At 59.1% G+C, this 110,783-nt stretch carries 114 protein-coding genes (1 of these 114 cut by a window edge); 66 read left to right on the top strand and 48 right to left on the bottom strand.

All coding sequences use genetic code 11. The features are described from left to right. Positions 1-142: 142 nt before the first annotated feature. Both ACR0KS_RS10140 and ACR0KS_RS10135 read right to left on the bottom strand, forming a co-directional pair. The gene (locus tag ACR0KS_RS10140) at positions 143-937 is read right to left on the bottom strand and encodes a DUF3299 domain-containing protein (RefSeq protein WP_170563863.1); all 795 of its coding nucleotides are present in this window, start codon (positions 935-937) and stop codon (positions 143-145) included. After that, positions 934-2,769, bottom strand: a complete 1,836-nt coding sequence (locus ACR0KS_RS10135; RefSeq protein WP_170486578.1) for an amidohydrolase — start codon at positions 2,767-2,769, stop codon at positions 934-936. Before ACR0KS_RS10135 ends, ACR0KS_RS10140 begins: the two co-directional genes overlap by 4 nt. Positions 2,770-3,409: 640 nt before the next feature. Between ACR0KS_RS10135 and ACR0KS_RS10130 the strand changes: the two genes are divergently transcribed. The 5 genes from ACR0KS_RS10130 (at position 3,410) to ACR0KS_RS10110 (ending at position 8,532) form a co-directional block, all read left to right on the top strand. Beyond that, positions 3,410-5,452 (top strand): amidohydrolase, encoded by a 2,043-nt coding sequence (locus ACR0KS_RS10130; protein ID WP_245224464.1) that lies wholly within the window; start codon positions 3,410-3,412, stop codon positions 5,450-5,452. Between the two features lie 277 nt (positions 5,453-5,729). Next, positions 5,730-6,140: a hypothetical protein gene (locus ACR0KS_RS10125; protein WP_170486577.1), complete on the top strand. Its 411-nt coding sequence runs from the start codon at positions 5,730-5,732 to the stop codon at positions 6,138-6,140. Beyond that, positions 6,137-6,790, top strand: a complete 654-nt coding sequence (locus ACR0KS_RS10120; protein ID WP_170486576.1) for a hypothetical protein — start codon at positions 6,137-6,139, stop codon at positions 6,788-6,790. Before ACR0KS_RS10125 ends, ACR0KS_RS10120 begins: the two co-directional genes overlap by 4 nt. A 9-nt stretch (positions 6,791-6,799) precedes the next feature. Then, entirely contained in the window at positions 6,800-7,819 is a 1,020-nt protein-coding gene (locus ACR0KS_RS10115) for an HIT domain-containing protein (RefSeq protein ID WP_209509627.1), read from the top strand. Positions 7,820-8,004: 185 nt separating this feature from the next. Further along, positions 8,005-8,532: a lipocalin family protein gene (locus ACR0KS_RS10110; RefSeq protein ID WP_170486575.1), complete on the top strand. Its 528-nt coding sequence runs from the start codon at positions 8,005-8,007 to the stop codon at positions 8,530-8,532. A gap of 218 nt (positions 8,533-8,750) precedes the next feature. Here ACR0KS_RS10110 and ACR0KS_RS10105 read toward each other — a convergent pair whose 3' ends face one another. Next, on the bottom strand, positions 8,751-10,847 hold the full coding sequence (locus tag ACR0KS_RS10105) for an AAA family ATPase (protein ID WP_170563860.1): 2,097 nt from the start codon (positions 10,845-10,847) through the stop codon (positions 8,751-8,753). Between the two features lie 766 nt (positions 10,848-11,613). Between ACR0KS_RS10105 and ACR0KS_RS10100 the strand changes: the two genes are divergently transcribed. After that, positions 11,614-12,381, top strand: coding sequence for a hypothetical protein (locus ACR0KS_RS10100; protein ID WP_170563858.1), 768 nt, complete (start codon positions 11,614-11,616; stop codon positions 12,379-12,381). A 374-nt stretch (positions 12,382-12,755) separates the two neighbouring features. On the opposite strand, the gene ACR0KS_RS10095 is transcribed toward ACR0KS_RS10100, so the two are convergent. From ACR0KS_RS10095 to ACR0KS_RS10080, 4 genes are read right to left on the bottom strand one after another with little or no spacing between them, the layout of a single operon-like run. Continuing rightward, entirely contained in the window at positions 12,756-13,535 is a 780-nt protein-coding gene (locus ACR0KS_RS10095) for an SDR family NAD(P)-dependent oxidoreductase (protein ID WP_170563855.1), read from the bottom strand. After that, the gene (locus ACR0KS_RS10090; RefSeq protein ID WP_170563851.1) at positions 13,532-14,470 is read right to left on the bottom strand and encodes an SDR family oxidoreductase; all 939 of its coding nucleotides are present in this window, start codon (positions 14,468-14,470) and stop codon (positions 13,532-13,534) included. The genes ACR0KS_RS10095 and ACR0KS_RS10090 overlap by 4 nt, the downstream gene beginning before the upstream one ends. Then, positions 14,467-15,369, bottom strand: coding sequence for a bile acid:sodium symporter family protein (locus ACR0KS_RS10085; protein ID WP_170563848.1), 903 nt, complete (start codon positions 15,367-15,369; stop codon positions 14,467-14,469). Before ACR0KS_RS10085 ends, ACR0KS_RS10090 begins: the two co-directional genes overlap by 4 nt. Beyond that, positions 15,366-16,721 (bottom strand): NAD(P)-binding domain-containing protein, encoded by a 1,356-nt coding sequence (locus ACR0KS_RS10080; RefSeq protein WP_170563845.1) that lies wholly within the window; start codon positions 16,719-16,721, stop codon positions 15,366-15,368. Before ACR0KS_RS10080 ends, ACR0KS_RS10085 begins: the two co-directional genes overlap by 4 nt. 68 nt (positions 16,722-16,789) lie before the next feature. On the opposite strand from ACR0KS_RS10080, the gene ACR0KS_RS10075 reads away from it, so the two are divergent. Continuing rightward, entirely contained in the window at positions 16,790-17,458 is a 669-nt protein-coding gene (locus ACR0KS_RS10075) for a TetR/AcrR family transcriptional regulator (protein ID WP_170563842.1), read from the top strand. 39 nt (positions 17,459-17,497) lie between these two features. On the opposite strand, the gene ACR0KS_RS10070 is transcribed toward ACR0KS_RS10075, so the two are convergent. From ACR0KS_RS10070 to ACR0KS_RS10060, 3 genes are read right to left on the bottom strand one after another with little or no spacing between them, the layout of a single operon-like run. Next, positions 17,498-17,881: a carboxymuconolactone decarboxylase family protein gene (locus ACR0KS_RS10070; RefSeq protein WP_170563839.1), complete on the bottom strand. Its 384-nt coding sequence runs from the start codon at positions 17,879-17,881 to the stop codon at positions 17,498-17,500. Between the two features lie 42 nt (positions 17,882-17,923). Next, positions 17,924-19,012 carry an aromatic ring-hydroxylating oxygenase subunit alpha gene (locus ACR0KS_RS10065; protein WP_170485227.1) on the bottom strand — a complete coding sequence of 363 codons (1,089 nt, stop codon included), beginning with the start codon at positions 19,010-19,012 and terminating at the stop codon, positions 17,924-17,926. After that, complete coding sequence (locus ACR0KS_RS10060; protein ID WP_170563833.1) at positions 19,009-19,896, bottom strand: MurR/RpiR family transcriptional regulator; 888 nt, start codon at positions 19,894-19,896, stop codon at positions 19,009-19,011. The genes ACR0KS_RS10065 and ACR0KS_RS10060 overlap by 4 nt, the downstream gene beginning before the upstream one ends. A gap of 68 nt (positions 19,897-19,964) precedes the next feature. Here ACR0KS_RS10060 and ACR0KS_RS10055 point away from each other — a divergent pair, with 68 nt between their 5' ends. From ACR0KS_RS10055 to ACR0KS_RS10025, 7 genes are all read left to right on the top strand, one after another. After that, positions 19,965-22,421, top strand: coding sequence for an FAD-dependent oxidoreductase (locus ACR0KS_RS10055; protein WP_170563830.1), 2,457 nt, complete (start codon positions 19,965-19,967; stop codon positions 22,419-22,421). Continuing rightward, a complete protein-coding gene (locus ACR0KS_RS10050; RefSeq protein WP_480693188.1) occupies positions 22,418-23,500 on the top strand; it encodes an alcohol dehydrogenase family protein in 1,083 nt (360 codons plus the stop codon). Before ACR0KS_RS10055 ends, ACR0KS_RS10050 begins: the two co-directional genes overlap by 4 nt. After that, positions 23,497-24,072: a dimethylsulfonioproprionate lyase family protein gene (locus ACR0KS_RS10045; protein ID WP_170563827.1), complete on the top strand. Its 576-nt coding sequence runs from the start codon at positions 23,497-23,499 to the stop codon at positions 24,070-24,072. Before ACR0KS_RS10050 ends, ACR0KS_RS10045 begins: the two co-directional genes overlap by 4 nt. Further along, on the top strand, positions 24,069-25,175 hold the full coding sequence (locus ACR0KS_RS10040; RefSeq protein ID WP_170563823.1) for an enolase C-terminal domain-like protein: 1,107 nt from the start codon (positions 24,069-24,071) through the stop codon (positions 25,173-25,175). Before ACR0KS_RS10045 ends, ACR0KS_RS10040 begins: the two co-directional genes overlap by 4 nt. Continuing rightward, positions 25,172-26,287, top strand: coding sequence for an enolase C-terminal domain-like protein (locus ACR0KS_RS10035; RefSeq protein WP_170563820.1), 1,116 nt, complete (start codon positions 25,172-25,174; stop codon positions 26,285-26,287). The genes ACR0KS_RS10040 and ACR0KS_RS10035 overlap by 4 nt, the downstream gene beginning before the upstream one ends. Positions 26,288-26,396: 109 nt before the next feature. Then, a complete protein-coding gene (locus ACR0KS_RS10030) occupies positions 26,397-27,500 on the top strand; it encodes a mandelate racemase/muconate lactonizing enzyme family protein (protein ID WP_170563817.1) in 1,104 nt (367 codons plus the stop codon). Position 27,501: 1 nt separating this feature from the next. Next, positions 27,502-28,779, top strand: coding sequence for an aminotransferase class III-fold pyridoxal phosphate-dependent enzyme (locus ACR0KS_RS10025; RefSeq protein WP_170563814.1), 1,278 nt, complete (start codon positions 27,502-27,504; stop codon positions 28,777-28,779). A 231-nt stretch (positions 28,780-29,010) separates the two neighbouring features. On the opposite strand, the gene hemC is transcribed toward ACR0KS_RS10025, so the two are convergent. Continuing rightward, positions 29,011-29,970: a hydroxymethylbilane synthase gene (hemC, locus tag ACR0KS_RS10020; protein ID WP_170563811.1), complete on the bottom strand. Its 960-nt coding sequence runs from the start codon at positions 29,968-29,970 to the stop codon at positions 29,011-29,013. Positions 29,971-30,076: 106 nt separating this feature from the next. Here hemC and hemE point away from each other — a divergent pair, with 106 nt between their 5' ends. After that, positions 30,077-31,111 (top strand): uroporphyrinogen decarboxylase, encoded by a 1,035-nt coding sequence (gene hemE / locus ACR0KS_RS10015; RefSeq protein ID WP_170563808.1) that lies wholly within the window; start codon positions 30,077-30,079, stop codon positions 31,109-31,111. An 82-nt stretch (positions 31,112-31,193) separates the two neighbouring features. Here the strand turns inward: hemE and ACR0KS_RS10010 are convergent, their stop codons facing one another. After that, entirely contained in the window at positions 31,194-32,282 is a 1,089-nt protein-coding gene (locus tag ACR0KS_RS10010) for a CaiB/BaiF CoA transferase family protein (protein ID WP_170563805.1), read from the bottom strand. A gap of 124 nt (positions 32,283-32,406) precedes the next feature. Between ACR0KS_RS10010 and ACR0KS_RS10005 the strand changes: the two genes are divergently transcribed. The 7 genes from ACR0KS_RS10005 to uvrC all read left to right on the top strand — a co-directional run bounded on the left by ACR0KS_RS10005 (position 32,407) and on the right by uvrC (position 40,468). Then, positions 32,407-33,672, top strand: a complete 1,266-nt coding sequence (locus tag ACR0KS_RS10005; RefSeq protein ID WP_170563802.1) for a TAXI family TRAP transporter solute-binding subunit — start codon at positions 32,407-32,409, stop codon at positions 33,670-33,672. A 100-nt stretch (positions 33,673-33,772) separates the two neighbouring features. Next, the gene (locus ACR0KS_RS10000) at positions 33,773-34,702 is read left to right on the top strand and encodes an ABC transporter ATP-binding protein (protein ID WP_170563799.1); all 930 of its coding nucleotides are present in this window, start codon (positions 33,773-33,775) and stop codon (positions 34,700-34,702) included. Then, positions 34,699-35,460 (top strand): ABC transporter permease, encoded by a 762-nt coding sequence (locus tag ACR0KS_RS09995; protein ID WP_170387306.1) that lies wholly within the window; start codon positions 34,699-34,701, stop codon positions 35,458-35,460. Before ACR0KS_RS10000 ends, ACR0KS_RS09995 begins: the two co-directional genes overlap by 4 nt. 113 nt (positions 35,461-35,573) lie before the next feature. Then, positions 35,574-36,371 (top strand): S49 family peptidase, encoded by a 798-nt coding sequence (locus ACR0KS_RS09990; protein ID WP_170563797.1) that lies wholly within the window; start codon positions 35,574-35,576, stop codon positions 36,369-36,371. A gap of 168 nt (positions 36,372-36,539) precedes the next feature. Further along, positions 36,540-37,502 (top strand): calcium/sodium antiporter, encoded by a 963-nt coding sequence (locus ACR0KS_RS09985; protein ID WP_170563794.1) that lies wholly within the window; start codon positions 36,540-36,542, stop codon positions 37,500-37,502. Between the two features lie 21 nt (positions 37,503-37,523). Further along, on the top strand, positions 37,524-38,303 hold the full coding sequence (locus tag ACR0KS_RS09980) for an SDR family oxidoreductase (protein WP_170563791.1): 780 nt from the start codon (positions 37,524-37,526) through the stop codon (positions 38,301-38,303). A gap of 290 nt (positions 38,304-38,593) precedes the next feature. Next, positions 38,594-40,468, top strand: coding sequence for an excinuclease ABC subunit UvrC (uvrC, locus tag ACR0KS_RS09975; protein ID WP_170563788.1), 1,875 nt, complete (start codon positions 38,594-38,596; stop codon positions 40,466-40,468). Here the strand turns inward: uvrC and ACR0KS_RS09970 are convergent. Further along, the gene (locus ACR0KS_RS09970; protein ID WP_170563785.1) at positions 40,465-41,349 is read right to left on the bottom strand and encodes a DMT family transporter; all 885 of its coding nucleotides are present in this window, start codon (positions 41,347-41,349) and stop codon (positions 40,465-40,467) included. The two genes, uvrC and ACR0KS_RS09970, sit on opposite strands and share 4 nt — an antisense overlap. Positions 41,350-41,533: 184 nt before the next feature. Here ACR0KS_RS09970 and pgsA point away from each other — a divergent pair, with 184 nt between their 5' ends. Genes pgsA through ACR0KS_RS09955 form a run of 3 tightly spaced genes read left to right on the top strand, consistent with a single transcriptional unit; the run spans position 41,534 to position 42,898 of the window. After that, a complete protein-coding gene (gene pgsA / locus ACR0KS_RS09965; RefSeq protein WP_170485196.1) occupies positions 41,534-42,202 on the top strand; it encodes a CDP-diacylglycerol--glycerol-3-phosphate 3-phosphatidyltransferase in 669 nt (222 codons plus the stop codon). A 3-nt stretch (positions 42,203-42,205) separates the two neighbouring features. Continuing rightward, positions 42,206-42,451 (top strand): molybdopterin converting factor subunit 1, encoded by a 246-nt coding sequence (moaD, locus tag ACR0KS_RS09960; protein WP_170563782.1) that lies wholly within the window; start codon positions 42,206-42,208, stop codon positions 42,449-42,451. Positions 42,452-42,454: 3 nt separating this feature from the next. Continuing rightward, positions 42,455-42,898 carry a molybdopterin synthase catalytic subunit gene (locus tag ACR0KS_RS09955; protein WP_170563779.1) on the top strand — a complete coding sequence of 148 codons (444 nt, stop codon included), beginning with the start codon at positions 42,455-42,457 and terminating at the stop codon, positions 42,896-42,898. Position 42,899: 1 nt separating this feature from the next. Here the strand turns inward: ACR0KS_RS09955 and ACR0KS_RS09950 are convergent, their stop codons facing one another. From ACR0KS_RS09950 to ubiA, 3 genes are all read right to left on the bottom strand, one after another. Further along, positions 42,900-43,220, bottom strand: a complete 321-nt coding sequence (locus tag ACR0KS_RS09950; RefSeq protein WP_170387322.1) for a hypothetical protein — start codon at positions 43,218-43,220, stop codon at positions 42,900-42,902. A gap of 1 nt (position 43,221) precedes the next feature. Beyond that, entirely contained in the window at positions 43,222-45,132 is a 1,911-nt protein-coding gene (locus ACR0KS_RS09945; RefSeq protein ID WP_170563776.1) for an OmpA family protein, read from the bottom strand. Between the two features lie 65 nt (positions 45,133-45,197). Then, on the bottom strand, positions 45,198-46,160 hold the full coding sequence (gene ubiA / locus ACR0KS_RS09940) for a 4-hydroxybenzoate octaprenyltransferase (RefSeq protein ID WP_170415182.1): 963 nt from the start codon (positions 46,158-46,160) through the stop codon (positions 45,198-45,200). 12 nt (positions 46,161-46,172) lie between these two features. On the opposite strand from ubiA, the gene ACR0KS_RS09935 reads away from it, so the two are divergent. From ACR0KS_RS09935 to ACR0KS_RS09895, 9 genes are all read left to right on the top strand, one after another. Then, positions 46,173-46,898 carry a 16S rRNA (uracil(1498)-N(3))-methyltransferase gene (locus tag ACR0KS_RS09935; RefSeq protein ID WP_170563773.1) on the top strand — a complete coding sequence of 242 codons (726 nt, stop codon included), beginning with the start codon at positions 46,173-46,175 and terminating at the stop codon, positions 46,896-46,898. Further along, a complete protein-coding gene (locus ACR0KS_RS09930; protein WP_170563770.1) occupies positions 46,895-47,743 on the top strand; it encodes a GNAT family N-acetyltransferase in 849 nt (282 codons plus the stop codon). Before ACR0KS_RS09935 ends, ACR0KS_RS09930 begins: the two co-directional genes overlap by 4 nt. Next, positions 47,740-48,267: a hypothetical protein gene (locus tag ACR0KS_RS09925; RefSeq protein WP_170387332.1), complete on the top strand. Its 528-nt coding sequence runs from the start codon at positions 47,740-47,742 to the stop codon at positions 48,265-48,267. Before ACR0KS_RS09930 ends, ACR0KS_RS09925 begins: the two co-directional genes overlap by 4 nt. 64 nt (positions 48,268-48,331) lie before the next feature. After that, positions 48,332-49,702 (top strand): glutamate--cysteine ligase, encoded by a 1,371-nt coding sequence (locus tag ACR0KS_RS09920; RefSeq protein ID WP_170563768.1) that lies wholly within the window; start codon positions 48,332-48,334, stop codon positions 49,700-49,702. A 110-nt stretch (positions 49,703-49,812) separates the two neighbouring features. Beyond that, entirely contained in the window at positions 49,813-50,880 is a 1,068-nt protein-coding gene (locus ACR0KS_RS09915; protein WP_170563765.1) for a Hint domain-containing protein, read from the top strand. Between the two features lie 86 nt (positions 50,881-50,966). Continuing rightward, positions 50,967-52,040 carry a phenylalanine--tRNA ligase subunit alpha gene (pheS, locus tag ACR0KS_RS09910; protein WP_170563762.1) on the top strand — a complete coding sequence of 358 codons (1,074 nt, stop codon included), beginning with the start codon at positions 50,967-50,969 and terminating at the stop codon, positions 52,038-52,040. Between the two features lie 658 nt (positions 52,041-52,698). Next, positions 52,699-53,502 carry an alpha/beta hydrolase family protein gene (locus ACR0KS_RS09905; RefSeq protein ID WP_170563759.1) on the top strand — a complete coding sequence of 268 codons (804 nt, stop codon included), beginning with the start codon at positions 52,699-52,701 and terminating at the stop codon, positions 53,500-53,502. 78 nt (positions 53,503-53,580) lie between these two features. Beyond that, on the top strand, positions 53,581-55,977 hold the full coding sequence (gene pheT, locus ACR0KS_RS09900) for a phenylalanine--tRNA ligase subunit beta (protein WP_170563756.1): 2,397 nt from the start codon (positions 53,581-53,583) through the stop codon (positions 55,975-55,977). Positions 55,978-56,039: 62 nt separating this feature from the next. Beyond that, positions 56,040-56,489 carry a YtoQ family protein gene (locus ACR0KS_RS09895; RefSeq protein WP_170563752.1) on the top strand — a complete coding sequence of 150 codons (450 nt, stop codon included), beginning with the start codon at positions 56,040-56,042 and terminating at the stop codon, positions 56,487-56,489. A 36-nt stretch (positions 56,490-56,525) separates the two neighbouring features. On the opposite strand, the gene ACR0KS_RS09890 is transcribed toward ACR0KS_RS09895, so the two are convergent. After that, entirely contained in the window at positions 56,526-57,224 is a 699-nt protein-coding gene (locus tag ACR0KS_RS09890) for a glutathione S-transferase N-terminal domain-containing protein (RefSeq protein ID WP_170563749.1), read from the bottom strand. A gap of 213 nt (positions 57,225-57,437) precedes the next feature. Here ACR0KS_RS09890 and ACR0KS_RS09885 point away from each other — a divergent pair, with 213 nt between their 5' ends. Beyond that, positions 57,438-58,244 (top strand): mechanosensitive ion channel domain-containing protein, encoded by an 807-nt coding sequence (locus ACR0KS_RS09885; RefSeq protein ID WP_170387350.1) that lies wholly within the window; start codon positions 57,438-57,440, stop codon positions 58,242-58,244. 189 nt (positions 58,245-58,433) lie between these two features. On the opposite strand, the gene ald is transcribed toward ACR0KS_RS09885, so the two are convergent. Next, entirely contained in the window at positions 58,434-59,552 is a 1,119-nt protein-coding gene (ald, locus tag ACR0KS_RS09880) for an alanine dehydrogenase (protein WP_170485176.1), read from the bottom strand. A 136-nt stretch (positions 59,553-59,688) separates the two neighbouring features. Here ald and ACR0KS_RS09875 point away from each other — a divergent pair, with 136 nt between their 5' ends. Next, entirely contained in the window at positions 59,689-60,147 is a 459-nt protein-coding gene (locus ACR0KS_RS09875; RefSeq protein ID WP_170387354.1) for an Lrp/AsnC family transcriptional regulator, read from the top strand. A 1-nt stretch (position 60,148) separates the two neighbouring features. Here ACR0KS_RS09875 and ACR0KS_RS09870 read toward each other — a convergent pair whose 3' ends face one another. After that, positions 60,149-60,988, bottom strand: a complete 840-nt coding sequence (locus tag ACR0KS_RS09870; RefSeq protein WP_170563746.1) for a CPBP family intramembrane glutamic endopeptidase — start codon at positions 60,986-60,988, stop codon at positions 60,149-60,151. Positions 60,989-61,280: 292 nt separating this feature from the next. Between ACR0KS_RS09870 and ppk2 the strand changes: the two genes are divergently transcribed. Next, the gene (gene ppk2, locus ACR0KS_RS09865; RefSeq protein ID WP_170387358.1) at positions 61,281-62,198 is read left to right on the top strand and encodes a polyphosphate kinase 2; all 918 of its coding nucleotides are present in this window, start codon (positions 61,281-61,283) and stop codon (positions 62,196-62,198) included. A 117-nt stretch (positions 62,199-62,315) separates the two neighbouring features. On the opposite strand, the gene rpsU is transcribed toward ppk2, so the two are convergent. Continuing rightward, a complete protein-coding gene (gene rpsU / locus ACR0KS_RS09860; protein ID WP_005614280.1) occupies positions 62,316-62,522 on the bottom strand; it encodes a 30S ribosomal protein S21 in 207 nt (68 codons plus the stop codon). A gap of 111 nt (positions 62,523-62,633) precedes the next feature. Between rpsU and ACR0KS_RS09855 the strand changes: the two genes are divergently transcribed. Both ACR0KS_RS09855 and ACR0KS_RS09850 read left to right on the top strand, forming a co-directional pair. Continuing rightward, a complete protein-coding gene (locus ACR0KS_RS09855) occupies positions 62,634-63,326 on the top strand; it encodes a COQ9 family protein (protein WP_170563743.1) in 693 nt (230 codons plus the stop codon). A 55-nt stretch (positions 63,327-63,381) separates the two neighbouring features. Further along, positions 63,382-64,368: an NAD(P)H-quinone oxidoreductase gene (locus tag ACR0KS_RS09850; protein WP_170563738.1), complete on the top strand. Its 987-nt coding sequence runs from the start codon at positions 63,382-63,384 to the stop codon at positions 64,366-64,368. 34 nt (positions 64,369-64,402) lie between these two features. Here the strand turns inward: ACR0KS_RS09850 and ACR0KS_RS09845 are convergent, their stop codons facing one another. Then, complete coding sequence (locus ACR0KS_RS09845; protein WP_170563734.1) at positions 64,403-65,260, bottom strand: DUF2189 domain-containing protein; 858 nt, start codon at positions 65,258-65,260, stop codon at positions 64,403-64,405. 193 nt (positions 65,261-65,453) lie between these two features. Between ACR0KS_RS09845 and ACR0KS_RS09840 the strand changes: the two genes are divergently transcribed. Next, positions 65,454-66,437, top strand: coding sequence for a quinone oxidoreductase family protein (locus ACR0KS_RS09840; RefSeq protein ID WP_170550515.1), 984 nt, complete (start codon positions 65,454-65,456; stop codon positions 66,435-66,437). A gap of 67 nt (positions 66,438-66,504) precedes the next feature. On the opposite strand, the gene ACR0KS_RS09835 is transcribed toward ACR0KS_RS09840, so the two are convergent. From ACR0KS_RS09835 to ACR0KS_RS09800, 8 genes are all read right to left on the bottom strand, one after another. Next, complete coding sequence (locus ACR0KS_RS09835) at positions 66,505-66,981, bottom strand: YHS domain-containing (seleno)protein (RefSeq protein WP_170387368.1); 477 nt, start codon at positions 66,979-66,981, stop codon at positions 66,505-66,507. 174 nt (positions 66,982-67,155) lie between these two features. Then, positions 67,156-67,434 (bottom strand): hypothetical protein, encoded by a 279-nt coding sequence (locus tag ACR0KS_RS09830; protein WP_170563731.1) that lies wholly within the window; start codon positions 67,432-67,434, stop codon positions 67,156-67,158. Further along, a complete protein-coding gene (plsY, locus tag ACR0KS_RS09825) occupies positions 67,431-68,036 on the bottom strand; it encodes a glycerol-3-phosphate 1-O-acyltransferase PlsY (protein WP_170563728.1) in 606 nt (201 codons plus the stop codon). The genes ACR0KS_RS09830 and plsY overlap by 4 nt, the downstream gene beginning before the upstream one ends. Then, a complete protein-coding gene (gene pyrC, locus ACR0KS_RS09820; protein WP_170563725.1) occupies positions 68,036-69,316 on the bottom strand; it encodes a dihydroorotase in 1,281 nt (426 codons plus the stop codon). The genes plsY and pyrC overlap by 1 nt, the downstream gene beginning before the upstream one ends. Beyond that, entirely contained in the window at positions 69,313-69,765 is a 453-nt protein-coding gene (locus ACR0KS_RS09815) for a hypothetical protein (RefSeq protein WP_170563721.1), read from the bottom strand. Before ACR0KS_RS09815 ends, pyrC begins: the two co-directional genes overlap by 4 nt. Further along, positions 69,762-70,148 carry a hypothetical protein gene (locus tag ACR0KS_RS09810; protein ID WP_480693187.1) on the bottom strand — a complete coding sequence of 129 codons (387 nt, stop codon included), beginning with the start codon at positions 70,146-70,148 and terminating at the stop codon, positions 69,762-69,764. The genes ACR0KS_RS09815 and ACR0KS_RS09810 overlap by 4 nt, the downstream gene beginning before the upstream one ends. Next, complete coding sequence (locus tag ACR0KS_RS09805) at positions 70,133-70,651, bottom strand: hypothetical protein (RefSeq protein ID WP_170563718.1); 519 nt, start codon at positions 70,649-70,651, stop codon at positions 70,133-70,135. Before ACR0KS_RS09805 ends, ACR0KS_RS09810 begins: the two co-directional genes overlap by 16 nt. Then, a complete protein-coding gene (locus ACR0KS_RS09800; protein WP_170387378.1) occupies positions 70,648-71,583 on the bottom strand; it encodes an aspartate carbamoyltransferase catalytic subunit in 936 nt (311 codons plus the stop codon). Before ACR0KS_RS09800 ends, ACR0KS_RS09805 begins: the two co-directional genes overlap by 4 nt. A 506-nt stretch (positions 71,584-72,089) precedes the next feature. Between ACR0KS_RS09800 and ACR0KS_RS09795 the strand changes: the two genes are divergently transcribed. The 7 genes from ACR0KS_RS09795 (at position 72,090) to ACR0KS_RS09765 (ending at position 79,886) form a co-directional block, all read left to right on the top strand. Beyond that, a complete protein-coding gene (locus ACR0KS_RS09795; protein ID WP_170563715.1) occupies positions 72,090-72,299 on the top strand; it encodes a hypothetical protein in 210 nt (69 codons plus the stop codon). Between the two features lie 94 nt (positions 72,300-72,393). Beyond that, a complete protein-coding gene (locus ACR0KS_RS09790) occupies positions 72,394-73,158 on the top strand; it encodes a uracil-DNA glycosylase (protein ID WP_170564762.1) in 765 nt (254 codons plus the stop codon). Continuing rightward, positions 73,158-73,757, top strand: a complete 600-nt coding sequence (locus ACR0KS_RS09785; protein WP_170563712.1) for a metallophosphoesterase — start codon at positions 73,158-73,160, stop codon at positions 73,755-73,757. The genes ACR0KS_RS09790 and ACR0KS_RS09785 overlap by 1 nt, the downstream gene beginning before the upstream one ends. Then, positions 73,754-74,374, top strand: a complete 621-nt coding sequence (locus ACR0KS_RS09780; protein WP_170485157.1) for a LysE family translocator — start codon at positions 73,754-73,756, stop codon at positions 74,372-74,374. Before ACR0KS_RS09785 ends, ACR0KS_RS09780 begins: the two co-directional genes overlap by 4 nt. Before the next feature lie 6 nt (positions 74,375-74,380). Continuing rightward, positions 74,381-74,923, top strand: a complete 543-nt coding sequence (gene moaB, locus ACR0KS_RS09775; protein ID WP_170563710.1) for a molybdenum cofactor biosynthesis protein B — start codon at positions 74,381-74,383, stop codon at positions 74,921-74,923. Between the two features lie 104 nt (positions 74,924-75,027). After that, positions 75,028-76,482 (top strand): RND family efflux transporter, encoded by a 1,455-nt coding sequence (locus ACR0KS_RS09770; RefSeq protein WP_170563707.1) that lies wholly within the window; start codon positions 75,028-75,030, stop codon positions 76,480-76,482. A 5-nt stretch (positions 76,483-76,487) separates the two neighbouring features. Further along, on the top strand, positions 76,488-79,886 hold the full coding sequence (locus ACR0KS_RS09765) for an efflux RND transporter permease subunit (RefSeq protein WP_170563704.1): 3,399 nt from the start codon (positions 76,488-76,490) through the stop codon (positions 79,884-79,886). Here the strand turns inward: ACR0KS_RS09765 and ACR0KS_RS09760 are convergent. After that, positions 79,883-80,302, bottom strand: a complete 420-nt coding sequence (locus ACR0KS_RS09760; protein ID WP_170563701.1) for an NUDIX hydrolase — start codon at positions 80,300-80,302, stop codon at positions 79,883-79,885. The genes ACR0KS_RS09765 and ACR0KS_RS09760 overlap by 4 nt on opposite strands. Positions 80,303-80,307: 5 nt before the next feature. Next, a complete protein-coding gene (locus tag ACR0KS_RS09755; protein ID WP_170563698.1) occupies positions 80,308-81,120 on the bottom strand; it encodes a protein-disulfide reductase DsbD domain-containing protein in 813 nt (270 codons plus the stop codon). 145 nt (positions 81,121-81,265) lie between these two features. On the opposite strand from ACR0KS_RS09755, the gene ACR0KS_RS09750 reads away from it, so the two are divergent. Next, positions 81,266-81,820 carry a YqgE/AlgH family protein gene (locus tag ACR0KS_RS09750; RefSeq protein ID WP_170387396.1) on the top strand — a complete coding sequence of 185 codons (555 nt, stop codon included), beginning with the start codon at positions 81,266-81,268 and terminating at the stop codon, positions 81,818-81,820. On the opposite strand, the gene ACR0KS_RS09745 is transcribed toward ACR0KS_RS09750, so the two are convergent. Continuing rightward, positions 81,821-82,771, bottom strand: a complete 951-nt coding sequence (locus ACR0KS_RS09745; RefSeq protein WP_170563695.1) for an L-threonylcarbamoyladenylate synthase — start codon at positions 82,769-82,771, stop codon at positions 81,821-81,823. A gap of 137 nt (positions 82,772-82,908) precedes the next feature. Here ACR0KS_RS09745 and ACR0KS_RS09740 point away from each other — a divergent pair, with 137 nt between their 5' ends. The 7 genes from ACR0KS_RS09740 (at position 82,909) to ACR0KS_RS09710 (ending at position 89,418) form a co-directional block, all read left to right on the top strand. Continuing rightward, on the top strand, positions 82,909-84,612 hold the full coding sequence (locus ACR0KS_RS09740) for an acyl-CoA dehydrogenase family protein (RefSeq protein WP_170563692.1): 1,704 nt from the start codon (positions 82,909-82,911) through the stop codon (positions 84,610-84,612). Beyond that, positions 84,612-85,658, top strand: coding sequence for an MBL fold metallo-hydrolase (locus ACR0KS_RS09735; RefSeq protein ID WP_170563689.1), 1,047 nt, complete (start codon positions 84,612-84,614; stop codon positions 85,656-85,658). Before ACR0KS_RS09740 ends, ACR0KS_RS09735 begins: the two co-directional genes overlap by 1 nt. A 4-nt stretch (positions 85,659-85,662) precedes the next feature. Beyond that, a complete protein-coding gene (locus ACR0KS_RS09730; protein WP_170387405.1) occupies positions 85,663-86,112 on the top strand; it encodes a DUF6173 family protein in 450 nt (149 codons plus the stop codon). A gap of 64 nt (positions 86,113-86,176) precedes the next feature. Next, positions 86,177-88,015, top strand: coding sequence for a glycerophosphodiester phosphodiesterase (locus tag ACR0KS_RS09725; RefSeq protein ID WP_170563686.1), 1,839 nt, complete (start codon positions 86,177-86,179; stop codon positions 88,013-88,015). Further along, a complete protein-coding gene (locus ACR0KS_RS09720; RefSeq protein WP_170563683.1) occupies positions 88,002-88,562 on the top strand; it encodes a hypothetical protein in 561 nt (186 codons plus the stop codon). Before ACR0KS_RS09725 ends, ACR0KS_RS09720 begins: the two co-directional genes overlap by 14 nt. A 67-nt stretch (positions 88,563-88,629) precedes the next feature. Then, positions 88,630-88,764, top strand: coding sequence for an aa3-type cytochrome c oxidase subunit IV (locus ACR0KS_RS09715; RefSeq protein WP_058281864.1), 135 nt, complete (start codon positions 88,630-88,632; stop codon positions 88,762-88,764). Positions 88,765-88,785: 21 nt separating this feature from the next. Next, positions 88,786-89,418: a hypothetical protein gene (locus ACR0KS_RS09710; protein WP_170563680.1), complete on the top strand. Its 633-nt coding sequence runs from the start codon at positions 88,786-88,788 to the stop codon at positions 89,416-89,418. Here ACR0KS_RS09710 and ACR0KS_RS09705 read toward each other — a convergent pair. Both ACR0KS_RS09705 and ACR0KS_RS09700 read right to left on the bottom strand, forming a co-directional pair. Further along, positions 89,407-89,739, bottom strand: a complete 333-nt coding sequence (locus ACR0KS_RS09705; protein ID WP_170485139.1) for an AzlD domain-containing protein — start codon at positions 89,737-89,739, stop codon at positions 89,407-89,409. The two genes, ACR0KS_RS09710 and ACR0KS_RS09705, sit on opposite strands and share 12 nt — an antisense overlap. Beyond that, positions 89,736-90,452 (bottom strand): AzlC family ABC transporter permease, encoded by a 717-nt coding sequence (locus ACR0KS_RS09700; protein ID WP_170563677.1) that lies wholly within the window; start codon positions 90,450-90,452, stop codon positions 89,736-89,738. The genes ACR0KS_RS09705 and ACR0KS_RS09700 overlap by 4 nt, the downstream gene beginning before the upstream one ends. Here ACR0KS_RS09700 and ACR0KS_RS09695 point away from each other — a divergent pair. From ACR0KS_RS09695 to ACR0KS_RS09680, 4 genes are read left to right on the top strand one after another with little or no spacing between them, the layout of a single operon-like run. Next, a complete protein-coding gene (locus ACR0KS_RS09695) occupies positions 90,451-91,392 on the top strand; it encodes a formate dehydrogenase accessory sulfurtransferase FdhD (protein ID WP_480693186.1) in 942 nt (313 codons plus the stop codon). The two genes, ACR0KS_RS09700 and ACR0KS_RS09695, sit on opposite strands and share 2 nt — an antisense overlap. A gap of 4 nt (positions 91,393-91,396) precedes the next feature. Then, a complete protein-coding gene (mobA, locus tag ACR0KS_RS09690) occupies positions 91,397-92,041 on the top strand; it encodes a molybdenum cofactor guanylyltransferase MobA (RefSeq protein ID WP_170564756.1) in 645 nt (214 codons plus the stop codon). Further along, positions 92,038-92,529: a molybdopterin-guanine dinucleotide biosynthesis protein B gene (gene mobB, locus ACR0KS_RS09685; RefSeq protein ID WP_170485135.1), complete on the top strand. Its 492-nt coding sequence runs from the start codon at positions 92,038-92,040 to the stop codon at positions 92,527-92,529. The genes mobA and mobB overlap by 4 nt, the downstream gene beginning before the upstream one ends. Further along, the gene (locus ACR0KS_RS09680; RefSeq protein ID WP_170563674.1) at positions 92,526-93,791 is read left to right on the top strand and encodes a molybdopterin-binding protein; all 1,266 of its coding nucleotides are present in this window, start codon (positions 92,526-92,528) and stop codon (positions 93,789-93,791) included. The genes mobB and ACR0KS_RS09680 overlap by 4 nt, the downstream gene beginning before the upstream one ends. Here the strand turns inward: ACR0KS_RS09680 and ACR0KS_RS09675 are convergent. The 3 genes from ACR0KS_RS09675 to ACR0KS_RS09665 form a co-directional block, all read right to left on the bottom strand. Next, positions 93,788-94,780: a hypothetical protein gene (locus tag ACR0KS_RS09675; RefSeq protein ID WP_170563671.1), complete on the bottom strand. Its 993-nt coding sequence runs from the start codon at positions 94,778-94,780 to the stop codon at positions 93,788-93,790. The two genes, ACR0KS_RS09680 and ACR0KS_RS09675, sit on opposite strands and share 4 nt — an antisense overlap. Before the next feature lie 14 nt (positions 94,781-94,794). Then, positions 94,795-95,265 carry a transcription elongation factor GreA gene (gene greA, locus ACR0KS_RS09670; RefSeq protein WP_170387425.1) on the bottom strand — a complete coding sequence of 157 codons (471 nt, stop codon included), beginning with the start codon at positions 95,263-95,265 and terminating at the stop codon, positions 94,795-94,797. 141 nt (positions 95,266-95,406) lie between these two features. Beyond that, positions 95,407-95,787 carry a VOC family protein gene (locus ACR0KS_RS09665; RefSeq protein WP_170563668.1) on the bottom strand — a complete coding sequence of 127 codons (381 nt, stop codon included), beginning with the start codon at positions 95,785-95,787 and terminating at the stop codon, positions 95,407-95,409. A gap of 85 nt (positions 95,788-95,872) precedes the next feature. On the opposite strand from ACR0KS_RS09665, the gene soxR reads away from it, so the two are divergent. The 4 genes from soxR (at position 95,873) to ACR0KS_RS09645 (ending at position 100,738) form a co-directional block, all read left to right on the top strand. Further along, entirely contained in the window at positions 95,873-96,328 is a 456-nt protein-coding gene (gene soxR / locus ACR0KS_RS09660; protein ID WP_170563664.1) for a redox-sensitive transcriptional activator SoxR, read from the top strand. A 135-nt stretch (positions 96,329-96,463) separates the two neighbouring features. Further along, entirely contained in the window at positions 96,464-98,110 is a 1,647-nt protein-coding gene (locus ACR0KS_RS09655) for an electron transfer flavoprotein-ubiquinone oxidoreductase (RefSeq protein WP_170563661.1), read from the top strand. Positions 98,111-98,211: 101 nt separating this feature from the next. Then, the gene (locus tag ACR0KS_RS09650; protein ID WP_480693185.1) at positions 98,212-99,927 is read left to right on the top strand and encodes a tetratricopeptide repeat protein; all 1,716 of its coding nucleotides are present in this window, start codon (positions 98,212-98,214) and stop codon (positions 99,925-99,927) included. Next, positions 99,917-100,738, top strand: coding sequence for a 4-(cytidine 5'-diphospho)-2-C-methyl-D-erythritol kinase (locus ACR0KS_RS09645; protein WP_170803186.1), 822 nt, complete (start codon positions 99,917-99,919; stop codon positions 100,736-100,738). The genes ACR0KS_RS09650 and ACR0KS_RS09645 overlap by 11 nt, the downstream gene beginning before the upstream one ends. Here the strand turns inward: ACR0KS_RS09645 and ACR0KS_RS09640 are convergent. Then, positions 100,731-101,729 carry a polyprenyl synthetase family protein gene (locus ACR0KS_RS09640; protein WP_170563652.1) on the bottom strand — a complete coding sequence of 333 codons (999 nt, stop codon included), beginning with the start codon at positions 101,727-101,729 and terminating at the stop codon, positions 100,731-100,733. The two genes, ACR0KS_RS09645 and ACR0KS_RS09640, sit on opposite strands and share 8 nt — an antisense overlap. Before the next feature lie 56 nt (positions 101,730-101,785). On the opposite strand from ACR0KS_RS09640, the gene ACR0KS_RS09635 reads away from it, so the two are divergent. From ACR0KS_RS09635 to ACR0KS_RS09625, 3 genes are all read left to right on the top strand, one after another. Further along, positions 101,786-102,001 (top strand): putative signal transducing protein, encoded by a 216-nt coding sequence (locus ACR0KS_RS09635; protein WP_170387439.1) that lies wholly within the window; start codon positions 101,786-101,788, stop codon positions 101,999-102,001. Further along, the gene (locus ACR0KS_RS09630; RefSeq protein WP_170563650.1) at positions 101,998-102,768 is read left to right on the top strand and encodes a methyltransferase; all 771 of its coding nucleotides are present in this window, start codon (positions 101,998-102,000) and stop codon (positions 102,766-102,768) included. The genes ACR0KS_RS09635 and ACR0KS_RS09630 overlap by 4 nt, the downstream gene beginning before the upstream one ends. A 124-nt stretch (positions 102,769-102,892) precedes the next feature. Further along, on the top strand, positions 102,893-103,057 hold the full coding sequence (locus ACR0KS_RS09625) for a YdcH family protein (RefSeq protein WP_170563647.1): 165 nt from the start codon (positions 102,893-102,895) through the stop codon (positions 103,055-103,057). Here ACR0KS_RS09625 and yddG read toward each other — a convergent pair. From yddG to ACR0KS_RS09575, 10 genes are all read right to left on the bottom strand, one after another. After that, a complete protein-coding gene (gene yddG, locus ACR0KS_RS09620; RefSeq protein WP_170563645.1) occupies positions 103,054-103,920 on the bottom strand; it encodes an aromatic amino acid exporter YddG in 867 nt (288 codons plus the stop codon). The genes ACR0KS_RS09625 and yddG overlap by 4 nt on opposite strands. Next, positions 103,917-104,864, bottom strand: coding sequence for a transcriptional regulator GcvA (locus tag ACR0KS_RS09615; RefSeq protein WP_170563642.1), 948 nt, complete (start codon positions 104,862-104,864; stop codon positions 103,917-103,919). The genes yddG and ACR0KS_RS09615 overlap by 4 nt, the downstream gene beginning before the upstream one ends. 300 nt (positions 104,865-105,164) lie before the next feature. Further along, on the bottom strand, positions 105,165-105,887 hold the full coding sequence (gene phbB / locus ACR0KS_RS09610; protein WP_170387449.1) for an acetoacetyl-CoA reductase: 723 nt from the start codon (positions 105,885-105,887) through the stop codon (positions 105,165-105,167). Between the two features lie 187 nt (positions 105,888-106,074). After that, the gene (locus ACR0KS_RS09605) at positions 106,075-107,250 is read right to left on the bottom strand and encodes an acetyl-CoA C-acetyltransferase (RefSeq protein WP_170563639.1); all 1,176 of its coding nucleotides are present in this window, start codon (positions 107,248-107,250) and stop codon (positions 106,075-106,077) included. Positions 107,251-107,433: 183 nt separating this feature from the next. After that, on the bottom strand, positions 107,434-108,267 hold the full coding sequence (locus ACR0KS_RS09600) for an EAL domain-containing protein (protein ID WP_170563636.1): 834 nt from the start codon (positions 108,265-108,267) through the stop codon (positions 107,434-107,436). 100 nt (positions 108,268-108,367) lie between these two features. Beyond that, positions 108,368-108,556, bottom strand: coding sequence for a hypothetical protein (locus ACR0KS_RS09595; protein WP_170563633.1), 189 nt, complete (start codon positions 108,554-108,556; stop codon positions 108,368-108,370). 90 nt (positions 108,557-108,646) lie between these two features. After that, positions 108,647-109,618, bottom strand: a complete 972-nt coding sequence (locus ACR0KS_RS09590; RefSeq protein ID WP_170415045.1) for a sterol desaturase family protein — start codon at positions 109,616-109,618, stop codon at positions 108,647-108,649. Beyond that, entirely contained in the window at positions 109,615-110,001 is a 387-nt protein-coding gene (locus tag ACR0KS_RS09585; protein ID WP_170387459.1) for a hypothetical protein, read from the bottom strand. The genes ACR0KS_RS09590 and ACR0KS_RS09585 overlap by 4 nt, the downstream gene beginning before the upstream one ends. Positions 110,002-110,062: 61 nt before the next feature. Further along, positions 110,063-110,392 (bottom strand): hypothetical protein, encoded by a 330-nt coding sequence (locus ACR0KS_RS09580; RefSeq protein WP_170563631.1) that lies wholly within the window; start codon positions 110,390-110,392, stop codon positions 110,063-110,065. Between the two features lie 92 nt (positions 110,393-110,484). Further along, positions 110,485-110,783, bottom strand: partial view of a TlpA disulfide reductase family protein gene (locus ACR0KS_RS09575; RefSeq protein ID WP_170563628.1) — the 3' portion only. 268 nt of this gene lie beyond the right edge of the window; only the last 299 of its 567 coding nucleotides appear in the window; its start codon lies off the right edge, out of view; the stop codon is at positions 110,485-110,487.

Raw genomic sequence — 110,783 nt, 5'->3', positions numbered from 1 at the left:
TGGCCCCAATAGGCCGTCCGCAGATTGCGCCCTTCTGTCTATTCGAGCTCAAATGTCCGGTAAGGGGCAACGGATCCATAAGTTCGTTTGGACATTCTCTCTATCAAATGGCTCAAGCATCAATCATGGCTGACGATTGATTTCACCAAGAATTGTAGACCTCTACGGTCTTTGCTTTCAGGCTATATTGCGCCTCAATGTTTGCAGCGCCATCAAAAAAGACGACGTCGCGCCGTGTATCCTCGGCGTTCAATTCTCCTTCGATCCAGAAAGCTTCGAAGATTGAGCTGAAGGCAACACCCTTTGGATAGTCCACATGGACAATCTGGTTTGGAGGCGGTGTTGGCTTGTGAACGCAGGCACCTGCAACTGGCACAAACAGGAATTCTGTCACCTTTTTCTCTTCGAAGGCGAGCGGGACAACGTAACCGGCAAGCCGTATAGATTGTCCGAGAATGTTCTGGTTGGGTGCGCGCCTTGCTTTGCCATTCTGAGCGATGATGTTCCGCCGCTCTCTCATCAGGCCGTCTACGTCAACTTGATGCATTGAGAGGAGTGTAAGAGCAGCTTCGTGGCGTTCAAATAGTGCCATATCTTCCCGTTCGCGCGGTGTCGACGTGCGCCATTCGACGTGGATGCGCATGGCGTCGCGCAGAAACGGTCGCATGTCGGCAAAGGGCGTTTCGCTGGAGACATGCACTGGTAGCAGATCCTGCCAGCCAATCACACGCGTACCTGTCGACATGTTTTGCGGCGCTACACTGACTGGCGTTCGGGTCAAATCAAGCGGAGCTGCAAGCGGATCAAACGGCATACCACCGGGTTGCTGGCCCGCAATCGCGCGCTGCCATGCGCTCTCAATGCTTTGTGCCGCAACCGGGAGAGATATCAGACCAAACAGAGCGCCAATCGCAAAAGCTGACAGCGGACTCGTCATCCCTCAGACACTCTCACGCTAGTAACTGCGACGCCTCGGCGCAGTTTCTCGTCGTCGCCTTCTTCCCACTCCGGCTCGGTCAATAGTTTGTCCGGTTCGCCGTCGCGATCAATATCGTAGACCAGTTCGCCGCCAAAATAGGTTTGCAGCACTTCAGTCTTGTGAAATTCAAAAACGTTCTCTTCGGCCTGTCTGCGAATATCTCGGTCGAGCACGATGATGTCTGCAATCTTGCCTTCCTCGAGACTACCCAACACATCGCCCCGATCCTGAAGGCGTGCACTACCCAGGGTCGAGCCATGGATAACCTCTTCAAAGGTCAATGGTTCACCGGGCATGACAAGACCGCCGGGTGTTCCCATAGCCTGTCGTGTCATGCCGATCTCCATTCCTTCCCACGGCGAAAACACAGGAGACGTCGGCGCGTCAGGTCCAAATCCATACTCCATGAACTCGGTCACGAGTTTGAACTGGTACATACGCTCCAGCACCTCTTTTGGCAGGTTCTGACTGGTCACATTACGAAAGTACTCCTCGGTGGGATCAGCCCAGTGAAGTTGAAGCTGCCCGGAAACCCCGAGCCGAGACATGCGACGAGCGTTGTCGATAGACAAATGGTCAACATGCGTGAAAATCTGAGGGATGTCGTCGCGAAGGGGCTCGCCGGTTTCATGTGCAAATTCCAGCGCGTCGAGCGAGCGGCGGATCCCCGCGTTCCCTTCAACGTGCAGCATCAAGGTAAAATCACGCTCTGTTAGTGCGTCGAAAATCTCTGCAAGGTTGTCTGGTCGAAAGTTCATATCCGGCCGTGTGCCGTCCAGATACGGGCCTTCCATATAGGCAAAACGCCCCGGTGTTCCATCAATAGCGAACTTCACAGTGTTCGCATGGAGAATACTGGGATCAACGCCCGCATCCTCGACTGCGGCCCGCCGTATCTCTAATTGTTCGATCATTGCGGTATCGCCCTCTGGCGTGCCGGTGCCCCAGAACACCATGGCTAATTCGTGCCTGAGTGTTAGTTCTCCTTTTTGCGCCAAACGGACGTAGACGTCATCTGCCCCCTCCTTGGACCCGGCGGCAGCTTCCGTTGCACCGGTGACCCCGACCGCGTTGAGCACGCGAGCGGCACCAATAATCGCTTCCTCCTGTTTCTCAAAAGAATAGAGTTTGTGCTGTTCGACAAACCCTGTCGAAAGGTGAGCTTTCTCCTGCAAAAGTCCGGAAGGTTCATCGCCAGCGTCATTCAAAGGCATGTAGCCGCCTTTCGGTGGCTCCCAATCGGCAGTGATCCCGAGGTATTCCAGAGCTTTCGTCGAATACCAGCCGTTATGTTGCGTATTGTCGGAGATCAATGCAGGGCGTCCACCAACGATTTCGTCCAGTTCTTCCTTGGTGGGATTCTGAAAATGCGCGTCGGACCAACCGCCGCCGATCACCCACTCATCTGGCCCGAGCGTCGCCGCGTACTCCCGGATTACTTCGACAACCTCCTCACGCGACGCATCGTTGTAACCGAACAGGTTGAGCATGACGAAATGCGTCTGCCCAAAGATGCGTGTGTGCAAGTGAGTGTCGATGATACCAGCCATAACGGTATTTGTGCCCGCATCCACGATCTGGGTGCCATCGCCTGCCAACTCGCGGCAACTGTCATCAGTGCGTACACAAATGATCGTGTTTCCCGCAACCGCCACGGATTGCGCCAGTGGCAACTCGGGGTTTGACGTGATGATGTTTTCACTCAGGAAAACGGTGTCGGCTTGCTGAGCAAGTAGCGGCGAGCCTGCGAGCAAAATAGCTAGCGCGAGCGCGCTGTATCCTGATTTCATTTTCAAGTGTTTCCCTAAATGCTGACTGTTTGGAGGTTGGCAAAAGACCACAACGAGCGTCAAATCAACTTTTCAACAAAATGGACGCAGGATCTGGCTCTACATCTTTGGCAACCTGATAAAGCGCATCACACCGTTGCACCTGCCTAATTAATCGCAGTGCTTGAACAACATCAGTTTTGTTGTAGCAAAACGGCCTATACTTACGGCGGGAGATCGAAGTTTCAAACCGAACGGCCCGGTCTTTCTCGATCTCACCCGCAACTTGTAGACGGCGCCCTACTGACCATTGCAGGCACTACCATTTTGATCACTTACGTACTGTCGATCCGGCATGGTATCGTGCATATGCGGCGAACGGCAGCATTGCTGAGCCGCGGTACAGCATCCCTGTAGACGGCTGGATGTCGGCTTTGGGCCGTTTGCGCGCCAATGAAGGACTACTTTTTGGTGATGATGCCGCGCCGCATCCGATGTCTGCTCAGAGCCCAAAGCGGTCGAGGTCAGTCGCTAAATCATAGCATCATTTTGCTTGGGAAACTTGGCGCTCAATTCGATATCGGCAGCAGTTTTCCTTTCCACCTAAGATCATCTCGATGCTAGGCTCAGGCAAATTTCGCCTTACTGAGCATTAAGAGCCATGACCAAACTGAACGTTACCCGCCGCACCGCAATGACCATCCTCGGCAGCGCGTCAATGATCGCGATTTCTCATGCCACCTCAACTCATGCGGCCTCGTCATTGCAGGATTTTGGAAGCCAGCTTCAGACGCTGCCCGAAATCACTGTTTACACAGCGCAGCGCGTCATCACCATGGAGGACAACGACCCAGCAATCAACGCGGTCGCCGTGGTCGGAGACCGTATTCTGGCCGCGGGATCGCGCGATGCAATCGTTAATCGGATTGGTTCGCAGCCGTTTCGGCTGGACGAACGGTTTTTTGACAAGGTGATCATTGCCGGTTTGATCGACCAGCATGTGCACCCTTTCCTCGCCGGATTGACCCTGACCTCCGAGATCATATCGATTGAGGATTGGAATATTCCGACTGGCTTTTCGAAGGCCGCCGAGGATGAAGCGGATTATAAGTCTCGCTTGCAAGCCGCTGAAGCGGCAATGGATGATCCCGACGCCTTGTTACTGACATGGGGATACCACCACTTTTTTCATGGCGAGATCAGGCGTGCACAACTCGACGAGATCAGCAGCACACGCCCAATCATCATAGTCCACCGATCTGCACACGAACTTATCTTGAACACGCCCGCATTGGAGTTTCTGGGCATCACCGAAGACTTCGTAAATGGCTTTGCGGGGCTTGCGCTTGAGCAGTCGAGCTTTGAAGACGGGTATTTCTTCGAGGCGGGCATGTTTGCCGTTCTTCCCGCAGTTGCACCGGTGCTTTCAACACCAGAGCGTCTGGGCGCTGGTCTCAGGCTGGCGCGCGAGTATATGCACCGTGCAGGCGTCACGGTTGCTGCGGAACCGGGAGGCGTGCTGTCGCGCCCTCTGCAAGAAGCAACCAACGCCGTCTTTTCCGGGCCTGACGCACCGCTCAGGACCTATTTCATACCCGACGGGAAATCTCTGGCTGCCTTGCACCTCCAAAACGGCACGATGATCGAAGAGACGGAAAAACTACTCGAATGGGGTGAAGGCAAGACGGCTTTCATGCCGAAGCAGGTGAAACTCTTCGCCGATGGCGCTGTTTACAGTTTGGCCATGCAGGTCTCGGAGCCCTATGTCGGCGGCGATTTCCACGGCGAGTGGATTATGCAACCGGATGAGTTCAATCCTGTTTTCGATGCCTACTGGGAGGCAGGCTACCAGTTGCATGTTCATCAAACCGGCGACCTTGCCGTGGACTTGATCTTGGACGCTGTTGAGCGAAACATGCGCCGGATGCCGCGCGCCGATCACCGCACGACACTGGTCCACTTCGGTTATGCAAGAGAAGATCAAGCAATGCGGATCGCTGAACTGGGCTGCATCGTCAGCGGCAATCCATACTACGTAACCGCGCTGTCAGATCGATATAGCGAGCTTGGGCTTGGCCCGGACCGTGCGGATGACATCGTGCCCCTTGGCCCAATCAAGGCCAGTGGAACCCCGATTTCTTTCCACTCAGACGTACCAATGGCTCCGGGTGAACCGCTGTTTCTCGTGTGGGCTGGTGTGAACCGGACGACAGTATCTGGCCGCGTGGCTGGTCCCGAACACCGCTTATCTGTAGAAGACGCTTTGCGGGCTGTAACCATCGATGCAGCCCAATCCCTTCGATTGGAGGATGAGATTGGCTCGATCACTCCCGGCAAGTTCGCGAACTTCACCATCCTTGAAGAAGACCCATTCGAGGTAGAGGCGGAAAAGATCAAAGACATCGGCATCTGGGGGACCGTGCTTGAGGGCGACATTTTCCCTGTATCAGACGACTTCGATCTAGACCGCGCGTCACTATCTCCACCACGGGATACGACAAATCCACCAACAAAGCCGCTGTACGCGCTTGCTGATGTGTCAGGCATCGCGCAGAAGGGCATGCTTGCCGGATGCTCGTGTTGCGCTTCACCCGTATCGCAGTCGTGCACGACATCTGCGGCAGGGCAAATCTCGGCAGTTAGCTGTTGTGGGACCAATGCGTTGGGGTGGGCCGTCGTGTCCGAATGGGCCTCCATAGTTTAGATTGGAGCCAAGCAGAGATTGGATAATCAAGTGTCCGGAATGTCCGCGTTGCGGTCATCGGACGAGTGATTGATTTCGCATCCGCGGCGAATGACTGCTAAGCGGGCTGCGGATGCAGAAAGGCAAGGCAGAGCTGGGCGGCGGCTTTGGGCCGGAACCGCCCCTGGTAGCCGTGGGCCGATCAGTCACGTCCGCTTGCCCCTTGCAACCCTCCGCACAACTCCATGTTGCGCACGCTAATAGCAAGTCGTGCAGCTATCAAAATTGGAGAACGAAGATGGCTAAAAACAAAACAAAAAAACAAACAAAAATGGTGGGAATGCGGGTATCTGAAGATCTGCATGATTTGTTGACAGATGGAGCGGAAGCGGAGGGTATCTCCGCAACTGCGTATGCGCGCTTTGTCTTGGCGCGAGCCCTAAATTTTGAAGGCGCGCTGCCTGAAACCAAACCTCGTAAGCCGCCACGAAAGAAGCCCATCATTAAAGACATCCAAGCTGCCATTGAGGTCCTAGGGCTTCTGATCGATGTCAGGATGAACCTCTCATTTCTGTCGCGCAAATTGGCCGAGACGCATACATTCAATCCGCTGCGCGCTGAGCAAGTTGTCGAGCAAGGCGAACGTATCGATGCGATCAGACGAGATGTCGACTTGATCCGCACCCAAATCTTGGGGGGGCGGTCATGATTATCAAATCAACGCGCATCCCAACTGCGCATACCAGTCGGATCGCAACCTACCTTGCAAAACCTGCGGGCAACGAAATTTCAACTTGGATCCGTGGCTGCCCGGAAGACCTCCTACTTTTGGGTGAAATCTCCAAAATTGCTGGCAAACAGTATAGCGTTAGGCATTTTGTGATTTCGCCAAACGAGCAAATGAGCCAGCAAGACTTTGTCTCTGTGTTTGCTGAAATCTGTTTTGAATACGGTGTTTCCAACACGTCTGGCAACCGAGCCAGCATTGTTCAGCACGAGAAACCGCGAAAGTCTGGCATCGGAAACGAAACACACTGGCATGTTGCTTTCCCTGAACTTGATGTGGAGACCGGTCGCATTCTGAGCAGCCGGTTCACCAAGTTGCGAAACGAAAAATTGGCACGCCTCTGCGAGTTGACGCTTGGCCATAGGGTGGTGCCTGGGCGGTTCAACAAGCAGGTTTACAGGGCGCTCGAAAAGGAGAGGCCAGCCTTGGATCTCAAGCCGTTCGAAACGGCGCTTCGGGAAGCCATGTTTGCTGCCGGACAAGATGAAAATATGTGGCTGGAGTATCGAGCGCGCCTTCGAAAACAATCAAGATCACCGAGTAACTGGACGCTCGACAATCAGATCGTTTAGTTTGTCAAAATGTCAGGTTTTCCAACGCCATCAAAAGCATATGTGCGGCTCCAGGAGTTTCTTGAGCACCATATGCGGATGTCACATATCTACCAGCCGGTGATGATCCGCAGAATACTAAAAGGTGGTGGATCCGCCTCGCTTGAAGAGATTGCCGCAGCGCTCATGGTTTATGACCGCTCGCAGCTCGAATATTATATGATCCGCACGAAGAACATGGTGGGACGTGTTCTCACAAACAATGGCATTGTGCAGCCCATTAAATCCGGCCGGGAAATCCAAGCTTATCAACTTGCAGAGAATTCGGGCCTCCAAGATGCCGAGATCAAAGACCTCATCAGGATTTGCGATCAGAAAATCGATACGTTCATCGGGAAGCGTGGCGACAAGATATGGTCGCATAGATCAAAGTCGTCAGGGTACATTCCCGGCACCCTTCGATACGAGGTTCTGAAGCGCGCCCATTTTCGTTGCGAGCTATGTGGGATATCGGCCGACCAAAAGGCGTTGGAAGTCGACCACATCCTGCCCCGAAACAAAGGCGGCAGTGACGAGGCCATCAACCTTCAGGCGCTTTGTTATTCCTGCAATGCAATGAAGCGAGATCGCGATGACACTGATTTTCGGGGCATGGCCAAGAGCTACGCTCACAGATGCGATGGATGCGCGTTTTGCGAAATCCCCGGCGAGCGGGTGGTTGCTGAAAATGAACTGGCTTATGCCATTCGGGACGGCTTTCCGGTCACCCAGCATCATACTTTGATCATCCCGAAACGGCATGTGCCGGACTATTTCGACCTTCATCAGCCAGAGTTGAATGCGGTACAGCAACTCCTCCAAACAGAGCGCCAAACTGTCCGCGGGCTGGATCGGTCTGTCGAAGGATTTAACGTGGGCATCAATGCAGGCGAAGTTTCGGGACAGACCATTTTCCATTGCCACATTCACCTTATCCCTCGCCGTGCTGGCGATATAGAAAACCCTCGTGGTGGGGTCAGGGGTGTCATTCCTGAGAAGCGAATTTACTGAGAAGCTTTAGGCAAAAGCTGCGCCTGAACGGCGCATTGCATACTACCTTTTCTTGACAGACCGATAGGCGAGAAGGTGCCAAGCCTTTTTGATCCCTTCTGGCTTTCCAGATAGATGGCCAGAAACCAAATCGAACTGTTGTTTCTGACATGTTTTGAGGTTGGCCCAATATGCCGGAGATCCCCGTGAAGAAACTTGCTGCTATTCTGTTATGTTCAACCCTTGCGGCTTGCTCGGGTTCCTACCGCGACACCTCGGTCACGATGGACGTCGTGGGCAAACTAGACGTGCAGAGATACACCGGAGTGTGGTTTGAGTACGCCCGCTTCCCGGTGTTCTTCCAGCGGGGATGCACAGACACAACGGCTGAATATCAGATTATCGCCGAGGATACGGTGTCCGTTTACAACCGCTGTCTTGTTGAAAATGGCACGAGGGTAAAGGACATCACCGGCCAAGCCACAATTGAAGATGTTGGCAAACTCAAGGTCAGCTTCCCACAGGTTCCCTTTGTCAAATCGCCATACTGGGTTTTGTGGGTGGACGATGAGTATGAGGTTGCCGTTGTTGGGGTGCCCAATGGAAGCGCCGGTTGGATCCTATCGCGCAGCACGGAACCCAGCCAAAAGCATATCGACAAAGCGCGATCTGTTTTGACGGAAGCCGGATACGATGTGCCCAAGCTGGAAGTGACGCCCCACGCTTCCAAGTGACGTAGGAAACGAGCGAAGAGGCGACCGCTCCGGGGCGGGGCCGTTAGAAAACGTTGGTCCTGAAACGCCCCAGCCAAACCTTTCACGTTTCCGGCAGCAGCCCGCCGCGCCCGACACACACACACACACGCGAAACCTCTGTCAAAAGAGCCATATAGAGATATTCTATATGGGGAATTTGACGATAAGAGCCGGCGCATTCGGGACCGACATTATGGTCAATGAAGCCAGCGCATGTTTTGGATCGAATTCTCCTTAACTGCATGGCGATCTTTGCCTTTTGCAGATTTCAAATCTCGCAACAACTGCTCGAGCTCAGCCCGGTTCAATTGCCGCCTTTCGACAAGCGATTGGGCCACACCTTCAAGCAAATATTCATTTTCGCCGATGGTCTTTTGAGCAAGATGGTTTGCGGAGCGCAGCCGCGACTGAACGCGGGCTGCCAGGTCGCGATCTTGAAGCATATCTTGCAGGTTATCCATGGACACCGGGTGCCAAATCAAATTGTCGTTGGACAAACCGAATTGTGTTTCGGCTTGGACTGCAAACATGGTGGCCTGAGCAAGATCGCTTTTGTCGCCCGCGCCGGCACCTGACGAAACACTACCCAGGCAAGAAAGTTCGGCTGCGCGTCCAGCCAACAAAATAGCGAGGCGATTTTCCAAGCTTTGAGTTTCATGACCGAATTTGTCCAGCTCAAGGTCAACTCGACCACCTCTCGGTGAGATCTGGGCCATTGTCGGCAATCCGGCGAGAAGTGCGTGCGCAACCACGATGTGGCCGGCCTCGTGGATTGCCATCCTATACAGCATCTTGGAAGGCAGTGGCTTCGCAAACTTCTCAAGCGCCGTCTGGAGGTGTTGGATCGCAATTGGGCGTTTATCCTGGCGGGCGATGGAACGGGCCTGACGCACAAGCGCGGCGGCATCCGCGCCCGATTGCCCAAGCATTTCTGCCGCCACTGCGTGAAGTTCCTGCTTGCTGATTGTCGGTCCAGCATCTGCGGACAAGATCTCTGTCAGCGCGCCCCTATCCGGAAGAGGGATGTGGACTTTTTGGTCGAACCGCCCAGAGCGCAGTAGTGCAGCATCCAACTTGCCCGAGTAGTTTGTTGTGCCGACCACCAAGACGCCATCCGTCTTTTCGGCGCCCGCCAGCTGTTCAAGCAGGCCATTTAGTGCCGCCCGATTGTAGTTCTCGTTATCGCTCTTGTTGGTTGCGCGATCTGCAAAACTATCGATTTCATCGATCAGCAAAACGGACGGCGCATGGCGCTTTGCCTCCAGGAAATCATCTCTCATTGCAGCGAGGAAATCGCCAAGATGGCCCTCCGCTTGCCAAGCAGCATAGCTTGCGCCAACAAAATGCGCCCCTGTCGCTTCTGCCAATTTCTGCGCGACAAAGGTCTTCCCGACACCCGGAGGCCCATCGAGTAGAAGGTTGTTAGGGATATCTGCCCAACTCAGGTGACCGTCAGAGTATGCTTGGATGTCATCCACGAGACGCTTCAACGGCGCCCGCGCGGCCCCCAGGCCTTTGACGTCATCCATGGCTTCTGGGTTGGCTTTTGTGCGCGTCGTCAACTTATTCAGTTGCAGGACAAATGCCATCAGCTTGGGCGTCCGAAGAGCCAACATAATTTCATTAGCTGAGATCTGAGCCAAAGCATCATGGGATGGCATCTGATTAAGCGCCTTTGTCATCAAAGCTGTACATTGGCGGCCGTGCATCATGGCATAGAGCATCAAGATCATGCTCCGTGACAATGGGCTCAGGGAAATGATCTTAGCGGATTTCTTGCAAAAGGCGTCCGGCAACACTTCGATACTTGGCACGATTACAATCAACGACGCTGGTTCCTTCGCGGCCAGAGCCAGCGCTTCATTGAAATCGCTTGCAGTCTTTGCTGGCGTGGTCTTGCGCCAGCGCGACTTGTAGCACACGATTTTTGGCTTGGTTGCATCAGGGTTGTTGCTACAGATCGCGGGGATCAAACCATCGCTAAACGCGTCTCCTGTGGCTTCCACCCATTCACTTTCACCGGTTTCAACAACTGTCAGCGAAAATGGGCGACGCAACTGGCCTGCAATCTGATCGCGTGTGTCCTTCCATGCCGCGCAAACACGGATCAATGAGGCAACGGCGCAATAGTCCCTCGCGTACTGCTTTGGCATCGAATCCTCAGCCGGTGCATCCTCATCAAAGGCATCCCACCCGGACTTTCGGTTGGCGGCTTTAATCAGGCTCTCGTAGGCTGGCTGGAACCACCCATTCAAACGCGGGTAGAAGAAAGATGTATAGACTTGGGGCTGCATGGAGATGCCCTTTCAATACTCGAAATCTGGAAACATCGCAGCCGAACGGCTGCGAACACGCGATAAGTTCAGGCGTGTATGCGTTTCTCAGGTAGCGGCAGAGTGCGCTTGGATTTCGAGTTGTTTGAAGGCACGATTTTCTCCCTTGGGGAGATTGAAGTATGCATGGCGCTCCGAAATGACAAGTCTTTTCGAATGTGCGCTTGCGTATCTTTGTTGCAAGCCTCTCTCATGAAGCAAAAAAGAAGCACGAAAATTATCTAATCTGCCGAAGGCCTTACCTTTGGTGGTTGTGTTATCTTCATCGCTTCTTGCGGGTGTTCTTGGCGAGCTTCCGAATTACCAATGGTGTCGCGACGTGGTCTGCCTCGGGTGGTGTTAGATGCTGGGGAGCATCTGCATTCGTGAGCAAGGGAATGTGATCTGCCGTGGCACCTGCATTTCGACGAAGCTTCGTGAAACGATCAGGGACAACTTCGCTCCCGCCGATGCTTGGGCACAGCGGGAGCGCACGATGAACTTGGGTTCATCGCCATTTTTGAAGTCTTTGTATTATCAAAAGGTTATGAGCTTGCTGATTAGACAAAACTCGAAGACCTGAGCCGTGCGTTGAACTCTCGGTTTGGGCCAGTCAGTGGGTCACCCAAATGTGGATTGGGCAATCACCAGTCTGAATTCACGCAGCCTCCTTTGGCCGAACAGAGATGCCTTTTAGTGCGGTTGCAACAATGTCGGCGCGGGCGGCTTCGGACACTTTGAGCTGCCAGTGTTCTTTTTGGTTGCACCAAGCGTGGTCGCGTTCAGCTTCAACCAGGCGCCATTGAACTTTGCCTACATTCTCTTCCTGCGCCTGCGGAAAGATGGCATCGCCTCCGAGTTGATAGAACGATTTGTCAGGAAGTGGTTCGCGCTCTCACTCTTGACCGCCAGATATTCGGGATCGATGGAAACCCGCTTTGACCAGGACATTCGACAGATTTCTGAGATGGGAATGGGGGAATATCTCGAAAGTATCGAGAAAGCGGTGCTCTCGGATGCCTTTTGGGAAGTTGGTTTGGTGCAAGCGCTTACAACGTCAAATAGCAAACATCCGGCTTTCAGGACATTTCTTGCGTCTCAGGTGAAGTCCAATGCTAGAGGCTTTCTGTCAAAAGAAATCACAGTGCGGAGTATGTTGGAGCACAGAGGCGATGTTCACCACATCTTCCCCAAGGATCACCTGAAAAAGACGCTTGGCCTTACGCAGTCTCAATACAATCAAGTCGCCAACTTGGTCTACACACAGCAAGAGATCAACATTGCCATCGGAAATGCGCCTCCTAGTGAGTATGTTTCAGATTTGCGGAAACAATGCAGTTCAGGAACCGCAAAATACGGAGGGATCGTAGTCTACGCGGATCTTGAAGAGAACTTCACGGAGAACGCAGTTCCGCTTGGACTTCTGACGGGCGAATTTGCGGACTACCAGGAATTTTTGAAGCTGCGGCGTCAATCTATCGCGAAGACGTTGAAGGCATACTACACGTCGCTTTGAGCACTGATTGTCTCGAGCTTGCGTCTCTCAGTTCGACGCTTTGATTTCTACGAAGGCCCATTCAAATTGCTGCACATTTTGCTGCACATATTTCGTGAAGCCCCATTGCAATATTCCTTTAAGTATAGGTAAATTATAAATAAAATTCTGAACGAAAAAGATGTTGGCGGACTTCGTCTCCGCCATCAACCCATTGAAATTGGGCCGTGCTTTGAACGAGCCTCGGCCGTGCCCATGACGGAACCTGTCAATCAAGAAACGATTGAGTGCTGTTTTGGGCTGCCCGACTGAAAAATAAGCGCCTGGCTATTGAACCGGCTTGGCCGTTTGGCCTGTGCAAAGCGCTTGGCGATTTCTGGGTGGCGATTGTTTGGTCAGGAAGAGCCGCTCTTGGTCATCGTTTTTAACATTTGGGAAAAATACAGACCCGGAGCGAGCCGGTTCACGATGTGCGCGATCCGCGCCACTCGACCTACGGGAATGAACTGCTTTTCCTGCTCAAGCCCGCGCAGGATAACGCGCGCTGCATCGTCGGGTTCCATATAGTCAACGCCGTCCGTGGCTGACCCGGGCCGGACGAAACCTTGCTGCGCTGTACCTGGCCGCCCGATATTCGTGGCCACGAAAGAAGGTGCCGCGAGACTTACGCGCACGCCATGTGCGATTTCCTCTGCCCTGAGCGATTTGAAGAATCCTTCAAGCGCGTGTTTGCTGGCTGCATAGGCGGTGCGATGAAATAGCGGCGCAAACCCGGCAACCGAGGATATGGCCAAATGGGTTCCCTTGGATAGCCGCAAGGGGTGCAGAAACTGACTGGCGCAGTCAACCGCCGCAAAATAATTGATCTCGAACAGATCGCGGTGCGAGGCCATGTCGCCTTTGGCGAAGGCAGAGATTTGCGAAACGCCCGCGTTGTAAATCACCAGATCAATCGACGCGCAGGACTTTATGACCTCGGCGCAAGTCTCCTTGATCTGGTCGGGCTGGGTCAGGTCACAGGCAAAGGTGGTGACGCCGTCCACACGGGCAAAAGAGTCCAGCTCGGGCCCCGGAAGGTCGATCAGCACGGTGTGCCACCCTTGCGCGCGCAACGCCGCGGACAAGGCCCGACCCAATCCGCCCGCGCCGCCGGTTATCACTGCGGTTTGTGTCATTGGGCGGCCTCCCACCAACGTTGAAATGCCTCTGCACTTGAAAGCTCGGGCTCGTATCCGAAACCTGTCCTAAGCGCGGAGTTATCCAGAACGGGACGGTACAGCAGAAAGCGCACCTGTTCCGGACCATAGCGCGACAGACCCAGAGGATGCGCGACTGTCAGGGCTGCTTTGACCAATCCGGGCTGTAACCATCGAACCGGCTTTCCCATGGCCGCTGCGATCTGTGAAACGGTCAGCGATCCGTTTCCGGCAACGTTGAAGATACCAGCGGGGCTGTCAGTCGCAGCCCGAAACAGGATCTCCGCCAGATCCCTGTCCCAGATAAAGACAAACGGGCTGTCCGATCCCTTGAGGCCCAAAAGCCGAGGCTTGCGGAACAGGGCGGTGATTTGGTTCTCGATATTTGCGCCAAGCACCGTGCCGACACGCAAGACGACTTGTTCCAGATCCGGCGCGGTGTGTCTGGCCTCGGCCAGCAACTCTTCGACCAGACGTTTGTGCCAGGAATAGGCGAATTCGTGATTGCCGCGTATCGCATCGGTTTCTTTTAGTGGAACGGGGTTGTCCGGGTGATAGCCATAGGCCGCGCCGGATGACGTCACCACCAGCCGCCGCGTTGCTGCGCCTATGGCCGCGTCCAGCACATTGCGCGTGCCTTCGACATCGACCCTATATTCCAATTCGCGGGTCGAGTCTGGTCCTGGCGTCACAATCGAGGCAAGGTGAACAATCGTGTCAGGACGTTCTTCGAGGATAACGGATTGCGGGTCGCTTCCCGTCACGTCCATCTTCCTGAACCGCGTGTTTGCTGGCAGGTCCGACGGTTCCCGAATATCGGTGGCGATGACCTCAATATCGGAATGGGGCCCAAGACGGCGCAGCAACGCCGTTCCGATGGCTCCGGCGGCACCAGTGATCAGAATCCGGCTCATTGCGGTATCTCTCGTCTGGCAAAAAACGCGGCAAGGGCGATCCCTGATATCGCGTGCCATATCCCCCACAGCGCGGCAGCAACGGCCATACCGCCCATGCCGCCGAAGAAGGCGAAGATCAGGATCAGCCCCAGCCCCGAGTTCTGAATTCCGGTCTCAATCGTAACGGAACGGCGATCACGCTCGGACAGGCCGGCGGCGGTGGCGGTGAAGTAGCCGCCCAGAAAGGCCAGCGCATTGTGAAGGATGACCAGCCCTACGATCGCCCCGGCAAACTGAAGGAAGTTGTCCCAGTTCGCGGCAAGCGCAACGACGATGAACGCAACGAAGATGGCCATAGACAGCCACTGCATGGGGCGGCGAATGCGATCGGCGAACCGTGTAAAGCGCGCATTGACGATCATTCCAAGGATTAGCGGCAGGATCAGCATGAACCCCACGGTGATGGCCACCGCGACCGGGTCGATCTCCGTGCGTTGCAGGATTTCACGGGTGGGGCCATAGAGGTTGCCCCAAAACGCGATATTTGCAGGTGTGACGATGATCGCTGCGACGGTTGCGAAGGCCGTCATCGACACGGATAGCGCGACATTGCCCTTTGCCCGATGGGTCATGAAATTCGAGATGTTCCCACCGGGACAGGCCGCGACAAGAATAAGCCCCATCGCGACAGAGGGCATGGGTTTCAACGCGACGATCATCAGGAAGGTCAGGGCCGGCAAAATGATGAACTGCGAAGTCAGCCCGACGATCAGGGGTTTGGGCCCCCGCGCTACCCGTCGAAAGTCATCAAGTCGAAGGTCCAGCGCGATCGAAAACATGACAACGGCAAGGATGGCGTTCAAAAGCCTCAGATTGCTCGCGTCAAAGTTCAGCGCGACCTGGTCGATCCCATTCATCTTTCCGCCGCCCTGAGAGCTGCGATCTGGCCCGTCACTTCGCGCCGATAGGTTGCCTTGTCGACGTAGTAGGCCATGCGGGGCAGGTCGATATAGTTCATGCCGCCCGTTGCCCGTTCAAACCCTTCGGCCTTGGTCGCGCGGATCGCTTGTGCTGCCGTGTTTCCAGACCGCAGCCCGGCAATATACCTGGCGATCATTTCGGCCTGCTCGTGTCGGCCCTGCCAGCCCAGCCCGGACGCTTCGACCATGCCCAACACGAACACGTCATCCCGTTCAGGATGCATGCAGTTCAGGTAAAGATGCGGCGCATCCCCTTTCCAGTTCAAAAGCGACTTGTCGATGAATGGGTAGTGCAGCTTGTAGCCGGTCGCCGCCAGAACCATGTCGTACTCGGCCGAACTGCCATCGCGGAAGTGGACGGTATTGCCTTCAAATCGCGCAATGTCAGGGCGCACTGTCAGGTCGCCATGCCCAGCGTGGAACAGGATAAGCGAATTCACGACGGGGTGGGATTCGTACAGCTCGTAATCCGGTTTTGGAAACCCGTATTTCTGAGGGTTTCCCACGAACCACTTTAGAATTGCGCCATCCACCTTGCGCTTCAGCCACATCGGAAGACGAATTTTGCCGCCCATTGTGTCAGCGGGTTTGCCGAATACATATTTCGGAACAAAGTAATATCCGCGACGCATGGAAATGTCGCAGGAAACGCCATGATGGATCGCATCCACGGCAATATCACAGCCCGAGTTTCCCGCACCGATGACCAAAACCCTTTTGCCCGCGAATTGGGTTGGAAAACGGTAGTGCGAAGCGTGAATGAACTCGCCGGTGAACGTGCCCTCAAACTCTGGCATGTTGGGTTCCGACAGGGTTCCGTTGGCGATCAGAACGCCCGCGAACTGCTGTGTCTGCTCGGTGCCGGACGAGTCGCGCCAGCGGACTTCCCACCCGCCTTTGTCCAGCGGTGTGGTGCTTAGGACCTCGGCTCCGAAATGGAAGTGCTGATACAAATCGAACGCGTTGGCGAAGTCCTGAAAATAGGTCTTCAATTCGCGGTGTGACGGATATTCGGCCGTTTCCTCAAGCATTGGGAAATCTGCGAATTCGGTCATGCGTTTTGAAGAAATGAGGTGGGCGGTCTCGTACATCGTGGACCGAGGTGCATCAATGTTCCACAGACCACCCACATCATCTGCCAGTTCAAACCCTTGAAACGGCACGCCCTGCTCGATGAGCGTTTTTGCCATCGCAAGACCCATGGGCCCGGCCCCGATCAGTGCAAAACTATCTTCCGGGCGGGCCTTCACCTTTACCGGTTGGCCCGCTCCCAACTGCACCTGCTCCATGCGTCTCTCCTCCTGCGACGTCATTTACCTTGAACGATCGTTCTAAATAAGGCAAACTGATTTTTGAGATGTCACAACACGCTGTAAAAGAAAGAAAAAGGGCGCCGTCGCAGCGATCTGTAGCTGCGCGAGAGCGAATCCTGGACGCGGCAGAGCAGGTTTTTTCCGAACGGGGATTCGAGGGCGCATCGATTCGAGACATCGCGGAACGGGCGCAGGTTCAGAAGGCGAACGTGAACTTTCACGGCGGCCCGAAAGAAGAATTGTTTGAACGGATCGTCGCGCGCCGGGCCTCTGTTCTGTCCGAAGAACGCCTTGCTGCGATCAAGGCGCTGGAGGGTCAGGATTGGCGGGTCAGGGACTTTGTCGCGGCCTATATGCTGCCGCTGATCACGCGCGCATTCGGCGGTGATCCTCAATGGTTGGCTTACGCGCGTATCGTGGCGATGGTTTCCGCGGATACGCGCTGGCGGGCGCTGGCAAAGGTGCATTTCGATCCCGCCGCATCCTTCGCGGTTCAGGCCTTGTGTGCACGGTTCCCCAACGCTGACCCAAACCGTGTGTCCGCGTCGTTGGTCTATGCGGTGTCTGCGATGCTGGCTTTGTGTACGTCCGACTGGCGTATTTCAGCCCTGTCCGGGTCCGACGGTGGACCCGAGGCAGAGGACATGATCGAGAACCTGCTGAACTTTTGCGAGGCTGGCATTACCGGCAGTTTAAGCACGGGGTCGTCGTGACCCGGTGAGTTGTGCCGGACCTGCCGCGTGTCGGGTCGGTTAAGTGTATCCCAGAACCTTTCGTGCGACGCGGAAGCATTCCAATGCCTGCGGGACGCCGCAGTAAATGCCGATCACGTGAATGATGGCGCGGATTTCTTCGGGCGTTACACCGTTGTTGATCGCGCCTTTGCAGTGGATTTCCCATTCATGCATCTTGCCCAATGCGCCGATCATCGACAGGTTCATCATCGACCGTGTCTTGGCGTCGATCACGTCATCGCCCCAGCCAAAGCCCCAGCACCACGCGGTCATGGCCTCTTGAAACGGGCGGGTGAAGTCATCGGCTGCGGCCAGATTCTTCTCGACATATTCCGCGCCCAGAGTGCCTTTGCGTTGTTCCAGCCCTTTCAGGAACAGGTCTTCGTCGAAAATATCTGCCATTTTATCCTCTGCTGTTCAGGTCTCGGTCGCTTGCGCAGGACATCAGTCCACGGCCTCGCGCATCCATTGTTGCAGCCGGGCGATCGAGTGTTCCGACATCACACCACAACCGGGGTCCAAGACCAATGGTCCGGGACGATAGCCGCGGGATTTCAGGCCGCGATGAACGGATTCCACCAGGCGGATATCTTCTTCCACGGTGGTTTCACGGTCTTGCACGGCCAGTTGCCGGATCACGGCGCTTTCGGATCCACCCTCGGTGTACCAGCCGCGCCAGACGGTGCAGTGATCGGCGTCATGCGCGCGCCAGTGATAGGTGTTCAGCACGTTGCCGGGGTAGCACTGGAATGAGAACATCGGCCACAGGAACCATGACTGATAGTCGCCCGCGTGTGGCACTGACATGTCGATGGGATAGGTCATCTTGTCGAGGCTCTGACACTCGGTTGTGTGCCGCAGGACGTAACCGCCGCTGGCGTCGGGCTGAATGTCATAGGTCTCGGGCTTGACGACTCCTTCGGCAAAAGTCGGATGGTTGGTCGGGCAGTGATAGCATTCCGAGTAGTTCTCGATACTGACCTTCCAGTTGCAGTTTTCTTGGATTTCCACCCATTCCAGCGGTTCCAGATCGTCGATATGCGGGATAAAGGCGCGGATTTCCTCGCGCACGCCGGGGTACCATTCATCCATGGGTGCTGCGTCATCATCGAGGTTGACGAAGATGAAGCCGTTGAACACTTCGGTCCGGACTGAGGTCAGGCAGATCGCGCTGCGGTCGAAACCGGGAACCGATTTGATATTCGGCCCGGCGCGCAACTGGCCTGTCAGTTCATAGGTCCACGCGTGATACGGGCAGACGACCACGCGGGTATTGCCTGCGCCGCTGACCATCTCATGGGCGCGGTGTTGGCAGACGTTGTAGAACGTGCGGATTTCACCGTCGCGGCCCCGGATGCAGAACAGGTTTTGCCCCGCGATCTCGAACGCGAAATAGTCGCCCGGTTCACGCACCTGTGCCACGTGCCCGGCGAATTGCCACGTTCGGGCCAGAAGCCCCTGCATTTCCTGCGCGAAGATCGCGGGATCGGTATAATAGCGCGCGTCCAGTGAGTGGGTGAGGGGGGCGTTCATTCAGGCTCCTCCGCGTAGAGGCCAAGTTGGTGTCTGCGTTGGTGAAACCGATCCACCCGCTCGACGATTTCGTCGCTCGATACGGCCACCACAAAGGACAGCAGCGTTTCCAGCAAAGCGATGGTCGAAACGGACGAGGGGAAGAATTGCGGCGTATCGGCGGCCACGACAAAGCCGTGCTGCGCGTTCAGAATGACCGGACTGGCCGGGCTGTCCGAGATGCCCACCACAGTCAGCCCCTGTTGCCGGGCCAGTTTGATCGCGTCGATGACCTCGGTCCGGTAGGGGTGGCAGGTGATGGCGATCAGCACGTCCTGTTCATCGGCCCAGGCTAGGTCGTCCACAGGGGTCGATCCGGGGCGGGGGATGGCGTGGAACTGCTTCATTCCTGTTGACGCCAGATAGGTGAAATTGCGGGCGTTCGCGTTATTCACGCCAACGCCCAGTGTGAAGATTTGGCGGCATTTCCAGATATCTTCGGCCGCGGCCTTCAGGCGGGCCGCATCTACCCCGGCAAAGGTTTCCTCGATATTGCGGATCGCGGCACCGACCATATCGGCGTAAAGCCCGCCCAACTCTCCCGATTTCCCGATATCCTGCAACCAGCGGGCGCGATCGGGGAAGGACACGCCACCTTGCCGAATCGCGTCGCGAAACGGGGCGCGGAAATCCTCATAGCCTTCAAAGCCTACTTGCCGGGCCATGCGGACAAAGGTGTTGGGCTTGACCTTCGCGGCCTCGGCAATCTCGCGCACTGTGGAAACCCCAACGTCTGTTGGGTTTTCCAGCACATAGCGCGCGGCCTTCTGCGCCTCGGGTGTCAGGGCGTCCCATTCTTCGGTCAGGCGGTCGAGAACGATTGATGATACATTTGTGTCATTCATGATTGACGATGGTACAAATGTGGAATTAGCCTGTCGAGCAGAAAAGCGACTCGGGAAGAGGAAATGTCATGTCCGAGAAGAAATTGCCCGCCCACACCCGCGTGGTCATCGTCGGAGGCGGCGTCATGGGGGTCGGTCTGGCCTATCATCTGGCGCATGAAGGCTGGGGCGAAGACACTGTCCTGCTGGAAAAGGCCGAGCTGACCAGCGGCAGCACGTGGCACGCGGCAGGGCAGATCACGCATTCGACCTCGAGCTTTGGGCTGGGCAAATGCGTGGACTACAACATTAGCCTGTATTCTGGCGCATTGGAGGCCGAGACGGGCCAGCCGGTGACATGGCATGGCTGTGGCTCGTTCCGTTTGGCCTATACCGAGGATGAGATGGACTGGTTGCGCCACACCTTGTCGGTGGGTCGCTCGCTGGGGTTCAATATCGAACTGGTTGGGCCTGAAAAGGTGGCCGAGCTGCACCCGTTCTACAATTTAGATGGTGTGTTGGGTGCGCTGCACACGCCGGATGACGGCCACGTGGACCCGACCAATGTGACTATGGCGATGGCGGCTGGTGCACGTCAGAAAGGCGTCCGCATCTTCCGCAACTGCCGCGCCACCAACATCACGCAGGACGAGAACGGTGAATGGGTGGTGGAAACCGAGATGGGCACCATCACCTGCGAGCATGTGGTGAACGCGGGCGGCACCTATGCGCGTCAGATGGGCGAATGGTCGGGGCTGCAACTGCCGATGACCTCGATGACGCACCACTATTTCGTGACCGAACCGGTGCCCGAGTTCCAGAACCTCGACGCCGAACTGCCGGTGATCCGCGATGACCGCAAAGTCTCGGGCTATATCCGGATGGAGCAAAATCGCGGTCTGATCGGGATTTATGAGAAAGAGAACCCCAATTCGGTCTGGCATGATCACTGCCCGTGGGAATACGAAAATTGGCTGTTCGATGCGGATTACGACCGGGTGATGCCGTGGCTGGAAGAAAGCCTGAACCGGATGCCGATCTTTGCCGAGCTGGGCATTCAACGCGACGTGCATGGGGCGATTTCGCATCCTCCGGACGGGAACCCTTTGATCGGGCCTGCGCCGGGTGTGCGGAACTATTGGTGCTGCTGCGGGACGCAAATCGGGATCGGCTGGGGGCCGGGGCTGACGCGCGAACTGGCGCGCTGGATGGTGCATGGGGCGGCGGATATTTCGATGCGTGAATTCGATCCGCGCCGTTTCGGAAGTTTCGCCACCAAGGACTGGCAAGTGATCAAGGCCGAGGAAGACTACTGCCTGCGCCACGAAATCCCCTTTCCACATTTCAACAGGCTAGAGGGACGTCCGATCAAGCCGTCGCCGCTGTATGAGCTGTTGAAATCCAAGGGCGCGGTGCATGAGGAGGTCTACGGTTTTGAGCGCCCTCGCTGGTTCGCCCGCGATGGGGTCGAGCAACGCGATCACTATTCCTTCCGCCGGACGCCCGCCGATGACATGGTCGCGGCCGAGGTCAAAGCAGTGCGCGAACGTGTCGGCATCATGGATGTGACAGCCTTTACCAAGGTCGAGGTTTCCGGCCCGGACGCATATGCCCTGCTGGACCGGTTGACCGCCAACCGGATGCCGCAAAAGGTTGGCTCGATCACGCTGACCCATATGCTGAACCGCCGGGGCAGGATCGAGTTGGAGACGACCATCGTTCGTATGGCCGAAGACCGCTTCTATCTGGTCTGTGCCGCGTTCTTTGAACAACGCCTGTTGGATCATCTGACCCAACAGCGTGCGGATGAGGATGTTCAGATCATCGCACTGTCCGCTGACTGGTCGGCGCTGTCACTGAACGGCCCACGGTCGCGGGACGTTTTGGCGCGCTGTACTGATGCCGATCTGACCAATGCGGGGTTCCGCTGGCTGTCCGCGCAAGAGATTACGATCGCAGGCCATCAGGTCTGGGCGTTCCGCATGTCTTATGCCGGGGAACTGGGCTGGGAGCTTCACATGCCCAACGCCGCCTGTCTGGATGTTTACTCCGCACTTTGGGCGGCGGGCGAACCGCTCGGCATCGCCGACTATGGCAGCTTTGCCATGAACGTGATGCGGATGGAGAAGGGGTTCAAAGGCGCGGGCGAGCTGACCAATGAGGTCACTCTGGTCGAAGCCGACGTGCTGCGCTTTGCTCGTACCGACAAGGACTATCTGGGTAAGGACAAGACCCTGAACGCCGACCTGCCGTGGATTTGCGCCTATCTGGAAATCGAACCAGATGGCGAGATCGACGGTCATGGGGGTGAGGCGGTCGTGCTGGATGGCCGCGTCGTCGGCTCGACCGCATCGGTGGCCTATGGGCACACGGTCGGCAAGATCCTCGCCTTCGCTTACGTCAAACCTGAGGCCGCCACGCCCGGTACGGCATTGCAGGTCGTCATCCACGGCCAACCCCGCGCGGCCCGCGTGTTGGGCGAACCGGCTTATGATCCGCAAAGCCTGCTGCCGCGCACTGATGCTATACTGGAGGCCGCGCAATGACCCTGCCCGATACAATGAAAGCCATGGTCACGATGGGCCATGGTGGTTTGGAGCAAATGGTGCTGCACAAAGACTGGCCCCGCCCCGAACCCGCGGCCCATGAGGTACTGATCAAAGTCGCCGCCTGCGGTCTGAACAACACGGACGTGAACACACGATCCGGCTGGTACTCCAAGACGGTCACCGACGCGACCACCGGAGGTGCGTTTGACGAGGTGGGCGAGGAAGACCCCACATGGGGCGGCAACCCGATCACCTTCCCGCGCATCCAAGGGGCCGATATCTGTGGCCATATCGTCGCCGTGGGCGCGGGCGTTGACCCCGCCCGTATCGGTCAGCGTGTGATCACCGACGGCTGGCTGCGCGACCCGGATGACCCCGGAAACAAGGACAAAACCGGCTACTACGGCTCGGAACGGGACGGAGGGTTTGCCGAATACGCCACCACACTGGCCGTGAATGCGGTGCCGATCACCTCCGATCTGACGGATGCGGAATTGGCGACGTTTTCCTGTTCCTACTCGACCGCCGAAGGGATGCTGACCCGCGCCAAAGTCACCGAGAAAGACACGGTTCTGGTGCCCGGAGCCTCAGGCGGGGTCGGAGGCGCATTGGTGCAACTGGCCAAACGGCGCGGTGCGCGGGTGATTGCGCTGGCGTCCGAGGCGAAACACTCCGACGTCGCCCAACTTGGCCCGGACAGAATCCTGCCGCGTGCGCCTGGCAACCTGCGTGCGGCGCTGGGTGACGATAAAATCACCGTGGTCGCGGATGTGGTCGGTGGCCCCTATTGGCCGACCCTGATCGATATCCTTGAACGCGGCGGGCGGTATACCTGTTCCGGTGCCATCGCAGGGCCGATGGTGGATTTTGACCTGCGCACATTTTACCTGCGCGACCTGACCTTCACCGGCTCGACCGTGATTGACCCGCAGGTGATGCAGAACCTCGTCAAATATATCGAGGCGGGTCAGATCAAACCTGCCCTCGCCGCGACATATCCTCTGGAGGAGCTGCGTGAGGCGCAGGCGGCCTTCATCGCCAAACAGCACACCGGCAACATCGTGGTGATCCCATGACTATGGATGATGTCCTCAAGGCCGCCCAACAGCTGCACCACGCGCATCCCGATCTGGCCGCTTTCGGAGACTGGCCAGATGATCTGCGCGCCGTTGACGTGCCACCAAACGCGATCCCTGCGGTGCCTCTGGTGCAGGCGATTGAGCCAGACGCGGGGCCAACCAAAGCCCTGACAGAGGCAATCCGGGCTACCGCACATCTGGCCGATTGGAAAGTGACCTATACCGAGGATGAGGTCGGTGCGGATTTCCTGAACCGGTATGGCTATTATGAGCTGTTTGGCCCGTCAGGTCACTTCCACTCGACCCGGTTGCGGGGATACGTGGCCTTTTGGGGGGCGGGTCTGACCTATGACTGGCACAGTCATCAGGCCGAAGAGCTTTACCTGATCGTTGCGGGCAGCGCGCGGTTCAAGGTCGAAGGTAACGAGGCCGATCTTGTTCCCAATCAAACCCGGCTTCACAACAGTTGGCAAAGCCACGCCATGGCCACCACCGATCGCCCGATCCTGACCTATGTTCTGTGGCGAGGGGAAGGTTTGGACGATCTGCCCCGGATGGACGCCGCATGAAGATCACCCGCATCCGCATCTACCAAACCGGGCTGCCCTATGTGGGCGGAGCCTATGTATGGGGTGCGGGCAACGCGATCGAGGTGGCGGTGGCCTCGGTTGTGGTCATCGACACGGATGCCGGGTTGCAGGGCTGTGGAGAGTTCACCCCTTGTGGAGAAAACTACATGGTCGCGCATTCCGAAGGCGTTCCGGCCTTGGCACGGCTGCTCGCGCCGAAGCTGCTGGGTGAAGACCCACGACAGGTTGGTCGGATCGAACAGCTTATGGACCATCTGGTTCAGGGGCACGGGTATGCCAAAGCACCGTTCGACGCGGCGTGCTGGGATTTGTTGGGTCAGGCGTGCGATCAACCCGTGTGGATGCTGCTGGGCGGCAAGTTGACCGATGGCGCTCCGATGTACCGCGTTGCGCCGCAGAAGGCGCTGGATAAGACCGTAGCCGAAATGAACGCCTATCGCGATCAGGGCTACCGCCAGTTCCAGATCAAGGTGGGCGCGGATTGGGCCTCTGATATCGACCGGATCCGTGCCGCGATCCCGTTGCTGCAACCGGGCGAAAAGGCGATGGCCGACGCCAATCAGGGCTGGCGCGTGGACAATGCGATCCGGGTCGCACGGGCGACGCGCGATCTGGACTTTATCCTCGAACAGCCCTGCCGCACGTATGAGGAATGTCAGCAGGTCCGCCGAGTCGCGGAACAGCCGATGAAGCTGGACGAGTGCCTGACGGGTATGCACATGGCGCAACGTATTGTTGCCGACAAAGGGGCCGAAATCTGCTGTCTGAAACTGTCCAATCTTGGAGGGCTCAGCAAGGCGCGACGGGTGCGCGACTACCTGATTGAAAACCGCATTCCCGTGGTGGCTGAAGATACATGGGGTGGGGAAATCACCTCTGCCACGGTCGCCCATTTTGCTGCCTCGACGCCCGCAGACTACCTGCAAAACACCACCGACCTGATGAACTACAACACCCGGTCCACTGGAATCGGCGGAGCTGTGTCGAGAAACGGCAAGCTTTACGCCTCGGATGCGCCAGGGTTAGGCGTCACCCCGGATTTTGAAAGCCTCGGCATCCCCGTGGCGGAGTACGCGTTATGAAAATCAAAACCATCACCGTCTACCACGTCGACCTGCTGCTAGAGCATCCCTACTGGCTATCCGGTGGACGGCTGAAGTTTGAAACGCTCGACGCGACGCTGGTAAAGATCGAAACGGATACCGGCCTGACGGGTTGGGGCGAGGGCACACCCTGGGGCCACACCTACGTGCCCGCCCACGGCCCGGGCATCCGCGCCGGGATCGAAACCATGGCCCCGTTTGTTCTGGGCCTCGACCCGCGCAGGGTTCTGGAGGTTGAGCGCGCGATGGACACCGCGCTGCCCGGCCATCTCTATGCCAAAAGTCCGATCGACATGGCCTGCTGGGATATTGCAGGACAGGCGGCAGAGTTGCCGATTGCCGACCTGATGGGCGGCGGCTCGCGTACACCGCGCCCGATCGCCTCATCCGTCGGCGCCAAAACCGCCGAAGAATCCCGAAAGGTCATGGACCGCTACCGCAGCCGGGGCTACGTCGCCCATTCGGTCAAAATCGGCGGAGACGTCGAACGCGATATCGCCCGCGTCCGCGATGTAGAGAGTATTCGCCGCCCCGGTGAAATCGTCCTCTACGACGTAAACCGCGGTTGGACCCGCCAACAGGCGCTGAGGGTTATGAAAGCCTGCGAACCTTTGCAAGTGATGTTCGAGCAACCCTGCGAGTCCCTGGATGATATCGCCGCCATCGCGGGCCGCCACGCCTCGCCGGTATCCGTGGACGAAAGCCTCGTCACCTTGCAGGACGCAACGCGCATTGCCCGCGATGGTGTGGCCGAGGTGTTCGGGATCAAACTCAACCGCGTCGGCGGCCTGACCAAGGCCGCCCGGATGCGCGACATCGCACTGGCCCACGGGATCGACATGTTCGTCATGGCGACCGGAGGCTCCGTTCTGGCCGATACCGAAGCCCTACATCTGGCTGCCACCATCCCCGATGAAAACTGCCACGCAGTCTGGGCCTGTCAGGACATGATCACCGTCGACATCGCTGGCGGCCGCGGCCCTCGCAACACGGACGGCCACCTGCACCTGCCAGAAATCCCGGGCCTTGGCGTCCATCCCGACGAAGACGCCCTCGGCCCCCCAATCGCCACCTACGAGGTCCCGCGATGATCCGCTCCTTCATCTGGCCAAAAATATCCCGGGGTGTGAATTGGCCGCAGGCCAAGAGAGGGGCTGGCCCCTCTGACTGCACGACATCACCACCCAAAGGACGGCCGCAATGAAGATCACCAAGCTCACCCTCTGGTCCGTCGATCTCACCAGCCATGAGACCTACCACATGGCCGAAGGTAAAACCTGCGCCACGGTCAAAACCCATGTCCTGTGCCTTGAAACGGATACTGGCCTGAAAGGGTGGGGCGAGGTCTGTCCGATCCCGCACTACCTTCCCGCCTATGCCGATGGTGTCCCCTCAGCGATCACCGAAATGGCCCCAGAAATCCTCGGGATGTCGCCTTTCGGGGCCGACGCGCCCATGCGAAAGCTCGACGGGTTTCTGCCCGGCCACCGCTATGCCAAATCCGCCGTTGATCTGGCCCTTTGGGACTTGTTCGGCCAGGCCACGGGCCAGCCGGTCTATGCCTTGTTGGGCGGACGCACGCGCAAGGACATGCCGCTCTACCATTCGATTACCTGCGTCGCCCCGGATGAAATGGCGCGCATCGCGCAAACTGCGTATCAGACCGGTATTCGCCAATTTCAGGTCAAGCTGGGGGTCGAGGCCGACTGGCAGGCCGACGCCGAACGCCTGATCAAAGTGCGCGAGGCCGTGGGACCGGAGCCGTTGGTTTACGGCGACTGGAACTGCGGGGCTTCTCGCCTTCAGGCCACGCGGACAGGCCGTGCGGTTGCGCATCTGGATGTGATGCTTGAACAGCCCTGCAAAACGCTCGAAGACTGCGCTGCCGTCCGTCAAGCCACCGGTCTGCCGATGAAGATCGACGAAAACGCCCATGATCTGGCCTCGCTGCTGCGCGCGCACCAGTTGGGCTGCATGGATGCCGTGGCGCTGAAACTGTCCAAATTCGGAGGGCTATCAGCCATGCGCCGCGCCCGCGATCTGACCGTACATCTTGGGGCCGAGATTTGCGCCGAATGCACTTGGGGGTCGGATATTGTCACTGCCGCGTCGCTGCACTTTGCTGCCTCAACGCCGCAGGGGTCGTTGCTGAACACCTGTGATCTGTCCTCCTACGTGGCCCCACGCCTTTGCCCGGATTCACCAAACCGTGAAAACGGTCGTATTGCTCCGCCCGAAGGTCCGGGCTTAGGTGTCGCCCCTGACCCGGATGTCCTTGGTTCCCCGATATTGGAGATCGTCTGAGATGCTCAAGATCAACACTCAATCCGAATGGATCGCCCGTGCGAATGAGGTCCTGCCCGCCGGGGGATTTGGCAATTTCGACCCCGGCATCATCATCGCCCGTGGCGAGGGCAGCCATGTCTGGGATGAGGACGGCAATGAATATATCGACTACCTGATCGGCTCTGGCCCAATGCTACTGGGCCACGGCCACCCCGAAGTGATGGAGGCGGTGCTGGAGCAATTGCCCAAGGGTATGACCTTCTTTGCCAATAACGCCAAGGGGATCGAACTCGCCGAGGCGATCATCGACGCCGTGCCGTGCTGCGAACAGGTGCGTTTTGTCGCCTCGGGCGGCGAGGCGGATATGTACGCCATCCGTCTGGCCCGCGCCTATACGGGCCGCGACAAGATTTTGAAGTTCGAGGGCGGCTATCACGGCATGAGCGCCGAAGCACAAATGAGCCTTGCCCCCAGCCGTCGGGTCAACTTTCCACAAGCGGTGCCAGACAGCGCCGGGATACCTGCTGGTGTGGCCGAACAGATGCTGATCGCGCCGTTCAACGATCTGGACGCCGTTGCAGCCCTGCTGGACGAACATGACGATATTGCCGCGATCATGGTCGAACCCTTGCAACGGATCATCCCGCCCTTGCCCGGATACCTGCAAGGGCTGCGCGATCTGTGCGATAAGCACAATGTCCTGCTGATCTTTGACGAGATCGTCACCGGGTTCCGCTTGGCCTATGGCGGCGCGCAGGAGAAATACGGCGTGACGCCCGATATCTGCACGCTGGGCAAGATCATCGGCGGCGGGTTCCCGTTGGCCGCGCTGGGCGCAAGCGCAGAGATCATGAAGCATTTCGACAAGGATCACGTAGGCGAGGGCGGGTGGCTGATGCAGCTCGGAACCCTGTCCGGCAACCCTGTGGCTTCGGTCGCGGGCCTGAAGACGATGGAGGTTCTGCGACGCGACGGGGTCTATGATCAATTGCGCGCGACAGGAGCAGCGCTTCAGCAGATGCAGGTCGCGGCATTGAACCACGCGGGGATTCCGCATCGGATTTGCGGCGATGAAACCCTGTTCGATATCTATTTCACAGACGCCGATTGCCGCGATTACCGCAGCGCTAAGCATGATGATCCACATCGCAACGTGATTTACAACAACAGCTTACGGGCGAGTGGCATCTTCAAGTCGCCGGGCAAGCTCTATCCTTCCTTGGCAGTGACGGAAGCAGACCTGCAACAGACCAAGCACGCGGTCGAAAAAGCGGTTCAGATGATTACCAATGCCTGAACGGATTGAGCTGGAACAAATAAACGGGCCGCTGCCAGTTCATGACAGCGGCCCTGACTGATTGGATGTCCGGGGCAGCGCCTCGCCCCCTCGAATACCACTTAAAAATACGGACAGACTTGCAAACTTTCGACTTTTTCGAGAGCGGCCCGGCGTCTCAATCGGTGTATCCGTATCTTTGCAGCCTGTTGCTGTGCCTACAGTGAAGTAGTTCACATTGCGGAATTTTTCTCAACTTCTCCAGTCAAAAAATCCTGAGCCCGCTTTCTGCAACAGCGTTTCGGCCATGGCGCGGCCCATCTCAGGCCCATCGGCAACCGCGCCGGTGAGGACTTCCGAGATGGCCTCGGACCCGTCCAGGCGCAGAACCTCACCCCGCAGGCGCAGGTGGCCGTCCTGTATTTCGGCAAGGCCGGCGATTGGCGTCTCGCACGAGCCGTCCAGCGCGGCCAGCAGCGCGCGTTCGGCGGCCAGTCGCTGCCCGGTTTCCGCGTGGTGGATGGCTTCGAGCATACAAGCTGCGCGGGAATCGTCGCTGCGGCGTTCGATGCCGATAGTGCCTTGGGCGATAGCGGGCAGCATGTCTTCGGGCGCAATGGCGTTCGCGGGAACGTCGTCCATGTTCAGGCGGCGGATACCGGCCATGGCCAGAAAGGTGCAATCGGCCACGCCATCGGCCAGTTTCTTGAGGCGGGTCTGCACATTGCCGCGAAATTCAACGACCTCTAGATCAGGGCGCCGGTTCAGCAACTGCGCCCGACGGCGCAGCGATGACGTGCCGACCACCGCGCCCTGCGGCAGGTCGTGGATCGAACTGAGGCTGGGCGAGATGAACGCATCGCGCACATCCTCGCGCGGCAGGAATGTGTCCAGCACCAGCCCTGCGGGTTGTTCCACAGGCATGTCCTTGGTCGAATGCACAGCGATGTCGATCTCGCCACGCAGCATTGCCTCTTCGATTTCTTTGGTGAACAGCCCCTTGTTGCCGATCTCTTTCAACGGGCGGTCCGCGTCGATCATGGCGCGGTTGTCACCGGTGGTTTTGATGACCACGATCTCGAAGGCCTCATCCGGTAGGTCGAACGCCGAGCCCAGTCGCTGCCGCGTCTCATAGGCTTGTGCCAGCGCCAGAGGCGATCCTCGGGTGCCGATTTTCAGTGGTGAAGCGGGAGAGGGCAGGGTCAGTGTCATACGCTCAGCTTTAGTCGCGTCACATTGCCCTGACAATGGGGGCAGAGCTTGACAAATTGCCACTGAGGGCCGACCCGTGGCGCAAACCTGATGATTGGGGGCAGACATGGCCGAGACAAAGAAACTGCTGCGGGCGCTGGCGGGTGAGGTGCAGGATGTGCCGCCGATCTGGATGATGCGTCAGGCCGGGCGGTATCTGCCTGAATATCGCGCGACGCGTGCACAGGCGGGGGACTTTCTGTCCCTATGCTATAACCCGGAACTGGCGGCCGAGGTCACCTTGCAGCCGATCCGCCGCTATGGGTTCGACGCGGCGATCCTGTTTGCCGATATCCTGCTTGTGCCGCAAGCGCTGGGCGCTGATCTGTGGTTCGTGACCGGCGAGGGGCCGCGTCTGTCAACCATCACCCAGCAAGCGGAATTTGATGCGCTGAAGCCCGTGGACGCGATCCACGAGACGCTGTCTCCGGTCTATGAGACCGTGAGAATCTTGTCACGGGAATTGCCGTCCGAGACGACTCTGATCGGGTTTGCTGGTGCGCCCTGGACGGTGGCCACCTATATGATCGCCGGGCGCGGTACGCCGGATCAAGGCCCGGCCCATGCGCTGCGCGAAGGGAATGTGGCACTGTTCGAGGCGCTGCTGGAGCGGATTACGCAGGCGACGATCGAGTACCTCTCGGCCCAGATCGAGGCCGGGGCCGAGGTGGTCAAGATATTTGATAGCTGGGCCGGGTCTTTGAAGGGGGACGCGTTCCAGAAATACGCAGTTGAGCCATGCCGTGTGATCACTCAGGCGATCAAGCAACGTCATCCGGGCATTCCGGTGATCGGTTTCCCACGCGAGGCCGGGGATGGGTATATCGGGTTCGCCAAGGCGACCGGTGTAGACTGCGTGGCCTTGGATAACTCGGTCTCGCCTGACTGGGCGGCCGATCACGTGCAGGTGGACGGCTGTGTGCAGGGCAATCTGGCCTCGTCCCACATGGTGACGGGCGGGCAGGCTTTGGTGGATGAGACGCACAAGATCGTCGAGGCCTTTTCCAAGGGGCCGCATATTTTCAATCTTGGGCATGGGATCACGCCGGATGCAGATCCTGAGAACGTGCAGCTGATGATTGATACGGTGCGATCGCGGTAAGCTGGCGGAGGGGGGCCAGCCCCCTTCTTGGCCTGCGGCCAATTCATCCCCCGGGATATTTTTAGCCAGATGAAGGGGCGGATCAGCGCTTTTGGTTGAGTTCGTCCAGAATCTCTGAGCGGTGTTCTCCGCGCGATGGGCTGGGTTTTGGTTGCCATACGTGGTTTGAAAAGCGCGGCGCTGCGGCGGCCTGGAGGTCTCCTTCGATGTCCTGCCACGTCTGGCGCGCTTTGTTCATGGGATGAGACTGGGCCTGTTCGGGGCTGAGGACGGGTGCGACGCAGGCGTCGGTTTTGTGGAAAAGCGCCGCCCAGTGGTCGCGGGGGTGTTGGACGAAAATTTCGGTCAGGCGCGCGGTGAGCTGTGGCCACAGGTTAGGGTCGTATTGTTTGTTGAAGTCAGGGTCCTGTGACAGCCCCAGCGTTTTGAGGAACTCAGCGTAGAATTTTGGTTCGAGGCATTGCACCGTGATGAACCCGCCATCGGCGCAGGTATAGGTGCGGCTCCAATGGGGGCCGTCCAGCAGGCTATGGCCGCGGGTTTCCGACAGGTTGCCGGTTTGACGCATGCTCATGAGCAGGTTCATCATATGCGCCGAGCCGTCATAGATGGCGGCATCGACAACGGTACCCTGACCTGTACGCTGTGCGTTGATAAGGCCGGCCAGTATGCCGGTGACAAGGTACATCGCGCCGCCACCGATATCGCCCACCAATGTTGCCGGCGTCTGTGGTACCTGCCCTGCTGCCGAGGCGTACCAGAGCGCGCCGGACATTGCGATATAGTTCAGGTCGTGGCCTGCCCTCTCTGACAGGGGGCTCTCCTGTCCCCAGCCCGTCATTCGGCCATAGACCAGTTTGGGGTTGAGGGAGTGGCACGTCTCGGGGCTGAGGCCGAGCTTTTCCATCACGCCGGGGCGGAAGCCTTCGATCAATGCGTCGGCTGACGAAATCAGGCGTCTGGCGATTTCAAGATCGGCTGCGTCCTTGAGGTTCAGGTCTATGGACCGTTTCCCGCGATCCAGAACGGACGTCTCGGGCATTCCGGGGGTGGCGGGCTGGCCCTTGCGGTGGATGGCGACGACATCCGCACCAAGGTCGGCCAGCAGCATGGCCGCGAACGGGCCAGGGCCCAAGCCTTCGATCTCGATGATCCGGGTTCCGTGCAGCATGTTGCCTCCTTTGATTGACGCAGGTTTCCGGGGCTGCATTGGAAATGCAAGACCGGATTTTCGCGGCTTGCAAGATGGTTATGCGCCCTCTAGCGTTCCCTGCGGTGCGTAGAGTGAGGCTCGGATGCGGTTGTGGATCCTTTTCGGCAGTGTTGTCACGCTGGCAGTCTTGGCGGTCATACTTTCGCGTCTGCACCCGCCAAATACCATTGTGCTGGCAGCAGGACCCGCGGGTGGTGCCTATGAGACCGTGGCGCAGGACTATGCAGAGATTTTGGCACGAGACGGTATCCGCCTTGAAATTCTCGAAACAGCCGGGTCAGTCGACAATGCTGGGCTACTGGAGGCCGGCGATGTGGATGCGGCCTTTCTGCAGGGCGGAATAAAGGTCGACCCTGCCGTGGCCGAGGCCGTCGGCGCCGTGTTTTTCGAGCCGGTCGTCTTTTTGGTGAACGAGGGTGCAGCCATCCCGCGCAATCCCGCCTTATGGTCCGGGTTGCGGATCAACAGCGGTGCTCCGGGGTCGGGCACGGCGGCCGCGTTTCGGGATTTCGAGCGTGCCGTCGGGTTGGCCGAGGAGGACAACGAACATTTTTCGATCCCTTATGCTGAGGCCGCCACTGCCCTGTTGGGCGGAGAGTTGGATATTGCGGTGTATGTGGCGCCGATCGAAGCTCCTTACCTGAAAGCAGCCTACGAGGAACCCGGGTTGAGGGTGTTGGACCTAACCCATGTTCAGGCGATTTCGAGGCGTCTGGCCTATGCCACTGTGGTCTCTGTTCCGGCGGGCGGGATGTCACTGGACCCGGTGCTACCGCCTCGGCCAGTCGATCTGATCGCAATTGAGGCCAGGCTTGTTGTACGGCCCGATCTGCACCCTGCGTTGGTCAATCGTCTGACAATGGCCGCGATCGAGCTGCATCGGGCGCGCGGCATAATCACCGATCCGGGCGTTTTCCCAAGCATTGAAGGCACTGGCTTGAATGTCAGCAATACGGCGCGGCAATTGATCCTGGAGGGACCGTCCACTTGGCACAACTGGCTGCCTTACTGGATTGCCGCACAGATCAACCGGGTATTGCTGTTGTTGTTGCCATTTTTCTTTATCGTGGTTCCGTTGATGCGGCTGCTGCCCTTTGCCTATGCCTATGCGATGCGCTGGCGCGTTTGGCAGCATTACCCCGAAATCCGCGAGATCGAGCTGGAGTTGGCCAATGATCCAAGCGACGCCGAACTGGATACGATGCAGTCGCACTTGAGCGAACTGGATGAGCGTTTGGCTGCATTGCGTTTGCCGGCTGCTTACCGGCAGGGGCAATATGACGCCCGGTTGCATGTCGAGCTGATCCAGAAGCGAATTGCCGAATTGCGCAATGCCGGGCCAACTTGAGAGTTTTGACGCGAACAAAAATGCGCAGGGTCCTGTGCGGAATGGGCCTGTTCTGTGTCGGTTCGCCGGGGTAATGTCCCCGCCAGAACGGGGAAAGTGAATGGCACCAATTCTGTCCATCAAGGACTTGCGCAAATCTTATGCTGACGGTTTCGAGGCGCTGAAAGGCGTCTCTTTGGATATTGAAGAAGGAGAGATCCTTGCGCTGCTGGGACCAAACGGAGCGGGCAAGACGACTCTGATTTCCACAGTTTGCGGGATCACGACTCCGACCTCTGGGTCCGTGACGGTGGGCGGGCATGATATCCAGACCGAGTTTCGGGCCGCCCGTCGTATGATCGGGTTGGTTCCGCAAGAGATCGCGTTGGAGCCGTTCGAGAAAGTCTGGAATACGGTGCGGTTTTCGCGCGGGTTGTTCGGGTATGGCGCGGATAGTGCTCGGATCGAGGAAATCCTGCGCAAGCTGTCCTTGTGGGACAAACGCAAGAACGCGATCAAGGAATTGTCGGGCGGCATGAAGCGCCGCGTGCTGATTGCCAAGGCGCTGGCCCATGAGCCGCGCGTGTTGTTTCTGGACGAGCCCACAGCCGGTGTTGATGTCGAGCTGCGCAAAGACATGTGGGAAATCGTGGCCGAGCTGAAACAGGCGGGTGTCACCATCATCCTGACCACGCATTACATCGAAGAGGCCGAGGCCATCGCCGACCGCGTGGGTGTCATCGACAAGGGTGAGCTGCTGCTGGTGCAGGACAAGGACACGCTGATGGCTCAGATGGGCAAAAAGCAGATCGAGGTCATGCTGACGGAACCCATCCAAACCATCCCTGAAAGTCTGGCCGAGCATAATCTGACCCTGAACGGGAACGGAGACTCGCTGGTCTACACTTATGATATCCACGCTGACAGAACGGGCATCACAACGCTTCTGAACGACGTGGCGCAGGCGGGATTGGTTTTGCGCGACGTACAGACCCGTCAATCGAGCCTTGAGGAAATTTTTGTCAATCTAGTGTCCGGAGCCCCCGCATGAACTGGTCCGCTGTCGCCGCCATTTACCGGTTTGAAATGGCCCGGTTCTTTCGCACACTGGCGCAGAGCTTTCTGTCTCCGGTCCTGTCCACTTCGCTGTATTTCGTGGTTTTCGGCACCGCCATCGGCAGCCGTATCCAAGAGGTCGAGGGCGTGTCCTACGGTGCGTTCATCGTGCCGGGGCTGATCATGCTGTCGGTGGTGATGCTGTCGATCTCGAACGCGTCGTTTGGCATTTATTTCCCTAAGTTCCTGGGCACGATTTACGAACTGCTGTCGGCCCCCGTGAACTTTATCGAGATCGTGATCGGCTATGTCGGGGCGGCGGCGACCAAGGCGTTGTTCGTAGGGGTGGTGATCCTGATCACCGCCACCTTCTTCGTGGATCTGAGGATCGAGCACCCTTTGGCGATGGTGTCGTTTCTGGTTCTGACGTGCCTCAGCTTTTCGTTGCTGGGGTTCATTATCGGCATCTGGGCCAGCAATTTTGAGCAGATGTCGCTGGTCCCGCAATTGGTGGTGACGCCGCTGATCTTTTTGGGCGGTACATTCTATTCGATTTCGATGCTGCCTCCGGTGTGGCAGACCATCACCCTGTTCAATCCGGTGGTCTATTTGATTTCCGGGTTCCGCTGGTCTTTCTACGGGCTTGCTGATGTTCCCATCGGGTTCAGCCTTTTGGCTATTTTGGCGTTCACCGGCATCTGTCTGGGTATCATCGGATGGATTTTTAAAACAGGCTGGCGCATCCGCAGCTAGGTGATCCGCGGCGTTGCATTTTTGCCCGTCATGTGTGGGAATTTGGTTCACGTCGCGTATTAGGCCGCAGCGGTCCCTTGTTTACCGGTTGGCTGCACTCTACATCGGCATCCATGAAACTCAGCCTGCCGTTTCTCAAAAAACAACCCAGCGTCGCCGTTGTGCGATTGTCCGGTGCCATCGGAATGGCCGGACGTGCGTCGATGTCTGATACCTCGCTTGCCCCGGTGCTTGAGAAAGCCTTTCGCAAAGGAAAGCCCTCTGCGGTGGCGCTTGAGATCAACTCGCCCGGAGGATCGCCGGTTCAAAGCTCGTTGATTGGCGCCCGCATCCGGCGCTTGTCCGAGGAACTGAACGTTCCGGTCATTGCATTTGTCGAGGATGTCGCGGCCTCGGGCGGGTATTGGCTGGCAGCGGCGGCTGATGAGATCTACGCAGACGACAGCTCGGTACTAGGCTCAATCGGGGTGATATCGTCCGGGTTCGGGGCGCATGTGTTGCTGAAACGTCAGGGAATTGAACGTCGCGTCCATACGGCGGGGCAATCTAAATCCATGTTGGACCCGTTTTCTCCGGAAAAGAAAGAGGATGTCGCGCGGCTGGAAAGGTTGCTGGCCGATATTCACGACAACTTCATCGCCCATGTGAAAACACGTCGTGGTGCAAAGCTGGATGAAAACGAGGACCTGTTCACTGGTGAGGTCTGGTTGGCCAAGCGCGCGCGGGACTTGGGGTTGATCGACGGTATCGCCCACCTTAAGCCCAAGATGCAGGAGCGGTTTGGCGACAAGGTAAAGTTCCGCCGCTACGGTCTTCGCAAGCCGCTCTGGTCCCGGTTCGGGGCGTCGCTGGCGCAGGATGCGATTGCCGGACTTGAGGAGCGCGCGGCCTACGCGCGTTTCGGTTTGTAACGTGATTATCAAGATCGTAACCCTCTTTCTGATTGCTATGGGTGTCCTGGCAATGTTCGGAAAGCTGCGCTTTCCGGGACAGCAGAGGTTGCAGTCTTCAAGATGCCCGCGCTGCGGGCGGTTCAGGATCGGTAAAGGCCCCTGCGCCTGCGAAAAAGGAGGCCGTACATGACGGCATGGCTGTTTTCCGGCCTCGGGCTGCTGATCCTGCTTTTGGCGGGTGATGCGCTGGTGCGCGGTGCGGTGAATCTGAGCCTGCGTCTGGGTGTGCCCGCGTTGATCGTCAGTCTGACAATCGTGGCCTTCGGCACCTCGGCCCCCGAGCTTTTGATCGCGATCAGCGCCATCAAGGAAAATGCGCCGGGGATCGCGCTGGGGAACGTGGTGGGGTCGAACACGGCCAACATCCTTCTGGTGCTGGGCCTACCTGCGCTTTTGGCCACGCTGCACACCAGCGAATGCGACAGCCGCAAGAACTATGTCTTTATGTTGCTGGCCTCGGTGCTTTTCATCGGGCTGGCATTCTGCGGCATATTCAACCTGTATAGCGGGGCAATCCTGCTGGCTGCACTTGGTCTTGTTCTGTGGAATGCGTTCCGCGAGGCCCACGCGCATCGCAAAGCCTGCGGTCAGCCGTGCGAAGATGACGACGAACTGGACGGGCTGGAAGAAGCCGACCCGAACATGCCGTATTGGAAGATATCGATTTATCTGGTTCTGGGGCTGATCGGCTTGCCGATGGGTGCGCATCTGCTGGTGGATAACGCAACGGTCATAGCACGTACCTACGGAGTGACCGAGACTGTGATCGGCCTGACCTTGGTGGCTGTTGGCACGTCTCTGCCAGAGCTGGCGACGACCGTGATGGCGGCTCTGCGCCGTCAGGCAGACGTCGCGTTGGGCAACGTGATCGGCTCGAACATGTTCAACCTGCTGGCCATCGTGGGGATCGCCACACTGGTCGGTCCTATTCCGGTCGACCCGGAATTCCTGCAGTTCGATCTATGGGTCATGTTGGGCGCATCGCTGTTGCTGATCCCGTTTGTGTTCTTCAAAAAAGACATCACGCGTGGGTGGGGTCTGTTGTTGACTCTGCTGTACGGGGTCTACGTCATCTCTCTGTTGGCGTGATTTGACTGAGAGGGAGCTTTCATGACCCGAGCGTTGGTAACTGGTGCCGGAATTCGTCTTGGCCGAGCAATGGCGCTGTATCTGGCGAAACGCGGGTATGATGTCGCCGTTCACTACGCGACATCCGCTGATCCGGCGGCTGAGGTCGTGTCCGAGGTTCAGGCAATGGGCCGCACGGCGGTTTCGTTGCAGGCTGACCTGCTGGATGAGGCACAGGTCCAGACCCTTCTGCCACGCGCGGCCGAGGCTTTGGGCGGGCCGATCACATGTTTGATCAACAACGCCTCGATCTTTGAATATGACAACATCCATACGGCCACCCGTGAAAGCTGGGACCGGCATCTGGACAGCAATCTGCGCGCGCCGTTCGTTCTGACTCAGGCGATGGCAGAGCAGGGTCTAGAGCCGGATACCGACGACGCAGGTGAACCAGTCGCGGTCGGGCTGATCGTTAACATGGTCGACATGCGCGTCCGCAAACTGACGCCCGAGTTCATGTCTTATACCATCGCCAAGATGGGTCTGTGGGCGCTGACCCGCACGGCGGCGCAGGCGCTAACCCCTGCAATCCGCGTCAATGCCATCGGCCCCGGCCCGACGATGCAGGGCCACAGGCAAAGCGAAGATCATTTCAAGGCGCAACGCGCCAATACCGTGCTGGAGCGTGGCGCAAACCCGTCGGATATCACTGCGGCCCTAGGGTATTTTCTGGACGCGCTGGCCGTGACAGGACAGCTATTATGCGTGGACGGCGGGCAGCATCTTGCTTGGCAAACACCGGATGTTTTGGGGCTGGAATAAGCATCTCTGACGCAAGTTTTGCACCGCTCGCATTTCTGTTACCAACGCGTTACAAAATTGTCTTTTTTTTCATACACTTGTCACGCACGTGAAAAAATAACGTTTAAAAACAACACTTTAATATATCGCCTATTTTTTGGGCAAAACGAGGAATCCTTAATGAATTAAGGGAAAATCGAGATCCTCAGAAACTTATCTTCATAGTTATCCACAGAAACCGTGGATTTGTTTTCTCTTGATCTGAGACGCACAAGATTGCAGCCATGGTCAGGGAATCATATTTCAGGCTCATGACCACCCAGAACGAATCGAACCTCGAAAGACAGGGCACTGGATACGAATGTATACAGCGCTACGTCAAAACGCTGGACAATTCTCCGGGCGTTTACCGGATGCTGGATGCGGACAGCCGGGTTCTGTACGTGGGCAAGGCGCGCCACCTCAAGGCGCGGGTATCGAACTATACGCGACCCGGCCATTCGGGGCGGATCGAGAAGATGATCGCCGCGACTGCCTCGATGATGTTTCTGACCACCCGGACCGAGACTGAGGCGCTGCTGCTGGAGCAGAACCTGATCAAGCAGCTCAAGCCCAAATACAACGTGCTGCTGCGCGACGACAAAAGTTTCCCGAACATTCTGGTGGCAAAAGATCACGCCTTTCCACAGATCAAAAAACACCGCGGGGCCAAGAAGGAAAAGGGCGCGTATTTTGGTCCTTTTGCCAGCGCGGGCGCGGTGAACCGGACACTGAACCAGTTGCAAAAGGCGTTCCTGCTGCGCAACTGCTCGGACTCCATGTTCGACAGCCGGACGCGCCCTTGCCTGCTGTATCAGATCAAGCGCTGTTCGGGGCCGTGCGTCGGGCTGATTTCGGAAAGCGATTACCGCGAAAGCGTCAAGGATGCGGAACGGTTCCTGTCTGGTCGCTCGACCAAGGTGCAGGAGGAGTTGGCCGACCAGATGATGGCCGCGTCCGAGGCGATGGAGTTCGAGCGCGCCGCCAGCCTGCGTGACCGCATCCGGGCATTGACGCAGGTGCAGACGTCTCAGGGGATCAACCCGCGCAGCGTGACCGAGGCGGATGTGATCGGTCTGTATATGGATAGCGGTCAGGCTTGCGTGCAGGTGTTCTTTATCCGCGCCAACCAGAACTGGGGGAACAAGGATTTCTATCCTCGGGTCGGGGCGGATGTATCGCCCGCCGAGGTGATGGAGGCGTTTCTGGGCCAGTTCTACGACAACAAGGAACCGCCCCGGCAGTTGATCCTGTCGGATGCAATTGAAAACGCCGATCTGATGCAGGACGCATTGTCCGAGAAGGCCGGGCGCAAGGTTGAAATCCTTGTCCCTCAGCGCGGCGAGAAACAGGAACTGGTTGCTGGTGCCTTGCGCAACGCGCGGGATTCACTGGCGCGTCGGATGTCAGAAAGCGCGACGCAGGCCAAGCTGTTGCGCGGCGTGGCTGAAGCGTTTGACCTTGATGCCCCGCCCGAGCGGATCGAGGTTTATGACAACTCGCACATTCAGGGTACCAACGCGGTTGGCGGGATGATCGTTGCGGGGCCAGAAGGGTTCATGAAAAACGCCTATCGCAAGTTCAACATCCGCGGTGATGACCTGACGCCCGGTGACGATTTCGGTATGATGAAAGAGGTTCTGAACCGCCGTTTCACCCGTCTGCAAAAAGAAGACCCCGATCGCGACAAAGGTATGTGGCCGGACCTTCTGCTGATTGATGGCGGGGCGGGGCAGGTCAGCGCGGTGCATGAGATCATGGCTCAGCACGGCGTCGAAGACATCCCGATGGTGGGCGTCGCCAAAGGTGTTGACCGTGACCACGGCAAGGAAGAGTTCCACCGCGTTGGCCATCGCCCGTTTGCGTTGAAACGCAACGATCCGGTTCTGTATTTCGTCCAGCGCCTGCGAGACGAGGCGCACCGGTTTGCCATCGGGACGCATCGTGCGAAGCGGGCAAAAGCGGTTGGCGCGACCCCGCTGGACGAAATCCCAGGCGTCGGAGCCGCGCGCAAACGGGCATTGCTGGCACATTTTGGCAGTGCCAAGGCCGTAAGTCGGGCCAATCTGGCCGACCTAAAGGCGGTGGATGGGATTTCGGCGGGGCTGGCGCAAAAGGTCTACGATTTTTTCCACGACAAGGGTTAGGTCCGCCGTCCGCGCCATAGAATATAAAGACCCGACGCAACGATCAGGGCGCTGCCGATCCACATGGCCTGATCCAGGCGTTCTCCGAACATTGCGACGCCCAGTCCTATACCGAAAAGCAGCCGCGAATAGCGAAACGGGGTGACGGACGAGACCTCTCCGGTGCGCATCGCTTTCATCAGCGCGGCATAGGCCATGACGCCCATCACGATCGCTCCGGCCATGTGCAGGCTGACGGTCGGGGTCAAGGGCTGTAGCGGCGCGCCTTCCCAGAACCGATAGGCAAGCCCGGCCACAATGATGCAGACGAAACCGTAGAAGCCCAGCACTTCTGTCCCCAGCGTGGCCGGGGCCGCGCGGCTGGCCAGATCGCGCCCTGCGAATCCCAGCATCCCCAAGACCGCGAGGATCGACAAAAGGGAAAAGCTGTCTCCGGTTGGTTGGATAATGATCACGACGCCGACCAGCCCGATCAGAATGGCGCTCCAGCGCCGCCAGCCGACAGTCTCGCCAAAAAACAGTGCAGCGCCCGCGACGACAACCAGTGGTGTGGCCTGCAGGATCACTGTGGCAGAGGATAGAGGCGTCAGTGCAATGGCCAGCACATAAAACAGCCGACCGAAGATTTCAAAGACAACCCGTATTTTCATCGGCCGCGACAGCACGTCCGGTTGGAACAGCCGTGTGCCGCGCACCAGCGCCACGCACGCAAAGATCAATGTTCCTCCGGCTCCGAAAAGGGCCAGAACCTGCCAGATCGGGATTTCAGCAGACGCACTCTTGAGCAGCGCGTCTTCCAGCGCAAACAGCGCCATGGCCGCGATCATCCAGGCACTGCCGATCAGGTTAGACCTTGGGTTGGTTTGAATGTGAGTTTTCATGTCCTGCGATATGTTCAGGTGGAACCGGCGGCCAATCTGACCTCAATGCGGCGATGCGCCAAGAGATATCTGGCCGAGGCGCCCTGTTTCTTGCCCCGTTCCGTAGACAGGCAACCGCCTGTGCAGGGTGAGTTTTTTGACCGGCCGTCTTTTATGTCCTGAAACGGCGATGTAGTGTCGCGGCATGAAGTGGAACCTGCCCAATATCCTGACCGTGCTACGCCTGTTGGCAGCACCTGGTCTCGCCGTAATGTTTCTTTATTTTTCCCGTCCTCTCGCCGATTGGTTCGCCTTGATCCTGTTTCTGTCGGCCGCCATCACCGATTGGTTCGATGGGTATCTGGCGCGGGCGTGGAAACAGGAAACCAAGATGGGTGCCATGCTGGACCCGATCGCTGACAAGGCAATGGTCGTGATCGCATTGATGATCCTTGTGGGCTATTCGGCCGAGCACTGGACGCCGTGGCTGGTTCTGCCTGCGACTGTGATCCTGTTCCGCGAGGTTTTCGTCTCGGGGCTGCGCGAATACCTCGGTGACGTGGCCGGGACGCTGAAAGTAACCATGCTGGCCAAGTGGAAAACGACCGCGCAAATGGTGGCGATTGCCGTTCTGTTTTCTCAGGGGATATTCGAGCACCATTTCGTTATGTCGACCTTTGGTATGGATCCCGCGACCATTGATCAGGTGTTGACCGGTCAGGTCGACGACGCAAACAATATCCGCTGGCATCTAGAGGGCATGTTCTGGTCGGGACGGATCGGTTTGTGGCTCTTGTGGCTCGCAGCGACCCTGACATTGATCACCGGCTATGACTACCTACGTAAAGCCATGCCCCATCTGAAGGAGAGCTAAGCGATGGACGTTCTGTATTTCGCCTGGGTGCGTGAACGCATCGGCCTGCCGAAAGAACGGGTCGAGACCGAAGCCGCGACTGTTTCCGATTTGGTGGCCGAACTCAGCGCGCGCGAAGATCGCTATGCCGCCGCCTTTGCTGACCTGACGGCGCTGCGCGTTGCGCTTGATCAAGAGCTGTCGGACTTTGACGCGCCGCTCGCCGGGGTTCGTGAAGTTGCGTTCTTCCCGCCCATGACCGGCGGCTAATCCATGCGTATCGTGGTTCAGGAACAAGCGTTCGATCTGGGCGCCGAAGCCAACGCCTTTGCCGCCGGCGGTGCTGCAAACGGGGCGATTGTGACGTTTACCGGTGTTGTGCGTGATCTGGCTACGGGCGATCTGGATGTCATGGAGATCGAACACTATCCCGGCATGACCGAACGTGCCCTGACCGAAATTGCGGAGCAGGCAATGCAGCGTTGGTCACTGGGGGATGTGTTGGTAATTCATCGCCACGGGCGGCTGGCTCCGGGTGATCGGATCATGATGGTGGCGACAGCTGCGCGGCACCGCAAGGATGCGTTCGAGGCAGCGGAATTCCTGATGGACTACCTGAAATCCCGTGCGCCGTTCTGGAAAAAGGAAATCACCGCATCCGGTGCCGAGTGGGTGGCCGCCAAGGACGAAGATGAAGACGCGCTGACCCGGTGGTAACTCAGTCCGCGTTGTTGATGCGGCCCCGAAGTTCTTCGGCCTCCTGACGTGCAGCGCGCAGGCCGTCCATCGCCGCGGACAGCTCTGCCTCGGCTTGCGTCAGTTGATTGGTCAGTTCAGCCTCACGCTGTTGCAGGTAGGTGATCGCCTGATCGCGGGTTTCTTCGGCTTCGTGCAATTCCTGGCTCATGCGGTCCAGATCGGCCACATCGCTTTGGCGCACACGGGACAGGCGGTGGGCTAGCCAGTTGGCGAACCAGCCCATGCAGAAAGCCGCGAACAGGATGACGGCGGTGGCGATGATGAATTCGATTCTGTTCAACTTACTGTTCCTCTGCGCCGGTTTCTTCGGCCTCTGGCTGCGCGTCTTCTGAGTTGCCCGTCGTGGCTTCCATCGCTTCAAGCCCGGTTTCGGAATTGGCGACGGGTTCGGGCCGGATCAGACGGAACTCGATCCGGCGGTTTTCCTCGCGGCCTTCTTCGGTGCCGTTATCTGCGATGGGCTGGGTTTCGCCATAGCCAACGGCCGAGTAACTGCCGGTTGGAATCCGGCGGCCGCGCAATTCGTTCAGGATGGATTGTGCCCGCGCCTGGCTGAGTTGCTGGTTCATCTCTTCCCGGCCCTGACTGTCGGTATGGCCCTGGATCTCCATCCGGATGGGTCCACATTCGCGCAGGATGTTGGCGATCTGGTTCACTGTATCGCGTGAGTCCGAAGCAACCGTGGCCGAGCCCGGCTCGAAGGCGATCTTGGTTTTCGCCTGTACTTCTGCGATCCGGTCCTCACATTCCTCGGGGTCCGGCAGAGTGTCTTCCGGCTCGGGCGGTGCCTGATAGGTGATGGACAGAGTGTATTCCTGAGCGTCGCCCAGCTTGTCGGACAGCAAACCTGCGATCCGCGCTTTGGCGTCCGGGTCCTGGCTGATCCCGCTGAGAATCAAGTTATCGGGCGTTACCGTAAGCGCGCCGTTGTGTAGATGGGACAAGGCTTCGAGTCCGACCAGAACGCGCACTGGCCAGTCTGCGGGCAAGTCGGGAGCGATCCGTGCAGCGGTGTAAACCTGTTCCGTCCCAAATGCAGCCTTCGCATAGCTGTCGACCATGTCGCGCACGGCGTCGTCACCGAGGCGCCCACGCATCTGCACCAGCCCCTCGGGGCTGCGGGTGGCGGAAAACTCAGGCGGGCCGGTCGGCGCGTCCTCGCTTGGTTCCGGCAGCACCGCATGGAGCGCGAACACATCAGGTAGGGCGTTTTCCAGTTCGCCTACGACGCGGTCGAACAGCGCGGGATCAGTGCCTTCAGCGGCGACCAGCGTGATGTCGGCGTCTGAAATCGTCACCGATCCGCGCCCGATATCTGCAAGTGCGCGAATGCTGAGTGACGCGGCCTCGGGCCAGCGCGGAGACGGGACACCCAACCCGATGGTGCAGGAATACGGGCCGGAAAGACCCGCGCCCTGCGCGGCGGCCACGATGGCGTCGCGCGCGTCTTCGTCCTGTGCCGAGCACGCGTCAAACGTGCCGCCGGTCTCATCAATCAAGTAGCGCAGGGTGAACGGTGTGATCACCGGTCTCGGGGCCGAGATCGAAAGGCCGATCCGTAGGCTGGGCGGTGCCGCACGGGTCAGGTTCTGTTCAAGGTTTTCCTTTTCCTGCTGGCTGTCGGCAATCGCCGTGATCTTGACCAGACCGGGGCTGGCCGAAATCTTGGCGCGGGGTAATTTGGAAAGGGCATCAACAGCATAATCCAGCGCCTCCTCCCAGCCTTTTGGCTTGGGGTAATCCGCTGTTTCCATCAGGTCTGAAACTTTACCGCCGTCCAGTTTGCGCAGCTTGGCCATCAGCGCGTTGCGGTCCTGGCTTGCCGGGATCAGGCCGATAACCGAAATGCCGCTGTCGTTGCGCAGAATTTCCGCCGAGAACCGCGGCGGCGCCAGTTGGCCTGTCGCTTCAACCTGCATTTCATCAATGACACGCGACGTATCAACCTCGGTTCCGGCGGCGGTCAGCGCGTTAAAGCGTGTGGCCTCGTCCACTGCGGTTCCGGTCAGGACGACACGCAAACCGTCGGATTCGACCTCGGCCCAGTCGTGACCTTTCAGGTCGAGCGCCCTGCGAACTGCGAATTCGGACGCTTCTTCGACCTTTGTGACTGCGAAACTGGCCGCCAGCAGGGACAAACCGGCCGACACGAGGAAAATCAGGGCTGCGGCGATGAAATAAGGCAGGCGCATGTGCGGGCAATCGACTCCTCGGGTGATTGAGCGCCACTCTTACAGAGGCCTGCGCCGAGGTGCAATCAGACCAGCAACGCGACGCAGAGAAAGATCAGCGGAATAAGGCCGGTGTCCCGATTGGCGCGGAAAAGCTGCAGCAGCTTCGCGTTGTCTTCGGTATCCAGCCCACGCAACTGCCATGCCATGTGCCAACCCATCGCCCAGGGACCGGCCAGCGCCACAAACAGCGCCAGGATCGAAGCCTGTGTTGTTGCCGCGTCGATGATCGCAAGGCCCATAAGCGAGACTGTCGCAACTAGGAAGTATTTCAGCCACTTCGCCGTATCTTCCCCGAACAGCCGGGCGGTGGATTTGATGCCGATCAGCTCATCATCTTCGGCGTCCTGATGGGCATAGATCGTGTCATAGAACAGCGTCCATGCGATACCCGCCAGATACAGGGTGATCGCGGGTACTCCGACCGTTCCGGTATGTGCGGCCCAAGCCAGAAGAATGCCCCAGTTGAACGCAAGGCCCAGAAACACCTGCGGCCACCAAGTGAACCGCTTGGCGAAAGGGTAGATTGTCACAGGCAGCAGAGAGAGCACGCCCATCGCAATCGCGGCTTGGTTGAAGGTCAGCAGAATCATCAACGCCAGAAGGCATTGCAGCGCCATCCAGACTGTTGCCTGCCGCACACTGACCTGACCCGAAGGGATCGGCCGCGACCGGGTGCGTTCGACCTGAGCATCGAATTCGCGGTCGGTGATGTCGTTCCATGTGCAGCCCGCCCCGCGCATAAGGAACGCGCCGATGGCGCATCCGGCAGCGATCCACAGGTCTTCCCAGCGCGGATTTCCGTCGCTCAGGATCGCCAGCGCCAGCCCCCACCAACAGGGAATCAGCAAAAGCCACGTGCCGATGGGCCGGTCTGCACGCGACAGGCGCAGGTACGGGCGGGTGAAAGCGGGCGCGTGTGTATCGACCCAGTTGCCGGATACCGCATCGGCGACCTGACCGTCTGGTGTTGGGGCGTTGCCTTGCATATGTAACGTCTCATGAGTGCAAAGATCAGATTGTATGTAGAGCACCCTTTGGGTCCGGGGCAATCCGTTGATTTGACGCGCGAGCAGGCACATTACCTGTTTGGCGTCATGCGTCTGGCCGTGGGCGGCCACGTGGCGCTGTTCAACGGTCAGGACGGAGAGTGGCTGGCCGAGGTCGCGCAGGCCGGAAAGCGCGGCGGGATGCTGAGCTGTGTTGAACAGTCCAAGCCCCTGCAATTGCCGCCTGATCTGTGGCTGCTTTTCGCGCCGATCAAAAAGGCGCGCACCGATTTCATCGTTGAGAAAGCCACTGAGATGGGGGCGGCGCGCATCCTGCCCGTGCAAACTGAATTCACCAATTCCGAACGCATCCGGCAGGACCGCCTGCAGGCCCACGCCGTTGAAGCCGCCGAGCAATGTGGCGGCACCTATGTGCCCGAAGTCTGCGACCTGCAACGGTTGGATCGTGTACTGGATGCATGGCCTGACGGTCGCCAGTTGATGTTCTGTGATGAGGCCGAGGTGGGATCGGCCTTGCGACTGGCTGCGAACGAAAAAGGCCAGCCCTGGGCCATCCTCATCGGACCCGAGGGCGGGTTTTCAGACCGGGAACGCGCGCGCCTGTCCGGGTTGCCTTTTGCGCATGTGGTCAGTCTGGGCCCGCGCATCCTACGGGCGGATACGGCGGCGGTTGCTGCCCTGACCATGTGGCAGCAGGCGTTAGGGGATTGGACGTGACGTGGCAGCAGGCGCGGCAAGAGGACGTGCCAAAGATCGGCCGGTTTCTGTCGGAACATATTCAGACGTCGATGTTTCCTCTGGCCAATTTACGTGATTTCGGTTTGCGAGGGCGTGACCCGCGCGCGGTGAATGTCTGGACATTGGGCGATGGGCCTCGTGCCATTCTTGCCATCACGAACGAGGGCATGGTGCTGCCGCAATGCCCTGATTGCAGCGATGTCGAGCTTGCGGAAGCGATCCAGTTGATCCGGGGCCGCGCGTTGTTCGGTCTGGCGGCCGAGGCGACGCAGGCCCGTCGGTTCATGCATTTGGCGGGGTGGGAAAATCGGCCCGCGACGCTGAACAGTGACGAACCGGGCTTCACTCTGGATCTGAACCACGTCGTTCTGCCTGATACATCCGGCGCCGCGCTGGTGCCTCTGGGCGATCTGGATAGCGAAATTGCCGAGGGCTGGCGTCAGAGCTACCTGACCGAAGCGATGGATTTCGACGCAGACCGCGCGCGAAGCCAGTCAAAGAAAGACGTTGCAGCCTACGTCCAACGCGATTCCCACCGGGCTTTGCTGGTTTCTGGTCAGCCTGTGGGAATGACGGGGTTCAACGCACGACTGCCCGAAGCGGTGCAAATCGGCGGTGTTTACACCCCGCCTGTCTTGCGCGGACGTGGCTATGCGAAACTGGCTGTCGCGCTGCATTTGCTTGAGGCTCGGGCGGCGGGTGTGACCCGCGCTGTTCTGTTTGCGGCTTCCGAATCCGCTGCGCGTGCTTATATCGCAATCGGATTTAAACCCGCAGGTCAGTATTCCCTGATCCTGTTCAAAGACCCAAAGGACCCGGCATGAGTTTCATCCGACCCGAAGCCAAACTGACCCTGTGGCGCTGGCGCGAGGTACTGGCGGCCGGAGTGGTTCTGTTGGTTGGGCTTAGCTGGATCAGTGGCCCAGGAGGTCTGCTGGGCTGGCTGGGATGGGTGTTGGTGATCGTTGCCGCAGCGTTGACGGTGGTCGGAATTCAGCGCGCCCGGTTCAGAACCGGGGCGGGTGGGCCGGGCGTTGTCACAATCGACGAAGGCCAGATAACCTATCTTGGCCCGTTGGATGGTGGCATCGTTGCCGCACGTGAGATCGAACGGCTGGCGCTGGACCCAACCTCGAACCCCGCGCATTGGGTTCTGGATCAGCCGGGTCAGCCAACGCTTCACATTCCTGTGAATGCAGAAGGGGCCGAGGCATTGTTCGACGTTTTCTCGGCCTTGCCGGGGCTTAAAACCGAAGCAATGCTGGCGGAACTGAACAGCGGTGGTGTGCATCCTGTGGTCATATGGGAGCGGAACCCGATGCGCCCGCCACATCTGCGGCTGCATTGACACTGGCGGCATTTCCCCCCACGACTGACCCAAAGACAGACACATCAGGATCGGAGAGCGGTTCATGTCCATCCCCCAGTCCGGCGGCGGGCCGATCGAACGCCATGAGCAACTTGCCGAATATCTGGAATCGGGCTGCAAGCCCAAATCAGATTGGCGCATCGGGACCGAGCATGAGAAGTTCGGTTATTGCAAGGACACGCTGAAGCCGTTGCCGTTCGAGGGTAAACGCTCGATCGTGGCTGTGCTGGAAGGTCTGCGTGACCGCCACGGTTGGGGAGAGGTGCGCGAAGGCGACAAGCTTATCGGTCTGGAAAAGGACGGCGCGAATGTCAGTCTGGAACCCGGTGGGGCGCTGGAATTGTCGGGTGCTCCGCTCGAGACGATCCACGAAACCTGCGATGAGGTGAACACGCACCTGCGTGAGGTGAAGGACATCGCGGATGAAATCGGCGTGGGTTTCATCGGTCTGGGTGCGGCTCCGATCTGGACCCATGACGAGATGCCGCTGATGCCCAAGGGCCGCTATCGCCTGATGAACGACTATATGGAGAAAGTCGGCACCATGGGCCGCGCAATGATGCGGCGCACCTGTACGGTTCAGGTCAATATCGACTTTGGGTCCGAGGCCGACATGGTGCAGAAACTGCGCGTGGCGCTGGCGTTGCAGCCGGTAGCGACGGCGCTGTTCGCCAATTCTCCGTTCTTCGAGGGCAAGGTGAACGGCCAGAAAAGCTGGCGCAGCTATATCTGGCGGCATCTGGACGATGCGCGGACGGGCATGCTGCCGTTTGTGTTTGAGGACGGCTTCGGGTTCGAGCGTTATGTGCAATATGCGCTCGATGTGCCGATGTATTTTGTCTATCGCGACGGGCAGTATATCGACGCGCTGGGCATGTCCTTCCGGGATTTCCTGCAGGGCAAACTGCCTGCGTTGCCCGGCGAAACGCCGACCCTGTCCGATTGGGCCGACCACCTAACCACTGCTTTCCCCGAAGCGCGGATCAAGAAGTTCATGGAGATGCGCGGCGCGGATGGCGGCCCGTGGCGTCGCCTGTGTGCGTTGCCCGCCTTCTGGGTGGGGCTGACCTATGATCAGGGCGCGCTGGATGCCGCGTGGGATCTGGTTAAAGGCTGGGACGCGGAAACGCGCGAAGCGCTGCGCGTCGAGGCCGCCAAAGACGGTCTGCAGGCACAGGTCGGCAACATCAATATGCATGACCTTGCGCGCGAAGTTGTTGCGATCGCCGAGTCCGGCCTGAAGTCCCGCGCCTTGCCCGGCGCAGGTGGGTTGGTCCCGGATGAGACGCATTTTCTGAACGCCCTGAAGGACAGCATCGCAACGGGCAAGGTTCCTGCCGATGAGTTGCTGGATCACTACAACGGCGACTGGAACGGCGATCTGACGCGCATTTTCCCGGAATACAGCTACTAACCGGTGAGCCGTAGTTTAAGATATGGTTTGCCGATATTGGTGTCTTGGCTTGAAAGCCGTCACAGGCCAAAGAATAATGTAATCAGGGTCCCGTATTCCGAGAGCGATTGATGGCGCGTATAAGCGAACTGCACTACTCCAACGCCTACGCAGCAACCTCTGGTACTAGCGAGTTTCTGGAGGTGTCGCTTCGCCCTGGTGAAGACCCGGCGGATTTCACGGTCTCTTTTTATCAGGCCAATGGGCAGGTCGGGATCGAGATTCCACTGGACGATCCAAATATTCAGGTCTCCATCGACCCCGATAACAACGAACGGGTCTATGTAATCTCGGCGGATGATTTTCCGATCCTTCTGACGGACCCCGACGGAGGTGGACCAGACAACTACGAAGCCTATGCGCTGACCAACACCGCAACGAGCGAGGTTGTCGATTTTTACGATATTGGCGGCGGCACCCAGAACATCGTAGCGCAGGATGGATTGGCTGCGGGCGAAACGTCGGTAAACCTGCCGGTGCTGGTGGGGCCAAGCCGGACCTCGACGACAATACAGTTCAACCAGCCTGACCCTGATACGCTTGTTTATGAGGCCGTGAACCCCGGCGATAGCGGCGTGGCCTGTTTCACGGCTGGTACGATGCTGGATTCTCCGGACGGTCCGCGCCGGATCGAAACCCTGAAACCCGGCGACTGGGTGACGACATTCGATCATGGTGAACAGCAGGTGCGTTGGATCGGGCACCGCACCGTTTCGGGGCAGGGTCGGTTTGCGCCGATCCGGATCAGCGCCGGAACGCTGGGCGCAGAGGTCGATATTCTGGTGTCACCGCAGCATCGCCTTTTGATTTGCGGCTGGCAGGCAGAGCTTACGTTCGGAGAAGACGAGGTTTTGGTTCCAGCCAGATCGCTGGTCAACGGCGTGACCGTGACCAAAGCGCCCTGCGACATTGTCCACTACGTTCACCTGCTATTCGATCGCCATCAGTTGGTGACAACCGCAGGCTTGGTGTCCGAAAGCTTTTTTCCGGGCCAGGAAGGGTTGGGCGGGCTTGCGCCGGAAACGGCGGAAGAACTTTTTGCGCTTTTCCCTGATCTACGCCGATGCCCTGATGCCTATGGCGTTGCCGCGCGGCCGATCCGTCAGGGCAAAACCGTGGCATTGTTGCGCTCTGCCTGATTGCGCGGCTGTCCCCCTCTTGCTTTCGCGGTCTGCTGTGATAGCAGGTCCAGAACATCAGTCAGGGGCCAGGTTCAGGAAGCGTCATGGACGATCTTAAGGCAAAATATCTGGGGCAGATCGCCGATGCGGGCGACGAGAACGCGCTTGAAGCGATCCGCGTCGCGGCCGTGGGCAAAAAAGGCGAGGTCGCGCTAAAGATGCGCGAGCTGGGCAAAATGACGCCCGAGGAACGTCAGGTCGCAGGCCCCGCGCTGAATGCTCTGAAGGACGAGATCAACTTGGCCCTGTCCGCGAAAAAGGCGGCTTTGGCCGATGCCGCGCTGGATGAGCGTCTGCGTACCGAGTGGCTGGACGTGACCCTTCCGACCCGCGCGCGCCGTCAGGGGTCGATCCACCCGGTCAGTCAGGCGACCGAGGAACTGACCGCGATCTTCGCCGAGCTGGGCTTTTCCGTGGCCGAAGGGCCGCGTATTGAAGACGACTGGTACAATTTCGACGCGCTGAACATTCCCGGCCACCACCCCGCACGGGCCGAGATGGACACGTTCTACATGCACCGCGCCGAGGGCGATGATCGCCCGCCGCATGTGCTGCGGACGCACACGTCTCCGGTACAAATCCGTTCGATGGAGCTGCAAGGCGCGCCGATCCGCGTGATCTGTCCGGGCGGTGTCTACCGCGCCGACTATGACCAGACCCACACGCCGATGTTCCATCAGGTCGAAGGCCTTGCCATCGACAAGGACATCTCGATGGCGAACCTGAAATGGGTTCTGGAAGAGTTCGTTAAGGCGTTCTTCGAGGTCGACGATGTCGAACTGCGCTTCCGCGCCTCGCACTTCCCCTTCACCGAGCCGTCGGCCGAGGTCGATATCCGCTGCTCGTGGGATAACGGTCAGCTAAAGATCGGTGAGGGCGACGACTGGATGGAGATTCTGGGCTCCGGCATGGTCCACCCCAAGGTGATCGCCGCCGGTGGCATCGACCCCGAAGTCTATCAGGGCTTTGCGTTCGGCATCGGCATCGACCGTCTGGCTATGCTGAAATACGGTATCCCTGATCTGCGGGCGTTCTTCGATAGCGACCTGCGGTGGTTGAGGCACTACGGGTTTGCAGCGCTGGATATGCCGAACCTGCATGGTGGTTTGAGTAGGTGAAACGGCTTCATCGACTGCTTGCATCTGACAATCTGGAGGTCGAAGCTAACCGCATTGCGTTCGAATGAGCGGAAAAGCTATTTGCGTTCATATTTGGTTTGATCCAAGCAGGCATCGTTCTTGGTCTGCTGCAAGTTGGCCTACGGGAGCTTTAATCAGACTTTTTAGCGCTTCTTTGGCTATTTGGGTACTTTGCGACCGGTGTTTATATCCTAACTAGCGCCAAATTTTTGCTGGCTATGATGTTCAAGCGCTTTGAATTGAGTGTGGAGAAGCGGCTTACTCGCTGGGGGTTTTTGGGACTAACGACCTTTGTATCGCTATTAGTTCCGTATTTTTTGAGTGCCTTAACCTCGGAAATTGTCCTCAAAGTGCTAAACTAAGTAGTTGAAATAACGCGCGGAGCAAAGGCCGATAGGCCGCCGCGCTATCGCCAGACCGCCCGCACGGGCTGGTGATTTGTCTCCGCCAGTGCAACGCTCGAACGGTATTCGGATTTGGCTGACATAAAGTGCCCAACACCACCCTTAGATCGCCACCCCGCGGTCTGGCGATAGCGCGGCTTGCGCCCTGATCGGAGGGTTGTCGTTAGGGCGTGTTACAGGTTCCCACAGTGTTGTGACGTGACAGGCGGCGTCAGGTGATTAGGCTCTGGCCTATGATCTATCGACTGCTTTTCCTCTTGATGACCGCAACCCCGGCACTCGCCATGGGGCCGTGGAAATCCGAATGCCACGGCGATACTGCCTGTGAGGTCGGAGACCGCTCGTATCATGTACTGGAACCGGATGGTTGGGACGGGGAAAGCCCTCTGCCGGTACTGCTGCATTTTCACGGATGGTCGCGGCAGGGCACCGTGGTGGTGAACCATGAACGGATCGCAGGGGCCACGAAACTGCGGGGCGTGTTGCTGGTGGCCCCGAACGGGTTGGACAAAAGCTGGAACTTCTGGTCGGCGGATACCGGGGACGTCCCCTTTGCCGATCGGGTGCTGGAGGATGTGGCCAATCGCTATCCGGTCGACCCGGACCGCATCTATGTCTCGGGGTATTCCTATGGCGGCGCGATGGCGTGGCGCTTTGTGTGTCAGTCGGGCAATGACACGGCAGCGCTGCTGGCGGTTGCCGGCTCGATCCGCCAGACGGAAACCTGCCCCGAAGCCCCGCGTGAGGTGCGGCATGTGCATGGCTTGGATGATACGGTGATGGATTTCCCGCTCGGCCCTGATGGGGACACGACCTATCCGGTGGCGCTATGGCGGGAAAAGTACAACTGCAACGGCGCGACCCCGCGCGGGGATTGGAGCGTGAAGCCGTTCCTGACGCTCAGCCGCACGGAATGGACCGATTGCGCGCAGGGGCAGGTGACGCTGGACACCCATCCGGGCGGCCATTTCATCCCGCATGGCTGGCTTGGCTGGCAATTGGACGAGCTTTTGGGCCGCACCCCCACCTATCCGTAACGCGCAGCGCTTGCACCTTGGCGCAATCTTTGCCATTGCCTGTGCCAAACGGATGTTTGCCCAAGAAAGCCCGCTGCAATGAAATTCACTCTGTCCTGGCTGAAAGACCACCTCGATACGGATGCGTCGGTTGATGAGATTGCCGAGGCGCTGACCGACCTTGGCCTTGAGGTCGAAGAGATCGTGAACCCGGCGGACCGGCTGGCGGGTTTTACGCTGGGTCATGTAAAGCACGCCGAGAAACACCCCGACGCCGACAAGCTGCGCGTCTGCACGGTTGAGACCGATGAGGGCGATCTGCAGATCATCTGCGGTGCCCCCAACGCGCGCGAAGGCATCACGGTCGTGGTCTGCAAGCCGGGCATGTATATCCCCGGTCTGGATATCACCATCAGCGTCGGCAAAATCCGCGGCGTCGAAAGCTTTGGCATGATGGCGTCTGAGCGCGAGCTGGAGCTGTCGGAAGAACATGACGGCATTATCGAGCTGCCCTCGGGCGAGGTCGGTGACAAATTCGTGGACTGGCTGGCCGAGAATGAGCCGTCCAAGGTTGATCCGATGATTGAGATCGCGATCACGCCGAACCGTCCCGATGCGCTGGGCGTGGCAGGGATCGCGCGCGATCTGGCCGCGCGGGGTGTGGGGACGCTAAAGCGGCGTGACTACGCGCCTGTGCCCGGCGACTTTGAAAGCCCGATCAAGGTGACGATTGACGAAGACACGCTGGACGGCGCGCCGCATTTCACCGGCCGGGTGATCCGAGGGGTCAAGAACGGCCCAAGCCCGCAATGGTTGCAGGATCAGTTGAAGGCGATTGGTCTTCGGCCCATTTCGGCTCTGGTGGATATCACCAACTATATGACCTTTGACCAGAACCGCCCGCTGCATGTGTTTGACGCCGACAAGGTAACAGGCAACCTGCGCGTTCACCGTGCCAAAGGTGGTGAAACGCTGGTGGCGCTGGACGAAAAGGAATACACGCTGCAACCCGGCATGATGGTGATTTCGGACGACAAAGGCCCCGAATCCATCGCCGGTATCATGGGCGGCGAGGAAACTGGTTGCACAGAGGAGACCGTGAATGTCTTCCTCGAAAGCGCGTTCTGGGAACATGTGCAGATCGCGCTGACCGGTCGCGCGCTCAAGATCAACTCGGACGCGCGGTATCGCTTCGAGCGTGGCGTTGATCCGGACTACACCCGCGAAGGGCTGGAACAGGCCACGCAGATGATTCTGGATATTTGCGGGGGTGAGGTCTCGTCCGTTGTCGAAGCGGGCAAAGCACCGAACCACGCCCGAGCCTACAAGCTGGATGCGGCACGGGTGCAGTCGCTGGTCGGGATGGATATTCCCGAAAGCGAGCAGCGCCAGACCCTGACCCGTCTGGGTTTCCGTCTGGAAGGCGAGATGGCCCATGTCCCCAGTTGGCGCCCCGATATCATGGGTGAGGCCGATCTGGTGGAAGAGGTCGCGCGGATTGCGTCCCTGACCAAGCTGAAGGGCAAACCGCTGCCGCGTATCACGGACGGTATCCCGAAACCGGTGATGACGCCAACGCAGCGCCGTCAATCCATGGCGCGCCGTACCTGCGCGGCCTTGGGGTACAATGAGTGCGTGTCCTACACGTTCATTGATCAGGCGTCGGCCGCGCTGTTCGGTGGCGGTGATGAGGCGACCCAGTTGGAAAACCCGATCTCCTCGGAAATGAGCCATATGCGCCCCGATCTTTTGCCCGGCCTGCTACAGGCTGCGGCGCGCAATCAGGCGCGCGGGTACGCGGATGTGGCCCTGTTCGAGGTCGGCCCTGTCTTCCATGATGGCGAGCCGGGCGATCAGAAAACGCAGATTTCCGGCCTGCTGGTCGGTCGCGACGGTCCAAAGGATGTGCACGGCGCATCGCGCCCTGTCGATCTGTTCGACGTCAAAGCCGATGCCGAGGCTGTGCTTGCGGCCATTGGTGCGCCCGCCAAGGTTCAGATTCTGCGCGACGGTGATGCGTGGTGGCATCCGGGCCGTCACGGTAAAATCTGTCTGGGTCCGAAAAAGGTGCTGGGCGTCTTTGGTGAACTGCACCCGCGTATCCTGCAGTCGATGGATATCAAAGGCCCGGCGATGGCCTTTACCATCTGGCCGGACGAGGTGCCTCTGCCCCGCAAGTCGGGCGCGACCCGAGCCGCGCTGGAACTGCGTGACTTGCAAGCGGTCGAGCGGGACTTTGCCTTCGTCGTGGACGAAAGCGTCGAGGCGCTGACCTTGGTCAATGCGGCCGCAGGTGCGGACAAGGCGCTGATCGAAGATGTCCGCGTCTTTGACGAATTCATCGGTGGCAGCGTCGGAGAGGGCAAAAAATCCCTCGCCATCACCGTTCGCCTTCAGCCGACAGACAAGACGCTCAAGGAAGAAGATATCGAGGCAGCTGCCCAGAAGATTATCGCAAAGGTCACCAAGGCGACCGGCGGGACGCTGCGCGGCTAAGCCTGTTTGCAATCGAGATTCGAGGCGCGCCATCGGGCGCGCCAACCAGCAAGGAGAGTTCCATGAGCCTGAGCGTTTACCTGTCCGGAGAGATTCACACCGACTGGCGTGAGCAGATCATCGAAGGCGCAAAAGGGTTGGATATTACGTTCAACAGCCCCGTGACGGATCACGATTCCAGCGACGATTGCGGAGTGGCCATTCTGGGCGCCGAGCCGAACAAATACTGGCACGACCATAAGGGCGCGATGGTAAACGCCATCCGTACCCGCAAAGGGATCGCCGATGCAGACGTTGTCGTCGTGCGGTTTGGCGAGAAATACAAACAGTGGAACGCGGCATTCGACGCAGGCTATGCGGCGGCTTTGGCCAAGTCCCTGATCGTGTTGCATGGACCCGATCACCAGCACGCCCTGAAAGAAGTGGACGCCGCTGCGCTGGCCGTCGCCGAGCAGCCCGCGCAAGTCGTTGACGTGCTGCGATACGTTTTGACGGGCAAACTTCCCGGCTAAGGGTGCGGGGTGAGGCGCGGCCTCACCCCACCCGGTTTACTCTGTCGCCGGAATACGCAGGCCGCGCTGTACGGCGGGTCGTGCAAGGAACCGGTCGACATAGGGTTGAAGGTTCGCGAATTCGTCCCATCCTACGATTTCCTTGACACCGTAATAGTCCAGACCGCGCAGCCATGGAACGATTGCTATATCGGCGATCGAGTACTCTCCGGCGATCCAGTCCTGACCGTTGAGCTGAGTGTTCAGGACGTTCAGCAACCGTTTCGCTTCGGCGATGTACCGTTCGCGGGGGCGGGGGTCTTCGATCTCTTTCCCGGCGAATTTGTGGAAATAGCCCAACTGTCCGAACATTGGTCCTAGACCGCCCATCTGGAACATCAGCCATTGGGTGACACGATGTTTGTCGGCGGGCGTCGATCCCAGCAGCTTGCCGCTTTTTTCGGCCAGATACAGCAGAATCGCGCCGCTTTCAAAAAGCGCCAGCGGTTCCCCATCCGGGCCATTGGGGTCGATGATCGCGGGGATCTTGTTGTTGGGGTTCAGTGAAAAGAACTCGGGGCTTTTGACGTCCTTGTCGGCCAGCGTGACCAGATGCGGCTCATAGGGCAGGCCCGTTTCTTCCAGCATGATCGAGGCTTTGACGCCGTTGGGCGTCGGGTAGGAATAAAGTTGGATCTTTTCGGGGCTGCTGGCAGGCCAGCGGGCTGTAATCGGGTGCGAGGTGGTATCCAGCATGGTTGGTTCCTTTCAGACGGTCTGGAACAGGTAAGCACGGTCAGGCGATCCTTCCAGTGGTGAGGGTGTGCGTGTCCGGTCAGCGGCTGTGTATTCTGGAACAACGGGGAAAAGGGTTGCATCTCACACCTAGACCGAAGCCCGGTTATCGCTCAGACTTCTGCAATCCCGCACTGCGTTGCGGGGCAGGAGTAACTCGGAAAGGAGAAGCGCGTGGATGAGGTCGTGACTCAGGTGGGTGCGTTTGCCCCCCTAATCGTGAACGCAGTGAAAGCACTGATTGTTCTGATCCTTGGGTGGATCGTGGCCGGAGCGATCAGCGGTATGGTCCGCCGCCGGATCAATGCAACGCCGAACATAGATCAGACGCTTGGGAATTTTGTCGCCAGCCTTGTGAAATGGGCGATATTGGCCATGGTTCTGGTCGCCGTGCTGGGCATTTTCGGCATTCAGGCGACAAGTATCGTCGCTATTCTGGGTGCAGCATCGCTTGCCATCGGTTTGGCGCTTCAGGGAACGCTGAGCGATCTTGCCGCCGGGGTGATGCTGGTGGTGTTCCGCCCCTACAAGCTGGGTCAGTATGTTGACATTGGCGGGACGTCCGGGACCGTGAAAGACCTGAACCTCTTTACGACCGAGCTTGTGACGCCTGACAACGTGCAGATCATCGTCCCCAATGGTCAGTCCTGGGGGTCGATTATCTCGAACTATTCAGCGCATGATACCCGGCGTGTCGATTTGGTGTTTGGGATCGACTATGGCGACAGCGCGGATGAGGCGATGAAGATCATCCTGAGTGTCGCGCAGGCGGACAGCCGTATTCTCAGCGATCCCGAGCCTTGGGTGCGCGTGACCAATCTGGGCGACAGCTCGGTCGATCTGACTGCACGGTTGTGGTGTGCAAATGCCGACTACTGGGACGTAAAGTTCGAGTTGACCAAAGCGATCAAGGAAGCGTTCGATGCCAAGGGTGTCTCGATTCCGTATCCGCATTCCGTGGAGATCCACAAACAGGCGTAAGTGCTCCCGCCCGTCGGTCGGGCATTGAAATGCCCTCCTCCGGTTGGGCCCGGCGCCGCGCCTTCGGCGCGGCGTTGATGCGTTTTAAAGACCGGTTCGACAAACCCGACCGCGCTGCGCCAACGGCGCAGCGCTTGGCACAACGCTGTAAACGCCCTCGGTAGAGGGCGCTTTCAGGGGCGGGAGGGCTCAGGACTTGATCACCACATTTGGCGATACGACGTCGATTCCCAGCGCCTTGCCGACCGCGTAGTAGGTCAATTGACCAGCATGGACATTCAGCCCGGCTAGCAGGTGCGGGTCATCCTGACAGGCCTGTTTCCAGCCCTTGTCGGCCAGTGCCAGAAGGAAGGGCATCGTCGCATTCCCCAATGCAATCGTCGAAGTCCGAGCCACCGCGCCGGGCATGTTGGCAACGCAGTAGTGCATGATGCCATCGACCTCGTAGATCGGCTCGGCGTGGGTCGTGGCTTTCGAGGTCTCGAAACAACCGCCCTGGTCAATGGCGACATCCACCAAGACCGCGCCGGGTTTCATAGTGGATAGCTGCTCGCGCGTTACCAGTTTTGGCGCAGCCGCCCCGGGGATCAGCACCGCACCGATCACCATGTCTGCGGTCTGAATGAGTTCAGCCGTGGCGCCAGCCGTCGAGTACTGGTTCTTGAACCTGTTCCCGAACACATCGTCGAGGTAGCGCAAACGCGGCAGAGAGCGATCCAGCACGGTGACATCCGCGCCCATGCCCGCGGCGATCTGAGCGGCGTGAGTCCCCACGACACCTCCGCCGATGACCACAACTTTCGCAGGCCCAACACCGGGAACGCCGCCCATCAGCACACCGCGCCCGCCATTGGCCTTTTGGAGGGTCCAAGAACCGACTTGTGGCGCGAGGCGACCCGCGACCTCGGACATCGGTGCCAGCAAAGGCAGCCCGCCGTTGGAATCGGTCACGGTTTCGTAGGCAATCGCCGTACATCCCGAAGCCAGCAGGTCGTGCGTCTGATCCGGATCGGGGGCAAGGTGCAGGTAGGTAAACAGCAACTGACCTTCGCGCAGCATTTTGCGCTCGACTGCCTGCGGTTCTTTCACTTTGACGATCATGTCTGCTGTGGCAAAAACTTCGGCCGCTGTTTCGACGATCGTTGCTCCGGCCGCAATGTAGTCTGCGTTTTCAAACCCCGAGCCGTGGCCCGCTCCGGTTTCGATAAGCACCTCATGACCTCTGGCAACGGCTTCTTGCGCGGCGTTGGGTGTCATGCCGACGCGGAACTCCTGCGGCTTGATTTCCTTGGGGCAACCGATTTTCATTTGGCCTCTCCGTTCATAAACTGCCTAAATTATGTGCGAAATTGGGTGCAATTTCTGTGAAACTCTGCCTGCACTTCGGCTTTTCTTCGGGAAAATCTTCGGTAAGATGCCATAAATCTGCAAAAGGATTGCGCCAATGAGCCTCGACACGACTGATCGAAAGATTCTGGCCGCCTTGCAGAAAAACGGTAGGATGTCCAATGCCGAACTGTCTGAACAGGTAAATCTTTCACCCTCGGCCTGTCATAGGCGCGTGCAAAGGCTGGAAGCTGATGGATACATACGTGACTATGTCGCGCTTTTGGATGCGCGAAAGATGAAGGTTCCAACGACAGTTTTTGTCGAGATCACGCTGCAGGGTCAGGCCGAAGAGGTTCTGGATGCTTTTGAAAAGGCCGTTGCGCGGATTCCGGACGTTCTTGAATGCCATCTCATGGCTGGCACGGCGGACTATATTCTGAAGGTCGTGGCCGAAAACACCGAGGATTTTGCCCGTATCCACCGCCAATACCTGTCGCGTCTGCCGGGGGTGGCGCAGATGCAAAGCTCTTTCGCGCTGCGGACTGTGTTCAAGACCACGGCTTTGCCTGTCTAGGTCAAACCGGAGCGGGATAGGTAAAGAAGGCCAGATGCGCTGCGTTGAATGCGAAGTGCATCAGGGTGGGCACCCACAGACGGCCGGTCGCATAGTAGCCAAGCCCGCAAGCTGCCCCAAGGATCGAGGCGAACGCAACCAGCGCCAGCCCACCCGGAAAGTGGACCAACCCAAACAGAAGACTTGCGACGCCGACACCAAGCGCGGCGCCTGCTTTGGATGTGATCAAGGACTGTAAATAGCCGCGAAAAAACCCCTCTTCTGTCAGGCAGGTCAGGAACAGGTTGAACAGCGCAAAGCTGAACCACCAATGAGGGAGGCCGAACTCTGGTTTGACGGCCCCGGCGAACAGGCCAATCACGAACAAAAGAGGCAACAGCAGAAGACCGAAGGTCAAAGGCAGTCCGCGGATTTGACTCAATCCGTCGTTCATCCTGGGCCACGCAAGAAGCACCGCGAAAAGCACCAGGGGTTTGTCCAGATTCAGGTGCATGCTGAACTCTGTGCTTTTTGGTCCGGCGTGAACCTGATCCAGAATCAGAAGATTGTGGAACCCCGGTATCAGGTGCGCGCCCAGGGCCACGGCCCAAAGGCCCACTGCGATATGTCCAAGACAGACCGCCGGTCCGGATAGGTGGCGTAGGATCGCCGCACCGCCGATCCCCGCGATTGCCACGCAAAACGCCAAGGGAGTCACAAGCCCAAGCGCCAATGCCGCCGTGCCGAAAACGGCCAGTAGAGCCTTGGCCAAAGACCATTGTCCTGACACAGCGCCAATCTGTGCTGCAATCAGAATGAACCACGGCCAGATAATCGGCAAAAGGGAAATAAAGTGCGCCACTGCATTCTCGGATTTTTGACAGGGGCATTGATGCCGTCAGAAACTGCGCAAAGACAAGAAGGTGAGGGGTGAAGATGCTTCAACACGTTGACCATGAGGTACTTCTGCCGCTGGATGCTGCTGCCGGTGAAATTGCTCTGTGCCGTGGCGGGGTGTTTTCTCGTGTCGCAGTGACCTTGCGGTTGCGGGCGGTTAGTCTTAGAAAAAGGACCCTCATCAATTCTTCTGATGACATCGGGCGGTTACATGCGCCGGATAATATTTGAACCCGATAGACGATAAGGAACAGACCTTGGCTTACGAACACAACGATGCCCCCAAAGACTGGCTGGAAGCCGAGTTGGAAGACACGTTGGACGAAGATTTCGAGATTGAGTTCAGCGAACCCATGTTGTCGATGGAGATCCGGAAGATTTACAAGGATCAGCACCCAGAGATGCTTGATCGCAAGGTTTACTTCCGCAACCTTCTGCGCCTGCAGGCTGAACTGATCAAGGTTCAGGATTGGGTTCAGCATACCGGGGCCAAGGTTTGCATCCTGTTTGAAGGTCGCGACAGTGCCGGTAAAGGAGGCGTGATCAAACGGATCACGCAGCGCCTGAACCCACGCGTTGCCCGCGTTGTCGCCTTGCCTGCGCCCAGCCGTAGGGAACAAAGCCAATGGTATTTCCAGCGTTACGTTCCCCATCTGCCCGCCGCCGGTGAGATCGTGTTGTTCGATCGGTCATGGTATAATCGCGCGGGTGTTGAGCGGGTCATGGGATTTGCCAGCGAGGATCAGGTTGGACAGTTCTTTCAGGACGTTCCCGAATTTGAACGGATGTTGGTGCGCTCGGGGATTATCTTGCTGAAATACTGGTTCTCGATCACCGACGAGGAGCAGCAGTTGCGATTCCTCATGCGTATCCACGATCCGATGAAGCAGTGGAAGCTGTCTCCGATGGATCTGGAATCGCGCATCCGGTGGGAAGCCTACACCAAGGCCAAAGAGGATATGTTGTTCCGCACCAATATTCCCGAGGCGCCTTGGTATATTGTCGAAGGCAACGACAAAAAGCGCGAGCGTTTGAACTGCATCGAACACCTGCTGACCAAGATTCCCTATACGGATGTGCCGCAGGAAAAGGTCAATCTGCCCGATCGCGAATACAACCCTGAATATGAACGCCGCGTTCTGCCTGACGAGCTGCACGTTCCGAAAATCTACTGATCCCAACGCCCCTGATGTTCGGGGGCGTTTTTCTTTGGCCCTGAAACGACAAACCCCCGGGCGTGGCCTCGGGGGTCGTCAAATAGTGTCATCCAAAGCTGGACGAGCGTCAGGTGCTTAGAGCAAACCTTCGCGCTGGGCTTTCTTGCGTGCCAGTTTACGGGCACGGCGGATCGCTTCAGCTTTCTCGCGCGCTTTCTTCTCGGACGGTTTCTCGAAATGTTGCTTGAGCTTCATTTCACGGAACACGCCTTCGCGCTGCAGCTTTTTCTTCAGGGCACGAAGCGCCTGATCGACGTTATTGTCGCGAACACTAACCTGCATGTGGTTGTCACCACCTTTCTAGATAGAGTTGCAAGGAAATTGCAGGAAGTGGCCGTATAGCAAAGCGCCCCTAACTTGTCTAGTACTGGTGCAAGAACCCGGAGAACCGCCATGTCCACGACTTACGAAGACGCCAAAGAACAGCTTTTGGATGCGATGTTGGGCCATGTGCCCTTTGACGGCTGGTCTGAAACCAGCTTCCGCATGGCGATAGCCGATTGCGATATGGACGACGCACTGGCCCGCGCCATCTGTCCGCGTGGTGCGGTCGATCTGGCGCTGGCCTTTCACGCGCGGGGGGACGCCGCGATGGTGGAACGCCTGAAAACCGAGGATTTGAACGATCTGAAGTTCCGGGATCGTATTGCAGCCGCTGTTCGGTTCCGTCTTCAGGCGGTTGATGACAAGGAGCTGGTGCGTCGCGGGATGACGCTGTTTTCGCTGCCGATGCACGCGGCGGATGGGGCGAAAGCGTTGTGGCAGACCTGCGATCTGATCTGGGACACGCTGGGTGATACGTCCGACGACGTGAACTGGTACACCAAGCGGGCAACGCTGTCTGGGGTCTATTCCTCGACCGTGCTGTTCTGGCTGGGTGATGATTCGCCGGACCATCAGAAAACATGGGAATTTCTGGACCGCCGTATCGACAACGTCATGCAGTTTGAAAAGGTCAAGGCACAGGTGAACGGAAACCCTCTGTTCAAGCCATTTCTTGCAGTTCCGAACTGGCTGGCGGGGCAGGTGAAAGCTCCGGTGAAGATGAGGTCGGATCTGCCGGGTATGCTGAACCCGCGCAAGTAAGCGTCTGGGCCTTTGAGGAATTGGCTGCTAGGCATTGGGCAAAGGAGATTTGCCCATGACCCAGATGATGCGCGCCGTTGAAATCACCAAGCCCGGCGGTCCGGATGTTCTGCAACTGACCCAACGCCCTATGCCCGAGGCACAGGCCGGTCAGGTTGTCCTGAAAGTGGCCTATGCGGGGGTGAACCGGCCTGATGCGTTGCAACGGGCGGGCGCTTATGATCCACCCCCGGGTGCAAGTGATCTGCCGGGGCTTGAGGCATCCGGCGAAGTCGTTGCCCTGGGCGCTGGGGTCGATAGCCTTTCGGTCGGCGATCAGGTCTGCGCATTGCTGCCCGGTGGAGGTTATGCCGAATACGTTGCCACTCCTGCTGCGCACTGCCTGCCCGTTCCGGCAGGCATGGGCTTGAAAGAGGCCGCCTGCCTGCCCGAAACCTTTTTTACGGTCTGGTCAAACGTCTTTACGCGCGGCGGTCTGAAAGCGGGTGAGCGGTTCCTCGTCCATGGTGGTTCCAGCGGCATCGGAACCACGGCGATTCAGCTGGCGAACGCTTTTGGTGCCCGCGTTTTCGCCACTGCCGGGTCCGAGGAAAAGTGCGCGGCATGTGTCAGGCTGGGTGCTGAAAAAGCGATCAACTATCGGGACGAAGATTTTGTTGCTGCGCTGCGGGCCGAGGGGGGTGCCAATCTGATCCTCGACATGGTGGGCGGCGACTATATCCCTCGAAATGTGAAGGCATTGGCCGAGGATGGGCGGCTGGTTCAGATCGCCTTTCTGCAGGGGCCGATGGTGCAGTTGAACTTTGCTTTGATGATGGTCAAACGCCTGACACTAACCGGCAGCACGTTGCGCCCGCAGAGTGATCTTGCCAAGGCGAACATAGCTCAGGACCTGCGCGAAGCGGTCTGGCCTCTGCTTGAGGCGGGGAAGGTTGCCCCCGTTATGGACAGCGAGTTTGATCTGGCCGATGCAGCGGCGGCCCATGCGCGAATGGAAAGCTCGGGCCACATCGGTAAGATTGTTCTGAACGTCGCGGGTTAACGCGGTGGTGCATGCACGGTCCCGCGCGGTTCGCTCAGGCCACCGCGCGGCGATACAGGTGCCAAGTGGCGTGACCCAGCACAGGTATGACGACGATCAGGCCCAGCAACATCGGAATTGCGCCAATAACCAACATCGCAGCGACGATGAAGCCCCATGCCAGAATAACGCCGGGGTTATGTCGAAGAACCCGGACCGAGGTGACGACGGCAACCGGAACACCGACTTTCCGGTCCAATAGCAACGGAAAGCTGACAACACTGATTGCCAGGGCAATCAGCGCAAACAGGAACCCGACGGCATTGCCGAACAGGATCATCGTCCAACCTGCTTTGGTGGTGAACACTTGTGTCACGAACGCGCCCAGTGACGTGGGCAGGTCAGGACCAAGGGTCTGAACATAGATGCTCTGCGCGACCATGAGCCAAACCAGCAGCAGCGCCACAAGATAAAACCCCAATGCCAGTATCGCCCCGAAGGACGGCGATCTGAACACGCCGAACGCGTCCAGCCAATGGACATCGCTCCCCTGTTCGCGCTTGCGGCTGATCTCGTACAGTCCCACTGCGGCCACTGGACCAATCAATGCGAAACCCGCGATCAGCGGCGCAAGCAGAGGCACCATGTTACGATTCAGGCCGAATCCAAACATCAGCAACCCGGCAATGGGATAGATCAGCACGATAAAAATCGCGTCTGCGCGGGTTTCCAGAAAGTCCTGATACCCAGCGCGCAGGCAGACCCGGAGGTCTTGCAGAGTCAGAGTTTGCACCGTCGGCAAATGCCGCGTATCCGCGCTGCCGATACGTGTCACACTCTCAGCTATGTGGTCCCCGGTCGCGCCGATGTTTCGGGCGGCCCAACTTATCGGATTTCCTATTGTCTTAGCCATCGTCATCCCCTCGCTTTTGCGTATCTGCGCAGCAGAGTGGATCCGGCGTCGGTTGCCCTTGGCCGGACCAGCCGGCAACGCTTAGGCACCAGTATAACACAATTTTTCCCGTTTTGGCGTTTGCTCGCGTTATTGTGCCGATTGTTCTGTGTCGCAGGCGTGTTAGCTTGGCGGTAGGTAACAGGAGGTCAGAATGCATCAAACGGCACGAACCGTCGTCATTCATGAACACGGCGGCCCCGAGGTTCTAAAGATAGAAGACCGCCCCCTTGGTGATCCCGGACCCGGAGAGGTTCGTATTCGCCATCACGCTTGCGGGCTGAATTTTATTGACGTCTACCAGCGAACGGGCCTGTACCCGATGGACCTGCCACACGCCCTCGGGATGGAGGCCGCAGGCGTGATCGAAGCGGTTGGCGAGGGTGTGACGCATCTGGAACTTGGGCAGCGTGCCGCGTATGCCGCTGCCCCGGCAGGAGCCTATTGTGAGGCTCGCGTGATGCCAGCAGCGCAGGTTTGTCCCTTGCCTGATGGAATTTCATTCGACGCAGCGGCGGCGATGATGCTGAAGGGTATGACGGTCGAATACCTGTTCCATCGCACAACGCCTCTGAAGCGTGGCGATACAGTGTTGTTTCACGCGGCCGCGGGCGGTGTCGGGCTGATCGCCTGTCAATGGGCCAAGTCCGAGGGCATCAAGCTGATCGGCACCGCCGGAACGGATGAGAAATGCAGCCTCGCCCAATTCAACGGTGCCAGTCATTGCATCAATTACCGCACTGAAAACTTTGCCGAGCGTGTTGCTGAAATCACGGGCGGCAAAGGTGTCGATGCTGTTATGGACTCGATCGGCGCGGACACGTTCAATGGCTCTTTGGATTGCCTCAAGCCGCTGGGGATGATGATATCGTTTGGCAATGCGTCAGGGCCAGTGCCGCTGATGGATATTGGGATTTTGGCCAAGAAAGGCTCGCTCAAGATCACGCGGCCGACGCTGTTCACCCACATTGCCGATCACGCCGTTTGTCAGGCCATGGCACGGCGATTGTTCGGCAAGGTCGAGGGCAACGAAGTCAAGATTCACATAGATCAGCGTTTCCCGTTAGAGCAGGTGGCGGATGCCCACCGCGCGCTAGAAGCCCGCCAGACCACTGGCAGCACGGTGCTGGAATTGTAAGCGGCAATCGGTTGCCAAAAGAAAACCGGCGGCATTCCTGCCGCCGGTCTTTTTTATCAGGGTCGGATTACTGCGCTTGCAGTTCCGCCGGAGTTTTGCTTGCGATGTCTTTCCAGTTCGCGTCTGCACGCTCGTTAAAGCCCGGAATGTCGCCTTCCCAGCGTTCCTGAATGTCAGCCGACAGGTTCAGGTACAGCTTGTTGTCGACGATTTTCCAGTAGTTCGGGTCGCCGTCAAACTTGAAGCCCATTGCGGTGCCGAAGGCACAGTAGCCGCCATAAGCGGGCAGATACGCTTCGGGGTTTTCTTCAAAGGCAACCTTGTTTTCTTCCGATGCGAAACGGTACAGCGCCTCGTTGTGCAGTGCGGTGATGCGGTAGTCGCCCTTGGTGGCTTCGCCAACAGTGAAGTAGGCAACCGGGTCATACCCTTGCAGCGCCAGACCGGTCGAGCTTGCGTTCAGTTCGACACCGGCAGCCAAAGCCGAGCTTGCGATTGCGATGGACAGGGCAGCGCCGCCGATGAGAGATTTGATCTTGTTCATTGTCTTCACCTTTCGTGAACTAAGCCACCGGAAGGCACCGTAATTGTGCCTGGGCAACTCATGGGATTTTGATCAGTGCGGTCGGGAATTGGCCGTCACGACCCCGAAGTGGGCAGCCGCCGCATCACGTTCAAAACAATCAATCGTGATTGTGCTCGGGTGAAGATAAGCTGTTCAATTTTGCGCAGGTTCCGGTTCAAAAGCGGTTACGAAATCGACCACTTTTTGCACGGGCATTTCGCACGGGCGCAGCAATGCTTTGCTGTTTGAAGTCAGGTATAGGTTCAGGCTGACATAATCCCGACCGCCCAATTCCTGCGCGACCAGCTTATGAGACTTTCCGCCCGCCAGTTCTGATCGGCTGACGATATAGCGGCGACCGCCGCTCCATCCGGTCGACGTTCTGATTGGAATGGCGAAAAAGGCGGATAGAAACGCGCCCAGGGCGGTCAAGATTGTCCGATTTTGGGTTCTGTTCCGGCACGGATACGCGCGACGTTTGCGCTGTGCCGCCAGTAGACCAGCAAGGTCAGGACCATCCCAAGAACAAACGTCGTAGTATCCGTCAGGACCATGACCCAAACGGTTGAAAGCGCCGCCGCCACAAGCGCGCCCAGGGACGAAATCCTCCAGATGGCGGCCGCAACCAACCATGTCAGGCAGCACGCCACACCGACGCGCCAGTCCAGCGCCAGCCAAATCCCAAGAAAGGTGGCGACACCCTTGCCGCCCTTGAATCCCAGCCAAACCGGGAAGCAGTGCCCCATAAAGGCCGCCAGCGCTGCGACTTGGGCTGCGTCCTCTCCGGCCATTGCTCTTGCGATCAGGACTGCAGCCGCGCCCTTGGCAGCGTCGAAGATCAGCGTCAGGGCTGCTGCTGATTTGTTACCGGTGCGCAGCACGTTGGTCGCGCCAATATTCCCGGACCCGATATTGCGCAGGTTGCCCAGGCCCATGACCTTGGCGATGATCATCCCGAACGGGATGGACCCCATCAGGTACCCAAGCACGGCCCACAGCAGCAACTGGGTCATGGAACTGTCAATTGGCGGCATCAGGGTCTCCGGTATACTTCTTGTCCCGCGACATAGGTTGCGGTGACCTTACCCTGCATCCGCTGGCCGTCAAACGGTGTGTTCTGTGACTTTGATCGCAGGCTGAACCGGTCCAGTACAAAGGGCACATCCGGGTCGAACAATACCAGATCAGCAGGTGCGCCTTCGGCCAGACGGCCAGAGTCCAGCCCCAGCCGTTTCGCCGGATTCAGGGACATGGCCCGGAACAGGGTCGGCAGGTCCAGTTGTTCGGCATGATACAGGCGCAGCGCAGCAGGCAGCAGGGTTTCCAGCGCCACCGCGCCCGAGGCGGCTTCTTCAAACGGCAGGCGTTTGCTTTCTTCGTCCTGCGGCGTGTGCATCGAGCTGATCGTGTCAATCAGCCCGGTCCGCACGGCGTCGATCACGGCCTGCCGATCATCCTCGGAGCGCAGCGGCGGTTTCACCTTGAAGAAGGTGCGATAGTCGGCCACGTCCAGTTCGTTCAGCGTCAGGTGATGGATCGAGGTGCCTGCGGTGATGTCCAGCCCGTTGCGCTTGGCCCGTTCCAACGCGGGCAACGCGCGGGCGGTGGTGATCTGGTCGGCGTGATAGGCGGCCCCGGTCATCTCAAGCAGGGCGATGTCGCGGTCCAGCCCCATCCGCTCGGCCATGGGTGAAACGGCGGGCAAGCCGCGCAAGGCAGCGAACTTGCCGCTGGTGACAGCAGCCCCGGCGCTGAGGCCCGGTTCCTGCGGATGCGCAATCACCAGCGCACCGCAGGATTTCGCATAGGTCAGCGCGCGCGAAAACACTTTGGTATTGGCGATCACGTGGTCGCAATCGGTAAAGGCCACAGCACCTGCGTCTTGCAGAAAGCCGATCTCGGTCATCTCGCGCCCTTCGCGCCCTTTGGTCAGGGCCGCCATCGGCAGGACGTTGACCGGAGCATCCGCCTGTGCGCGGCGGGTGGCGAATTCCAGCGTTTCGGGTGTGTCAACGGCAGGCAGAGTGTCGGGCCGGGTGACGATTGTGGTCACGCCCCCCGCAGCTGCGGCCAGACCTGCGGATTTATAGCTTTCCTTGTGCCGCTCGCCCGGTTCGCACACCTTGACGCCGATATCGACGATGCCGGGGGCAAGGCAATGACCCCCGCAGTCGATCACCTGCGCGTCGGTGGATGGGGCCGTACCTTCGCCGCGCGCGGTAATCCGGCCATCGGTGACATGCAACCAGCCCAGCAAATCCGTCCCGGCCTCGGGGTCGATCAGGCGGGCGTTGGTGAACAACTGGTCGGTCATGTCTTGGCCTCTCGGACTTTGGTCAGGGCTGCCATGGCAGCGTCAGGGTCGGGCAGGTGGTCAAATGAGAAAAAGGGGTGTCGAGCGAATGACACTGCTTGTTGGCCGACATAAAAGTCCAGAAACCGGTCGACTTTCAGTTTTTTTGATTTGTTATGCCGGTTCAACTGCCAAGCATTTTGAGATGTTACAACATAAACGCGATTTGCTCGAATAAAGCGATCCGCGTAGACGGCAAAAGGACAAGTTAACGTAGCGATCAGGAGTTTCCAAAAATCCTCAGCGGTGTCGATGATCCATGGGCTTCCAGCCCAAACAGAGACGAACAAAGCAATCGCTGCTTTGTAGATCCATCCGTACCGGGGCGGAAAGTACCCCTGGTAAGGTTGCCCGTGCCACAGGATCTTTTCTTTCTCTGGTATTTTCTCACGCCACCAATCGTCTCTCATCCGATCGCCCTTTCGATGGCGGCCTTTGTGGCGGCGGGGTCGGCCTGATACTTGATCAGGTGCTTGTCGCCGCCCTTTGTGACGATTTGCACGAAGCTGCCCATGATATTGACCGCCTCGATCTGGTTCAGCGGTACGTTGCGTGGGCCGGGACCTGTCAGGGCGGTCTCGGACATCTGCCACGTGTTGGTCAGTTCTTCCGAGGCCAGATACCATGCGCGGACACCAACCGCGGCAAGGCCCGCGGGCGCTCCGGTCCAGATGTAAGGATTTCCGACCAGCCAGAGCACGACCATAGCACCCGCCATGGCAAAGGCGGCCAGCCATGTATTGGTACGGATATAGGCGCTTTTGTCGGCGGTGAAGGTCACAGGATCAGCCAAAGAACACCCCCGATCAAAAACAGGATCACAAGCGCCAAGACAGCAGACCCGATACGGCGCGGCGTGTCATTGGCTGCGGCTGTCTGCGGGGCCGAGAACGGCTTGGCGCTTTCGGATGCAAGGGCACCACCGGTCCAATTTGTTGCTTCTTCCGTGAACAGCCCGATGAGGTGCAGCCTTGGGTCGGGTTGCAGTTCGACGGCGTTTCCACCGAATGCTGCGCTGCGAACGGCCATGACCCAGCCATCGACCGCCTCAAGAGCCGCGCGGTTCAACTGATCTTGCGATACCCCGCACCCTTCGTTGAGATAGCCATAAAGCCCGAGGTCTTCGAGGTCGGCGACCGGGAAAATGTCGATCTGTTCGGGGTCCAGCCCATTGACGCCCAGAACCTGATCGGCAGCGCCCGGTTCGCGCAGGAACTTCGCCTCCTCCGGGCGCATGTCCAGCGTGAACAGGCGGATCACGCCGTGTTCATGGGGGGCAACGGTCAGATCGTTCATGCGGCCTCGCGCTGGTTGCGGGCCAGCAGCTCCATCGCGGCCATGCGGACGGCGACGCCCATCTCGACCTGTTCCTGAATGACCGAGCGGTTGATGTCGTCGGCTAGCGTGCCGTCGATTTCCACCCCGCGGTTCATCGGGCCGGGATGCATGACGATGGCGTCTGGCTTGGCCTGCGCCAGCTTCGCGGCGTCCAGCCCATAGCGGTGATAGTACTCGCGCTCCGAGGGGATAAAGCCGCCGTCCATCCGCTCTTTCTGAAGGCGCAGCATCATGACGACGTCGACGTCTTTCAGACCTTCGTTCATGTCGTCGTAGATTTCAGCCCCGAAGTCAGCGAATTGACCGGGCACCAGAGTCGGCGGGCCGATCAGCCGGATGCGGTTTTCCATCTTGCCCAACAGGATCAGGTTCGACCGGGCCACGCGCGAATGGGCCACGTCCCCGCAGATTGCGATGTTCAGCCGGTGCAGGCGGCCCTTGGCGCGGCGGATGGTCAGCGCGTCCAGCAAAGCCTGCGTGGGGTGTTCGTGCCGCCCGTCGCCCGCGTTCAACACCGCGCAATTCACCTTTTGCGCCAGCAGATCGACCGCGCCGGAATGCGGGTGCCGCACCACCAGAAGATCGGGGTGCATCGCGTTCAGCGTCATCGCCGTGTCGATCAGCGTTTCACCTTTTTTGATCGAGCTGGCCTGCATCGCCATGTTCATCACATCCGCGCCCAGCCGCTTGCCCGCGATTTCAAAGCTGGCCTGCGTGCGGGTCGAGTTCTCAAAGAACATGTTGATCTGCGTCAGCCCCGACAGCACGTCCGAATGTTTGGCCGACTGGCGATTCAGATCGACGTATTTTTCAGCCAGATCAAGAATGGCGGTAATATCGGATTGCGACAGATGCTCGATGCCAAGAAGGTGACGATGGGCGAAACGCATGGGCGGGCTCCTGTCTGACAATCGAGCCGCTTATAAGTAGCTGCGCGAGGCAAGGCAACCTAAGGATCGGACCCTTCGGGCAGTTTCTCGCACCCGCCGTCGGGCAGGCACTGTTCACCGGGTTTGCACCATTTGCCATAGCCGCAGTCCACGGCCTTGACCGGGACGCAGCCCTGATTTCTGGAACACTTGAACCCGGGACGGCACTGCGACCCGGTTTTCTCGCAGAAAAACCAGCCCGGGCGTGAGCATCCCCCACCGGGCAGGCAGGCCGATCCGGAATCGCAGGTGCGCCCGTCGCTGCATTTTAGCGAGGGGAGGGGCTGAATGTCGGGTGTGATCGTCTCGCACTCGCCCCGGGCGTTGCAAAAGCTGCCGCCCGGACAATCAAGGCGCGCCCGGCACTTGTTTATGCCTCTTGGCGCGCATCTGCCGCCTGCTACGCACCGCTCGAACGGGCCGCATGTTCGGCCACCGCCGCAATAGGTGCCACCCAGAGGAATGCAGTGGCCGTCGAAGCTGCATCTTTGCCCGCCGGAACAGCAGCGGGCACCGCATTTGAACTGACCGCCGGGGCATTGATTGTTCCGCTCATAGATGCCGCCCCGGTTCGGAAAGGTGTTCCTGTCGTACAGACCGCCCCGGTTTTGAAGCTGCGCGAAACCCGGGTCGCCGAGGGGGATCAGCAACAACGCAACGGCAAGGAATCGCAATAGGACCAACATGAATGGGGCAATGCTGGGCGGGACGGGCCATCCAATCAAGTGCTATTCGCTTTCCCTCGGTCAAAAGGTGGTTAGATTGAGAGCTATGGAATCGGCTTTGGACTATCACACGGCGCGGGCTCTGCTGGAATGGCAGATTGAACTGGGCGCAACAGACGCGATCGGGGATGCTCCGGTGGATCGCTATGCGTTGCCGGACACTGCGCCCAAGGCCAATAAGACCAAAGCTGCGCAGGCCGCGCCCGAAAAACCGAAACAGGTGGACCCGGTTGCCGTTGCCAAGGCCGCCGCCGCCAGCGCAGGGTCGTTGGATCAACTGCGCAGCACGATGGAGGCGTTCGAGCATTGTGATCTGAAGCGCGGGGCGCGCCAACTGGTCTTTGCGGATGGCACACCGGGTGCTCGGGTGATGATCGTCGGAGAAGCGCCGGGCCGCGAAGAAGACCGTGCGGGCAAGCCTTTCGTGGGGCGTGCAGGCCAGTTGCTGGACCGGATGCTGGCCGCGATTGATCTGGACCGTTCGGAAAACGTTTACATTACCAACGTTCTGCCTTGGCGCCCGCCCCAGAACCGCGACCCGAACCCTCAGGAAATCGGTATGATGCAGCCGTTTCTGGAACGCCACGTGGCGCTGGCAAAGCCGGACGTTCTGGTGGTCATGGGCAATATCAGTTGTCAGGCGGTGCTGGGCAAGCGCGGGATCAATCGGCTGCGCGGCAAGTGGGATCAGGGGTTTGATCTGCCGGTGATTCCGATGTTGAAACCCGAAGACCTGATGCGTCAACCGCCGTTGAAACGGCAGGCATGGGCGGATTTGCTGGAGTTGAAAGCCTGGCTGGAGGGCACGTGATGCGTATTCTCGCGTTCTCGGACCTGCATATGGCGCGCAACCGCGCGGCCGAGATTGCCTCGGCCAGCGCCGAGGCTGATCTGGTGATCGGTGCCGGTGATTATTGCAATATGCGACAGGGTCTGGATGAAGCGATGGCGATGCTGTCGGAGATCTCCGCCCCGCTTGTCCTGACCCCCGGAAACGCCGAAAGCGCCGGAGAGTTGATGGATGCCGCACCCGAGGGTGTCCATGTTCTGCACGGATCGGGGATGACTGTGGATGGCTTGCGTCTGTTCGGTCTTGGATACGGCGTTCCTGTCACACCGTTCGGAGAATGGTCCTGCGACCTGTCGGAATCCGAAGCCGCCGAGTTGCTGGAGCGTTGCGACGCCGCTGATATCCTGATCACGCACTCGCCGCCCAAAGGGTATGGCGATACGACGTCAATGGGCGATGCGGTGGGGTCGGTCGCCGTGCGCGACGCGATCGAGCGATTGCAGCCGCAATACTCTCTGCACGGTCATATCCATGACAGTTGGGGCTTTCGCGGCACCATCGGGCGCACGCAGATTGCCAATCTCGGCCCCAAAGTGAACTGGTTCGAGGTGATCACATGATCGAAACGGTGACGTTGCTGGCATTTATCCCGGCGGCCATGGCACTGAATTTTACGCCGGGGGCCGACATGATGTTCTGTTTCGGGCAGGGGCTGCGGTCAGGTGCGAAACCTGCACTGATCGCCAGTGCCGGGGTGTCGGCAGGGCTGATGGTTCACGTGTTGCTGGCAGGGCTTGGCCTGGGTGCTGCCGTGTCCACCCTGCCGTGGCTGTTCGACGTGATCCGCTGGATGGGCGTCGCTTATTTGATGTATCTGGCCTGGGGCGCGATCCGGTACGGTGCGGTCTCGGACGACAAGCCCGCCAAACCAACGCGATACGCGTTTCGGGACGGGCTGGTCGTGAACCTGACCAATCCCAAGGTCATTCTGTTCGTGCTGGCCTTTATCCCGCAATTCGTGAACCCGGCCATCGGGCCGATCCTGCCGCAATTCCTGATCCTGGGCGTGATCATCGCGCTGGGTGGTTTCGTCGTGAACGGGATGGTTGGAATTTTTGCAGGCGGCGCGGGGCGGGTGCTGATCTCGAACCCGCGCGCCTCTCGTATCATGGGATGGGTGACGGGCGGGATTTTCACGGCCCTTGCCCTTCGACTTGCCATCATGGAAAGGGCCTGACGCCGGATGTCGCGTATTGACGAAACCTTGGAATTCATCCCTGTCCGGATCGCCATTTTGACCGTATCGGATACGCGCGCGCTGGACGAAGATCGCTCGGGCCAGACGCTTGTCGACAGGATCGAACGGGCTGGCCATACAGTCGCAGACCGCAAGATCATCCGGGATGAGCGCGCCGAGATCGCAGTGCAGTTGCGGAGTTGGATTGCGGACCCGGAAATCGACGTCGTGATTTCGACCGGCGGCACTGGACTGACCGGGCGCGATGTAACAGTCGAGGCGCATCGCGACGTTTATGAGAAAGAGATCGACGCGTTTGGCACTGTATTCACCATTCTGTCGATGGAGAAAATCGGCACTTCGGCGGTGCAGTCTCGGGCAACGGGCGGTGTGGCCGGAGGAACCTACCTGTTTGCGCTGCCCGGCAGCCCCGGCGCGTGCAAGGATGCGTGGGACGGAATTTTGGAGAAACAGTTCGACTACCGGCACCGACCCTGCAATTTCGTGGAAATAATGCCCAGATTGGACGAACATCTGCGACGGAAGTAAACTGTTCGCACGTTCAAGCGTTTAAACGGACTTTGTAGCTTGGCAATTTTGACGGCCCGGCTACCTTTTGCAGATAGCAGCCTGATGCAACCGGGGAAAAGTGAATGCGATTTCTGAGGCAGAGCCTTGTCGGTGTGTTCCTGGCGTCTGTGACGCTGGCCCTGCTATTTGTGGCCGTGCAGATGATCTCGGGCGCGGTTCAGGATGTGCTGACGCGCGACGATGAGCCTCCGCAGGCGCGTGAGCGTGTGTTTGCCGTGTCCGTCCAGCCAGCCGAGCTATCGACCGTTACCCCTTATCTGGAAGCTTTCGGCGAAGTGCAAAGCCGCAGACGGCTGGAACTGCGTGCTGCTTTGGGTGGGCGTGTGATTTCGCTGTCCGAAGATTTCGAGGACGGCGGCGTGGTGACACAAGGTGAAGTGCTGGTCGAACTTGACCCCGCCGATGCGCAATCTGCGCTGGATCGGGCAAAATCCGATCTTCTGGACGCCCAGTTCGAGGAACGCGATGCCGAGCGGTCTTTGCTGTTGGCGCAGGATGAGCTGAACTCGGCCGAGGCGCAGGCGGGTCTGCGCGGTCGTGCCTTGCAGCGCCAGAAAGACCTGCAAAGCCGGGGCGTCGGAACCCCGGCGGCCGTCGAGGAAGCAGAGCTGGCCGAGGCTTCCGCCCAGCAGTCGGTGCTGGCGCGACGGATAGCGCTGGCTCAGGCGGAATCGCGTGTGGATCAGGCGAGCACTCTGCTGGCGCGCGCGCGCATCGCGCTGGAGGCCGCTGAACGCGATCTGGATGACATGACCGTAAGGGCGCGGTTTGGCGGCACGTTGACGGATGTGACACTGGTCGAAGGGCGCTTGGTGTCCGCCAATGAAAAGCTGGCCGAACTGGTCGATCCGAATGCGCTGGAGGTCGCGTTCCGCGTTTCAACCGCGCAATATGTGCGCCTGCTGGATGCGCAGGGCGCATTGATCAACGCGCCGGTTACTGTATCGCTCGAGGTCACGGGCACCGACCTGATGGCGCAAGGACGCATAAGCCGCGACAGCGGGTCGGCCGGTGAGGGGCAAACCGGGCGGTTGATCTACGCCCGACTGGACGATGCATCCGGGTTCAAGCCCGGAGATTTCGTGACGGTCACTGTCGAGGAACAGCCGTTGGACAACGTGGTGCGCCTGCCGTCGTCGGTTCTGGATGCGGTCGGCACAGTTTTGGTGCTGGGCGAAGGGGATCGCCTTGAGGCGCTGCCTGTGCAGCTTATTCGCCGTCAGGGGGATGAGGTCCTGCTGCGCGGTGAGGGTCTGGAAGGCCGCGAAGTTGTTGTCGGCAGAACGCCTCTGCTGGGGGCAGGTGTCCGAGTGCGGCCCTTGCGGGTAGAGGCCAACGCCGGCGCCACGGCCGAAATGGTCGAGTTGACCGAGGAAAAGCGCGCCCAGCTCATGGCGCAGGTTGAGGCCAGCGACCGTATGCCAAAGGCTGTAAAGGACCGAGTGCTGGGGCAGTTGCGCGAGGCCACAGTCCCGGCGTCGCTGGTGCGGCGGCTTGAAAACCGGGCAGGGGGATAGGCCCGATGATGCGCGAGATTCCCAGCGCGGCGGGCGGTATTCTCAGCTATTTCACGCGACACAGAACGGTGGCCAACCTTCTGTTGCTCGTCATGCTCGTTCTGGGGGCCGCAGCCATTCCGAACATGCGGGCGCAGTTCTTTCCAGACGTGATCCTGGAACGGGTCGACGTCAATGTCGAATGGGAAGGTGCTGGCCCCGAGGACGTTGACAATGGCATCGTGCAGGTTCTGGAACCAGCGCTTCTGGCCGTCGAAGGCGTTGCCAGCACCGAGGCGACGTCACGCGAGGGACGCGCGAGCATCCGGTTGGAGTTTGAGCCGAACTGGGACATGTCCCGCGCGGTTGAGGAGGTCAGAACGGCGGTCGACGGTGTCAGCAACCTGCCCGAAGACGCCGAAGAACCCACAATTCGCCGCGGCGCCTGGAGGGATCGCGTGACCGACGTGGTGGTCACCGGCCCGGTTGCGCCGGACAATTTGGCCAAGTTTACCGACGAATTGATCAACCGTCTGTTTGCCGTGGGCGTCACCCGCACGACAATCCGGGGACTGGCGGCCCCTCGCGTGGTGGTCGAAGTGCCGACCGCCCAGCTTATCGCCAATGATATTACCTTGTCGGAAATTGCCGCCGCCATCTCTGCAGAGGTGACAGCCAACCCCGCTGGTGATGTGACCGGGGCCAATGCACGTATCCGGACGGGGACAGAAAAGCGGACGCCAGAGGAAATCGAAGGCATTACCCTGCGCAACTTTGCCGACGGTTCCAAGCTGTTGATCGGAGATGTGGCTCTGATCCGGGTCGAAGGAGTGAACCGCAACCGAAGCTATTTTGTCGGTGAGAACCCGGCCATGTCCGTGCGTGTCGATCGCTCGAACCTAGGCGATGCGATAGAAATCCAGCGCACGGTTGAGGATGTCGTGGCCGAGATGCAGGCCAGCCTGCCCGAAGGTGTGACGGTCGAGCTGATACGGACTCGCGCGCAGGCGATCACCAATCGATTGGATATTCTGATTGACAACGGCCTCGTGGGTCTGGGGCTGGTTGTTTGCCTGCTGTTCCTGTTTCTGAATGCCCGCATTGCGTTTTGGGTTGCGGCCGGTATTCCGGTGGCCATGTCAGCAGCCATCGCCTTCATGTATATCGGCGGGCTGTCGATCAACATGGTATCCCTGTTCGGCCTGATCATCACGCTGGGCATCGTTGTGGACGACGCGATTGTCGTGGGTGAGCACGCAGACTTTCGCGGGCGTCGATTGGGAGAAGCCCCCGTGGTGGCCGCCGAACGCGCAGCGCGGCGCATGGCTATGCCGGTCTTTGCGGCGACCCTGACAACCGTGATTGCCTTCTTCGGGCTGACCGCGATAGGGGGCCGGTTCGGAGAATTGATCCGCGACATCCCCTTCACCGTCATTGCGGTTCTGATTGCCTCGCTGATCGAGTGTTTTCTGATCCTGCCCAATCATATGGCGCATGCCATTGCCCATTCGGCCAAGGAACACTGGTATGATCTGCCCAATCGCGTTGTAAATCGGGGGTTTCGCTGGGTGCGGGACCATCTGTTCCGCCCGCTGATCGCCTGGGCGATCTGGGCGCGCTATGTGGTGGTCGCGGTGATGCTGGTCTTTCTGGCCAGCCAGATTGCGCTTTTCATCCGCGGCGACGTGAACTGGAGGTTCTTCAACGCGCCCGAGCGAGGTTCGGTCACGGGCAACTTCATTATGGTCGAAGGGGCCACGCGCGCGGATACACTGGCCATGATGCATCAGTTGCAGCGTGCAACCGAAGAATTGGGTCAGATCTACGAGGAACGGCACGGGCGGAACCCGATCGATTATGTGCTGGCCGAAGTCGGTGGCTCGGCGGGGTTTGGACTGTCGGCGGCTGACGGCAAGGATTCCGACTTGCTCGGCGGTATTTCCATCGAACTGATTGATGCCGATCTTCGTCCGTATTCCAGTTTTGAGTTCGTAGGCGAGCTTCAGGAATTTGCTCCGCTCCACCCCAAGGTTGAAGTGCTCAGTTTCCGGGGCTGGCGATCCGGGCCGGGCGGCGACGCCATCGACGTGCAGTTCTATGGTGCGGACGTGAACACGCTCAAGGCCGCGTCCGAGGACTTGCAGGTCGAGTTGTCGAAATACTCCGAGGTTTCGGCACTGGAAGACAATCTGGCCTACGACAAAGAGGAATTCATTCTGGATCTCACGGCGCAGGGTCAGGCGCTGGGCTTCCGGATCGAAACACTGGGTCGTGTGCTTCGGGATCGCCTGAACGGGATTGAGGCCGCCACCTTCCCAGACGGTCCGCGCAGCGCCGAGATCCGCGTGGAACTGCCCGAAGGCGAATTGACGGCGGATTTCCTTGAGCGGACCCTGATGCGCACACCGGACGGTATTTATGTGCCACTGGCCGACATCGTTTCGGTTCAGCGCAAATCGGGCTTTTCGACTGTTCGGCGGGAAAACGGTTTGCGGGTGGTGTCCGTGAATGGTGACATTTCCGAAGACGACCCGGCCCGAGCCGCGGAAATCGCCCGAGCGCTAGGCGAGGAGATTTTGCCCAATATTGCCGCCGAACGGCAGGTCGAATGGACAATGGCGGGCCTTAGCGAGCAGGAGGATGAGTTCCTGACCGAGGCGCGGACCGGTCTGATCTTGTGCCTGACCGGAATCTATCTGGTGCTGGCCTGGGTTTTTGCCAGTTGGACACGGCCGCTGGTTGTCATGGCAATCATACCCTTTGGTTTGGTGGGCACGATCTGGGGGCACTACATTTGGGATGTACCGCTTAGCATGTTTACCGTGGTGGGCCTGCTGGGGATGACCGGGATCATCATCAACGACTCGATCGTTCTGGTGACGACAATTGATGCCTATCAGAAGGAACGCGGACTTGTTCCGTCGATCATCGAGGGTACGGCGGACCGTTTGCGTCCGGTCATGCTGACGACACTGACGACCGTTCTGGGACTGACCCCTCTGTTGTACGAGGGTTCCCAACAGGCGCAGTTTCTCAAGCCGACAGTGATTACATTGGTCTACGGGCTTGCCTTTGGGATGTTGCTGGTTCTGCTGCTGGTCCCTGCATTGCTGGCCATCCTGAACGATCTTTCCCGCCCCATGACGGCCATGCGTCGGGCGTTGCGGGGACCGGATCGCGTGGTTCAAGGGGCAATTTTCGCGACGGGGCTGGTGCTTTTGCTGTGGTTCGGGGTGACGATGGTCTGGCCTGCACTGCTGGGCGCACCGGTCGGTCCGCTGTCCGGGTTTTACGCTGGCGAGGACGGGCTGGCGGTATTGCGGATGGGGCTCGGACTTTTCCTTGCCGGAGCACTGCTGATACTCGTGCTGTCGGTTGCACTGTCCAGCCTGTTATACATTCGCTTCAAAAGGCAAATGGCCTAAAGTTGAGCCAGCGCAATTTCCAGAAGGTCACTGACACGGTTGCTCATCGGCAGATCGCCGCTGCGAATTTGATCCAGCGGAAACCAGCGCGCATCCAACGCGTCGTCCCCCGCATTGGGTTGCCCCGAGCGGTATTCGCAGGCAACGCCGACCAGCAGGTAATGTGACAGCACTGCGCCTTGGCTGTCCCGGCGCAGCAGGTCCAGATTGTCCAGATAGCGCATGGGCGCGGCAATGACCGAGGTTTCCTCGAATAGCTCTCGTTGTGCGGCCTGCAGCACGGTTTCACCCCACTCCACATGGCCACCGGGAAAACCCCAAAGCCCCGCATCAGGCTGCTTGCCGCGCTGGACCAGAAGCACATTTTGATTGTGGACAACAACGGCCAGCGCGCCGATTTTCGGAGTTTGCGTCATTCGGGTCAACCCGCGCTGCACCCTTGAATGTCAACGGCATGACTCGCACCCAAGACGGTGATCCGTATTTCGGATCGATCCAGCGCGAAAGGACCGCCGGATTCGCTGATCACCTCGGAGGTGGCGACCAGCGTATCGCCCTGCCGTACTGTTTCGGGGGGCGAGGCCCACAGCGCCGGATTACCGGGTTCGATAACGGCGATCTCACGCCCACCAGCCGAGGGCATGGTGACGCGAGCCTCGATCTGCATACCGTCAGGTGTGGGTGTCAGGTGGCAACTGGTGCGCGAAACGCGCGCTTCTTTCGCCGAGAAAGGGCGCTGGGCGAGTGCGGCGGCAATCGCGGGATTGCGACCCGCGTCCGCGTTCAAGGTATGATCGAAATCCAGTTGCTCGGGGATGCAGACATCTTTGCAAACGCCCAAATCCATCGTCCCACTTAATCGCACGGGACGCGAAGGGTTCTTTGGGGTTATCTCAACCGGAAGGACCAGTTGATCCTCGTACCCGATGGACTGCAGGCCGTTCTGGTCGAACACATGGGGCGCGGGCCAAGTGATCGACACGCCCCCTACATTGTCCGAACCATTCCAGTTGAACTGAGGCGGAATCCCCGCGTCTCCTGGTGCGCGCCAGTAGGTTTTCCACCCGTCCTTCAAGGTCACGCGCAGCGCCCCAAGGTAATTGCCTTTTGCCGTGCGGCCACCGTCCAGAATGTCCAGTTGTGCCACGTCCCCCTTCACCTGTGCTGTGACAGGGCCGGGTAAACCAAGGCTCAAGGTCAATGCGAGCGCCGAAAATGTCACCTTTGCGATCATACCCGCAACATGCGCCGTGTCGGGTCCGATTCCAAGTCACGTTCCGGTCACTTGAATGAAATCTGCGGAAATCTTCGTTGATCCCTTGCCAATACCAGCCCCCCGGGGCCATTGTTGAGGGGTATTCAGCAAGAGATGTCGTTTTATGGACCTGACCGGAAAACTGTTGATTGCGATGCCTGGCATGGGAGACCCGCGCTTCGATCATTCAGTGGTCTATATATGCAGTCATGGTGACGACGGGGCGATGGGGCTGATCGTGAACAAGTCTTCGGACCTTCGGATCAAAACCTTGCTCGAACAGCTCAATATCGCCTGCCAGATTCCGATTGTCGGCGAGCGGCTGGTCCACTTTGGCGGCCCCGTCGAAATGTCCAGAGGGTTTGTGCTGCACAGTTCGGACTATGACGCCAACCTTCATTCAATGAAGATTTCGGACGATTTCAGCATGACCGCTACTTTGGACGTGCTTGAAGACCTGGCCTCGGGGACGGGGCCGCTGAACTCGACATTGGCGCTGGGCTATTCCGGCTGGGGTCCGGGGCAGCTTGAGGATGAGATCGCAAAAAACGGCTGGCTCACGGCCGAGGCGTCATCCAAGCTGGTTTTCGACATTCCCGACGACGAGAAATGGGAGGCCGCGCTTGCCACGTTGGGTGTGGACCCCCTGACCCTGTCGGCCAGCGCCGGGCGCGCCTGATCAGCTATCGCGCGGCGCGGCGGCGCGGCGCAGGCGATCGTTGATTGCGGCCCCCAGCCCGTGATCCGGGATGGGTGACACCGCGATGGGTCGGCCAGTGTCATTCAGGCTGTGCAGGGCGGCAAATAGATTGGCGGCAGCTTCGGTCAGGTCACCGTCCGGCGAGAGGTTCAGATCGCAGTCAACCTGTCCGAACCCCAACAAAACCTCATCACCCTGCGTTTCGCCTGCGTTCAACCTTACCGGCGCGTCGGGTGCATAGTGCGACTGCAACTGTCCCGGTGCTGTCAGGGTATCACCGGGCTTATGAAAGTGCAGCCGCGCTTTCAATACGGCTACGATTTGCTCTAGCGCCACACCTCCGGGGCGCAGCAGGGCGGGGTCACCCGCCAGCCCGACGATCGTGGACTCCACCCCAACCCCGCAGGGTCCATCGTCTAGAATGGCAGCTATGCGACCGCCCAGTCCGGCCCGCACGTGCTCGGCCGTGGTGGGGCTGATCTGACCCGAGGGATTGGCCGAGGGCGCAGCGACCGGTCCGTCAAATGCACTTAGCAGTGCACGCGCCGACGGATGTGCCGGAACGCGCACAGCCAGAGTGTCCAATCCGGCGGTGACCAACGAAGACACCCCATGACCCGCGCGCAAGGGCAGAACCAGTGTCAGTGGACCAGGCCAGAACGCCCGCGCCAACTTGTCGGCCTGATCGGACCACTCGACAAATCGTTGGGCGGCTTCGACCGAAGCGACATGCGCGATCAGCGGGTTGAAACTGGGGCGTCCCTTTGCTGCATAGATGCCAGCCACGGCTTCACCGTTGCGCGCATCTCCGCCCAGCCCGTAAACTGTTTCGGTCGGAAAAGCGACCAAAAGACCCTGTCGCAGCAGGTCCGCAGCCTGCGCGATTCCGCGGGAGTCCGCGCTAAATTCCCGAGTGCCGTTAGGACTCATGGGCGGTGACGCCGCGTTTTGATTGCGTGTAACATGGGTAAGGCTACGTAATCGTTCAATCCCAGATGCATAAAGACTGAAGGTGGAAATTCCAACCCCGTCAGCGTAAACCGAATCAAACAACTCCGAGGGAAGACATGCCGTACCGCGCGCCAATCTCCGATTATGAATTTCTGTTCCGCAATGCCGTCGGTTTCGACCAGATCGCTGCGACCGAGAAATTCTCGGAAGCCAGTGAAGATGTCGTCAGCGCCATCCTGACCGAAGCTGGCAAATTGTGTGAAGATATCATGGCGCCGCTTCAGAGACCTGGCGACCTGGAACCGGCCCGACTGGAAAACGGTGTGCTGCGCACGTCGCCCGGGTACGGCGACGGTTGGAAAGCCATTGCGGAGGGCGGCTGGATCGGCATGAGCGCCGATCCCGAATATGGTGGCATGGGCCTGCCGATGACGCTGACCACTGCCGTCAACGAGATGATGAGCGCGGCCTGCCTGTCGCTGCAACTGGCTCCGTTGATGACGCAGGGCCAGATCGAGGCGCTGGAACATCACGCCAGTGACGCGTTGAAAGACCTCTACCTGCCCAAGATGATCTCGGGCGAGTGGTCGGGCACCATGAACCTGACCGAACCGCAGGCCGGTTCGGACGTTGGCGCGCTGACCTCAAAGGCGGAACCCAATGGCGATGGCACCTATTCGGTGTCGGGCCAGAAGATCTATATCTCTTGGGGCGACAACGATTTCGCTGAAAACATCTGCCATCTGGTTCTGGCACGCCTGCCCGATGGCGTGCCGGGTACGAAAGGTATTTCTCTGTTCCTGGTGCCCAAGTACCTGCCGGACGAGAATGGCAATCCCGGCGTGGCCAACGACCTGAAAGTGGTCTCGCTAGAGCACAAGATGGGTCTGCACGGGTCGCCGACCTGCGTGATGCAGTATGACGGCGCCAAGGGCTGGCTTATCGGCAAAGAGCACGGCGGTATGGCCGCGATGTTCACCATGATGAACAACGCGCGTCTGGGCGTCGGGGGGCAGGGCGTTGGCGCGGCCGAAGGCGCTTATCAACATGCGCTGGAATATGCGCTGGAGCGTAAGCAGGGTAAGACACCCTCGGGCACAATCATTGATCACGCTGATGTTCGTCGCATGTTGATGGGGATGCGCGCCGATACGTTTGCGGCCCGCGCAATTATGCTGGCGAATGCGGCCGCGATCGACATGGCCTCGGCCACTGACGATCCCGAATGGGTCGCCCGCGCTGCTTTGCTGACACCAATCGGCAAGGCGTTTGGAACCGAAACCGGAATGCGCGTGTCGGAAACAGGCGTTCAGGTACATGGCGGCATGGGCTTCATCGAAGAAACCGGCGCTGCGCAGTATTACCGCGATGTCCGCGTAACCGCGATCTACGAAGGCACCAACGGCATTCAGGCCATGGACCTTGTTGCGCGTAAGATGATGGATGGTGGTGAAGCGGCAGGACGTCTTCTGGACGAAATCGAAGATCACGCCGAAAAAGCACGCGCGACGATGCCTGAACTGGCCGGACCTGTCTGGGAAGCCACCGAAAGCCTGCGTGAAACAACCGAATGGCTTGTGTCGCAGACCGACATGAACACGCGTTTTGCCGGTGCCGTGCCCTATCTGCACGCCTTCGCGCGTGTTCTGGGTGGTCATTATCACCTCAAGGCGGCTCTGGCCGAACCGGAAGGTCCACGCTTTAAGCTGGCGCGCTATTATATCAATGCGCTGCTGCCTGAGTTTGCCGGTCTGCTGGCGCAGGCGCAGAACGGGGCGAACGATATCTATGCCCTCAGCGCAGACGAGCTGGCAGCCTGATGGACGGCGATACCCCTCTGGCGATCCGCTATCCATGGCCCGAGCCTCCGGCCCAGGGCGAAGCGATTGAGGTCGCCGAGGGTGTGCTGTGGATGCGGCTTCCGCTGCCGATGGCGCTGGACCACGTCAATGTCTACGCGTTGGATGACGGTGACGGATGGACGTTGATCGACACGGGGTTTTCATCGAAGAAAACCCGCGCGATCTGGGAAACGCTTATGGTGGGTCCGTTGCGCGGTAAACCAGTGAACCGGGTTGTGGTGACGCATCACCACCCGGACCACATCGGCAATGCGGGTTGGTTCCAGTCCGAACACGGCGTGGAACTGATCACGACCCGCACCGCCTGGCTGTTTGCGCGAATGCTGACGCTGGATGTGCAGGAAACCTGGCCCCAGGAAACGCTGGATTACTATCGCAGCGCAGGCATGGCGCCTGAAATTCTGGCCAAGCGCATGACCGAACGGCCCTTCAACTATTGCGACACGGTTTATCCGATGCCGCTGGGCTTTACCCGGATCAAGCAGGATGGCGTGATCCGCATGGGTGGTCGCGACTGGGTCGTGCATATGGGCAATGGCCACGCGCCCGAACATGCCACATTCTGGAGCCGCGACGACAATCTGGTAATTACCGGGGATCAGATTCTCAGTTCGATCAGTCCCAACCTTGGCGTCTTTGTCACCGAACCGATGGCTGACCCGGTCGCCGAATGGCTCGAGGCGTGCGAGCGTCTGCAAGGTCTGGCCCGGCCCGATCAACTGGCGCTGGGTGGGCACAAGCTGCCCTTCACTGGGTTGCCGTTGCGGATGAAGCAACTGATCGACAATCACCACAGCGCGCTGGATCGCCTGCAAGACTATCTGGATACGCCCAAAACCGCCGCCGACTGTTTTGTCCCGCTGTTCAAACGCAAGATTGGCGAGGGCGAGTACGGGCTGGCCTTGGTCGAGTCGGTTGCACATCTCAACCATCTTTACCACATTGGTGCTGTCACCCGGACGCGCCGTGCGGACGGGGCGTGGGAGTTTCAGCGCAAAGGGTAAAGGCATGGACAAGATCGAAACCTCAGCCGAGGCAGCGGAATCCGCGGCCCTTCCCCGGTGCTACGAGGTGCATGCCAACCCAAATGCGAAATCCGGTGCAAAAGACCTGCCTGATCCGCTGAAAGCACCGGTTGAAACCAAAAGCCCGGCGCAATGGGCCTATGAGCGTCTGATCCTGTACATCCAGAACTTTGAGCAGACATTGGATAGCGACCACGAGATCGCGATGGGCTTTACCGGCGGTGATGCGGGTGTCATGCGGATTGAGGGGATGGGGTATTTCGACCCCGATGTCATCACCTTCTACGGCTCGGACGCGACCGGGGCGCGAACCCAGCTTGTGCAACATGTGAGCCAGTTAAACGTGATGCTGCGCGCCTTGCCGAAATCGGTCGAAGACAAACCCGCAAATCGCATCGGGTTCCGGCTGGCGGCAAATCTGGAAGAAAGCTGACGGCCTGACTTGCAATTCGTGACGGCGCGGCCTTGAATGAGGGGATCATTCAAGGGGGCGTCAGGTGACAAGTTTTTCAGCCGTTACAAATGCCTACAAAGGCGCATGGGCGCGCCGTCGTGTTTTTGTTCCCATATACATCGTTGTGCGCCTGCTGTTGATCGCGCTGATCACACCGGGGCTGGCGATTGCCGCGAACCTTGCGGTCTCGCTGTCCAGTCAGACCGCGCTGACAGATCAGGACATTGCGGCCTTTGTGCTGTCTCCGGCCGGGTTCTTGGTCGCTGTCGCCGTACTGAGCCTGTTCCTGCTGGCCGAAGTATTTGTGTTCTCCGTTATGGCGGGATCGCTGCGCATGGGAGAGTCCGACCCGTGGCGCGCTGGCAGTGCCGCCATCGGTCTGATTTTGTCGCGCCTTCCCGCGCTGTTTGGCTTCGCGGTTCGGTTCGTTTTAAGGGTTTTGTTGTTGGTTCTGCCCTTCGCGGCCGTGTCAGCCCTGATCGCTTGGTGGAGGCTGACGGAATATGACATCAACTACTACCTGACCTTTAAACCACCTTCCTTCTGGGTGGCCGTGGTTCTGATTGGGGCCGTGGTTTTGGTCATGGCCTGGGTTTTGATCCGCAGATTGTCGGCATGGGCGCTGTCGCTTCATCTGGTGTTGTTCGAGCAGGTTCGCCCGGCGGATGCGTTCCCGCTGAGTGCAGAACGGATGGAGGGGAAGCGTGGCCGCCTAAAGGTCGATCTGGCGATGTGGCTGGGTTTGCGACTGGCTATTGCGGCTTTGATCGCATGGGTTGCCGGAATTTTGTTCGCAATCGTGCCGCTTCAGGACAGCTCGAACCTGCGCTTGGCTTTGACCTACAGCTTGCTGGTTGCCGGGCTATGGTCGCTGGCAGGGCTGGTGCTGGCAGCGACAGCTCTGGGTGCTCTGGCTGTGGTGCTGGACAGGTTTTTTGAGATCAAGACAGACGAACCACCGCACCCCGAGCCCGGTACTCTGAGGGTGCCGCTGTTCGCGGCGGTCGGCGTGGCTGCCGTCGCCGTTCTAGTCAGCCTGTGGTTTGGCCAGCATCTGCTGGAACGTGTTCAGGCTCCGGACCGGGCCGAGGTTATCGGCCATCGCGGGGCGGCTGCCCTGCGGCCCGAAAACACGATGGCGGCTGTCCTGAAAGCGATCGAGGACGGGGCCGACTGGGTCGAGATCGACGTGCAGGAAACCGCAGATGATGTGGTGATCGTCGCCCATGACAGCGACTTCATGAAACTGGCGGGCGTCCCAACCAAAGTTTGGGATGCGACGATGGAAGACGTGGCCGAGATCGACATCGGCAGTTGGTTTGACCCTGAATATGCCGATGAGCGCACCCCGACCCTGCGCGACGTGCTGGCGGCGGCCAAGGGCAAAGCCAAGGTCATCATCGAGTTGAAATACTATGGCCACGATGTTGATCTGGAGAACCGCGTAGCGGCCTTGGTCGAGGAATTCGATATGCAGGACGACATCGCCACGATGTCGCTGAAGTATCCGGCCGTGCAAAAGATGAAGAAACTTCGCCCGGACTGGCGTGCAGGGGTTCTTGCGGCCACCGCAATCGGTGATCTGTCTGGGCTAGAAGGAGAGTTTGTCGCCGTAAATGCTGCGATGGCCACGCCGGGGCTGGTGCGTTCGGTTCAGGCGGCGGGCAAGGACATCTATGTCTGGACGGTCAACGACCCGCTGCAAATGTCCGCGATGGCCTCTATGGGCGTGGACGGGCTGATCACCGACCGCCCCGGGATGGCCAACGAAGTCCTGCGCGTGCGCGCCGAAATGGGGCCGGGCGAGCGGTTGTTGCTGTGGCTGGCCGCTGCGTTTGGTATGTCTGTCGATACTGAGGCGATGCGTGATGCAAGTCCGTAGCCTGATTGCGGCGCTGATCTTTTGCGCGTCGCCGGCCCTTTCGCAGGACTTTATCCGAAGTCTCGAAATGCCCGCTCATCACGCCCTTATCACGCAGCGCGGCGAGGCCGAATTGACGCCGTTTGAAACAGACGGCTGCTCGGGCGGCCTGTCGGCAAGCTGGCGTTTCGTCGCTGATACGTTTCCCAAGTTCGGCGCGCTCTACGAAGCCCACCCGCCGTGGGAGGGGTGCTGCGTCACCCATGACCGCGCCTATCACAATGCCGGTGGCGCGCTGAGGGCCGAGGACAGTTTCGAGGCGCGCCTTTCCGCCGACGACACGTTGCGCGCCTGCGTCAAACAGCACGGAGAGGATCGTGCTGAGGACTACGCGCAACGCTATGACATGACGCCGGATCAGATTCGTCTGGCACATTCCGTCACGGCCGAGGCAATGTACGCAGCCGTCCGATTTGGTGGTGGCCCCTGCTCCGGGCTTCCGTGGCGCTGGGGGTTTGGCTATCCGGGGTGTTCTGTGTTTCAAACCTTGGCCCCTGCGCGCGAATGACGTGGTGACAGGCCCGGGATTTTCGATTATCCAACATCTCGAACACGCGAATTGGGATTCTGAAATCATGGCTGAATACAAGCACGGCGAAATGGACATCACCGTTCAAACAAAAACCTTCAACGGGTTCATCAAGGCCACCACATGGTGCGTGGTTGCCATCGCCTTCCTCTGCCTTTTCCTGGCGGTCTTCGCCGCTTAAATCCGAAGAACGGGGTTGGCCGTGATCAGGGTTTTGATTGCCTGTCTGTTGGCAGCGACAGTTGCGGGCTGTGCCGGGTCTCAGCGTCCGCAGGCGGACTTGGCTGAAATTTCGGCGCGGTCCTATCGCGATCCGGGACCGTCGACCCTGACCCTGTATACGATGATCAGCACCCGGACGGGTTCGGGTGCTCATACCTCGCTGATGATCAATGGCAGCGAGAGGGTGATCTTTGACCCCGCTGGATCTTTTCGGGCGGATGTGGTTCCGATCAAGGACGACGTTTTATATGGCATAACGCCGAACGTGGAACGCGCCTATCGCAGCAGCCACGCGCGCGAAACGCATTATGCACGCATCCAAACCGTCGAAGTGACCCCCCGGCAGGCCGAGATTGCCTTGCAGATCGCCAAGCAGTCGGGGCCGGTTGCAGGTGCGTTCTGCGCCAATTCGACCGCCCAGTTGTTGCAGCAGGTGCCGGGGTTCGAGCAGATCGAAACCACTTTCTACCCTGTCAATCTGTCGGACCAGTTTGCCCAGCTACCGGGTGTTCAAACGGCCGAGTACCGGGAAAATGACGATGCCGATCTGCAAACCGGTCTCGCCTTCAACAATGCGCAATTGAACCAGTTGGAAGCTGACTCAGCCCAATAGGTAGAGCAGCCCGTAAAGCGTTGCGGCCCCGCTGAAGATGGCTGCGATCACGTTTTTGGTAAACAACCCAGTCGCCAAGGCCACGGCCGCCGCCGCCATGCGCGGCGCATCGGGTTGACCGCCTGTCGCCGTAGGCCAGACAACCAGCGGTGCGATCAGCGCAGGAATGATTGCCACGGCCGTATAGCGCAGATGGCGCAGCAACCACGGTGGCATCGGGCGATCTCCGACCAGACCGATAAAGACAAAGCGCAGGGCATAGCTGCCGATGGCCAGCCCGATGATGATGGTCCAGATCGTGACCGGATCAGGCTGAGTCATTCGGCGGCCTTTCTGCGCTCGGCCATCAATTCGGCCTGTGCGCCTGCGATCATGCCCGCGCACCCGGCGATCAGCAGGCCCAGATTGAACGGAATCGCCACCGTCAGCAGGGACACCACGATTGCCACGAGTGCTGCCACCACATGGGGCAGGGTGCGCATCATCGGGCCGATCATCGCCAGAAACGTGATCGGCAGGGCAAAATCCAGCGCCCAGCTTTCCGGAATGCGCGTCCCCAGAACCGCGCCAAGATAGGTCGCCAGTATCCAAAGAGGCGTGATCGGCGTGACCGAACCGACGAAATAGGCCATCCGTTGGGGGACGGTCATGTTCGGCTCTTTCTCGAACTGAACGATCGAACAGGCATAGGATTGGTCGACAGTCAGATAGGCCGCGCAAGCGCGTTGCCACATCGGGGCCGAGCCCAGAAACGGAGTCAGTGAGGCTGAGTACATCGCCATGCGCAGGTTTACCGCCAGGGCGGATACCAGAATGATCGCAGTGGGCGTCTGATCCTGCAGCAGTTGCAGGGCGGCGAACTGGGCGGCTCCGGCAAAAACGGTAGAGGTGAACGCCATCGTCTGGACGATGTTCAAGCCTGCTTCGGTCGCAAACACGCCAAACAATGTGCCGAACGGGATCGCCACAAAGATAAACGGGGTCCCGTCCCGAAACCCTTTCCAGAAGTATGACTTGGATGTGGTGTCTGCCATGGCTAAATCCTATGGTGTTGATCGCAGCAGTAGCTGTCTTGGGAAAGGGTTGCAATTGGCCACGGAACAGAACCTGTCAGACTATATCATCGCCCCCGACCCCAGGGCGGCCCGCCTGACCCGTGCGGTTGAAGGCGTGGATCAGAATGGCGAGGCCAGCCAGATTTCAGTGGTTGAAGAACGCCCACTGACGATTTTCCTGAATTCGCAGGAGATCGTGACCGCGATGACCATTGGCGATTACCCCGAATATCTGGCGCTGGGTTTTCTGCGCAATCAGGGCATGCTGCTGTCCGATGACCAGATTACCCGCGTCGAATACGATGACGATCTGGAAACCGTCGTCGTCCGCACGGCGCGCGAGACGTCTTATGAGGACAAACTCAAGAAAAAGACCCGAACCAGTGGCTGCGCCGTTGGAACCGTTTTTGGGGATATGATGGAGGGTCTCGAAGACGTGCGCTTGCCGCAGGTCACCGTGCGCACGTCGTGGCTTTATGATCTGGCCGCCAAGATCAACCGCACGCCTTCGCTCTATCTTGAGGCGGGCGCGATCCACGGTACGGTGTTGTGCCGGGAAAACCGTCCGCTGGTCTATATGGAGGACGTCGGTCGGCATAACGCAGTCGACAAGATCGCAGGTTGGATGTTGTCCGAAGGTGAAACGGCAGAGGACAAGATCCTGTACACCACCGGCCGTTTGACCTCGGAAATGGTGATCAAGACGGCGATGATGGGTATCCCTGTTCTGGCGTCGCGCTCGGGCTTCACCGCGTGGGGCGTTGAGATCGCGCGCGAGGTTGGGTTGACTCTGATCGGCCGGATGCGCGGGCAAAGGTTTGTGTGTCTGGCGGGTGAAGATCGTTTGCTCCGCGATATTGATCCATCGACCGTGGCCGTTGAGGACAAGAAACATCGCAGGAAAAGCGCCAATGGCTGAGGTCATGCGAAAACCGTTGGGCGTGATCCTCGCAGGAGGTCTGGCGACCCGCATGGGTGGCGGCGACAAGGGGCTGCTGCAGATCGGCGGGCAAAGCCTGATGGCGCATGTGATAGACCGGCTCGCCCCACAGGTGGACGGTTTGGCGCTGAACGCAAATGGCGATCCCGCCCGGTTCCGCGATTTTGATCTGCCGATCATTCCCGACTCGATCGAGGGCTTTGCCGGACCGTTGGCAGGCGTACTTGCCGGGTTGGATTGGGCGGCGGAACAGGATGCAGACTGCATCGTAACCGCGGCGGCTGACACGCCGTTCTTCCCTCGTGATCTGGTGGCGCGGCTGACACAAGCGGCGCAGGGGCAGGTCAATCCGTTAGTCCTCGCCACGACGCCACGGGCCGGGAATGAGACGTTGAAATCGGGCGGTGGAAAGCAGATCAACCGGCATCCAACCTTTGGGCTCTGGCCCGTGGCGCTGCGGGACGATCTGCGCGACGCTTTGAACAATGGGCTGCGCAAAGTCGTCCTGTGGACGGATCAGCACGGGGGGCGCGAGGCGCTGTTCCCTGTTGACCCGTTTGACCCTTTCTTCAACGTCAACACACCTGACGATCTGGCGCGCGCCCAACGACTGCTGGAGCAAGCATGAAAGTATACGGTGTCACCGGCTGGAAGAACGCTGGCAAAACCGGGCTGATGGAGCGTCTGGTGGCTGAGATCACCAAGCGGGGCTATTCGGTTTCCACCCTCAAACACGCGCATCACGGGGTTGATGTGGACCAGAAGGGCACGGATAGCTACCGGCATCGCGAAGCTGGGGCCAGCGAGGTCTTGCTTGCGTCCGGGCAGCGCGTCGCCATCATGCAGGAGCTGCGCGGTGCGCCGGAACCTTCGCTGCAAAGCCTTTTGGAACGCTTGCGCCCGGTCGATCTGATCCTGATCGAAGGTTTCAAGCGCGAAGCCCATCCCAAGATCGAGGCTTTCCGGGCCGAGGCGGGTACCCCTCTGATCGCGGAGGAAAACGAAACGATCCGGGCGGTGGCCAGTGATACCCCGCTGGAACTCAGCATCCCTGTCCTTGATCTGAACGACACGGCCGCGATTGCGGACTTTGTATTGCAGGAGGTCGGTTTATGACCAAGCCGAACATAGCGCCGCCACCTTTGCGCAACGATTGTTTTGCTTTGCCTGCCGGGGTGAACTGGACACCCGTGGATGATGCACTGGCCTTGTTGCGCGACAGGCTTTCGGTGGTGACTGCGCCAGAGACGGTGCCGCTGTCAGAAGCTGCCAACCGAATTCTGGCGGACGATATTTGTGCGCGACGCTCTAACCCGCCTCAGGCGAATTCTGCCGTGGATGGGTACGGTTTTGCCGGACCAGCCCAGGATGGGTCTCAAGTCATGTCATTGCAGGATGGACGAGCGGCGGCGGGTTCTTTGTTCAGCGGGCATGTGCTGCCCGGCCATGCCCTGCGGGTTCTGACAGGAGCGGCCCTGCCCGATGGCATGGACACGGTTGTTCTGGAAGAAGATGTTACCGTCAAGGACGGCCACGTGGCGTTTCATGGCCCGCTCAAACGTGGCGCGAATGCCCGCAAAGCCGGGGAAGACGTGGCCGAGGGCGATACGGTGCTGCGTAGGGGAAGACGGTTGACCCCTGCCGACATCGCATTGCTATCCGCAACGGGTGTGGCGGAAGTTCCTGTTCGCTCGATGCTGAGTGTTGCGGTGCTTTCAACCGGGGATGAGTTGGTCGAACCAGGAGAGGCCGCTCGGGCGGGTCAGATATTTGACGCCAATCGCCCCATGCTGCTGTCGTTGATGGATCGGATGGGATTCAGGTCCGTCGATATGGGCAGGGTGGCCGATGACCGTGAGGCGTTGCGCGACCGGTTGGATCGGGCTGCTGGTCAGGCTGACGTGATCCTTACAAGCGGTGGCGCATCAGCCGGGGATGAAGATCACGTTTCGGCGCTGATCCGGCAGGCTGGTGCGATGCAGGAATGGCGGATTGCGTTGAAACCCGGACGACCGCTGGCGCTGGGGATGTGGAAGGAAACACCAGTATTCGGCCTTCCGGGGAATCCTGTGGCCGCTTTGGTCTGCGCGCTGATCTTTGCGCGTCCTGCGCTTGGCCTGCTGGCAGGAGAGGGCTGGTCGGAACCGCAGGGCTTTGACGTGCCCGCCGCGTTCGAGAAACGCAAGAAACCGGGGCGGCGTGAATATTTGCGCGCCCGCATCCGTGATGGAAAGGCCGAAGTATTCGCCTCGGAAGGGTCAGGTCGGATCAGTGGCCTGAGTTGGGCCGAGGGGCTGGTCGAGATTGAGGACGGCGCGAGTCACATTCAGCCGGGCGATCCTGTCCGGTTCCTTCCTTACGGCAGTTTCGGGCTTTAGTCGAAGGTCCCGGCCACACGCCCCAAAAGCATGAAGGCGCGCGCGGTGCGGGTGTCGCCAAGGGCTGTCAGTTCGGCGTCGCTTGCCTCGGGTTCAAATTCGACAAGCATGTGGTCAAATCGGCGCAGAAAGTGATGCGCGGCGTCCCGAAAGATAGGATCTTGCTTCATTCGACCTGCGGTCAGTGCAAGGGACGACCGGTCGCGAACTCCCCCCAAGGCCGCAACAGAACGGCCGCGTGCACCCTGCGAAAACTGCCGCCATATTTCGGGCCGCGCCATGTCAGGACGCAGGTCATCCATATAGATCCCCTCTTGGCTCAGCAGGGTGAGAACGTCCTGCGATGCCTGAACCAACTGCGCGGCCTTCCGGTCTTTCAGGGCCAGGCGCAAGGCGTCGAATCCTTCGGTGTCTTCCTGCGTTTCGGGAAAGTTCAGGGCGCGAATAAACACGCTGGTGCTGAGACGCGGCGCAATGTCTTCTGCTTGGGTTCCAAGTTCCAAAGAAGTCTGATCACCCGCTGCGCTTTGAGCGACACTCCGAAACGGTTCGCTGCGATGGGTGGAAAAGGTCGCCAGCGCACTTTCGGTCTTTTTCGCCGCCTGTGCGATTTCGTCGAGTTTTTTTGTGACAGTGGGCTCATATGCGCTGGTGCCGCGCTGCTGTTGAACAACATATGCCTGCCGGATCGCGTCGATCGCCGTTTGCAAGCGCGCGCTTTCCTCACGCATGATCCGGGCGGCACGCATGGACGTCGCCGCGACCCAGATCATCGCAACGGGCATGAAAACGGCAAGCAAAGTGACGACGAATCCGCCCCCTTCCACCTTGCCGGGCAGTACAAGGAATACGACCGACACGATCAGCCAGATCACGCTGAGAACAATCGCGACGATCTCGATCTCGGTCACCGACGGCTTGGTCGGCGTGTCATAGATGCCTAGAGAGGTCGGCCGCTCGGTCTCCTGCTCTGGCGTGGGCTCGGACATGGTTAACGCTCCGGTCAGGCGTACTCGATACTCAGAATTTCGTAGGAGCGCACTCCGCCCGGGGTGCGGACCTCGACACTATCGCCCTCGTCCTTGCCAATCAGGGCGCGGGCAATGGGGGATTTAATGTTCAGCAAACCGTTTTCGATGTTCGCTTCGTACTCGCCCACGATCTGCCAGGTCTTTTCTTCGTCGGTGTCTTCGTCGACCAAAGTGACCTTGGCACCGAATTTGACCGTACCGGACAGTTTGGCCGGGTCGATCACGTCCGCAAGAGACAAGATGCCTTCCAGTTCTTTGATGCGGCCTTCGATAAAGCCCTGCTTTTCACGGGCGGAATGATACTCGGCGTTTTCCTTCAGGTCGCCCAGTTCCCGGGCCGAGGCGATGGCCTCGATGATCGCGGGGCGCTCGACGGATTTTAGGTTTTTAAGTTCCGCCTCGAGCGCGGCATTGCCCGAAGGCGTCATTGGAATTTTTTCCATATTCTTGTCGTCCACGCATAAAATTGCTTCGCCCCGCCGCATGAGACAAGCGTCGGGGCGAATTGATGGGTCGTCAAATACCTGACCCAAATGGCGTGGGAAATGCAAGGGGGCTAAATCGCAAGACGTGCGGAATACGGCCTAGTCATAGCTGATGACTTCAAATTCGATGCCATTTTCATCGTCAAAGTAGAATCTTTTTCCGGGTTCGTAGTCTGCATGCGATTTTGGCGTGAACCCGGCACCTTTCACTTTGGCTTCTGTCGCGTCGATGTCTTCGACCAGCACGCCGACATGGTTCAACGCGCCTATGATGTGATGGCCGGTTTCATCCGCCGATTTCGGGTCGCTGGGCGCGTACAGCGCCAGATAGGTATGCGTGCTGCCGACATGAACCGTGTAGCCGCCCGCGATGGCCGGGCCTTCCCAACGGGTTTTCCAGCCAAAGACCTCGTGCATCCATTTGGCCGAAGCCTGCGGGTCGCGGACCGTGAAGTTTGTGTGTTCAAGCGTCGCCATCATGGGGTCTCCTTTTCATTTTGAGGCTTGTCCCGACTCACGATAATTTCTAAACTTAACTTTAGGTCAAGGTATTTATGAGGATGAAATGGCGATTTCCGAAGGGCTGGCTATTGGCGCTTTGGCCAAGCGCACAGGGTTGGCGGTTTCGGCAATCCGGTACTACGAGGCGCAAGGGCTGATTGCCCCGTGGCGGAACGCAGGCGGACAAAGGCGGTATCAGCGGGCTGATATCCGGCGTTTGAGCTTTGTCATGATCGCACAACAGTTCGGCCTGACGCTGCCTGAGATTCGTGATGTATTGTCCGGTCTGCCCGGCAACCGAACTCCAACCCCCAAGGATTGGCAGAAGATCAGCGTTGATCTGCGGTCTCATCTGGATCAGCGAATCGAGACTTTAACGCGATTGCGCGACAATCTGGACGGCTGCATCGGTTGCGGCTGCCTGAGCCTGCCGAAATGCGCTCTGTACAACCCAGACGATCGCGCCAAGTCCTATGGTAGCGGTCCCAGGTACCTGATGGGCGACGCTCGTGAGGAATAACTGCCGCATTGCAGCAATGTTACGCCGTGTTTTGATTGACCAAGGTCTTTGTGACCATGTAATCACCCGTGAAACAAAATTGCGCAGACCACGCAGTGAAAGCGCCAATTCGGAAAGTTAGCTAAGGAGCCCGCGATGGCCGAGATTGAACGCGAAGCGATGGAATACGATGTGGTGATCGTGGGTGCAGGTCCTGCGGGCCTGTCGGCGGCCATTCGTCTGAAACAGCTGGATGCGGACCTGAATGTTGTGGTTCTGGAAAAGGGCTCGGAAGTGGGCGCACACATCCTGTCGGGTGCGGTTCTGGACCCGTGTGGTCTGGATGCGCTGATCCCTGACTGGAAAGAAAAGGGCGCGCCTCTGAATACGCCGGTCGAAGAAGACAACTTCTATATGCTGGGCGAGGCGGGACAGATCCGCATCCCCAACTGGCCGATGCCGCCGCTGATGAACAACCACGGTAATTACATCGTCTCGATGGGTAATGTCTGCCGCTGGATGGCTGAACAGGCCGAAGAACTGGGCGTGGAAATCTTCCCCGGCATGGCCTGTTCTGAGCTGGTTTATGGCGAGAATGGTGAAGTCAAAGGCGTGGTTGCCGGTGTCTTTGGTCTGGAGGCCGACGGCTCTTACGGACCCAACACCGAGCCGGGGATGGAGCTTCACGGTAAATACGTCTTCCTGTCGGAAGGTGTGCGCGGTTCGCTGTCCAAGGAAGTGATCGCCAAATACGACCTGCAAGCCGGGAAAGAGCCGCAGAAATACGGCGTCGGCATGAAAGAGATTTGGGAGATCGACCCGGCCAAGCACAAGGAAGGCTCGGTCACGCACACGATGGGTTGGCCTCTGGGTAGCAACGCAGGTGGCGGATCGTTCATCTATCACCTTGAAAACAATCAGGTCTATGTCGGTTTCGTGGTTCACCTGAACTACAAGAACCCGCACCTGTATCCCTACATGGAATTCCAGCGCTTTAAGCATCACCCGATGGTGGCCGAGCTGCTGAAAGGCGGCAAGCGCGTGGCCTATGGCGCCCGTGCGATCACCGAGGGCGGCTATCAGTCGATGCCGAAACTGGTTGCGCCGGGTGTGGCGTTGCTGGGTTGTTCGGCGGGTATGGTCAACGTGCCGCGCATCAAGGGCAACCACAACGCGATGTTGTCGGGCAAAGCCGCAGCCGAGGCCGCGTTTGACGCGATCAAAGCCGACCGTGCGGGCGATGAGCTGACCGCATACGAGGCCGACGTGCGCGATGGGGCCATCGGCAGCGACCTGAAGAAGGTGCGCAACGTTAAACCGATGTGGTCGAAATGGGGCCTGACGGCGTCTCTTGCCTTTGGTGGTCTGGACATGTGGACCAACACGCTGGGCTTCTCGCTGTTCGGAACTCTGGGTCACGGCAAGAATGACGCTGAAGCGACAGAAGAGGCCAGCAAGCACGCGCCCATCGATTATCCCAAGCCCGATGGCGTGCTGTCGTTTGACCGCTTGACCAACGTCTCGTTTGCGATGACCAACCACGAGGAAAGTCAGCCTTGCCATCTGCGGCTGTCCGACCCTTCGATCCCGGTCAATGTCAACATGCCCAAGTTCGACGAACCCGCGCAGCGCTACTGCCCAGCAGGGGTTTACGAAATGGTCGAGGATGAGAACGGACCGCGATTCGTCATCAACTTCCAGAACTGTGTTCACTGCAAGACCTGCGATATCAAGGATCCCAGCCAGAACATCACCTGGACCACGCCGCAGGGCGGCGACGGACCGAACTATCCCAACATGTAAGCGAAAACACGGGCACTGGCAGGGTCGTGAAGGCTCTGCCATTGCCTCTTACCGGCCAAAGTCCTAGCTTGTTAGGCAGTCAACAATAGCAAGGCAGGATTTTGGTGGCTTCCCTCCTCCGTCGCGCAGCGCTGGTTGCGCTGCTTTCTTCGTCAGTCACGTTTCCGGCTTTTTCGGATACGGGGTCCGGTTCGTATCTTGCCGGGCGTCAGGCGATTTTCCAGAACGATTACACCGCAGCCGAGCGTTACTATGCGCAGGCGCTGCGCGCTGACCCTGAAAATCACAGGCTGCTGGAGAGTGTCGTTGTCGCCAGACTCTCGCTGGGTGATATCAGGCGCGCGCTACCCGTGGCGCGCACGATCGAGGACATGGGCCTGCCAAGTCAGGCGGCCCGGATGGTGATCGCTTCAAACCTAGTCGCGGATGGCAAGCTGGACGAATTGCTTGCGCTTGACCCCGAGACAGAGGGCGTCGGACCGCTGGTGGATGGTTTGATGCTTGGATGGGCTCATATCGGCCAAGGCTCGATGACCAAGGCCATGGAGCAATTCGATCAGGTCACTGCGCAGGAAGGGCTGCGGGAATTTGCGCTGTATCACAAGGCGCTTGCTTTGGCGTCGGTTGGTGACTTTGAAGGGGCCGAGGCTATTTTCGCCGCCGATGGCGGGGTAGTTGCCCAATTTTCACGCCGCGCGGCGCTGGCACGGGTCGAGGTTCTGTCGCAACTCGACCGCAATCAGGAGGCGCTGGCGTTTTTGAACGATGTATTTGCCGCTGGCAGTGATCCGTCTATCGAAAGCTATGAGGCGCGTCTGACCGCAGGGGATACCCTGCCATTTACCCACGTTCGGTCCGCTCAGGATGGCATGGCCGAAGTGTTCTTTTCCGTCGGTGCCGCGCTTAGCACCGAGGCGGCCCAGAATTACGTTCTGCTCTACGCTCAGATCGCGACGTTCCTACGGCCCGATCATGTTGACGCAATCTTGCTGAGCGCCGAGTTGCTGGATGAGCTGGAACAATACGATCTGGCCGTTGAGGCGTATCGTAAAGTACCGGCTGACAGCAGTGATTATCACGCGGCCGAACTTGGCCGCGCCGAAGTTCTGGGGCGGGCTGGAAAAACCGATGCGGCCGCCGAAGTCTTGCAGACTCTTGCCGCGCAAAGCCCGAACCTGCCCAGCGTACACGTCGCTTTGGCCGATCTTCAGCGAAGGCAGGAGGACTATGCCTCTGCGGTGAAAACATATGATCGGGCGATCGAGCTGATTGAAGAAGGAGTGGGCGGAAACTGGTTTCTCTACTACGCCCGCGGCATCTCGCACGAGCGGCTCAAGAACTGGGATCAGGCCGAGGCCGATTTCCGCCGCGCGCTGGAACTGAACCCGGACCAGCCGCAGGTTTTGAACTATTTGGGGTATTCTCTGGTCGAGCGGCGCGAAAAGCTGGATGAGGCACTAGAGATGATCGAACGCGCTGTCGCTACGCGCCCTGACAGTGGCTACATCGTGGATAGCCTTGGGTGGGTTCTATTCCGTCTGGGCCGCTATGACGAAGCGGTTGAGCATATGGAGCGCGCGGTTGAGTTGATGCCAGTGGATCCCGTGGTGAACGATCATCTGGGGGATGTTTATTGGGCTGTCGGGCGCGCGCGCGAGGCCGAGTTCCAGTGGAAACGCGCCCTGTCTTTCATCGACCCCGATGACACGGATGGCGAAGCCGACCCGGACCGGATCAGACGCAAGATTGAGATCGGGCTGGATGCTGTTCTGGCCGAGGAAGGGGCTGACCCTTTGAAGGTCGCAAATGAAGGCTGAGGGTTTCGCGCCCGCCAAGATCAACCTGACCCTGCATGTGACCGGCCGACGAGCCGACGGGTATCACCTGTTGGATTCACTGGTGGTCTTTGCGGATGTGGGTGACACGCTGCGCTTCACCCCGGGAGATCGCCTGTCGATTACAGTTACCGGTGAGCACGCGGCAGGGGTTCCAGCGGATGAACGTAATCTGGTCTGGAAGGCCGCCAAGGCCGCAGGTTGGGCAGGTCATATCGACTTGAACAAAGTGCTACCACACGGAGGCGGGATCGGTGGCGGATCGTCGGATGCAGCGGCCACTTTGCGCGTGGTTGCCGATCAGGGCGGCACCATTCCAGATGAGATCGCCCTGTCACTTGGCGCGGATATCCCCGTCTGTATGGCTGCGCGGGCCAGTCGAATGCGTGGTATTGGCGACGGGCTGACACCGGTTGTTCTGCCGCACTTGCCAGCCCTTCTGGTCAATCCGGGCGTCGAAGTGCCGACGGGTGCTGTATTCTCGGCGCTGGACAGCCGTGACAACGATCCCATGCCGGACGATATTCCGACGTTTACCGCTCCTGAGGACTGCGCCGCTTGGTTGCGGGATCAACGAAACGATCTTGAGCGTCCGACCAAGGGTCTTGCGCCCGACGTTGGCCGGGTGCTGGACGAACTTGCGGAAACCAAGGACGCTCTGCTTGTTCGGATGTCGGGGTCGGGATCGACGTGCTTTTCGCTTTACCCGAATATGAAGGCGGCCCATTTCGCGGCCTACGAAATTGGAGCAGCCCATCCCGACTGGTGGTGTCGCGCGGTTCAGCTTAATTGAGGCGAGACACCACGTAATCCGCCAGATCACGCAGCAACGTGCGAATTTCATGGTCGGGAAGGATGTCGAGTGACGCTTTGGCCTTGTTCGCCCATCCCAGCGCATCCGAGCGCGTGGCGTCCAGCGTGCCGTATTTGGCCATCAGACCCAGCGCGTGGCCCAGATCACCTTCTTCCTGACGACCACGACCAATCGTGCGCTCCCAGAATGCGTGTTCTTCCGGGGTTGCTTGCGCGACGGCCTTGATGACCGGCAGGGTCAGCTTGCGTTCGCGGAAATCGTCACCGACGTTCTTGCCTGTCGCAGCGCTGTCGCCCTGATAATCCAGCAGGTCATCCGCGATCTGAAAGGCAATACCCAGCGCGTCGCCGTAATCGTAAAGGGCTTGGACCTGCTCTTCGGTCGCTCCGGCGATGACGCCGCCCACTTCGGTCGCGGCCGAGAACAACGCCGCCGTCTTGCCCCGCACAACCTGCAGGTAGATCGCTTCGTTGGTGCCCAGATCGGTGGCTGCCGTCATTTGCAGGACTTCACCTTCGGCAATCGTCGCCGATGCGTTTGCAAGGATATCAAGCACGCGCAGCGAACCTGTCTCGACCATCAACTGGAAGCTGCGAGAGAACAGGTAATCGCCCACCAAAACGCTGGATTTGTTGTCCCACAAAAGGTTTGCCGTGGGGCGTCCGCGCCGCTGGCCGCTCTCGTCTACCACGTCATCGTGCAGCAAGGTGGCGGTATGGATGAATTCAACAGTTGCGGCCAGACGCACATGGTGGCTGCCCTGATAGCCAAACAGTTGCGCTGCGGCCAAGGTCAGCATCGGGCGCAAACGCTTGCCGCCCGCCTCGACCAGATGCGCCGTTACTTCCGGGATGCGCGGGGCGTGCTCGGACGCCATGCGGGTTCGGATCAGCTCATTCACTGCTTCCATTTCACCCGCGAGAATTTCCGCCAGCCGCTCATGCGGTTTTGAGACCGTGCCGATCGCCATCACACTCCTGATACAAGGCTCGACTTCTGCCGCACCTTGCCCTTACATCCATCCCCATGAAAGAACTTTTGCGCAGCACCGATCCAACGATCCTGGCATTTGCATCCGCCCTTCTTGAAGGCGAGGATATAGACTGCTTTCAGATGGACGTAAATATGAGCATCCTCGAAGGCGGCATAGGAATTTTCCCGCGCCGCCTGATGGTCCGGGCCGACGACCTGACCAGGGCCGAGCGCGTGATGCGTGACAACGATATTCCGCTGGGCCGATGACCCTGTTTGACGATGATGACCTGACCCTGAATGACTTTTTGGGTGGTCGTGTGCGCCTGTGGCAACCCCGCAGTGGCTATCGCGCCGGGGTAGATCCCATCCTGCTGGCCGCTTCTGTCCCGGCAAAACGGGGCCAAAGCGTGCTGGAGTTGGGCTGCGGGGCAGGGGCGGCGGTGCTGTCGCTGATGGCGCGCGTGCCGGGGCTGCAGGCCGTCGGGGTGGAGTTGCAAGTGCCATATGCTGACTTGGCACGCCGGAACGCTGCTGAAAACGCAGCGCGGTTGGAGGTCATTCAAGCGGACCTGACCGCATTGCCGCCGGACCTGAAGCAGCGTCAGTTTGATCACGTGATCGCCAATCCGCCCTATTACCGGGCCGGGGCGCATAGCCCGTCTATGGATCAGGGACGAAGCGTCGCACTGGGCGGGGATACGCCGCTGGACCACTGGTTTGACGCCGCAGCGAAACGTCTTGCCCCGAAGGGTTACCTGCACATGATCCAAAAGGCGGATCGGCTGCCGGATATGCTGATCGCCTGTTCCGGGCGGCTGGGGTCGATCGAAGTTGTGCCGCTGGCAGCCCGGTCCGGGCGCAAGGCCGAGCTGGTGATTCTGCGGGCCAGAAAAGGGGGCCGCGCAGCGTTTCAACTCCATCCGCCTTTGATTTTACACGCAGGTGAGCGCCACGAAAAAGACGGCGAAAGCTATACGCCGCACGTATCCGCGGTGCTGCGCGACGGGGCTGCGCTGGCCTGTTTCTCGGAGTGATAGGCATTAACCAGCCGAATTTGTCGGATTTATTACAGATTCTGTGCGTCTGCAGCGTGACAGGCTGGAAACGATGTGGTCAACTTCTTACGTAAACCTGAGACACCAACAAAGGAGTATCGCCATGAGCGTGAGCGCACATCTGACGGAACTGAAGAAAAAGCACGAAACTCTCGGTCTCGAAGTAGAACAAGCCCAACGCTCGCCAGGTATCGATGATCTCCATATCGCTCAACTCAAGAAACAGAAGCTGAAACTAAAAGAAGAGATCGAGCGCCTGTCCAGTTAACCGCTCATACTGGCGCGGGCCGCGATTGTCGCGCCACCCGTAATCAAAACGGCCGCGATCGCCAGACCCCACGAGGGGGCCGCGATCCCGGCCACAACCAAAACAAGCGTAGATAACAAGGGTGCCGCGTAGGACGCCGTGCCCAATATCTGGATGTCGCCTTGTTTGACCCCGATATCCCAGACGTAAAACGCCAGTCCCACTGGCCCAAGGCCCAAGGCCAGAACGGACGCCCAGCTTATTGGGGTGTCCGGCCACACGGTGTCTTCAACAGCTATGTGCAACGCAGCGGACGCGATGGCCGTGGCGACGCAGAACACGGCAACCGAACTTGTCGGAGTGTCGCCCAAGCGCCGGGACAGGACTGAGTAGCCGGACCATGTCAGCGCGCATAACAGGGCCAGGCCATATCCCGGCAGGTGATCCGATTGGAACCCGGCACTTCCGCCTCCGGCTATGAGCACAGCGGCCCCGGCGAACCCCAGACAAGCGCCGAACAGATGCCCCAGACGCAGGTTCTCACCGGGCAGCAGTCCGGAAAAGAGAACAATCAGCAAGGGCCACAGATAAGCGATCAAGCCAGCCTCGGCCGCCGGAGCCATGCGCAACGCCGAGAAATACAGCGCGTGGTAGCCAAACAGCCCGACCGTTCCGAACAGGTAGGTTGTCCAGCGCACCTTCCGAAGCTGCGCCAAGCCACCATTCGCCCAGGTCCAGATCAGCCCAAGCGTGCCGCCGATTGAAAAGCATATGGCGTTTAACAGCAGTGGCGGAGTGGGGGCGGATCCCACCGTGAACAAGGCCAGCAAAGACCATAGCAGGACCGCGATAAATCCGATCCCCGTTGCACGGGTTCTTGTCATGGTGTGGGGACCTCTTCCACCGGGATGATCTCGAATTCATCCGAGATATGCGCGGTTTTTTCAATCTCGTCCATGAACCAATCACGGAAGGCAGCGATCTGGGGGCGGTTCTCGGCACCCGGCAGACATAGAAACCGAAACCGCCCTCGCGTTTCGATGGCGGTTTTGAACGGCGCGACCAAGCGACCCTCGGTCAAGTCCTTGATGATCATCGCGCGGCGTCCAAGCGCAACGCCAACGCCCGCAACGGCCGCGTCGATCGCATGGTCTGCGTTCGAGAAATGCGCGCCATGGGTCGGCGCGAAATTCACACCGACGGCCCGAAACCATGCAGGCCAGTCGCTGGGCGGTTGAAGAAACGCAATCGAGTCGTCAAAGATCAGCGGCGCGTCCCTCAGGCTGTCGGGCGTTGAATATCGTTCGGCCAATTCAGGGGTCATGACCGGGGTCAGCCACTCTTTGCGCACGGGCAGGGAATACAACCCCTCGTCATCGCCATAACCAAACCGGATCGCCACATCTACATCGTCACGTTCCAGATCCATATTGCGCAGCGTGGCCGAGAACTTGAGGTCAATCTCGGGATGTGCCCGCGCGAATTCATAAAGGCGCGGAGCAAGCCATTTGGCGGTCAAAGCCGGTCCAGCGGTCACGGTCAGGCTGGTATCGTTTCCCTGTCGTCGGGCCGCCTGCCAAGCAGCCTGCAATGCAGCGAATCCTTCGGCCGCGCCGGGTGCCAGTGCACGGCCGGCCTCGGTCAGTTCGACGGCGCGGTTCAGGCGGCGAAACAGCGGACGGCCCAGATGTTCTTCAAGCGATTTGATCTGAAAGGACAGGGCCGCAGGGGTTACGTGCAGTTCTTCGGCGGCTTTCGCAAAGGACATGTGGCGCGCGGCGGCATCAAAGGCGCGCAATGCGGTCAGTGGGGGGAGGTAGTCGCTCATAGCATAAGAAATTCTTAACTGAAACCCACAGAAAGCTCGTTTGTCGTCAACATTGATAAGGCGCATATTGAGTGCAAGTCAAACAAAGCTGAACTGAAAGGGTGACTGCCATGATCGAGATGACGACAAACCCCGCAGCCGCCCGCGCCTTTCAGCGGGCCCATGCTGAACGCGGTAAGATGCTCAAGCAGGCTCTGAACTGGCTTTTTGGTTCCCGCTGAACGCAGCGCGCGCGTCCTTACGGGATAAAAGAAGGGCCGGTCTGAAAAGACCGGCCCGTTTTCGTTTTCTGTGTCCGGTTTAGACGAAAAACTGTCCACCGTTGGCCGAAATGGTCGAACCGTTGATGAATTGGGAATCGTCCGACGCCAGGAACGCAACGCAACGAGCGATTTCCTCGGGCTCACCCAGGCGACCAGCCGGGATTTGCGCAACGATGGAATCGCGCACTTTTTCAGGAACTGCCATGACCATCTCGGTCGCGATATAGCCCGGGCAGATCGCGTTTGCAGTGATGCCAGCGCGCGCGCCTTCCTGGGCGAGGGATTTCACGATGCCCAGATCGCCCGCTTTGGTCGCGGCATAGTTCACCTGTGCGAACTGGCCCTTCTGACCGTTGATCGAGCTGATGACGATCACGCGGCCGAACTTACGCTCACGCATGCCGGGCCAGACAGGGTGCACGGTGTTGAATACGCCGGTCAGGTTGGTGTCGATCACCTGATGCCACTGTTCCGGGGTCATCTTGTGGAACGGCGCGTCCTTGGTGATGCCCGCGTTGGCGACCACGATGTCGATCGGGCCGACCTCGGCCTCGACTTTTTCGATGCCCGCTTTGGACTCGTCATAGTCGGCAACGTTCCACTTGTACGTGGCGATGCCGGTTTCTTCGGTGAACTTTGCGGCGGCTTCATCATTGCCGGCATAGGTGGCCGCAACATTGTATCCTTCGGCCTTTAGCGCCTTGGAAATTGCTGCGCCGATGCCGCGCGAACCGCCGGTGACGAGTGCTGTACGTGCCATTTAGGACTCCTCCAATTCATATCGTCTTGGTAATGCTGTTACTTTGAGAGGTGATCTTGCGCAATATTGTTTCGTCATGAATTTCGAGATTCCGGGTGGCAATATCGTCGCATCTTCAGGGCGTGCCCCAGTGTAACAAAAAAGGGGCGCCCAGCGGACGCCCCTTTTTATGCCATTTTCAGGGCACTTAGTCGCGCTCCACGCAGAGGGCGACACCCATGCCGCCGCCGATGCACAAGGTCGCCAGACCTTTTTTCGCATCGCGGCGTTTCATTTCAAACAGAAGCGTGGTCAGAACCCGGCAGCCCGAGGCGCCGATCGGGTGGCCAATGGCAATGGCGCCACCGTTCACGTTCACGATCGAAGGATCCCAGCCCATGTCTTTGTTTACGGCGCAGGCTTGCGCGGCAAAGGCTTCGTTGGCTTCAACCAGATCCAGATCGCCGACCGACCAGCCCGCCTTTTCCAGCGCCTTGCGCGACGCGTAGATCGGGCCAACGCCCATGATCGAGGGGTCCAGACCCACTGTCGCGTAGGATGCGATCCTTGCAAGCGGCTCAATCCCGCGCTTTTCAGCGTTTTCAGCCGACATCAGCAGGGTGGCGGCCGCGCCGTCGTTCAAACCCGACGCGTTCGCTGCCGTGACCGAGCCGTCTTTGGTGAAGGCGGGGCGCAGCTTGGCCATGGCCTCCATGGTCGCGCCGTGGCGGATGTACTCGTCGCTGTCCATCACGATATCGCCCTTGCGGGTCTTGATGGTGAAGGGCGTGATCTCGTCGGCGAATTTGCCGGCCTTCTGCGCAGCTTCGGCCTTGTTCTGGCTGGCCACGGCGAATTCGTCCTGCGCATCGCGGCTGATCTGCCATTTCTCGGCCACGTTTTCGGCGGTCTGACCCATGTGGTAGCCGTTGAACGCATCCCACAGACCATCGCGGATCATGGTGTCGATATATTTCATATCGCCCATTTTGTGTCCTGCGCGCAGTGCGGCGGCATGCGGCGACAGCGTCATGTTTTCCTGACCGCCAGCGGCTACAATCTCGGCATCGCCCAACTGGATGTGCTGCGCACCCAGAGCAACCGCCCGAAGCCCCGAGCCACAGACCTGATTGATGCCCCAGGCCGCGCTTTCTTTTGGCAGGCCGGCGTTGATATGAGCTTGGCGCGCAGGGTTCTGGCCCTGAGCTGCAGTCAGAACCTGACCCATAATGGTCTCGGACACTTCGCCCTTCTCGATCCCGGCACGTTCCACGACAGACTCGAGAACTGTGGACCCCAGATCATGTGCGGGGGTGTTGGCGAACGATCCGCCAAAGCTGCCGACGCCTGTGCGTGCTGCGGATGCGATTACTACGTTGGTCATTTAGACAATCCTTTACCGTCAAGGTCCTGTGGGAAACGTGACGGCGCAAGTCACAGAGGTCGCCCTCTGACAGTCCCGAGCGCCTCATGATCCCCCGCTCCAACTGATCATGGCATAGCGCAATGCTGCAGTTGCAGCAACGGGCAGCTTGTCTCAGGGTGTGAACAGGCGATTTTTCCTCGGTCAACTGCCTGTTTTATCAAGTTTTCCAGATTTCCAAGGGGCTGAGACAGATGGTGCGCCGAACAAAAAACCCTGCAGGCAGTCAACGCCGCTTGCGACAAGGAATTCCGCGTCTTCCCGTGTTTCAACCGATTCGGCCGTCACCAGAATTTCAAACTCACGCGCGACGGCGATCAGGGCGCGGACAAGTGCTTGATTGTCGGGGTTGTCGCTGATTCCGCGTACAAACTGGCCGTCGATTTTTGCGGCGTCAAAAAGAAACTCGCGGAAGTGGCGAAAGCTGAAGTTGCTGGCACCAAAATCATCCAGCGCGAAGGCAACGCCACGAGGCTGCATGCGGTCCATGAAATCGACCACCAGTTCGGGCAGGGTCATTGCCGAGTCTTCCGAAATCTCAAGAATCAACCTTTCACCAATGCTGGGGTCTTTTTTGAGAAATCTCTCCATCACGCGGGACCATCGCGCATATCCGATCGAGCGTGCGGACATGTTCACCGACATTCGGATGCCGGAATTTCGGGCCAGTGTGCGCAAGCCCATTTCAAGCGCGATACAGTCCAGTTCGCGACCGATCGGGGTGTTTTCAAGCTGGGGCATGAACTCGCGCGCAGGAATCACGCGGCCTGTTTCGTCCAGAACCCGGATAAAACCTTCGTAGAACGCGACGCCATGAGGGGGATTGGCCTGCATAACCGGCTGAAACGCAAGCTTACATTGCTTGTGCTTCACGGCGTCGGATGCCATCTGAACGGTTGTCGCATCCCTGGCGGTAACGGCCGAGTTCAAGGGGTTTTCAGCCCCCTCAGGCAAATCTGCCAGTGTCCTGTCCTGCATGAGTTCAACGTTCCCTGCCCGTCATCGGTCAGGTTCGGATATCAAAGCAAACTCATGAATCTGCGGTTAACGGAGGGCATCAATACCTGGGGCAGCAAGATTAGCGTGCTGTTTCCCAGATGCGCCCCAGGGACGCTGCCGCGCCGATTAAAGCTCCGGCAAAGCCAAGAGCCATCATGGAAAACCCGAGAACGACAAGCGAGGACGCTGTTCCAGCCAGTGCAGTCAGCATCGCGACAACCAGACCCGCCAGACCCAGAACAGTGGATATGGTCAAAAATCGGGTCATGATCCGCCTCAGGTCGTTACGTTGCGCTTTCTGAGGATATGGACTGCGCAAGCCGGAATTCAAGAAAGTACCTAGGCAGATCCGGTGGGTTCAGGCACGTTTTGCTTGCGAATTAGGCTCATCGTCTCGGAAATGCTCGAATCCGGGCGTTCCGCGATCTTCGGGATGATGGGCAATATGCTTGGCCTTGATCTGTTCCGAGTTGTCGCGGCTTCCGTCATGGCTATAGCCCGGAGGCGCGAAGCAGTAGGCCAGTCGCTGGCGCAGCGTCAGGCCCGGCTGGGTTGCATCGCGCCAGATACCGACCCATTCGTGGAAAGCGACGCGCAGCGGGTTGAACGTGCCGATATTGTGAACCAGCCCGTAATCGACGCGGTCGTGTTCTTGTTCGGGTACGAAGGTTCCAAACAGCTTGTCCCAGACAATGAATGTGCCGGCATAGTTGCAGTCCAGATAGCGTGCATTGCGCCCGTGGTGCGCGCGATGGTGGCTGGGCGTGTTCATGACCGCTTCAAACCAGCGGGGCATCTTGTGGATGGCTTCGGTGTGAATCCAGAACTGGTACACAAGGTTCACACCGCCGCAGAACAGAACCATTGCGGGGTGGAATCCCAGTAGGATTAAGGGCGCGCGGACGACCATCATGAAGGTGAATGTATAGGTCCATGTCTGCCGAAGCGCGGTGGTCAGGTTGTAATGCTGGGAACTGTGGTGGTTCACATGGCTGGCCCAGACCCAGCGAATGCGATGGCCGAACCTGTGCACCCAGTAATAGCGAAAGTCATCCAGCACAAAGCAAAGGATGATCACGGGTATCGACGTGCCCAGATTCAAGGGCGTGATCTGCCATAGCCACATGAAGAATGTGTAGACAATAACTCCCAACAACAGATCGGAAGCGATATTCCCCGCGCCCATGATCAATGAGGTCACGGCATCGCGGGTCTCGTATCGCCCGCCTTTGCCTTTGATCGCGATCCACAGAAACTCGGCAAGGATTGCGGCGATAAAGACCGGGACGGCCCACTGCACGGCGTCCGGGAATGTCACTTGATCGGTCATGAGGGCTCCAACAGGTGCCGCCAGTGCTGGCGTTCAAAGTCATCTAGGCGGACGATTGCCTTGGGCGTGCCAAATTCGTGGAACCGGATCTCGAACCCGTCGGGGCGATCCAGCCAGTCGAAATCCAGCAGATGCCGGGCAACGGTATCCATACCGAACACCCAGACCAAGCCGTTCCCCGAGGGCGTGCGGATGAGCGCCGAACGTCCATCATGGGCAACAGTAACGTCAATGATATAGTCGTCTGGAGAATGCCGCAGCCATTCACGCCGCGCACCATCCTGCGTCAGCGCGCGCAAACGGGACCTGCCCGTCAAATGCAACATCGCGGTGATTCCGGTGATTCCTCCGATCACCAGAACCAAAAGAATTTCCAGCGGCACAGCCGTCCTCCCGTTGAGCAAAGTGCAGAGTGGCCGGGTGGCTGTCAAAGGTGGCGTAACGTCAGCTTGCTTCGAGCCGTTCCAGGATTTCGTGCTGAACCACCCGCTGGACAAACGGCACCAACCCTTCCGGGCCAGATGTCCTGTCCTTGAGGTGGATGCAGATGTCGGGCCTGCGCGCCGCGATGATGCCCACCAACTCTCCTCGGGTCTTGTCGTCCAGCCCTGCGCCAATGATTGCGCAGGCTATTCTTGGTTCGGTGTCCAATTGCCGCCGGACTTCATCGGTGTCGTGTGCGCCGAGCCATTGGATCGGCAGATGATCCAACTGTTGCGCCACATCACCGATGACATTTGGCAAACGACCAACTAACAGAACTACCGGTTTCATTGCCGTCTCCCTTCCTGAAGGTTGCAAAAGAAAACCGGCCCATAGGGGCCGGGATCAGTTTACCACAACTGGACGGGAAAAGGCCGCGCGCCTTAACTTTCAGGCTCTACGAGCGCTGAAATGATCGACTTGGCGCTGTCCGAGTTCCACTCGGCATCTCCGATCAGGCGTGCGATCTCGTTGCCCTCGGGGTCCAGAATGACGGTAATGGGCAGTGCCAGAACCCCCATCTCGCGGGCAACGGCGGATCTGGGGTCCTGATGACGCGGCAGGTTTTTAATTCCGTTTTCCTGAAAGAATTTCTTGATCCCGGCAGGCGAATTGCGCCCCGTGGCCAGAGTCAAAACTTGGAACTTATCCCCGCCAAATTCCTGCTGGAGTTCGGCAAGCT

The organism is Ruegeria sp. BC7, from assembly GCF_056539165.1.
This window is presented reverse-complemented; position numbering and strand designations above follow the sequence as displayed.

Excerpts from the sequence above, each read along its gene's own strand:
- ACR0KS_RS10140 (WP_170563863.1), bottom strand. The coding sequence starts at position 937 with ATGACGAGTCCGCTGTCAGCTTTTGCGATTGGCGCTCTGTTTGGTCTG.
- ACR0KS_RS10135 (WP_170486578.1), bottom strand. The coding sequence starts at position 2,769 with ATGAAATCAGGATACAGCGCGCTCGCGCTAGCTATTTTGCTCGCAGGC.
- ACR0KS_RS10130 (WP_245224464.1), top strand. The coding sequence starts at position 3,410 with ATGACCAAACTGAACGTTACCCGCCGCACCGCAATGACCATCCTCGGC.
- ACR0KS_RS10125 (WP_170486577.1), top strand. The coding sequence starts at position 5,730 with ATGGCTAAAAACAAAACAAAAAAACAAACAAAAATGGTGGGAATGCGG.
- ACR0KS_RS10120 (WP_170486576.1), top strand. The coding sequence starts at position 6,137 with ATGATTATCAAATCAACGCGCATCCCAACTGCGCATACCAGTCGGATC.
- ACR0KS_RS10115 (WP_209509627.1), top strand. The coding sequence starts at position 6,800 with ATGTCAGGTTTTCCAACGCCATCAAAAGCATATGTGCGGCTCCAGGAG.
- ACR0KS_RS10105 (WP_170563860.1), bottom strand. The coding sequence starts at position 10,847 with ATGCAGCCCCAAGTCTATACATCTTTCTTCTACCCGCGTTTGAATGGG.
- ACR0KS_RS10095 (WP_170563855.1), bottom strand. The coding sequence starts at position 13,535 with ATGACACAAACCGCAGTGATAACCGGCGGCGCGGGCGGATTGGGTCGG.
- ACR0KS_RS10090 (WP_170563851.1), bottom strand. The coding sequence starts at position 14,470 with ATGAGCCGGATTCTGATCACTGGTGCCGCCGGAGCCATCGGAACGGCG.
- ACR0KS_RS10085 (WP_170563848.1), bottom strand. The coding sequence starts at position 15,369 with ATGAATGGGATCGACCAGGTCGCGCTGAACTTTGACGCGAGCAATCTG.
- ACR0KS_RS10080 (WP_170563845.1), bottom strand. The coding sequence starts at position 16,721 with ATGGAGCAGGTGCAGTTGGGAGCGGGCCAACCGGTAAAGGTGAAGGCC.
- ACR0KS_RS10075 (WP_170563842.1), top strand. The coding sequence starts at position 16,790 with ATGTCACAACACGCTGTAAAAGAAAGAAAAAGGGCGCCGTCGCAGCGA.
- ACR0KS_RS10070 (WP_170563839.1), bottom strand. The coding sequence starts at position 17,881 with ATGGCAGATATTTTCGACGAAGACCTGTTCCTGAAAGGGCTGGAACAA.
- ACR0KS_RS10065 (WP_170485227.1), bottom strand. The coding sequence starts at position 19,012 with ATGAACGCCCCCCTCACCCACTCACTGGACGCGCGCTATTATACCGAT.
- ACR0KS_RS10060 (WP_170563833.1), bottom strand. The coding sequence starts at position 19,896 with ATGAATGACACAAATGTATCATCAATCGTTCTCGACCGCCTGACCGAA.
- ACR0KS_RS10055 (WP_170563830.1), top strand. The coding sequence starts at position 19,965 with ATGTCCGAGAAGAAATTGCCCGCCCACACCCGCGTGGTCATCGTCGGA.
- ACR0KS_RS10050 (WP_480693188.1), top strand. The coding sequence starts at position 22,418 with ATGACCCTGCCCGATACAATGAAAGCCATGGTCACGATGGGCCATGGT.
- ACR0KS_RS10045 (WP_170563827.1), top strand. The coding sequence starts at position 23,497 with ATGACTATGGATGATGTCCTCAAGGCCGCCCAACAGCTGCACCACGCG.
- ACR0KS_RS10040 (WP_170563823.1), top strand. The coding sequence starts at position 24,069 with ATGAAGATCACCCGCATCCGCATCTACCAAACCGGGCTGCCCTATGTG.
- ACR0KS_RS10035 (WP_170563820.1), top strand. The coding sequence starts at position 25,172 with ATGAAAATCAAAACCATCACCGTCTACCACGTCGACCTGCTGCTAGAG.
- ACR0KS_RS10030 (WP_170563817.1), top strand. The coding sequence starts at position 26,397 with ATGAAGATCACCAAGCTCACCCTCTGGTCCGTCGATCTCACCAGCCAT.
- ACR0KS_RS10025 (WP_170563814.1), top strand. The coding sequence starts at position 27,502 with ATGCTCAAGATCAACACTCAATCCGAATGGATCGCCCGTGCGAATGAG.
- hemC (WP_170563811.1), bottom strand. The coding sequence starts at position 29,970 with ATGACACTGACCCTGCCCTCTCCCGCTTCACCACTGAAAATCGGCACC.
- hemE (WP_170563808.1), top strand. The coding sequence starts at position 30,077 with ATGGCCGAGACAAAGAAACTGCTGCGGGCGCTGGCGGGTGAGGTGCAG.
- ACR0KS_RS10010 (WP_170563805.1), bottom strand. The coding sequence starts at position 32,282 with ATGCTGCACGGAACCCGGATCATCGAGATCGAAGGCTTGGGCCCTGGC.
- ACR0KS_RS10005 (WP_170563802.1), top strand. The coding sequence starts at position 32,407 with ATGCGGTTGTGGATCCTTTTCGGCAGTGTTGTCACGCTGGCAGTCTTG.
- ACR0KS_RS10000 (WP_170563799.1), top strand. The coding sequence starts at position 33,773 with ATGGCACCAATTCTGTCCATCAAGGACTTGCGCAAATCTTATGCTGAC.
- ACR0KS_RS09995 (WP_170387306.1), top strand. The coding sequence starts at position 34,699 with ATGAACTGGTCCGCTGTCGCCGCCATTTACCGGTTTGAAATGGCCCGG.
- ACR0KS_RS09990 (WP_170563797.1), top strand. The coding sequence starts at position 35,574 with ATGAAACTCAGCCTGCCGTTTCTCAAAAAACAACCCAGCGTCGCCGTT.
- ACR0KS_RS09985 (WP_170563794.1), top strand. The coding sequence starts at position 36,540 with ATGACGGCATGGCTGTTTTCCGGCCTCGGGCTGCTGATCCTGCTTTTG.
- ACR0KS_RS09980 (WP_170563791.1), top strand. The coding sequence starts at position 37,524 with ATGACCCGAGCGTTGGTAACTGGTGCCGGAATTCGTCTTGGCCGAGCA.
- uvrC (WP_170563788.1), top strand. The coding sequence starts at position 38,594 with ATGACCACCCAGAACGAATCGAACCTCGAAAGACAGGGCACTGGATAC.
- ACR0KS_RS09970 (WP_170563785.1), bottom strand. The coding sequence starts at position 41,349 with ATGAAAACTCACATTCAAACCAACCCAAGGTCTAACCTGATCGGCAGT.
- pgsA (WP_170485196.1), top strand. The coding sequence starts at position 41,534 with ATGAAGTGGAACCTGCCCAATATCCTGACCGTGCTACGCCTGTTGGCA.
- moaD (WP_170563782.1), top strand. The coding sequence starts at position 42,206 with ATGGACGTTCTGTATTTCGCCTGGGTGCGTGAACGCATCGGCCTGCCG.
- ACR0KS_RS09955 (WP_170563779.1), top strand. The coding sequence starts at position 42,455 with ATGCGTATCGTGGTTCAGGAACAAGCGTTCGATCTGGGCGCCGAAGCC.
- ACR0KS_RS09945 (WP_170563776.1), bottom strand. The coding sequence starts at position 45,132 with ATGCGCCTGCCTTATTTCATCGCCGCAGCCCTGATTTTCCTCGTGTCG.
- ubiA (WP_170415182.1), bottom strand. The coding sequence starts at position 46,160 with ATGCAAGGCAACGCCCCAACACCAGACGGTCAGGTCGCCGATGCGGTA.
- ACR0KS_RS09935 (WP_170563773.1), top strand. The coding sequence starts at position 46,173 with ATGAGTGCAAAGATCAGATTGTATGTAGAGCACCCTTTGGGTCCGGGG.
- ACR0KS_RS09925 (WP_170387332.1), top strand. The coding sequence starts at position 47,740 with ATGAGTTTCATCCGACCCGAAGCCAAACTGACCCTGTGGCGCTGGCGC.
- ACR0KS_RS09920 (WP_170563768.1), top strand. The coding sequence starts at position 48,332 with ATGTCCATCCCCCAGTCCGGCGGCGGGCCGATCGAACGCCATGAGCAA.
- ACR0KS_RS09915 (WP_170563765.1), top strand. The coding sequence starts at position 49,813 with ATGGCGCGTATAAGCGAACTGCACTACTCCAACGCCTACGCAGCAACC.
- pheS (WP_170563762.1), top strand. The coding sequence starts at position 50,967 with ATGGACGATCTTAAGGCAAAATATCTGGGGCAGATCGCCGATGCGGGC.
- ACR0KS_RS09905 (WP_170563759.1), top strand. The coding sequence starts at position 52,699 with ATGATCTATCGACTGCTTTTCCTCTTGATGACCGCAACCCCGGCACTC.
- pheT (WP_170563756.1), top strand. The coding sequence starts at position 53,581 with ATGAAATTCACTCTGTCCTGGCTGAAAGACCACCTCGATACGGATGCG.
- ACR0KS_RS09895 (WP_170563752.1), top strand. The coding sequence starts at position 56,040 with ATGAGCCTGAGCGTTTACCTGTCCGGAGAGATTCACACCGACTGGCGT.
- ACR0KS_RS09890 (WP_170563749.1), bottom strand. The coding sequence starts at position 57,224 with ATGCTGGATACCACCTCGCACCCGATTACAGCCCGCTGGCCTGCCAGC.
- ald (WP_170485176.1), bottom strand. The coding sequence starts at position 59,552 with ATGAAAATCGGTTGCCCCAAGGAAATCAAGCCGCAGGAGTTCCGCGTC.
- ACR0KS_RS09875 (WP_170387354.1), top strand. The coding sequence starts at position 59,689 with ATGAGCCTCGACACGACTGATCGAAAGATTCTGGCCGCCTTGCAGAAA.
- rpsU (WP_005614280.1), bottom strand. The coding sequence starts at position 62,522 with ATGCAGGTTAGTGTTCGCGACAATAACGTCGATCAGGCGCTTCGTGCC.
- ACR0KS_RS09855 (WP_170563743.1), top strand. The coding sequence starts at position 62,634 with ATGTCCACGACTTACGAAGACGCCAAAGAACAGCTTTTGGATGCGATG.
- ACR0KS_RS09850 (WP_170563738.1), top strand. The coding sequence starts at position 63,382 with ATGACCCAGATGATGCGCGCCGTTGAAATCACCAAGCCCGGCGGTCCG.
- ACR0KS_RS09845 (WP_170563734.1), bottom strand. The coding sequence starts at position 65,260 with ATGGCTAAGACAATAGGAAATCCGATAAGTTGGGCCGCCCGAAACATC.
- ACR0KS_RS09840 (WP_170550515.1), top strand. The coding sequence starts at position 65,454 with ATGCATCAAACGGCACGAACCGTCGTCATTCATGAACACGGCGGCCCC.
- ACR0KS_RS09835 (WP_170387368.1), bottom strand. The coding sequence starts at position 66,981 with ATGAACAAGATCAAATCTCTCATCGGCGGCGCTGCCCTGTCCATCGCA.
- plsY (WP_170563728.1), bottom strand. The coding sequence starts at position 68,036 with ATGCCGCCAATTGACAGTTCCATGACCCAGTTGCTGCTGTGGGCCGTG.
- pyrC (WP_170563725.1), bottom strand. The coding sequence starts at position 69,316 with ATGACCGACCAGTTGTTCACCAACGCCCGCCTGATCGACCCCGAGGCC.
- ACR0KS_RS09815 (WP_170563721.1), bottom strand. The coding sequence starts at position 69,765 with ATGAGAGACGATTGGTGGCGTGAGAAAATACCAGAGAAAGAAAAGATC.
- ACR0KS_RS09805 (WP_170563718.1), bottom strand. The coding sequence starts at position 70,651 with ATGAACGATCTGACCGTTGCCCCCCATGAACACGGCGTGATCCGCCTG.
- ACR0KS_RS09800 (WP_170387378.1), bottom strand. The coding sequence starts at position 71,583 with ATGCGTTTCGCCCATCGTCACCTTCTTGGCATCGAGCATCTGTCGCAA.
- ACR0KS_RS09790 (WP_170564762.1), top strand. The coding sequence starts at position 72,394 with ATGGAATCGGCTTTGGACTATCACACGGCGCGGGCTCTGCTGGAATGG.
- ACR0KS_RS09785 (WP_170563712.1), top strand. The coding sequence starts at position 73,158 with ATGCGTATTCTCGCGTTCTCGGACCTGCATATGGCGCGCAACCGCGCG.
- ACR0KS_RS09780 (WP_170485157.1), top strand. The coding sequence starts at position 73,754 with ATGATCGAAACGGTGACGTTGCTGGCATTTATCCCGGCGGCCATGGCA.
- moaB (WP_170563710.1), top strand. The coding sequence starts at position 74,381 with ATGTCGCGTATTGACGAAACCTTGGAATTCATCCCTGTCCGGATCGCC.
- ACR0KS_RS09770 (WP_170563707.1), top strand. The coding sequence starts at position 75,028 with ATGCGATTTCTGAGGCAGAGCCTTGTCGGTGTGTTCCTGGCGTCTGTG.
- ACR0KS_RS09765 (WP_170563704.1), top strand. The coding sequence starts at position 76,488 with ATGATGCGCGAGATTCCCAGCGCGGCGGGCGGTATTCTCAGCTATTTC.
- ACR0KS_RS09760 (WP_170563701.1), bottom strand. The coding sequence starts at position 80,302 with ATGACGCAAACTCCGAAAATCGGCGCGCTGGCCGTTGTTGTCCACAAT.
- ACR0KS_RS09755 (WP_170563698.1), bottom strand. The coding sequence starts at position 81,120 with ATGATCGCAAAGGTGACATTTTCGGCGCTCGCATTGACCTTGAGCCTT.
- ACR0KS_RS09750 (WP_170387396.1), top strand. The coding sequence starts at position 81,266 with ATGGACCTGACCGGAAAACTGTTGATTGCGATGCCTGGCATGGGAGAC.
- ACR0KS_RS09745 (WP_170563695.1), bottom strand. The coding sequence starts at position 82,771 with ATGAGTCCTAACGGCACTCGGGAATTTAGCGCGGACTCCCGCGGAATC.
- ACR0KS_RS09740 (WP_170563692.1), top strand. The coding sequence starts at position 82,909 with ATGCCGTACCGCGCGCCAATCTCCGATTATGAATTTCTGTTCCGCAAT.
- ACR0KS_RS09735 (WP_170563689.1), top strand. The coding sequence starts at position 84,612 with ATGGACGGCGATACCCCTCTGGCGATCCGCTATCCATGGCCCGAGCCT.
- ACR0KS_RS09730 (WP_170387405.1), top strand. The coding sequence starts at position 85,663 with ATGGACAAGATCGAAACCTCAGCCGAGGCAGCGGAATCCGCGGCCCTT.
- ACR0KS_RS09720 (WP_170563683.1), top strand. The coding sequence starts at position 88,002 with ATGCAAGTCCGTAGCCTGATTGCGGCGCTGATCTTTTGCGCGTCGCCG.
- ACR0KS_RS09715 (WP_058281864.1), top strand. The coding sequence starts at position 88,630 with ATGGCTGAATACAAGCACGGCGAAATGGACATCACCGTTCAAACAAAA.
- ACR0KS_RS09705 (WP_170485139.1), bottom strand. The coding sequence starts at position 89,739 with ATGACTCAGCCTGATCCGGTCACGATCTGGACCATCATCATCGGGCTG.
- ACR0KS_RS09695 (WP_480693186.1), top strand. The coding sequence starts at position 90,451 with ATGGCTAAATCCTATGGTGTTGATCGCAGCAGTAGCTGTCTTGGGAAA.
- ACR0KS_RS09700 (WP_170563677.1), bottom strand. The coding sequence starts at position 90,452 with ATGGCAGACACCACATCCAAGTCATACTTCTGGAAAGGGTTTCGGGAC.
- mobA (WP_170564756.1), top strand. The coding sequence starts at position 91,397 with ATGCGAAAACCGTTGGGCGTGATCCTCGCAGGAGGTCTGGCGACCCGC.
- mobB (WP_170485135.1), top strand. The coding sequence starts at position 92,038 with ATGAAAGTATACGGTGTCACCGGCTGGAAGAACGCTGGCAAAACCGGG.
- ACR0KS_RS09680 (WP_170563674.1), top strand. The coding sequence starts at position 92,526 with ATGACCAAGCCGAACATAGCGCCGCCACCTTTGCGCAACGATTGTTTT.
- ACR0KS_RS09675 (WP_170563671.1), bottom strand. The coding sequence starts at position 94,780 with ATGTCCGAGCCCACGCCAGAGCAGGAGACCGAGCGGCCGACCTCTCTA.
- greA (WP_170387425.1), bottom strand. The coding sequence starts at position 95,265 with ATGGAAAAAATTCCAATGACGCCTTCGGGCAATGCCGCGCTCGAGGCG.
- ACR0KS_RS09665 (WP_170563668.1), bottom strand. The coding sequence starts at position 95,787 with ATGATGGCGACGCTTGAACACACAAACTTCACGGTCCGCGACCCGCAG.
- soxR (WP_170563664.1), top strand. The coding sequence starts at position 95,873 with ATGGCGATTTCCGAAGGGCTGGCTATTGGCGCTTTGGCCAAGCGCACA.
- ACR0KS_RS09655 (WP_170563661.1), top strand. The coding sequence starts at position 96,464 with ATGGCCGAGATTGAACGCGAAGCGATGGAATACGATGTGGTGATCGTG.
- ACR0KS_RS09645 (WP_170803186.1), top strand. The coding sequence starts at position 99,917 with ATGAAGGCTGAGGGTTTCGCGCCCGCCAAGATCAACCTGACCCTGCAT.
- ACR0KS_RS09640 (WP_170563652.1), bottom strand. The coding sequence starts at position 101,729 with ATGGCGATCGGCACGGTCTCAAAACCGCATGAGCGGCTGGCGGAAATT.
- ACR0KS_RS09635 (WP_170387439.1), top strand. The coding sequence starts at position 101,786 with ATGAAAGAACTTTTGCGCAGCACCGATCCAACGATCCTGGCATTTGCA.
- ACR0KS_RS09630 (WP_170563650.1), top strand. The coding sequence starts at position 101,998 with ATGACCCTGTTTGACGATGATGACCTGACCCTGAATGACTTTTTGGGT.
- ACR0KS_RS09625 (WP_170563647.1), top strand. The coding sequence starts at position 102,893 with ATGAGCGTGAGCGCACATCTGACGGAACTGAAGAAAAAGCACGAAACT.
- yddG (WP_170563645.1), bottom strand. The coding sequence starts at position 103,920 with ATGACAAGAACCCGTGCAACGGGGATCGGATTTATCGCGGTCCTGCTA.
- ACR0KS_RS09615 (WP_170563642.1), bottom strand. The coding sequence starts at position 104,864 with ATGAGCGACTACCTCCCCCCACTGACCGCATTGCGCGCCTTTGATGCC.
- phbB (WP_170387449.1), bottom strand. The coding sequence starts at position 105,887 with ATGGCACGTACAGCACTCGTCACCGGCGGTTCGCGCGGCATCGGCGCA.
- ACR0KS_RS09605 (WP_170563639.1), bottom strand. The coding sequence starts at position 107,250 with ATGACCAACGTAGTAATCGCATCCGCAGCACGCACAGGCGTCGGCAGC.
- ACR0KS_RS09600 (WP_170563636.1), bottom strand. The coding sequence starts at position 108,267 with ATGCAGGACAGGACACTGGCAGATTTGCCTGAGGGGGCTGAAAACCCC.
- ACR0KS_RS09595 (WP_170563633.1), bottom strand. The coding sequence starts at position 108,556 with ATGACCCGATTTTTGACCATATCCACTGTTCTGGGTCTGGCGGGTCTG.
- ACR0KS_RS09590 (WP_170415045.1), bottom strand. The coding sequence starts at position 109,618 with ATGACCGATCAAGTGACATTCCCGGACGCCGTGCAGTGGGCCGTCCCG.
- ACR0KS_RS09580 (WP_170563631.1), bottom strand. The coding sequence starts at position 110,392 with ATGAAACCGGTAGTTCTGTTAGTTGGTCGTTTGCCAAATGTCATCGGT.